This window comes from Streptomyces sp. MMCC 100 (assembly GCF_041538145.2).
Lineage (GTDB): Bacteria > Actinomycetota > Actinomycetes > Streptomycetales > Streptomycetaceae > Streptomyces.
In genome coordinates this window covers 1,305,687-1,416,593 of sequence record NZ_JBGORK020000001.1, presented here as the reverse complement: position 1 = coordinate 1,416,593, position 110,907 = coordinate 1,305,687, and the positions used below count along the sequence as shown (strand labels likewise).

107 protein-coding genes, 1 other RNA gene and 3 pseudogenes (2 of these 111 running past the window's edge) are annotated in these 110,907 nt (G+C 73.0%); 62 read left to right on the top strand and 49 right to left on the bottom strand.

Annotated features, from left to right (window positions below):
- Window positions 1–2,837 carry the 5' portion of a bifunctional [glutamine synthetase] adenylyltransferase/[glutamine synthetase]-adenylyl-L-tyrosine phosphorylase gene (locus ABS735_RS06525; RefSeq protein ID WP_373901883.1) on the bottom strand. Its footprint begins 184 nt before the window's first position, so 2,837 of the gene's 3,021 nt are visible here — the first part of the coding sequence; the start codon lies at window positions 2,835–2,837; its stop codon lies beyond the left edge, outside the window.
- 173 nt (window positions 2,838–3,010) lie between these two features.
- Here ABS735_RS06525 and ABS735_RS06520 point away from each other — a divergent pair, with 173 nt between their 5' ends.
- From ABS735_RS06520 to ABS735_RS06510, 3 genes are read left to right on the top strand one after another with little or no spacing between them, the layout of a single operon-like run.
- Window positions 3,011–3,274 carry a type II toxin-antitoxin system Phd/YefM family antitoxin gene (locus tag ABS735_RS06520; protein WP_373901882.1) on the top strand — a complete coding sequence of 88 codons (264 nt, stop codon included), beginning with the start codon at window positions 3,011–3,013 and terminating at the stop codon, window positions 3,272–3,274.
- Window positions 3,271–3,525 carry a Txe/YoeB family addiction module toxin gene (locus ABS735_RS06515; RefSeq protein WP_373901881.1) on the top strand — a complete coding sequence of 85 codons (255 nt, stop codon included), beginning with the start codon at window positions 3,271–3,273 and terminating at the stop codon, window positions 3,523–3,525. The genes ABS735_RS06520 and ABS735_RS06515 overlap by 4 nt, the downstream gene beginning before the upstream one ends.
- A 35-nt stretch (window positions 3,526–3,560) precedes the next feature.
- Window positions 3,561–4,007 carry a VOC family protein gene (locus ABS735_RS06510; protein WP_373901880.1) on the top strand — a complete coding sequence of 149 codons (447 nt, stop codon included), beginning with the start codon at window positions 3,561–3,563 and terminating at the stop codon, window positions 4,005–4,007.
- A 22-nt stretch (window positions 4,008–4,029) separates the two neighbouring features.
- Here the strand turns inward: ABS735_RS06510 and ABS735_RS06505 are convergent, their stop codons facing one another.
- The 3 genes from ABS735_RS06505 to ABS735_RS06495 all read right to left on the bottom strand — a co-directional run bounded on the left by ABS735_RS06505 (window position 4,030) and on the right by ABS735_RS06495 (window position 7,196).
- Complete coding sequence (locus ABS735_RS06505) at window positions 4,030–5,799, bottom strand: NAD+ synthase (RefSeq protein WP_373901879.1); 1,770 nt, start codon at window positions 5,797–5,799, stop codon at window positions 4,030–4,032.
- Between the two features lie 99 nt (window positions 5,800–5,898).
- Window positions 5,899–6,525 carry a DUF305 domain-containing protein gene (locus ABS735_RS06500; RefSeq protein ID WP_373901878.1) on the bottom strand — a complete coding sequence of 209 codons (627 nt, stop codon included), beginning with the start codon at window positions 6,523–6,525 and terminating at the stop codon, window positions 5,899–5,901.
- Complete coding sequence (locus ABS735_RS06495; protein ID WP_373901877.1) at window positions 6,522–7,196, bottom strand: DUF3105 domain-containing protein; 675 nt, start codon at window positions 7,194–7,196, stop codon at window positions 6,522–6,524. The genes ABS735_RS06500 and ABS735_RS06495 overlap by 4 nt, the downstream gene beginning before the upstream one ends.
- Before the next feature lie 290 nt (window positions 7,197–7,486).
- On the opposite strand from ABS735_RS06495, the gene glnA reads away from it, so the two are divergent.
- Entirely contained in the window at window positions 7,487–8,848 is a 1,362-nt protein-coding gene (glnA, locus tag ABS735_RS06490; protein WP_373901876.1) for a type I glutamate--ammonia ligase, read from the top strand.
- 195 nt (window positions 8,849–9,043) lie between these two features.
- Here glnA and ABS735_RS06485 read toward each other — a convergent pair whose 3' ends face one another.
- A complete protein-coding gene (locus ABS735_RS06485) occupies window positions 9,044–9,880 on the bottom strand; it encodes an SCO6745 family protein (RefSeq protein WP_373902319.1) in 837 nt (278 codons plus the stop codon).
- A gap of 127 nt (window positions 9,881–10,007) precedes the next feature.
- On the opposite strand from ABS735_RS06485, the gene ABS735_RS06480 reads away from it, so the two are divergent.
- From ABS735_RS06480 to ABS735_RS06460, 5 genes and pseudogenes are all read left to right on the top strand, one after another.
- Window positions 10,008–10,559, top strand: coding sequence for a TetR/AcrR family transcriptional regulator (locus ABS735_RS06480; protein WP_373901875.1), 552 nt, complete (start codon window positions 10,008–10,010; stop codon window positions 10,557–10,559).
- A 29-nt stretch (window positions 10,560–10,588) separates the two neighbouring features.
- On the top strand, window positions 10,589–10,978 hold the full coding sequence (locus tag ABS735_RS06475; RefSeq protein WP_373901874.1) for a Rossmann-fold NAD(P)-binding domain-containing protein: 390 nt from the start codon (window positions 10,589–10,591) through the stop codon (window positions 10,976–10,978).
- A 14-nt stretch (window positions 10,979–10,992) separates the two neighbouring features.
- Window positions 10,993–11,878: pseudogene (locus ABS735_RS06470) on the top strand (aldo/keto reductase).
- Window positions 11,879–12,342: 464 nt separating this feature from the next.
- Window positions 12,343–12,567, top strand: coding sequence for a hypothetical protein (locus ABS735_RS06465; RefSeq protein ID WP_373901873.1), 225 nt, complete (start codon window positions 12,343–12,345; stop codon window positions 12,565–12,567).
- Window positions 12,568–12,795: 228 nt separating this feature from the next.
- Window positions 12,796–13,383, top strand: a complete 588-nt coding sequence (locus tag ABS735_RS06460) for a hypothetical protein (protein ID WP_373901872.1) — start codon at window positions 12,796–12,798, stop codon at window positions 13,381–13,383.
- Here the strand turns inward: ABS735_RS06460 and ABS735_RS06455 are convergent.
- The 3 genes from ABS735_RS06455 to ABS735_RS06445 form a co-directional block, all read right to left on the bottom strand.
- Window positions 13,367–13,588 carry a DUF397 domain-containing protein gene (locus ABS735_RS06455; RefSeq protein ID WP_373901871.1) on the bottom strand — a complete coding sequence of 74 codons (222 nt, stop codon included), beginning with the start codon at window positions 13,586–13,588 and terminating at the stop codon, window positions 13,367–13,369. The two genes, ABS735_RS06460 and ABS735_RS06455, sit on opposite strands and share 17 nt — an antisense overlap.
- A complete protein-coding gene (locus ABS735_RS06450) occupies window positions 13,585–14,436 on the bottom strand; it encodes a helix-turn-helix domain-containing protein (protein ID WP_373901870.1) in 852 nt (283 codons plus the stop codon). Before ABS735_RS06450 ends, ABS735_RS06455 begins: the two co-directional genes overlap by 4 nt.
- Window positions 14,437–14,524: 88 nt before the next feature.
- On the bottom strand, window positions 14,525–15,142 hold the full coding sequence (locus ABS735_RS06445) for a TetR/AcrR family transcriptional regulator (RefSeq protein WP_373901869.1): 618 nt from the start codon (window positions 15,140–15,142) through the stop codon (window positions 14,525–14,527).
- Between the two features lie 133 nt (window positions 15,143–15,275).
- Here ABS735_RS06445 and ABS735_RS06440 point away from each other — a divergent pair, with 133 nt between their 5' ends.
- Both ABS735_RS06440 and ABS735_RS06435 read left to right on the top strand, forming a co-directional pair.
- The gene (locus tag ABS735_RS06440; protein WP_373901868.1) at window positions 15,276–16,052 is read left to right on the top strand and encodes an ABC transporter ATP-binding protein; all 777 of its coding nucleotides are present in this window, start codon (window positions 15,276–15,278) and stop codon (window positions 16,050–16,052) included.
- On the top strand, window positions 16,046–18,529 hold the full coding sequence (locus ABS735_RS06435; protein WP_373901867.1) for an ABC transporter permease: 2,484 nt from the start codon (window positions 16,046–16,048) through the stop codon (window positions 18,527–18,529). The genes ABS735_RS06440 and ABS735_RS06435 overlap by 7 nt, the downstream gene beginning before the upstream one ends.
- 117 nt (window positions 18,530–18,646) lie before the next feature.
- Here the strand turns inward: ABS735_RS06435 and ABS735_RS06430 are convergent, their stop codons facing one another.
- Together ABS735_RS06430 and ABS735_RS06425 are read right to left on the bottom strand one after the other, a co-directional pair.
- The gene (locus tag ABS735_RS06430; protein ID WP_373901866.1) at window positions 18,647–19,873 is read right to left on the bottom strand and encodes an MFS transporter; all 1,227 of its coding nucleotides are present in this window, start codon (window positions 19,871–19,873) and stop codon (window positions 18,647–18,649) included.
- A 122-nt stretch (window positions 19,874–19,995) separates the two neighbouring features.
- Window positions 19,996–21,048, bottom strand: coding sequence for an endonuclease/exonuclease/phosphatase family protein (locus tag ABS735_RS06425; protein ID WP_373901865.1), 1,053 nt, complete (start codon window positions 21,046–21,048; stop codon window positions 19,996–19,998).
- A gap of 339 nt (window positions 21,049–21,387) precedes the next feature.
- On the opposite strand from ABS735_RS06425, the gene panB reads away from it, so the two are divergent.
- The 3 genes from panB (at window position 21,388) to ABS735_RS06410 (ending at window position 24,352) form a co-directional block, all read left to right on the top strand.
- Window positions 21,388–22,263, top strand: a complete 876-nt coding sequence (gene panB, locus ABS735_RS06420) for a 3-methyl-2-oxobutanoate hydroxymethyltransferase (RefSeq protein WP_373901864.1) — start codon at window positions 21,388–21,390, stop codon at window positions 22,261–22,263.
- 221 nt (window positions 22,264–22,484) lie between these two features.
- Window positions 22,485–23,516: an ATP-binding cassette domain-containing protein gene (locus ABS735_RS06415; RefSeq protein ID WP_373901863.1), complete on the top strand. Its 1,032-nt coding sequence runs from the start codon at window positions 22,485–22,487 to the stop codon at window positions 23,514–23,516.
- Window positions 23,513–24,352 carry an ABC transporter permease gene (locus ABS735_RS06410; RefSeq protein WP_373901862.1) on the top strand — a complete coding sequence of 280 codons (840 nt, stop codon included), beginning with the start codon at window positions 23,513–23,515 and terminating at the stop codon, window positions 24,350–24,352. The genes ABS735_RS06415 and ABS735_RS06410 overlap by 4 nt, the downstream gene beginning before the upstream one ends.
- Window positions 24,353–24,375: 23 nt before the next feature.
- On the opposite strand, the gene ABS735_RS06405 is transcribed toward ABS735_RS06410, so the two are convergent.
- A complete protein-coding gene (locus tag ABS735_RS06405; protein WP_373901861.1) occupies window positions 24,376–28,149 on the bottom strand; it encodes an AfsR/SARP family transcriptional regulator in 3,774 nt (1,257 codons plus the stop codon).
- A gap of 202 nt (window positions 28,150–28,351) precedes the next feature.
- Between ABS735_RS06405 and ABS735_RS06400 the strand changes: the two genes are divergently transcribed.
- Entirely contained in the window at window positions 28,352–29,149 is a 798-nt protein-coding gene (locus tag ABS735_RS06400) for a site-2 protease family protein (RefSeq protein WP_373901860.1), read from the top strand.
- A 6-nt stretch (window positions 29,150–29,155) separates the two neighbouring features.
- Here the strand turns inward: ABS735_RS06400 and ABS735_RS06395 are convergent, their stop codons facing one another.
- Window positions 29,156–29,356, bottom strand: a complete 201-nt coding sequence (locus ABS735_RS06395) for a hypothetical protein (protein WP_328560122.1) — start codon at window positions 29,354–29,356, stop codon at window positions 29,156–29,158.
- A gap of 53 nt (window positions 29,357–29,409) precedes the next feature.
- A complete protein-coding gene (gene npdG, locus ABS735_RS06390) occupies window positions 29,410–30,138 on the bottom strand; it encodes an NADPH-dependent F420 reductase (RefSeq protein ID WP_373901859.1) in 729 nt (242 codons plus the stop codon).
- Between the two features lie 131 nt (window positions 30,139–30,269).
- Here npdG and ABS735_RS06385 point away from each other — a divergent pair, with 131 nt between their 5' ends.
- Together ABS735_RS06385 and ABS735_RS06380 are read left to right on the top strand one after the other, a co-directional pair.
- Entirely contained in the window at window positions 30,270–30,884 is a 615-nt protein-coding gene (locus ABS735_RS06385) for a hypothetical protein (RefSeq protein ID WP_373901858.1), read from the top strand.
- Window positions 30,885–31,072: 188 nt separating this feature from the next.
- Window positions 31,073–32,414 (top strand): annotated as a pseudogene (locus ABS735_RS06380) (MFS transporter).
- Here the strand turns inward: ABS735_RS06380 and ABS735_RS06375 are convergent.
- Entirely contained in the window at window positions 32,415–32,657 is a 243-nt protein-coding gene (locus ABS735_RS06375; RefSeq protein ID WP_373901857.1) for a hypothetical protein, read from the bottom strand.
- Window positions 32,658–32,715: 58 nt separating this feature from the next.
- Between ABS735_RS06375 and map the strand changes: the two genes are divergently transcribed.
- Together map and ABS735_RS06365 are read left to right on the top strand one after the other, a co-directional pair.
- On the top strand, window positions 32,716–33,573 hold the full coding sequence (map, locus tag ABS735_RS06370; RefSeq protein ID WP_059302845.1) for a type I methionyl aminopeptidase: 858 nt from the start codon (window positions 32,716–32,718) through the stop codon (window positions 33,571–33,573).
- A gap of 130 nt (window positions 33,574–33,703) precedes the next feature.
- The gene (locus ABS735_RS06365) at window positions 33,704–34,351 is read left to right on the top strand and encodes a biliverdin-producing heme oxygenase (protein ID WP_373901856.1); all 648 of its coding nucleotides are present in this window, start codon (window positions 33,704–33,706) and stop codon (window positions 34,349–34,351) included.
- A gap of 97 nt (window positions 34,352–34,448) precedes the next feature.
- Here ABS735_RS06365 and ABS735_RS06360 read toward each other — a convergent pair whose 3' ends face one another.
- The 6 genes from ABS735_RS06360 to ABS735_RS06335 form a co-directional block, all read right to left on the bottom strand.
- Entirely contained in the window at window positions 34,449–34,661 is a 213-nt protein-coding gene (locus ABS735_RS06360; RefSeq protein ID WP_142198957.1) for a hypothetical protein, read from the bottom strand.
- Between the two features lie 102 nt (window positions 34,662–34,763).
- Window positions 34,764–35,408 carry a PhzF family phenazine biosynthesis protein gene (locus ABS735_RS06355; RefSeq protein ID WP_373901855.1) on the bottom strand — a complete coding sequence of 215 codons (645 nt, stop codon included), beginning with the start codon at window positions 35,406–35,408 and terminating at the stop codon, window positions 34,764–34,766.
- An 8-nt stretch (window positions 35,409–35,416) separates the two neighbouring features.
- Window positions 35,417–35,851, bottom strand: coding sequence for a hypothetical protein (locus ABS735_RS06350; protein ID WP_373901854.1), 435 nt, complete (start codon window positions 35,849–35,851; stop codon window positions 35,417–35,419).
- 123 nt (window positions 35,852–35,974) lie between these two features.
- Window positions 35,975–36,256 carry a hypothetical protein gene (locus ABS735_RS06345; RefSeq protein WP_373901853.1) on the bottom strand — a complete coding sequence of 94 codons (282 nt, stop codon included), beginning with the start codon at window positions 36,254–36,256 and terminating at the stop codon, window positions 35,975–35,977.
- A gap of 41 nt (window positions 36,257–36,297) precedes the next feature.
- Window positions 36,298–37,911 (bottom strand): HtaA domain-containing protein, encoded by a 1,614-nt coding sequence (locus ABS735_RS06340; protein WP_373901852.1) that lies wholly within the window; start codon window positions 37,909–37,911, stop codon window positions 36,298–36,300.
- 30 nt (window positions 37,912–37,941) lie between these two features.
- Window positions 37,942–39,396, bottom strand: coding sequence for an HtaA domain-containing protein (locus ABS735_RS06335; RefSeq protein WP_373901851.1), 1,455 nt, complete (start codon window positions 39,394–39,396; stop codon window positions 37,942–37,944).
- Between the two features lie 100 nt (window positions 39,397–39,496).
- Here ABS735_RS06335 and ABS735_RS06330 point away from each other — a divergent pair, with 100 nt between their 5' ends.
- The 5 genes and pseudogenes from ABS735_RS06330 to ABS735_RS06310 all read left to right on the top strand — a co-directional run bounded on the left by ABS735_RS06330 (window position 39,497) and on the right by ABS735_RS06310 (window position 44,304).
- Window positions 39,497–40,528: a heme/hemin ABC transporter substrate-binding protein gene (locus tag ABS735_RS06330; protein WP_373901850.1), complete on the top strand. Its 1,032-nt coding sequence runs from the start codon at window positions 39,497–39,499 to the stop codon at window positions 40,526–40,528.
- Entirely contained in the window at window positions 40,525–41,616 is a 1,092-nt protein-coding gene (locus tag ABS735_RS06325; protein ID WP_373901849.1) for a FecCD family ABC transporter permease, read from the top strand. Before ABS735_RS06330 ends, ABS735_RS06325 begins: the two co-directional genes overlap by 4 nt.
- Window positions 41,613–42,455 (top strand): heme ABC transporter ATP-binding protein, encoded by an 843-nt coding sequence (locus ABS735_RS06320; protein ID WP_373901848.1) that lies wholly within the window; start codon window positions 41,613–41,615, stop codon window positions 42,453–42,455. Before ABS735_RS06325 ends, ABS735_RS06320 begins: the two co-directional genes overlap by 4 nt.
- A 144-nt stretch (window positions 42,456–42,599) precedes the next feature.
- Window positions 42,600–43,343, top strand: a pseudogene (efeU, locus tag ABS735_RS06315) (iron uptake transporter permease EfeU); the annotation flags it as partial.
- On the top strand, window positions 43,303–44,304 hold the full coding sequence (locus tag ABS735_RS06310; protein ID WP_373901847.1) for an SCO2278 family lipoprotein: 1,002 nt from the start codon (window positions 43,303–43,305) through the stop codon (window positions 44,302–44,304). The pseudogene efeU and the gene ABS735_RS06310, both read left to right, overlap by 41 nt.
- Window positions 44,305–44,326: 22 nt before the next feature.
- Here the strand turns inward: ABS735_RS06310 and ABS735_RS06305 are convergent, their stop codons facing one another.
- Both ABS735_RS06305 and ABS735_RS06300 read right to left on the bottom strand, forming a co-directional pair.
- Window positions 44,327–45,058, bottom strand: coding sequence for a bifunctional DNA primase/polymerase (locus ABS735_RS06305; protein WP_373901846.1), 732 nt, complete (start codon window positions 45,056–45,058; stop codon window positions 44,327–44,329).
- Between the two features lie 120 nt (window positions 45,059–45,178).
- Window positions 45,179–45,832, bottom strand: coding sequence for a TetR/AcrR family transcriptional regulator (locus ABS735_RS06300; RefSeq protein ID WP_373901845.1), 654 nt, complete (start codon window positions 45,830–45,832; stop codon window positions 45,179–45,181).
- Between the two features lie 117 nt (window positions 45,833–45,949).
- On the opposite strand from ABS735_RS06300, the gene ABS735_RS06295 reads away from it, so the two are divergent.
- Window positions 45,950–46,129 carry a DUF6243 family protein gene (locus ABS735_RS06295; protein WP_373901844.1) on the top strand — a complete coding sequence of 60 codons (180 nt, stop codon included), beginning with the start codon at window positions 45,950–45,952 and terminating at the stop codon, window positions 46,127–46,129.
- Between the two features lie 19 nt (window positions 46,130–46,148).
- Here ABS735_RS06295 and ABS735_RS06290 read toward each other — a convergent pair whose 3' ends face one another.
- The 4 genes from ABS735_RS06290 to ABS735_RS06275 all read right to left on the bottom strand — a co-directional run bounded on the left by ABS735_RS06290 (window position 46,149) and on the right by ABS735_RS06275 (window position 51,177).
- Window positions 46,149–46,811 carry a response regulator transcription factor gene (locus ABS735_RS06290; RefSeq protein ID WP_373902318.1) on the bottom strand — a complete coding sequence of 221 codons (663 nt, stop codon included), beginning with the start codon at window positions 46,809–46,811 and terminating at the stop codon, window positions 46,149–46,151.
- 91 nt (window positions 46,812–46,902) lie between these two features.
- Window positions 46,903–47,892 carry a small ribosomal subunit Rsm22 family protein gene (locus ABS735_RS06285; protein ID WP_373901843.1) on the bottom strand — a complete coding sequence of 330 codons (990 nt, stop codon included), beginning with the start codon at window positions 47,890–47,892 and terminating at the stop codon, window positions 46,903–46,905.
- Between the two features lie 721 nt (window positions 47,893–48,613).
- Complete coding sequence (locus tag ABS735_RS06280) at window positions 48,614–49,660, bottom strand: serine hydrolase domain-containing protein (protein ID WP_373901842.1); 1,047 nt, start codon at window positions 49,658–49,660, stop codon at window positions 48,614–48,616.
- Window positions 49,661–49,737: 77 nt separating this feature from the next.
- The gene (locus tag ABS735_RS06275; protein ID WP_373901841.1) at window positions 49,738–51,177 is read right to left on the bottom strand and encodes a multidrug effflux MFS transporter; all 1,440 of its coding nucleotides are present in this window, start codon (window positions 51,175–51,177) and stop codon (window positions 49,738–49,740) included.
- Between the two features lie 113 nt (window positions 51,178–51,290).
- Here ABS735_RS06275 and ABS735_RS06270 point away from each other — a divergent pair, with 113 nt between their 5' ends.
- The gene (locus ABS735_RS06270; RefSeq protein ID WP_373901840.1) at window positions 51,291–52,313 is read left to right on the top strand and encodes a Gfo/Idh/MocA family protein; all 1,023 of its coding nucleotides are present in this window, start codon (window positions 51,291–51,293) and stop codon (window positions 52,311–52,313) included.
- Here the strand turns inward: ABS735_RS06270 and ABS735_RS06265 are convergent.
- A complete protein-coding gene (locus ABS735_RS06265; protein ID WP_373901839.1) occupies window positions 52,300–53,994 on the bottom strand; it encodes an alkaline phosphatase D family protein in 1,695 nt (564 codons plus the stop codon). The two genes, ABS735_RS06270 and ABS735_RS06265, sit on opposite strands and share 14 nt — an antisense overlap.
- 132 nt (window positions 53,995–54,126) lie before the next feature.
- On the opposite strand from ABS735_RS06265, the gene ABS735_RS06260 reads away from it, so the two are divergent.
- Window positions 54,127–54,918: an SDR family oxidoreductase gene (locus ABS735_RS06260; RefSeq protein WP_373901838.1), complete on the top strand. Its 792-nt coding sequence runs from the start codon at window positions 54,127–54,129 to the stop codon at window positions 54,916–54,918.
- A gap of 215 nt (window positions 54,919–55,133) precedes the next feature.
- On the opposite strand, the gene ABS735_RS06255 is transcribed toward ABS735_RS06260, so the two are convergent.
- On the bottom strand, window positions 55,134–55,460 hold the full coding sequence (locus ABS735_RS06255; protein WP_007389745.1) for a nuclear transport factor 2-like protein: 327 nt from the start codon (window positions 55,458–55,460) through the stop codon (window positions 55,134–55,136).
- A 282-nt stretch (window positions 55,461–55,742) separates the two neighbouring features.
- Here ABS735_RS06255 and ABS735_RS06250 point away from each other — a divergent pair, with 282 nt between their 5' ends.
- Both ABS735_RS06250 and ABS735_RS06245 read left to right on the top strand, forming a co-directional pair.
- Window positions 55,743–56,285 carry a DoxX family protein gene (locus tag ABS735_RS06250; protein WP_373901837.1) on the top strand — a complete coding sequence of 181 codons (543 nt, stop codon included), beginning with the start codon at window positions 55,743–55,745 and terminating at the stop codon, window positions 56,283–56,285.
- Between the two features lie 37 nt (window positions 56,286–56,322).
- A complete protein-coding gene (locus tag ABS735_RS06245) occupies window positions 56,323–56,661 on the top strand; it encodes a MazG-like family protein (protein WP_373901836.1) in 339 nt (112 codons plus the stop codon).
- 68 nt (window positions 56,662–56,729) lie between these two features.
- On the opposite strand, the gene ABS735_RS06240 is transcribed toward ABS735_RS06245, so the two are convergent.
- Window positions 56,730–57,743: a glycoside hydrolase family 11 protein gene (locus ABS735_RS06240; RefSeq protein ID WP_373901835.1), complete on the bottom strand. Its 1,014-nt coding sequence runs from the start codon at window positions 57,741–57,743 to the stop codon at window positions 56,730–56,732.
- 336 nt (window positions 57,744–58,079) lie between these two features.
- Here ABS735_RS06240 and ABS735_RS06235 point away from each other — a divergent pair, with 336 nt between their 5' ends.
- Entirely contained in the window at window positions 58,080–59,129 is a 1,050-nt protein-coding gene (locus ABS735_RS06235; protein WP_373901834.1) for an LLM class flavin-dependent oxidoreductase, read from the top strand.
- A gap of 61 nt (window positions 59,130–59,190) precedes the next feature.
- Here the strand turns inward: ABS735_RS06235 and ABS735_RS06230 are convergent, their stop codons facing one another.
- The 3 genes from ABS735_RS06230 to ABS735_RS06220 all read right to left on the bottom strand — a co-directional run bounded on the left by ABS735_RS06230 (window position 59,191) and on the right by ABS735_RS06220 (window position 61,570).
- Window positions 59,191–60,279 carry a hypothetical protein gene (locus ABS735_RS06230; protein ID WP_373901833.1) on the bottom strand — a complete coding sequence of 363 codons (1,089 nt, stop codon included), beginning with the start codon at window positions 60,277–60,279 and terminating at the stop codon, window positions 59,191–59,193.
- A gap of 234 nt (window positions 60,280–60,513) precedes the next feature.
- Window positions 60,514–60,917: RNase P RNA component class A (gene rnpB / locus ABS735_RS06225), an RNA gene on the bottom strand.
- Between the two features lie 50 nt (window positions 60,918–60,967).
- The gene (locus ABS735_RS06220; RefSeq protein ID WP_373901832.1) at window positions 60,968–61,570 is read right to left on the bottom strand and encodes a Uma2 family endonuclease; all 603 of its coding nucleotides are present in this window, start codon (window positions 61,568–61,570) and stop codon (window positions 60,968–60,970) included.
- Between the two features lie 99 nt (window positions 61,571–61,669).
- On the opposite strand from ABS735_RS06220, the gene ABS735_RS06215 reads away from it, so the two are divergent.
- From ABS735_RS06215 to eda, 4 genes are all read left to right on the top strand, one after another.
- Window positions 61,670–62,431 (top strand): MerR family transcriptional regulator, encoded by a 762-nt coding sequence (locus ABS735_RS06215; protein ID WP_373901831.1) that lies wholly within the window; start codon window positions 61,670–61,672, stop codon window positions 62,429–62,431.
- Complete coding sequence (locus ABS735_RS06210) at window positions 62,428–63,042, top strand: hypothetical protein (protein WP_373901830.1); 615 nt, start codon at window positions 62,428–62,430, stop codon at window positions 63,040–63,042. Before ABS735_RS06215 ends, ABS735_RS06210 begins: the two co-directional genes overlap by 4 nt.
- 34 nt (window positions 63,043–63,076) lie before the next feature.
- Window positions 63,077–63,859 carry a peroxide stress protein YaaA gene (gene yaaA, locus ABS735_RS06205; protein WP_373901829.1) on the top strand — a complete coding sequence of 261 codons (783 nt, stop codon included), beginning with the start codon at window positions 63,077–63,079 and terminating at the stop codon, window positions 63,857–63,859.
- 72 nt (window positions 63,860–63,931) lie between these two features.
- Window positions 63,932–64,591, top strand: a complete 660-nt coding sequence (eda, locus tag ABS735_RS06200; RefSeq protein ID WP_373901828.1) for a bifunctional 4-hydroxy-2-oxoglutarate aldolase/2-dehydro-3-deoxy-phosphogluconate aldolase — start codon at window positions 63,932–63,934, stop codon at window positions 64,589–64,591.
- On the opposite strand, the gene ABS735_RS06195 is transcribed toward eda, so the two are convergent.
- The 3 genes from ABS735_RS06195 to ABS735_RS06185 are packed head-to-tail and all read right to left on the bottom strand — an operon-like array spanning window position 64,566 to window position 67,417.
- Window positions 64,566–65,807 carry a bifunctional RNase H/acid phosphatase gene (locus ABS735_RS06195; RefSeq protein WP_373901827.1) on the bottom strand — a complete coding sequence of 414 codons (1,242 nt, stop codon included), beginning with the start codon at window positions 65,805–65,807 and terminating at the stop codon, window positions 64,566–64,568. The genes eda and ABS735_RS06195 overlap by 26 nt on opposite strands.
- A gap of 12 nt (window positions 65,808–65,819) precedes the next feature.
- Entirely contained in the window at window positions 65,820–66,563 is a 744-nt protein-coding gene (locus ABS735_RS06190) for a zinc ribbon domain-containing protein (RefSeq protein ID WP_373902317.1), read from the bottom strand.
- Window positions 66,560–67,417: a Nif3-like dinuclear metal center hexameric protein gene (locus ABS735_RS06185; protein WP_373901826.1), complete on the bottom strand. Its 858-nt coding sequence runs from the start codon at window positions 67,415–67,417 to the stop codon at window positions 66,560–66,562. Before ABS735_RS06185 ends, ABS735_RS06190 begins: the two co-directional genes overlap by 4 nt.
- Before the next feature lie 232 nt (window positions 67,418–67,649).
- Between ABS735_RS06185 and ABS735_RS06180 the strand changes: the two genes are divergently transcribed.
- Together ABS735_RS06180 and ABS735_RS06175 are read left to right on the top strand one after the other, a co-directional pair.
- On the top strand, window positions 67,650–68,879 hold the full coding sequence (locus ABS735_RS06180) for a hypothetical protein (RefSeq protein WP_373901825.1): 1,230 nt from the start codon (window positions 67,650–67,652) through the stop codon (window positions 68,877–68,879).
- Window positions 68,880–68,976: 97 nt separating this feature from the next.
- Entirely contained in the window at window positions 68,977–69,144 is a 168-nt protein-coding gene (locus ABS735_RS06175; protein ID WP_373901824.1) for a hypothetical protein, read from the top strand.
- Window positions 69,145–69,302: 158 nt separating this feature from the next.
- Here ABS735_RS06175 and ABS735_RS06170 read toward each other — a convergent pair whose 3' ends face one another.
- Window positions 69,303–70,223, bottom strand: a complete 921-nt coding sequence (locus tag ABS735_RS06170; RefSeq protein WP_373901823.1) for a MaoC/PaaZ C-terminal domain-containing protein — start codon at window positions 70,221–70,223, stop codon at window positions 69,303–69,305.
- 140 nt (window positions 70,224–70,363) lie between these two features.
- On the opposite strand from ABS735_RS06170, the gene ABS735_RS06165 reads away from it, so the two are divergent.
- The 4 genes from ABS735_RS06165 (at window position 70,364) to ABS735_RS06150 (ending at window position 74,058) form a co-directional block, all read left to right on the top strand.
- Complete coding sequence (locus ABS735_RS06165; RefSeq protein WP_373901822.1) at window positions 70,364–71,359, top strand: ABC transporter ATP-binding protein; 996 nt, start codon at window positions 70,364–70,366, stop codon at window positions 71,357–71,359.
- Entirely contained in the window at window positions 71,356–72,072 is a 717-nt protein-coding gene (locus ABS735_RS06160) for an ABC transporter permease (protein WP_373901821.1), read from the top strand. Before ABS735_RS06165 ends, ABS735_RS06160 begins: the two co-directional genes overlap by 4 nt.
- A gap of 36 nt (window positions 72,073–72,108) precedes the next feature.
- Window positions 72,109–73,335: a sensor histidine kinase gene (locus tag ABS735_RS06155; RefSeq protein WP_373901820.1), complete on the top strand. Its 1,227-nt coding sequence runs from the start codon at window positions 72,109–72,111 to the stop codon at window positions 73,333–73,335.
- A 90-nt stretch (window positions 73,336–73,425) separates the two neighbouring features.
- Window positions 73,426–74,058: a response regulator gene (locus ABS735_RS06150; protein WP_373901819.1), complete on the top strand. Its 633-nt coding sequence runs from the start codon at window positions 73,426–73,428 to the stop codon at window positions 74,056–74,058.
- Between the two features lie 250 nt (window positions 74,059–74,308).
- On the opposite strand, the gene ABS735_RS06145 is transcribed toward ABS735_RS06150, so the two are convergent.
- Window positions 74,309–75,742 (bottom strand): MFS transporter, encoded by a 1,434-nt coding sequence (locus ABS735_RS06145; RefSeq protein ID WP_373901818.1) that lies wholly within the window; start codon window positions 75,740–75,742, stop codon window positions 74,309–74,311.
- A 252-nt stretch (window positions 75,743–75,994) separates the two neighbouring features.
- On the opposite strand from ABS735_RS06145, the gene ABS735_RS06140 reads away from it, so the two are divergent.
- The 5 genes from ABS735_RS06140 to ABS735_RS06120 all read left to right on the top strand — a co-directional run bounded on the left by ABS735_RS06140 (window position 75,995) and on the right by ABS735_RS06120 (window position 80,999).
- Window positions 75,995–77,755, top strand: coding sequence for an MFS transporter (locus tag ABS735_RS06140; RefSeq protein WP_373901817.1), 1,761 nt, complete (start codon window positions 75,995–75,997; stop codon window positions 77,753–77,755).
- Window positions 77,756–77,895: 140 nt separating this feature from the next.
- Complete coding sequence (locus ABS735_RS06135) at window positions 77,896–78,576, top strand: class I SAM-dependent methyltransferase (protein ID WP_373901816.1); 681 nt, start codon at window positions 77,896–77,898, stop codon at window positions 78,574–78,576.
- A gap of 22 nt (window positions 78,577–78,598) precedes the next feature.
- Window positions 78,599–79,582 (top strand): N-acetylmuramoyl-L-alanine amidase, encoded by a 984-nt coding sequence (locus ABS735_RS06130; protein WP_373901815.1) that lies wholly within the window; start codon window positions 78,599–78,601, stop codon window positions 79,580–79,582.
- Between the two features lie 158 nt (window positions 79,583–79,740).
- Window positions 79,741–80,604 (top strand): hypothetical protein, encoded by an 864-nt coding sequence (locus tag ABS735_RS06125; protein WP_373901814.1) that lies wholly within the window; start codon window positions 79,741–79,743, stop codon window positions 80,602–80,604.
- Between the two features lie 107 nt (window positions 80,605–80,711).
- The gene (locus tag ABS735_RS06120; protein WP_373901813.1) at window positions 80,712–80,999 is read left to right on the top strand and encodes a hypothetical protein; all 288 of its coding nucleotides are present in this window, start codon (window positions 80,712–80,714) and stop codon (window positions 80,997–80,999) included.
- Between the two features lie 25 nt (window positions 81,000–81,024).
- On the opposite strand, the gene ABS735_RS06115 is transcribed toward ABS735_RS06120, so the two are convergent.
- Genes ABS735_RS06115 through ABS735_RS06105 form a run of 3 tightly spaced genes read right to left on the bottom strand, consistent with a single transcriptional unit; the run spans window position 81,025 to window position 84,253 of the window.
- On the bottom strand, window positions 81,025–82,122 hold the full coding sequence (locus ABS735_RS06115; RefSeq protein ID WP_373901812.1) for a prenyltransferase/squalene oxidase repeat-containing protein: 1,098 nt from the start codon (window positions 82,120–82,122) through the stop codon (window positions 81,025–81,027).
- Window positions 82,119–82,853, bottom strand: coding sequence for a class I SAM-dependent methyltransferase (locus ABS735_RS06110; protein WP_373901811.1), 735 nt, complete (start codon window positions 82,851–82,853; stop codon window positions 82,119–82,121). The genes ABS735_RS06115 and ABS735_RS06110 overlap by 4 nt, the downstream gene beginning before the upstream one ends.
- Window positions 82,847–84,253 carry a glycosyltransferase family 4 protein gene (locus tag ABS735_RS06105; RefSeq protein WP_373901810.1) on the bottom strand — a complete coding sequence of 469 codons (1,407 nt, stop codon included), beginning with the start codon at window positions 84,251–84,253 and terminating at the stop codon, window positions 82,847–82,849. Before ABS735_RS06105 ends, ABS735_RS06110 begins: the two co-directional genes overlap by 7 nt.
- A 160-nt stretch (window positions 84,254–84,413) precedes the next feature.
- On the opposite strand from ABS735_RS06105, the gene ABS735_RS06100 reads away from it, so the two are divergent.
- From ABS735_RS06100 to ABS735_RS06070, 7 genes are all read left to right on the top strand, one after another.
- The gene (locus ABS735_RS06100) at window positions 84,414–85,136 is read left to right on the top strand and encodes a TetR family transcriptional regulator (protein ID WP_373901809.1); all 723 of its coding nucleotides are present in this window, start codon (window positions 84,414–84,416) and stop codon (window positions 85,134–85,136) included.
- Between the two features lie 348 nt (window positions 85,137–85,484).
- Entirely contained in the window at window positions 85,485–86,747 is a 1,263-nt protein-coding gene (locus tag ABS735_RS06095; RefSeq protein WP_373901808.1) for a prenyltransferase/squalene oxidase repeat-containing protein, read from the top strand.
- Window positions 86,744–87,400 (top strand): SCO2322 family protein, encoded by a 657-nt coding sequence (locus ABS735_RS06090; protein ID WP_373901807.1) that lies wholly within the window; start codon window positions 86,744–86,746, stop codon window positions 87,398–87,400. The genes ABS735_RS06095 and ABS735_RS06090 overlap by 4 nt, the downstream gene beginning before the upstream one ends.
- Window positions 87,387–88,631, top strand: coding sequence for an energy-coupling factor transporter transmembrane component T (locus ABS735_RS06085; protein WP_373901806.1), 1,245 nt, complete (start codon window positions 87,387–87,389; stop codon window positions 88,629–88,631). Before ABS735_RS06090 ends, ABS735_RS06085 begins: the two co-directional genes overlap by 14 nt.
- Window positions 88,628–90,316, top strand: a complete 1,689-nt coding sequence (locus tag ABS735_RS06080) for an ABC transporter ATP-binding protein (protein ID WP_373901805.1) — start codon at window positions 88,628–88,630, stop codon at window positions 90,314–90,316. The genes ABS735_RS06085 and ABS735_RS06080 overlap by 4 nt, the downstream gene beginning before the upstream one ends.
- The gene (locus ABS735_RS06075) at window positions 90,313–91,164 is read left to right on the top strand and encodes an ECF transporter S component (RefSeq protein ID WP_373901804.1); all 852 of its coding nucleotides are present in this window, start codon (window positions 90,313–90,315) and stop codon (window positions 91,162–91,164) included. Before ABS735_RS06080 ends, ABS735_RS06075 begins: the two co-directional genes overlap by 4 nt.
- Before the next feature lie 245 nt (window positions 91,165–91,409).
- Window positions 91,410–91,823 (top strand): aggregation-promoting factor C-terminal-like domain-containing protein, encoded by a 414-nt coding sequence (locus ABS735_RS06070; RefSeq protein ID WP_373901803.1) that lies wholly within the window; start codon window positions 91,410–91,412, stop codon window positions 91,821–91,823.
- A gap of 102 nt (window positions 91,824–91,925) precedes the next feature.
- On the opposite strand, the gene ABS735_RS06065 is transcribed toward ABS735_RS06070, so the two are convergent.
- Together ABS735_RS06065 and ABS735_RS06060 are read right to left on the bottom strand one after the other, a co-directional pair.
- A complete protein-coding gene (locus ABS735_RS06065) occupies window positions 91,926–92,312 on the bottom strand; it encodes a PIN domain-containing protein (RefSeq protein ID WP_373901802.1) in 387 nt (128 codons plus the stop codon).
- Window positions 92,309–92,572, bottom strand: a complete 264-nt coding sequence (locus ABS735_RS06060) for an Arc family DNA-binding protein (protein ID WP_373901801.1) — start codon at window positions 92,570–92,572, stop codon at window positions 92,309–92,311. The genes ABS735_RS06065 and ABS735_RS06060 overlap by 4 nt, the downstream gene beginning before the upstream one ends.
- An 83-nt stretch (window positions 92,573–92,655) precedes the next feature.
- Here ABS735_RS06060 and ABS735_RS06055 point away from each other — a divergent pair, with 83 nt between their 5' ends.
- From ABS735_RS06055 to ABS735_RS06045, 3 genes are all read left to right on the top strand, one after another.
- Window positions 92,656–93,312: a M15 family metallopeptidase gene (locus ABS735_RS06055; protein WP_373901800.1), complete on the top strand. Its 657-nt coding sequence runs from the start codon at window positions 92,656–92,658 to the stop codon at window positions 93,310–93,312.
- A 201-nt stretch (window positions 93,313–93,513) separates the two neighbouring features.
- The gene (locus ABS735_RS06050) at window positions 93,514–94,293 is read left to right on the top strand and encodes a GntR family transcriptional regulator (protein ID WP_373901799.1); all 780 of its coding nucleotides are present in this window, start codon (window positions 93,514–93,516) and stop codon (window positions 94,291–94,293) included.
- 2 nt (window positions 94,294–94,295) lie between these two features.
- A complete protein-coding gene (locus ABS735_RS06045; protein WP_373901798.1) occupies window positions 94,296–95,594 on the top strand; it encodes an MFS transporter in 1,299 nt (432 codons plus the stop codon).
- Here the strand turns inward: ABS735_RS06045 and ABS735_RS06040 are convergent.
- A complete protein-coding gene (locus ABS735_RS06040; RefSeq protein WP_373901797.1) occupies window positions 95,512–96,513 on the bottom strand; it encodes a GlxA family transcriptional regulator in 1,002 nt (333 codons plus the stop codon). The two genes, ABS735_RS06045 and ABS735_RS06040, sit on opposite strands and share 83 nt — an antisense overlap.
- 134 nt (window positions 96,514–96,647) lie before the next feature.
- On the opposite strand from ABS735_RS06040, the gene ABS735_RS06035 reads away from it, so the two are divergent.
- Window positions 96,648–97,238: a cysteine hydrolase family protein gene (locus tag ABS735_RS06035; protein ID WP_373901796.1), complete on the top strand. Its 591-nt coding sequence runs from the start codon at window positions 96,648–96,650 to the stop codon at window positions 97,236–97,238.
- 95 nt (window positions 97,239–97,333) lie between these two features.
- Window positions 97,334–98,995, top strand: a complete 1,662-nt coding sequence (locus tag ABS735_RS06030; protein ID WP_373901795.1) for a hypothetical protein — start codon at window positions 97,334–97,336, stop codon at window positions 98,993–98,995.
- Here ABS735_RS06030 and ABS735_RS06025 read toward each other — a convergent pair.
- Complete coding sequence (locus ABS735_RS06025; RefSeq protein ID WP_373901794.1) at window positions 98,949–101,039, bottom strand: bifunctional glycosyltransferase 87/phosphatase PAP2 family protein; 2,091 nt, start codon at window positions 101,037–101,039, stop codon at window positions 98,949–98,951. The two genes, ABS735_RS06030 and ABS735_RS06025, sit on opposite strands and share 47 nt — an antisense overlap.
- Window positions 101,040–101,460: 421 nt before the next feature.
- Here ABS735_RS06025 and proP point away from each other — a divergent pair, with 421 nt between their 5' ends.
- Window positions 101,461–102,864, top strand: coding sequence for a glycine betaine/L-proline transporter ProP (gene proP / locus ABS735_RS06020; protein ID WP_373901793.1), 1,404 nt, complete (start codon window positions 101,461–101,463; stop codon window positions 102,862–102,864).
- A 98-nt stretch (window positions 102,865–102,962) separates the two neighbouring features.
- Complete coding sequence (locus ABS735_RS06015; protein WP_373901792.1) at window positions 102,963–103,634, top strand: O-methyltransferase; 672 nt, start codon at window positions 102,963–102,965, stop codon at window positions 103,632–103,634.
- Window positions 103,635–103,692: 58 nt separating this feature from the next.
- On the opposite strand, the gene ABS735_RS06010 is transcribed toward ABS735_RS06015, so the two are convergent.
- On the bottom strand, window positions 103,693–104,085 hold the full coding sequence (locus ABS735_RS06010; protein ID WP_373901791.1) for an FHA domain-containing protein: 393 nt from the start codon (window positions 104,083–104,085) through the stop codon (window positions 103,693–103,695).
- Window positions 104,086–104,202: 117 nt separating this feature from the next.
- Here ABS735_RS06010 and ABS735_RS06005 point away from each other — a divergent pair, with 117 nt between their 5' ends.
- Window positions 104,203–104,610, top strand: coding sequence for a DnaJ family domain-containing protein (locus ABS735_RS06005; protein ID WP_189750062.1), 408 nt, complete (start codon window positions 104,203–104,205; stop codon window positions 104,608–104,610).
- A 10-nt stretch (window positions 104,611–104,620) separates the two neighbouring features.
- On the opposite strand, the gene ABS735_RS06000 is transcribed toward ABS735_RS06005, so the two are convergent.
- Together ABS735_RS06000 and ABS735_RS05995 are read right to left on the bottom strand one after the other, a co-directional pair.
- Entirely contained in the window at window positions 104,621–105,223 is a 603-nt protein-coding gene (locus ABS735_RS06000; RefSeq protein WP_373901790.1) for a hypothetical protein, read from the bottom strand.
- Between the two features lie 4 nt (window positions 105,224–105,227).
- A complete protein-coding gene (locus ABS735_RS05995) occupies window positions 105,228–105,899 on the bottom strand; it encodes a hypothetical protein (RefSeq protein ID WP_373901789.1) in 672 nt (223 codons plus the stop codon).
- 164 nt (window positions 105,900–106,063) lie between these two features.
- Here ABS735_RS05995 and ABS735_RS05990 point away from each other — a divergent pair, with 164 nt between their 5' ends.
- Complete coding sequence (locus ABS735_RS05990) at window positions 106,064–106,564, top strand: GNAT family N-acetyltransferase (RefSeq protein ID WP_373901788.1); 501 nt, start codon at window positions 106,064–106,066, stop codon at window positions 106,562–106,564.
- A gap of 27 nt (window positions 106,565–106,591) precedes the next feature.
- On the opposite strand, the gene ABS735_RS05985 is transcribed toward ABS735_RS05990, so the two are convergent.
- Window positions 106,592–108,730, bottom strand: a complete 2,139-nt coding sequence (locus tag ABS735_RS05985) for an MDR family MFS transporter (RefSeq protein ID WP_373901787.1) — start codon at window positions 108,728–108,730, stop codon at window positions 106,592–106,594.
- Between the two features lie 191 nt (window positions 108,731–108,921).
- On the opposite strand from ABS735_RS05985, the gene ABS735_RS05980 reads away from it, so the two are divergent.
- The gene (locus tag ABS735_RS05980; RefSeq protein WP_373901786.1) at window positions 108,922–110,115 is read left to right on the top strand and encodes a peptidoglycan-binding domain-containing protein; all 1,194 of its coding nucleotides are present in this window, start codon (window positions 108,922–108,924) and stop codon (window positions 110,113–110,115) included.
- A 181-nt stretch (window positions 110,116–110,296) separates the two neighbouring features.
- Here the strand turns inward: ABS735_RS05980 and ABS735_RS05975 are convergent, their stop codons facing one another.
- Window positions 110,297–110,907, bottom strand: the 3' portion of a protein-coding gene (locus ABS735_RS05975; protein ID WP_373901785.1) for an HAD-IA family hydrolase. The gene runs 55 nt beyond the window's last position; the window shows 611 of its 666 coding nt (coding positions 56–666); its start codon lies off the right edge, out of view — the gene reads right to left on this strand; it ends in the stop codon at window positions 110,297–110,299.

The following is a 110,907-nucleotide window of genomic DNA, read 5'->3' as shown; positions in this document are numbered from 1 at the left end:
ACCCGTGTCGCCAGGACCCACGCCTCGTCGAGGGTCGCGGTGTTCTCCTCCGAGACGAACCCGGCGTCCCGTGCCGCGGCCAGCGCCGCCCGTGTCCCCGTGGTCCGCAGCCCGGCGACCTCGTGCCCGTGCCGCAGCTGGAGCAACTGCACGGTCCACTCCACGTCGGACAGCCCTCCCGGCCCCAGTTTGGCGTGCAGCTTGGGGTCGGTCCCGCGCGGCAGCCGCTCGGACTCCATGCGGGCCTTGAGCCGCCGGATCTCCCGTACGGCGTCCTCCGTGAGCCCGCTCGCGGGATAGCGAAGGGGGTCGATCAGCTCGATGAAGCGGCGCCCCAGGTCCTCGTCGCCGGCGACGAACTCGGCCCGCAGCAGCGCGTGCGACTCCCACCCCAGTGACCAGCGCCGGTAGTAGGCCTCGTACGACTTGAGGGTCCGCACCAGCGGTCCCGACCTGCCCTCGGGCCGCAGGTCGGCGTCGATCAGCAGCGGCGGGTCGGCGCTCGGCACCTGGAGCAGGCGGCGCATCTCGGAGACGACCTTGTTGGCGGCGTCCCCCGCCTCCCGCTCGTCCGCCCCGTCGCGGGGCTCGTGCACGAACAGCACGTCCGCGTCCGAGCCGTAGCCCAGTTCGTGTCCGCCGAAGCGGCCCATGCCGATGATCGCGAACCGGGTCGGCAGGACGTCGCCCCACTTGTCCCGCACGACCGCCCGCAGCGTCCCGGCGAGCGTCGCCGCCGTCAGGTCGGACACCGCGCCGCCGACCAGGTCCACCAGGGCGCCCTGGTCGGCCTCGACGGGCTGGGCCTCGGTGCCGTAGGAGCCGACGATGTCCGCGGCGGCCGTGCGGAACAGCTCCCGGCGCCGTACGCCGCGCACCGCGGTGACGGCCTGTACGGCGTCGTCGGCGCGGCGGACCGCGGCGAGGGTCTCCTGCTCCAGCTGGGCCCGGCCGCGCGGCCGCAGCCCTCCGGCGACGCCGTCGCCGAGCAGCGCGACGGCCTCCGGGGCCCGCATCAGCAGGTCGGGCGCGAGCCGCCCGGCGGACAGGACGCGGGCGAGGTTCTCGGCGGCGGCGCCCTCGTCCCGCAGCAGCCTGAGGTACCAGGGGGTGTTGCCGAGGGCGTCGGAGACCTTGCGGAAGTTGAGCAGCCCGGTGTCCGGGTCGGCGGAGTCGGCGAACCAGCCCAGCAGCACGGGCAGCAGGGTGCGCTGGATGGCCGCCTTGCGGGTGACGCCGGACGCCAGCGCCTCCAGGTGCCTGAGCGCGGCGGCCGGGTCGGCGTACCCGAGGGCGACCAGGCGCTCCCGGGCCGCCTCGGGGCTCAGCCGGGCCTCGCCGGGCGCGAGCTGGGCGACGGCGTCGAGCAGGGGCCGGTAGAACAGCTTCTCGTGCAGCCGGCGTACGACGGAGGCGTGCCGCTTCCACGCGCGCAGCAGCCCGGCCACCGGGTCGGTGCGCAGGCCCAGCGAGCGGCCGAGGCGGCGCAGGTCGGCCTCGTCCTCGGGCACGAGGTGGGTGCGGCGCAGCCGGTACAGCTGGATGCGGTGCTCCATGGAGCGCAGGAAGCGGTACGCCTCGTCGAGCTGGGCGGCGTCCGTGCGGCCGACGTAGCCGCCCGCGGCGAGGGCCTCCAGCGCGTCCAGCGTCGTGCCGCTGTGCAGGGATGTGTCGGCCCGCCCGTGCACCAGCTGGAGGAGCTGCACGGCGAACTCGACGTCCCTGAGGCCGCCGGGCCCGAGCTTGAGCTGCCGGTCGACCTCGGCGACGGGGATGTTCTCCACCACCCGGCGGCGCATCTTCTGCACGTCCGGGACGAAGTTCTCACGGTCGGCGGCCTGCCACACCAGGGGCTGGAGGGCGGCGACGTACTCGGCGCCGAGCCCGGGGTCGCCGGCCACCGGACGGGCCTTGAGCAGCGCCTGGAACTCCCAGGTCTTGGCCCAGCGCTGGTAGTAGGCGACGTGGCTGCTGAGGGTGCGCACCAGCGGGCCGTTGCGGCCCTCGGGGCGGAGGTTGGCGTCGACGGGCCAGATGGAGCCCTCGACGGTGGTCTCGGAGCAGATCCGCATCATGTGCGCGGCGAGCGAGGTCGCGGCCCGCATCGCCTTGGCCTCGTCGGCGTCCGCGCCACCGGCCGGGCCTGCTGTGCCCTCTGCGGCCTCGCCCACGAAGATGACGTCGACGTCGGAGACGTAGTTCAGCTCGTGTCCGCCGCACTTGCCCATCGCGATCACCGCGAGCCTGCACCGCGCGGCGTCCTCGGGCGCGGCGGCCTCGGCGAGGGCCAGGGCGGCGCGCAGGGTGGCGGTGGCGAGGTCGGCCAGTTCGGCGGCGGTCTCGGCGACGTCGATGGTGCCGCACACGTCGCGGGCGGCGATGGACAGCAGGCAGCGCCGGTAGGCGACGCGCAGGGACACCGGGTCGGTGGCCTCGGCGAGCCCCCGCTCGAACTCCTCGACGCCGCGGTGCAGATCGCGCGGCTCGTACGTCACGAGGGCCTGCCAGTCCCCGGCGTGCCGGGCGAGGTGGTCGGCGAGCGCCTCGGAGGCGCCGAGCACACCGAGGAGACGGTCGCGCAGCGGCTTGGCCGCTATCAGGGTGTCCAGCAGTTCCTGGCGGGCGGTGGCGTCGGGCTGCGCCTCCAGGAGCCGTACCAGTCCGTGCAGGGCGAGGTCCGGGTCGGCGGTGGCGCCCAGCGCCTCCAGCAGGACGGGGTCGGCGCGCAGCTCGGCCAGCTCGGCCCCGTCCAGCAGCCGTTCGGCGGCCGAGGGATCGGTGAAACCGTGCCGCAGCAGCCGCGTGAAGGTACTGCTCCTGCGCCCCGGCGCCGTCATCTCGGCCTCCTGTCGGACTGCGGGGCACGTGGGCCCGGTCGGATCAAGGTCGTACGGCCTGAGCGTAGCCGGGGAACGGCGTGCGGGCGCCGGGACGTACCGCTCCCGCTTTCCGGTGGCCCGCTCCCGACTCGTACGATATCTTGTACAAGCCGAGGAAGGGAGGCACTGGTATGTCCATCACCGCCAGCGAAGCCCGTCAGAATCTGTTCCCGCTGATAGAGCAGGTCAACGAGGACCATGCCCCGGTGCACATCACCTCCCGCAAGGGGAACGCCGTGCTCATGTCCGAGGAGGACTTCACGGCGTGGACGGAGACGGTGCATCTCCTGCGTTCGCCGAGGAACGCCCGCCGGCTGCTCGACTCCATCGCGGAGGCCGAGGCGGGCGACGCACGGCATCGTGAGCTGATCGACCCGGACGCGGAGCGGGCGTGAGGATCACTTTCACGTCCCACGGCTGGGAGGACTACGTCCACTGGGCCGAGAGCGACCGGAAGGTGACCAAGCGGATCAACAGACTGATCACCGACATCACCCGTGACCCGTTCAAGGGCATCGGCAAGCCGGAGCCGCTCAAGGGCGACCTGTCCGGCTACTGGTCACGGCGCATCGACGACACGCACCGTCTCGTGTACAAGCCCACCGACGATGTGCTGATCATCGTCCAGGCGCGCTACCACTACTGACACCCGCGACCGACGAACGCCCAAGGAGTCATGCCATGGACTTCACGCTCGAAGTCATCCCGCTGCCCGTGAGCGACATCGACCGCGCCCGGGACTTCTACCGGGACAAGGTCGGCTTCCACGTCGACATCGACCAGGAGGTCATGCCGGGCATGCGGATCGTCCAGCTGACGCCCCCGGGCTCCGGCTGTTCGATCGCCCTCGGCGACGCCATCTGGGACATGGCGCAGGCCGAGACCCGGCCGGAACCCGGCTCGTACCAGGCCCTCCAGCTCTGCGTCGCCGACATCAAGGCGGCCCACGCCGAGCTGACCGCGCGCGGCCTGGAGGTCTCGGAGCCGGTGCAGTACGCGCCGGACGACGGCGCCACCTTCATGTACTTCAAGGACCCGGACGGCAACGGCTGGGCCATCCAGGAGTACCGGCGCCGCGTGGCCGAGCCGCTGCACAAGGTGCTGGCGGACCTCAAGCGCGAGGGCTGACCGGTACGGCGGTTCCGCCGCCTCAGCCGGTCTCCCGCCAGCGGTTGGTGACCGGCAGGCGGCGGTCCTTGCCGAAGCCCTTGGGCGAGATTTTGGTGCCCGGCGGGTACTGCCGCCGCTTGTACTCCGCGATGTCGACCATGCGCAGCGTCCTCGTCACCAGCTCCCGGTCGTACCCGGCGGCCACGATCTCGTCCGCGCCCCGGTCCCGGTCGACGTACAGGGCGAGGATCGCGTCCAGCACCGGGTAGTCCGGCAGCGAGTCCGTGTCGACCTGGCCGGGGCGCAGCTCCGCGCTCGGCGGCTTGCTGATCGAGTTCTCGGGGATCGGCGGAGCCTGGCCGCGAGCCTTCGCCGCGCGGTTGCGCCACTCGGCGAGGCGGAAGACCGACGTCTTGTACACGTCCTTGATGGGCCCGTACGCGCCCACCGAGTCGCCGTACAGCGTCGAGTAGCCGACCGCCAGCTCCGACTTGTTGCCGGGGGCCAGCACGAGGTGGCCCTCCTGGTTGGAGAGCGCCATCAGCAGCGTGCCGCGCAGCCGGGACTGGAGGTTCTCCTCGGCCAGGCCGGTCAGCTCCAGCGCGCCCGTGTACGCGTCGAACATCGGCTCGATGGACACGGTGCGGTAGTGCAGGCCGGTGCGCCGGGCCAGCTCGGCCGCGTCGTCCCTGGAGTGCCCGGAGGAGTACTTGGACGGCATCGAGACGCCGTACACGTGCTCCGCGCCGAGCGCGTCGCAGGCGATGGACGCGACCAGCGCGGAGTCGATGCCGCCGGACAGCCCGATCAGCACCGAGCGGAAGCCGTTCTTCGTGACGTACGCGCGCAGGCCGGTGACGAGCGCGGAGTAGACCTCCTCGTCGTCGTCCAGCGGCTCGGCGTGGCCGCCGGACAGCCAGGGTTCACCGGCGGGCAGCGGCTGCTCCCGCCCGGCTTCCCCGGAGAGCACCACCCGGTCGATGCGCAGTCCGTCGTCCACGACGCCGGTGGGCGGCTCCGCGTCGGCGGCCGGCAGGTCGAGGTCCAGCACCATGCAGCCCTCGGTGAACTGCGGCGCCCGGGCCAGGACCGTGCCGTCCCGGTCGACGACGATCGAGTCGCCGTCGAAGACCAGCTCGTCCTGCCCGCCGGTCATGGCGAGGTAGGCGGTGGTGCACCCGGCCTCCTGGGCGCGTTTGCGCACCAGCTCCAGCCGGGTGTCGTCCTTGTCCCGCTCGTACGGGGAGGCGTTGACGGAGAGCAGCAGCCCGGCCCGTGCCGAGCGGGCGGCGGGCACCCGGCCGCCGTCCTGCCACAGGTCCTCGCAGATGGCCAGCGCCACGTCCACGCCGCGCACCCGCACCACCGGCAGGGTGTCGCCGGGCACGAAGTAGCGGAACTCGTCGAAGACGCCGTAGTTCGGCAGGTGGTGCTTGGCGAAGTTCAGCGCCACCTCGCCGCCGTACAGCACGGCCGCCGCGTTCTGCGGGGCCCCGGCCGGCTGGCCGTACCTCGGCTGGGCGGTCACGGAGCGGTCGAGGTAGCCGACGACCACGGGGACCCCGCCGAGGCCCTCTTCCGCCAGCCGGCCCGCGAGGGAGCGCAGGGCGGCGCGGGAGGCCGCGACGAAGGAGGGCCTGAGGGCCAGGTCCTCCACCGGGTACCCCGTCAGCGTCATCTCCGGGAACGCCACCAGGTGCGCTCCCTGCTCGGCCGAGTGCCGGGTCCAGCGCAGGACGGACTCCGCGTTGCCGTCGATGTCGCCGACGGTGGAGTCGATCTGGTTCAGGGCGAGTCGTAGTCGAGGCACGCGTCCACTGTAATCGTCAGAGCGACGCTATGGGGTGTCGGACGTGTTACCGCGACATGTCCGCCACGTCACAGGCCTCCCGGTTTCACGCCTGCGGCTTCACGTCCGCGGCTTCGCGCCCCGCTCGGCCAGCAGGTCGGCCATCAGCCGGATCTCCGACTCCTGCGACTCCACCATCCCCCGGGCCAGCCGCTTCTCCACGCCGACCGTGCACCTCTCGACGCACCCCTTCGCCATGTGGACGCCGCCCTTGTGGTGCTCGGTCATCAGCTGGAGGTAGTAGACCTCGGCCTGCTTCCCGTCCAGCGTCCGGAGCTTGTTCATCTCGGCGTCGGTGGCCATCCCCGGCATCAGCGAACCCTCACCGGCGGAGGGCGCGTCGCCCATGCCCATCCAGGTCATCGGCGGGTCGGACGACACCTTGGGCAGCGCCCACAGGTCGAGCCAGCCGATCATCATGCCGCGCTGGTTGGCCTGGGTCTGCGCGATGTCGTACGCGAGCCGCCGCACCTCCTCGTCGTCGGTGCGGTCACGCACGATGTACGACATCTCCACGGCCTGCTGGTGGTGGACCGACATGTCCCGCGCGAACCCGGCGTCCGCGGAGTCGGCGGCCGGGACCCGGCTGCCGCCGTCGTCCCCGGCGACCGCGTAGGTGATCCCGCCGGCCGTGACGAGCACCGCGGCCGCGGCGCCCGCGATCCAGCCGGCCCGTTTCGGGGTCACTGGGACAGCCCCTGGGTGCACGCGGCCCCCGGCTCGGGGGTCTGCTCGCCCTGGACGAACTTCTCGAAGAACTTGTCCACGTTCGGGTCGTCGGCACCGGTCACCGTGCGCTGGTGTCCCCAGGCGGACAGCACGATCGGGTCCTTCTGCTTGTCGTCGGGGCTCATCAGCGAGTACGGCGTCTTCTTGACCTTGGCGGCCAGCTTCTCGACGTCGGCCTCGGGCGCCTTGTCGGTGTACGTCACCCAGACGGCGCCGTGCTCCAGCGAGTGCACGGCGTTCTCGTTGTTCAGCGGCTTGGTGTAGACGTCGCCGTTGCAGTTCATCCAGACCTGGTCGTGGTCGCCGCCGACGGGGGGCTCGACGGGGTAGGTCACCTTCTTGGTGACGTGGTTGCGCGACAGATTCCCCTCCCAGGTCCGCAGCCCGTCGGCGCCGGTGACGAACTTGCCGGAGGTCTTCGACCCGTCGCCCTTCGACGCCATGCCGTCGGAGTCGTCGGACTGCGACCGGAAGAGGAAGACGCCGCCGACGACGAGACCGGCGACGACCACGGTGCTGAGCGTGATCGCGAGGATCCGGTTCCGGCGGTTGCGGGCCTCCTCGGCGCGCCGCATCTCGGCTATGCGGGCCTGTCGCGCCGTGTTGCTGCTCTTCTTGGCGGAACCCATGGGGTGTTGCCCTTCTGGGAAGAAATCTGGAGACGGAGGTGCGTGAGGTCCGCTGATCGTAATGGCGCGGGGCCCGTCCTTCGTAGGGAGGTCACAGGATCTGTCCCGGCCGGATCCCCGGAATGGCCCGATCGAACAGATGGCCTCTACGCTGCGGTCACGGGGTGGGCCGGCCGAGGGAGGTCCGCAACGCGTACGTAACGGCGCTGTGGTGTGATGCTCGAGTGCCCGACCGCCTCCCGCCGTACCGGAGACAGGCGGCCTGACCAGCAAGGATGGGGAAGCGGAAGATGGACAAGCAGCAGGAGTTCGTGATCCGGACGCTGGAGGAGCGCGACATCCGGTTCGTACGCCTGTGGTTCACGGACGTTCTGGGCTTCCTCAAGTCCGTCGCCGTGGCCCCGGCCGAGCTGGAGCAGGCCTTCGACGAGGGCATCGGTTTCGACGGCTCCGCGATCGAGGGCTTCGCGCGGGTCTACGAGTCCGACATGATCGCCAAGCCGGACCCGTCGACGTTCCAGGTCCTGCCGTGGCGGGCGGAGGCCCCCGGCACGGCCCGGATGTTCTGCGACATCCTCATGCCGGACGGCTCGCCGTCCTTCGCGGACCCGCGCTACGTCCTCAAGCGCGCCCTGGCCCGCACCTCCGACCTGGGCTTCACCTTCTACACCCACCCGGAGATCGAGTTCTTCCTGCTGAAGGACAAGCCGGTCGACGGCACGGTGCCCACCCCCGCCGACAACTCCGGCTACTTCGACCACACCCCGCAGAACATCGGCATGGACTTCCGCCGCCAGGCGATCACCATGCTGGAGTCGATGGGCATCTCGGTGGAGTTCTCCCACCACGAGGGCGCCCCCGGCCAGCAGGAGATCGACCTGCGCTACGCCGACGCGCTCTCCACGGCCGACAACATCATGACCTTCCGCCTGGTCATGAAGCAGGTGGCACTCGAACAGGGCCTCCAGGCCACCTTCATGCCGAAGCCGTTCTCGGAGTACCCCGGCTCGGGCATGCACTCGCACCTGTCCCTCTTCGAGGGCGACCGCAACGCGTTCTACGAGTCGGGCGCCGAGTACCAGCTCTCGAAGGTCGGCCGCTCCTTCATCGCGGGCCTGCTGCGGCACGCGGGGGAGATCTCGGCGGTCACCAACCAGTGGGTGAACTCCTACAAGCGCATCTGGGGCGGCACCGAGCGCACCGCCGGCGCGGGCGGCGAGGCCCCGTCGTACATCTGCTGGGGCCACAACAACCGCTCGGCCCTGGTCCGCGTCCCGATGTACAAGCCCGGCAAGACCGGCTCGGCCCGCGTCGAGGTCCGCTCCATCGACTCCGGCGCCAACCCGTACCTCACCTACGCCGTCCTGCTCGCCGCCGGCCTCAAGGGCATCGAGGAGGGCTACGAGCTCCCGCCGGGCGCCGAGGACGACGTCTGGGCCCTCTCGGACGCGGAACGCCGCGCCCTGGGCATCGAGCCCCTCCCCCAGAACCTGGGCGAGGCCCTCGCCCTGATGGAACGCAGCGACCTGGTCGCCGAGACCCTCGGCGAGCACGTCTTCGACTTCTTCCTCCGCAACAAGCGGCAGGAGTGGGAGGAGTACCGGTCCCAGGTGACGGCGTTCGAGCTGCGGAAGTCGCTGCCGGTGCTGTAGCGCTCCACCGGAGGCGGGGCCGACGTCGCGGATTCCGTACGGCCCCGCTGCCGTCACGCCGTCCTGGCCGCCGTACGGCCCCGCTGCCGTCACGCCGTCCTGGCCGCCGTACGGCCCCGCTGCCGTCACGTCCTCCTGGCCGCCGTCCTGCCCCGCGTCGGCATCGATGACGTGATCACCGTGCGGCGCGAGATGTCAGACCTTTCCGATGCCGAGCGTGGTGTCGCGAGGCAGCATGCCTGAGCCCAGGACCTCCAGCCAGAAGGGGCCGAGGAGTTCGGCGAGCCTCGTGGTGCCCTCGTCGCCGAGAGTCCGCCAGGGGGCAGCGGCCAGTTCGTCGGTGCGGCGCTCGACCTCGGCACGCAGGGCGCGGCCCGCGTCGGTCGCGGAGCCGTCGGCGTGCAGCAGTCCCCGTGCGGAGAGCCGCTCGCGGGCGGCCGCCCACTCGTGCTCGTTCCAGCCGCGGCTCGCGAAGACCTCGGCCGGCGCGGCGCCGATCGCGGCGAACGACACCAGCGCCTCCACCGAGTCGAGGTCCGCGGTCAGAAGAGCGGCGAGATGACCGTCGCCGCGGTGCTCGCGCAGGATCGTCGCGGCCTGCCACAGCACGAGGTGCGGTTCCTGTGGCCAGGGCAACTCCGCGTTGGCCGCGGCGAGCGGACGGCCCTCGGTATGTACGGCCTCCGCCGCCCGGCGGGCGAGTACTGCGGCCTCGGCGACTTCGGGGCTGTCCGTCCGCGCGCCGAAGAGAGCGCGGTATGCCCGGTCGATGCCGCGCGTCCGAGCGTCGATCACCTTGCCCGGTGCGGCGACGTCCCAGACGGCGGGGACGTGCTCGGCGACCGTGCGCGGGCTGAAGCTGTAGAACGCGGAAGCCACCTGACGGGGTCCGGGTGCCCCGAGCGGCGCCGCCCGCAGGGCGAAGTAGCTCGGCCAGCGTTCGCCGGTGCTGTAGCCGAGCGACTCGACCTCCTCGAAGACCTGTGGCGCGAAATAGAGGACGGCATGCAGGGGCTCCAAGAGGTGCCACATCTGCCTCACACGCCCGTTGTCGTTGCTCAAAACGGCTCCCCTTGCCAGCGGCCCGAATATTTCCCTTGCCCCAGACTCCCTTCGACGCGCCATCTTGTCAATGACTAGATGGCGCTAGGCTGCTCTCATGCCCACCGAACGCTCCTACCACCACGGAGACCTGCGCCGAGCCGTGCTCACCGCGGCCCTCGACGTCATCGCCGCCGAAGGGCCGGCGTCTCTGTCCCTGCGCGACCTGGCCCGTCGCGCGGGCGTCTCTCATGCCGCGCCCGCCCACCACTTCAAGGACCGCGCGGGCCTTCTCACCGCCATCGCCACCGAGGGTCACGGTCTCCTGTCCGCCGCGCTCGGCGAGGCGGAGGACCTGCGTGACCTGGGCGTGCGGTACGTGCGCTTCGCCGCCGCACACCCGGCTCATTTCCAGATCATGTTCCGACCGGATCTGCTGCGCCCGGACGACTCCGAACTCCTCGCGGCGCGCGAGCAGACGCGGAGCATGCTCCGTACGGCCGTGGAGGGCTACGACGACGATCCGGCCATCGGCTTCATGGCGGCCTGGTCGATGGCCCATGGCTTCGCGACGCTGCTGCTCTCCCACAACCTTGACGGTCTGCTGGACGGGCGGAATCCCGAAGACACCTTCGGGGCGCTGGCAGGCGTGATGTTCGGACCGACCTGATCAACGCCCGCGAGTTCACCGGCCGGCTCATGCACTACACCGAGCGCATCGCCCACGGCACACCGATCACCGTGCACTCCGAGGCGCTGCCCACGGTCTTCATCCACTACGAGGAGCTGGCGGAGCTGCTGCGGTGGGCGGCCACGCTCACCGATGCCACCGGCGCGGTCAACGCCTGCTCCGACGGGCCGCTCGACGTCTACGGCCTCGGCACTGTCATCGCCGCGCAGGTCGGCCGGGAGGCCGTGTACCGCAGCGTCGCCGCGGGCGAGCCGGCCTCGCCGTTCTCCTTCGACCGCCACTACGCCATGGGCAACGCCCGCGCGAAGGAACTGGGCTTCTCCTTCTCCCGCACCGCCGACTGGCTCCCCGGCGCCGTCACCGAAGTCCTCGCCACGACCGCCGCCCCCACCTGCTGAGGAACGGACACCCCATGCGGTACCGCACCATCGGAGACACTGCCGTGAGCGCCGTCGGCCTGGGCGCCATGCCCCTGTCCATCGAGCACCGGCCGGACGAACAGCGGGCCGTCGCCACCATCCACGCCGCCCTGGACGCCGGGGTCACGCTCATCGACACCGCCGACAGCTACCACTGGCACGCCGGCGAAGCCGGGCACAACGAGCTTCTCATCGCCCGCGCCCTGGCCCGCTACGGCGGGGACACCTCGCACCTGCTCGTCGCCACGAAGGGCGGCCGCGGCCGCCCCGGCGACGGCAGTTGGACCGTCGACGCCACCCCCGACCACCTCAGACGCGCCGCGGAGGCGTCCCTGAAGCGGCTGGGCGTGGAGGCCATCGGCCTGTACCAGCTGCACAAGCCGGACCCGGCCGTGCCCTGGGCGGAGTCCGTGGGCACGCTGCGGGAGCTGATCGACGCCGGCACCATCCGCGCCGCCGGGATTTCCAACGTCACCGCCGACCAGATCCGCGAGGCGCACAGGATCCTCGGCAAGGGCCTCGTCTCCGTACAGAACCGGTACTCGCCGGCCGTCCGCGACAGCGAGCCCGAGCTGCGGCTGAGCACCCGGCTGGGACTGGCCTTCCTGCCCTGGAGTCCACTGGGCGGCATCTCACCGAGCGCCCTCGACGGCACCCGCGGCCCGACCACCGCGGACACGGCGTTCCACCGCATCGCGGCCGTGCACGGCGTCAGCCCGCAGCAGGTCGCCCTGGCATGGCTGCTGGCCCGCTCCCCGGCGGTGATCCCGGTGCCGGGGCGCCAGCCGCCCGGCATCGATCCAGGACTCCGCCGAGGCGGCCGAACTCGAGCTGAGCGAGGCGGAGCAGCGCCGACTGGACGACAGTCCCACCGCGTGAGGCCAGGCCACGAACGTCGTCCATGCCGCCGCAGAACCCTCATGCCTCCCACAGGACGCCTGAGGGTCGCCTCCGCTCCGGCTGCCCGTTCCGCACCCGTTCCGGAGCCCGGCCCTGGATCGGTCCCGGAAAACCCGTGAATCTCCACAGCGTTCATCGCTCGGTCGCACGTCGGGGCGCGGTCGCGGCCCACCGGACGGACCGCACGCGTCGCAGCGCCGAGGAGCCCCTTGCCCCAGGGGGATGGCGTGAAGGTCCGGCCGCTTTCCCTGACCGCATTCACACACTGATGAACCCGGCGACGCCGGGCAACGGCGGTCAACGGCACGTCGATGGTGGGCCGTTCACCCCCGTGCTTTGATCGGTGCGCGGCACGCCGGTGACCCGTACCGGAGTACCCGACTCCGGACGTCGGGCGTGCGTACCGCACCGCTCCCCTTCCCCACGAAAGGAACAGACCTGCCATGAACACTGTCCCCCAGGTCGAAACGGCCGAGATCTCCGACGCGGACCTGGACCGGGTGTCCGGCGGCATCGGCCTCACCGCGAGCGCGGCCCTCGTCGCGGGCGACGGCGCCCTCGGTGCCGGCCTCCACGCGGAGTCCGGCCCGTTCGCCCTCACCGGCGGCGTCGGCGCCTCGGCACCCTTCGGCGGCGCGGCGGCCCACGCCCACACGACGAGCGTCTGACCGTAGCCCCGAACCACCCCCGGCCCCGGACCAGCGTGTCCGGGGCCCACCAGGGCCCGTTCGGCAGGCTGTTGGCGTCGACGGCGGCCGCGCCTACACTGCCGTCCACATCGCGCAACGGCCGGGGGAAGGAAGTTCGTGGTGCGGGAGTGCTGGTTCTGCCGGGAGGCCGCGCCACCGTCATGGCACGACCACGTCCTGGGGTTGCACAAGGACGAGGAAACCACCATGACCCCGTGGATCGTCGTCCTGCGCACCACCTGGCGTAGGGAAATCGTGTCCGTTCCACGCTGTGCCCGCTGCCACACCGGACACCAGATAGAGCGGACCGCAGCGGTGCTCTCCCTGGCCGCGTTGATCGCCTACGCCGCCGGCGGGCAGCTCGACCGGCTGCTCGGCATTCTGCCGGCTTCGGCCGGAGAGCGGACGGTCGCGGCGGTCTGGGCGGCCGTCGCCTGCCTGCCGGGGCTCGTATGGATCGCGATCCGGCAGGGCCGACTGCCGTGGCGGCGCCTGGCGCCCCGGCGTCTGGGCTACGCCCGGCACCACCCGGAGTACCTGCGGCTCCGGGAGGAGGACTGGAAGCCCAGGGCGGGCCCCCTCCACTACTGGCGAAGCCCGCCGCACCCCCATCGCCCTCCGCCTGCGAACCGCCCCCGGCGGCTGATCGGGGGCTTCTTCGAGCTGCTCGGAGCAGCCTGCGGCCTCGCCGTCCCCATCGCCTATTTCCAGGGCTACGAGGAACTGGCCGGAGTTCTCATCGCGGCGACGGCCGGGCTGCTCTTCGTCGCCTCGAAGATCAAGCCCGAGGACTGATCGGGTGGGGCCAGGCCACGAACGTCGTCCATGCCGGCGATTCGACGGCGAGGCGGGGGCCGTCGGGGTGCTTGGAGTCACGGATGTGGATGGTGGCGGGGGTTATCGCTACCTCGACGCAGTCGCTGGGCTCGCTGGTATCGCTGTAGCTGCTCTTGAACCAGGCCAGGTCGGCGAGGTGTCCGGTTGTGTCCTTACGGCTCATGTCTCCCCCAGCAGTTGTTCGATGAAGGCCACTGATTCCCGGACGGGCAGTGCCTCGGCCCGGATACTGCCATAGCGCAGTTCGAGGATGCGCAGCTGCCGGGGGTCCGTGACAGGCCGACCACCGAACAAGTCGTCGGCCCGGCCGACCGCCGTGCCGTCGTCGAACTTGAGCACCTGCATCCGTCCACCTCCCGGATGGTCACCGCGAGACGTCGGCATCACCTGGATCTCCACGTGCCGCAACTGCTCTACCTCCAACAGGTGTTCGAGCTGCCGCCGGAGAACCATCATGCCTCCCACAGGACGCCTGAGGGTCGCCTCTTCCTGGACAAAGCTGAGCTCCGGGGCCGGGACCCGTTCGAGCATCGCCTTGCGACCCATACGTGCGGCGACGGCGCTCTCCACCTCGTCATCGGTGAGGGCCGGTCGCCGCCTGCCGAGGAGGGCGCGTGCGTACTCCTCGGTCTGGAGCAGCCCATGCAGGCTGTAGCTGCCGTACGAGAGCGACTCGACGGCCCGCGACTCCAGCTTCGTCAGGTCCCGTACCTGCTTGGGGTACCGGACCTTCTTCACGTCCTCCCAGGCCGCGGCGATGAGACCGCCCGCGTCGAGGACCTGGTCCGCCTTTTCCAGGTACTCCCGGCGAGGGATCCGCTTCCCGCCCTCCACCTTGTAGACGAGATCCTCCCCGTACCCGACCGCCACCCCGAAGTCGCCCGCCCGCATCCCCACCGCCTCGCGGCGCAGCTTCAGCTGCCTCCCCACGGTGGTGAGGACGGCCACACCCCACTCGTCGTCCGGGTCGACCTCCCAACCCGGCTCCTCCGCCTCGCCGTTCACCGACATCCGCACCCCTCCGTCGTACGCGTCGTATCGCGACGGCCGTCACGGTAGACGGAAGGGCAGCGCCGAGTGACGGGATACGGTCACCCTGTCACTCGGACGTGCGGCACAACCCCCGCTCCACCGCGTCCATCGCCCTGCGCTCCGCCTCCTCCGCCCGCGCCGGGGTGATGCCGCGCAGGGGGCCGTCGGTGAGGAGTACGGCCATGCCGTGGACGGTGGACCAGACGAAGTACTCGGCGCCCGGGCGGTGTTCGGGGGGCAGCGCGCCCGCGGCGGTCAGGTCGTCCAGAGCCTCGGAGAGGAGACGGTAGGCGGTCCGGCCCTCGGCCCCGGCCGCTTCCTCCGTGTCGGTGTCGGCCATGCCCGTCGTCGCGAACGCGGCGCGGAACAGGCCGGGCTGGGCCCGGGCGAAGGCGAGGTAGCCGCGGGTCAGGGCGCGGAGGCGTGCGCGGGGCGGGGAAGGGGTCGCCGCCAGTTCGCGTTCCATCGTGCGGGCCAGCTCCGCCAGGCCCGCCTGCGAGACCGCGGCCAGCAGGGCGCGGCGGTCGGCGAAGTGGCGGTAGGCCGCGTTCGGGGCGACGCCCACCCGTCGGGTCGCCTCGCGCAGGACCACCGCGTCCGGGCCGCCGTCGCGGGCCAGTTCGACGCCGGCCTTGATGAGCGCGTTGCGCAGGTTGCCGTGCCGGTAGGTGTCCCGTGTCGCCATCGGCGCTCCTCTTTCCGCGGTTCCCCCATCCTCCTTGATGTGGACGACGTCCACATCAAGGGCTAGTCTACGACGCGTCGAAAATGTGGACGTCGTCCACATGCGTGCGGTCGAGGGGGAGCGAGCGATCGATATGAGTGACGACGACGTGGTACGGCTCGAGGCGCTGACCAAGCGGTACGGATCGGGCCGGACGGAGGTGACCGTCCTCGGCCCGGTCGACATCGGCTTCCCGCGGGGCTGTTTCACCGCCGTGATGGGACCCTCGGGGTCGGGCAAGTCGACCCTGTTGCAGTGCGCCGCCGGGCTCGACGGGCCCAGTTCCGGACGCGTCGTCCTGGACGGCACCGACCTGACCTCGCTGAGCGAGACGGAACGGACCCGGTTGCGCAGGACAGCCACCGGGTTCGTCTTCCAGGCGTACAACCTGCTGCCCTCGCTCACCGCCGAGCAGAACGTGGCGCTGCCCCTGCGGCTCGCCGGACGGCGCCCGGCGCGCGGGGAGGTGCGTCGGGCCCTGGAGCAGGTGGGGCTCGGCGACCGGGCCGGAAGCCGTCCGCATCACCTCTCGGGGGGCCAGCAGCAGCGGGTGGCCGTCGCCCGGGCGCTGGTGACCCGCCCGGCCGTCCTCTTCGCCGACGAGCCGACCGGCGCGCTCGACCTCACGACCGGGCGCGAACTGCTGCGCGTCCTGCGGGGCCTGGTGCACTCCCCCGGTGAACGGGAGGCGGGGACCGTCGTGATGGTCACCCATGATCCGCAGGTCGCGGCCTTCGCCGACCGCGTGGTCTTCCTCGCCGACGGGCTCCTCGCGGGAGAGCTGCGCTCGCCCACCCCGGAGGCGGTCGCCGAGCGGATGACGGCGCTGGGCCGGCCCGCGGCAGAAGAAGCGGCAGGGATCCCGTGCTGAGGACCGCGCTGGGCACGCTTCGCGTCCGCTGGGTGTCGTTCCTCGGAACGGTCGTCGCGCTCGTCCTCGCGGTGGCGCAACTGACCGCCCTGGGTGTGGTGCTGATGGCGGCGGCCGAGCCGCCCGCGCGGCCCCCGCACCGGTTCGCCCACGCGCCCGCCGTAGTCCTGCCCGCCGATCCCCGGTGGGACTCCGCGCAGCACGATCTCGGCGTACGGTCGCCCGCCGCGGCCCGGGGGCTGTCCCCGCGACTGGTACGGGACGTGTCCGCGACCGGGGCCGCGGTCGTGGACCGGGCCTTCTACGCGCAGCTCGCGAGCGGCGGCGGCGCGAAGAAGCAGGTCGGACACCCCTGGCCGGTGGCCGAGTTCGGCGGGTACGCGCTGCGGGACGGGCGGGCGCCGCGTGCGGCGGACGAGATCGTCGTCGCGGCGGGAAGGGCGCGCGCCGGGGAGACGGTGACCGTGCTGACGGCAGCCGCCGGGCCGGGACGCTACACCGTCGTCGGCACCGTGGCGCCGGTCGGCTGGGAGGACGCCGTCTTCTTCAGCGCGGCCGAGGCGGAGCGGCTGTCGCCCCGCGTCGACGCCCTGGTCGCGCTGGGGCCGGTGGAGCGGGTGCGCGCGGTGGTCCCGTCAGACGCCGAGGTACTCACGGGGGCCGACCGCCACCGCGCCGACGCGGACGCCGCCAACGACCGGGAGGCCCTGGACAACACCCTCACCCTGCTGCCGGTGATGGCCGCGGTCGCCGGTACCACCGCGGTGTTCGTGGTGGCCTCCACCTTCGCCTTCGCGGTGGTGCAGCGCCGCCGGGAGATCGCCCTGCTGCGCACGGTGGGCGCCACCGGACGGCAGGTGCGCCGCATGGTCCGCGCGGAGGCCCTGCTGGTGGGCTCTCTCGCGTCGGCACTGGGTGGGGTGTCGGGGCTCCTCGGCACGCGGCCGCTGACGGGTCTGCTCGTCGGGATGGACATCGCACCGCCCTGGTTCGTGGTGGAGATCTCCGCGCGGCGGGGCGTGCTCGCGCCGCTCGGGGCCGCCGTCCTGACCGGCCTGCTCGTGGCGCTCTGCGGTGCGGTGGCCGCCGCACGCCGGGCCTCGCGCGTACGGCCGGTGGAGGCGCTGCGGGAGGGTACGGCCGAGGACACGGCGGTGACGCCCGGCCGGGCCGTCCTCGGCGTCGTGGGACTGGTCGGCGGGGTGGGCACGGTGTGCTGGATCGGGCTCGCCGCGCCGCGCACGGTCCTCTCCCCCACGGCGTACGTGGTCTCGCTGCTGGTGCCCGTCGTCGCCGTCGCCGCGCTGGCACCGCTGCTCGTGGGTCCCGTCGTCCGGGTGCTGATGTGGCCGTTGCGGCGGCTGCGCGGTCCCGCCGCCCTCGTCGTGCGCCAGAGCGCGCTCACCTCGCGCCGGCGTACGGCGGCCACCGCGGCGCCCGTGCTGTTGACGGTCGGGCTGGCGCTGTCCCTGCTCACGGCCACGGACTCGCTGGGGGCCGCACGGGACGCGGGGTTCCGCGCGGGGGTCGGGGCGCCGTACGCCGTCGTACCCGAGGTCGGGACGCCCGGGTTCAGTCCGCGTGTGGCGGAGCGGGTGGCCCGGGTGGCGGGGGTGCGTGTCGCGGCGCCTGTGCCGACCACCGTCTACTTCCCGGACGGGGACGGGCGGTTGGAGGAGAACGACGGGCTCGCGGTCGACCCCGAAGCCCTGCGTCGGTCCACCCGCCTGAAGGTCGTCCACGGGTCGCTGGACGACCTGGACGAGCGGAGCATGGCCGTCGCCGACCGGTGGGGGATGAGGGTCGGCGACCGGGTGCGTACCAGGCTCGCGGACGGCCGCCGGGTCACCCTGCGCGTGGCCGCCACCTATGCGGCGCTGCCCGGTGAGGACGTGGCCTATCTGCCGGAGCGCTTCGCCGGAACGGGCCTGTCCGCCCGCGACGGCCTGGTCCGCCGTGCCTCCCTCTCCCTGGCTCCGGGCACCGACCGCCCGGCCGCCCTCGCGCGGGTGCGGGCGGCGCTCGCGGGCAGCGGGGCGCGGCTCACCACCCGGGACGGGCTGGTCGCCGCCGAGTCGGCGCAGGCACGCCGGCTCACCGAGACCCGGCAGCGGTCCACCGCCGTGATCGTCGTGCTGTTCTGCTTCGTGGCCATCCTGAACACGCTGCTGATGGCGACCGCGGACCGGCGCCGCGACCTGGCCGTCCTCGGCCTGACCGGGGCCACGCCGCGCCAGGTGCTGCACTTCTTCGTCGCCGAGGCGCTCCTGGTCACGGCGGTCGGGGTGGCCCTCGCGCTGCTCGCCGCCGGGGTCAATCTCCTCGGTCTCGGCGCCGCCCTGCACCAGCTCTTCGGCACGGCACCCGTCGTCGTGCCGTGGGCGGCGGTCGGCGCGGTCACGGCCGCTTCGGCGCTGCTGGCGGTACTCGGCACGGTGGTGCCGGTGGCGTCCGCGCTGCGGCGCCGCGCCGCCTGACCCTGCCCCCGTTCCTCACCCACGGGACCCGTGGGTGAGGAACGGTGCGCCGACCGCTCCGGCGTGTCCCGGAGGTCAGTCCGCGGTGCGGGTGCGGGGGCGTACACACCCCGCCCGTCACCGCCGTACCGCCTCCACCGCCTCCGGTACGTGCCCCGCGACCACGCGTTCCCGTCCGGACACCGCACCGGTGGAGGCGCGGCGGCGGTCCACCGTCCACGCCGTGCCCGCGACCCCGAGCCCGAGGACCGCCAGGGCCGCGCCCGCCGTCGCCGGGGACGTGGTGCCGAGGCCCGCCGCGAGGGCGAGGCCGCCGATCCAGGCGCCGCCGGCGTTGGCCAGGTTGAAGGCGGCCTGGTTGGCGGAGGAGGCCAGGGAGGGGGCCGCGGCGGCCTTCTCCATGACCATCAGCTGGAGCGGGGAGCCGGTGACGAAGGCGGCCATGCCGAGCAGGGCCACCGACACGGCCGCCGTGACCGGCGTGCGCATCAGGAGCGGGAAGAGGGCGAGGACCACGACCAGGGAGGCGAGGCCGCCGAAGAGGGTGCCGCGCAGGGAGTGGTCGGCCAGGCGTCCGCCCAGCAGGTTGCCCGCGGTGGCCCCGACGCCGAACAGGGCGAGCAGCAGCGTCACGCTGGTCTCGGCGAACCCGGCGGCGTCCGTCAGCATCGGCGTGATGTAGCTGTACGCGGCGAAGAGCGCGCCGAACCCGGCGACCGTCGTACCGAGGGCCAGCCAGACGGGCAGGGAGCGCAGGGCGGCCAGTTCGCCGCGCAGGCCGGTGGTGGGGGCGGGGGCGTGGTCGCGCGGGATCAGGACGGCCAGCGCCGCTATCGCCGCCACGCCGATCGCGCTCACGCCGAGGAAGGTGGCCCGCCAGCCGAGCTGCTGGCCCATGGCGGTGGCGGCGGGGACGCCGACGATGTTGGCGACGGTGAGCCCGAGGAACATCAGGGAGACGGAGCGGGCCTTGCGTTCCGGCGCGACCATGCCGGTGGCGACGACCGCGCCGACGCCGAAGAAGGCGCCGTGCGGCAGACCGCTGACGAAGCGGGCGGCCAAAAGGGAGATCTCGCCGGGGGCGACGGCCGACAGGGCGTTGCCGAGGACGAACAGCGCCATCAGGGCGATCAGGACGGCGCGGCGGGACATCCGCGTCGTCGCCGCCGCGAGCAGCGGGGCGCCGATGACGACGCCGAGCGCGTAGGCGGAGACGAGGTGGCCGGCGGTGGGGATGGAGATGCCCAGGTCGTCCGCGACGTCGGGCAGCAGGCCCATCATCACGAACTCGGTGGTACCGATGCCGAAGGCGCCCACGGCAAGGGCGAGCAGGGCCAGGGGCATGAAGGGTCTCGCCTTTCGAGAGCAGGGGTTCCGTACGGGAGGCACGGGAGGGCGCGGGAGGTGCGACTGTATGTTCCCGTACGGAACAAAGACTCTCAGGGCGGGTATTCCGCAGGCGAATTCTAGGAAGCCGTTGTGTCGACCTTCACACGCGCGGCGATCGGGAGGTGGTCGCTGCCGGTCGCCGGGAGGGTCCAGCTCGTCGTGGGTTCGACGCCGGTGACCAAAATCTGGTCGATGCGGGCCATCGGGAAGGACGCCGGCCAGCTGAAGCCGAAGCCGTCGCCCACGGCGCCCTGCGGGGAGCGCAGCTGGGAGGTGATCGCGGTGAGCGAGCGGTCGTTCATGGTGCCGTTGAGGTCGCCCAGCAGGATCTTGCGGGGCAGCTTCTCGTCGGCGATGGCCTCGCCGAGGGCGTCGGCGCTCTTGTCCCGCTGCCGGGCGGTGAAACCGGCCTCCAGCTTCACCCGTACGGAGGGCAGGTGGGCGACGTACACCGCGATCGGTCCGGACGGGGTGGCGACGGTGGCGCGCATCGCGCGCTTCCAGCCCAGCTCGATGTCGACGGCCTTCACGCCGCTGACCGGGTACTTGCTCCACAGCCCGACGGTGCCGACGACCGCGTGGTGGGGGTACTTCGCCTCCAGCGCCTTCTCGTACGTCGGTACGGCGGACGCCTTGAGTTCCTCCAGGGCCAGTACGTCCGCGCCGGCGGCGGCGACGGCGCGGGCGGTGCCCGCCGGGTCGGCGTTGTCGGCGTTGACGTTGTGCGTGGCCACCGTGAGGTCGCCGCCGGAGCCGGTCTTGTCGAAGAACAGGCCGCCGAAGAGGTTGAGCCACACGCTCACCGGCAGCACCAGCGCGATCAGCGCCGTCGCCGACTTGCGGACCAGGGCGATCACCAGCAGGACCGGGACCAGCAGGCCGAACCACGGCAGGAAGGTCTCGGTGAGGCTGCCGAGGTTGCCGATGGCGTTCGGGATGTGCGAGTGGGCCGCCATGACGCCGGACAGGAGGATCGCGACGGCGGCGGTGACCAGACCCCGACGCCAGATCCGCCGGTCGCCGCGCCAGCCGCTGACCGCCCGGTCGAACAGGCGCCGAATCCGGGTCTCCCGGCGGTCGGGCTCCGAGCCGCCGCTGTCCGTCTCCGTCATGTACGCCTGCTGCGCCATACCGTCGCCTCACTGCCTGCCGTGCACACCGTCGCCCCCTGTGACTCAGCACCATAGGGGATGATCGGTTCCGATCCCGCCGCCCCTGGACGGCCGTACGGGCACGAGGACGTGTGGGCCTCCCCGGGGAGTTCCGCCCGGCGCCGGGACGGGCGGCTCTGTGACAGAACGGGCACATTTCACCCCATGAGCCACCCCGTGGCACGTGATGACGCGCGATGGCACGCGATGACCCGTGACGAGGGCCCCACTAGCCGTCGGCACGCCACAAGTGCCACCATGGAAGGGATCCGGGGACGCCGTCAGGGCGCCTCGAGATGACATGAAGGAGCCGTTGCCATGACGCAGCTTTCGGCTGCCCAGACGCCGCAGCGCACCCCCGCCGACGGGAGCAGGGCGCTGTACGGCGGCAAGATCAACCGCCGTATCACCGTCCGGGACATCACCGCCGCCAAGGAGCGCGGCGAGAAGTGGCCCATGCTCACCGCGTACGACGCGATGACCGCGTCCGTCTTCGACGAGTCCGGCATCCCGGTGATGCTCGTCGGCGACTCCGCGGGCAACTGCCACCTCGGCTACGAGACCACCGTGCCCGTCACCCTGGACGAGATGACGATGCTCTCGGCCGCGGTCGTCCGGGGCACCGGCCGCGCCCTGATCGTGGGCGACCTGCCCTTCGGTTCCTACCAGGAGGGCCCGGTGCAGGCGCTGCGCTCGGCGACCCGGCTGGTCAAGGAGGCCGGGGTCGGGGCGGTCAAGCTGGAGGGCGGCGAGCGCTCGCACCGGCAGATCGAGCTGCTGGTGGAGTCCGGCATCCCGGTGATGGCGCACATCGGCCTCACCCCGCAGTCCGTCAACTCCATGGGCTACCGGGTCCAGGGACGCGGCGAGGAGGCGGCCCAGCAGCTGCTGCGCGACGCCAAGGCGGTGCAGGACGCGGGCGCCTTCGCGGTCGTCCTGGAGCTGGTGCCGGCCGAGCTGGCCGCCGAGGTGACCCGGACGCTGCACATCCCGACGGTCGGGATCGGCGCGGGTCCGGACACGGACGCCCAGGTGCTGGTGTGGACCGACATGCTCGGGCTGACCGGCGGCCGGATGCCGAAGTTCGTCAAGCAGTACGCCGACCTGCGCAAGGTCATGGGCGACGCGGCCAAGGCGTACGCCGAGGACGTCGTCGGCGGCACGTTCCCGCAGGACGAGCACTCCGTCCACTAGGAGACCATCGCGGTACGACCAGAGGGGCCCCGCCGATCTTCCCCCGTCGGCGGGGCCCCTCTGTGCGCCTGCACCGGCGCCGCTCTCGCGGAGCTGGTTGCTCGCCGTCGTGGTTCCTCCATTGATGGTTGCGGTGCCTGTCGGTGCGATGTCGGCGCCGCAGGTCGTGCTGTCGGTGGAATGTCGGCGGTTTGTCGGTGGCCCCTGCCATCGTCTGGGGCATGAAGCGAATCGACGACATCCCCCGGGCCGCGGACAGCGCGGTCACCGTGCGGGGGCTGGTCAAGCACTACGGCGAGACCAAGGCGCTGGACGGCGTCGACCTGGACGTGCGCGAGGGCACCGTGATGGGCGTGCTCGGGCCGAACGGCGCCGGCAAGACCACCCTCGTACGCATCCTGTCCACCCTCATCACCCCCGACTCCGGCCAGGCGCACGTCGCCGGCTACGACGTCGTACGGCAGCCTCGGCAGCTGCGCCGGGTCATAGGGCTGACCGGGCAGTACGCGTCCGTGGACGAGAAGCTCCCCGGCTGGGAGAACCTCTACATGATCGGCCGGCTGCTCGACCTGTCCCGCCGGGACGCGCGCACCCGGGCCGACGAACTCCTCGAGCGGTTCTCGCTCACCGAGGCCGGCAAGCGGCCCGCGTCCACCTACTCCGGCGGCATGCGGCGCCGGCTCGACCTGGCCGCCTCCATGATCGGGCATCCGTCCGTGCTGTTCCTGGACGAGCCCACCACCGGCCTTGACCCGCGCACCCGCAACGAGGTGTGGGACGAGGTCAAGCGCATGGTCGGCGACGGCGTGACCGTGCTGCTCACCACGCAGTACATGGAGGAGGCCGAGCAGCTCGCCTCCGAGCTGACCGTCGTGGACCGCGGCAAGGTCATCGCGAACGGCGGCATCGAGGAGCTGAAGTCCAAGGTCGGCGGCCGCACCCTGCGGGTCCGCCCGGCCGACCCGCTCCAACTGCGCCCGCTCGCCGCCTACCTGGACGAACTCGGCATCACCGGGCTCGCCAGCACCACGGTGGACACCGAGCGCGGTGCCGTCCTGGTGCCGATCCTCAGCGACGAGCAGCTGACGGCCGTGGTCGGCGCGGTCACCGCGCGCGGTATCACCGTCTCCTCCGTCACCACCGAACTGCCCAGCCTGGACGAGGTGTTCCTGTCGCTCACCGGCCACCGTGCCAGTGCCCCGCAGGACCCCGCGCCCGCCACCGACGACGCCCGCGAGGAGGTCGCCGTATGAGCGCCACCGCCCCCACCGCCCCCACCCCCACCGCCGCCGTGACTCCCGCTCCCGACGCCCGGATCTCGCTGCGCGCGCACGTGCGGCACACCGGGGCCCTGGTCCGCCGCAACCTGCTGTGGATCCGGCAGGACCCGGAGTCGATGTTCGACGCGCTGCTGATGCCGATCGTCTTCACCCTGCTGTTCGTGTACGTCTTCGGCGGGTCGATCGGCCAGGCCCTGGGCGGCGGGCAGGACGGCTATGTGCAGTACGTGATCCCCGGCATGATCGCGATGATGAGCATGACGCTGTCCCAGGGCGTCGGCACCGGCTTCAGCCAGGACTTCAACTCCGGTGTCATGGACCGCTTCCGGTCACTGCCGATCGGGCGCGGCTCGGTGCTCTTCGCGAAGATCGGGGTGGAGATGGCGCGGATGCTGTTCGCCACCACGGTGCTGATGATCGTCGCCGTGCTGGTCGGCTTCGACATCGATCACTGGGCCGGACTGTTCGCGGCCGTGGGTCTGTCCGCGGTGTTCGCCTCGTCGATCATGTGGGTGTTCCTCACCCTGGGCGTGGTCCTGAAGAACGCGCAGTCCGTGCAGGCGATGGGCTTCATGGTGCTGTTCCCGCTGCAGTTCGGCTCCTCGATCTTCGCGCCGACGCAGTCGATGCCGGGCTGGCTGCAGTCCTTCACCGACTACAACCCGCTGTCCACGCTCGCCGACGCGGCGCGCGGGCTGATGGTGGGCGGCCCGGTCGCGCACGACCTGTGGATCACGCTCGGCTGGTCGGTGGCGATCACCGCGGTGATGGCACCGGTCGCCATCCACAAGTTCCGTACGAAGACCTGACCGTGGCACGGACGCCGTACGCGTCAGACGAGGGCGACGGCCTCCTCGACGGAGAGCCGGCCGCCCTCGGCGTACGCGACGTCGTACGCCTCGGTGCCGAGCACCTCGCGGACCCGCTCCACGGCCCGCCCGCGCGCGTCCCGCTCCATGCCCGACGAGACGTGGCCCGGCGGGAGCATGGCGTCGGCGGCGCCGATGCACCGTGCGCCGTCCGCGGCCGGGCGGCCGCCGTCCAGGCCGGCCATCGCCATCGCGGCGATGGTCAGGTAGGCGGAGCGCATGTGCGGGGCGATGGCCGTGGAGAGCGGATCCTCGGCCCGTTCCAACGACTGGCGGACCTTGGTCAGGCACTCCTCGTGCCGGCCCTCCAGTGTGTCGATCCAGGCCTCCGCGGCGAGGATGAAGGCGTCGAAGACCACGAAGTGGGCGATGGAGAACTCCTCGCGCAGCAGCCGCAGCTGCTCGCGGGCCTCGGCGGTCCGCCCGGTCATGCCGAGCCGCCCGGCGAGGAACAGCCGGGCCGCGGGCATCGCGCCGTTGTGGCCGGTCCCGCGGGTGCGTTCGATGACGTCGCGCAGGATGCGCTCGCCCTTCTCGGACTCGCCCGCCTCCAGCAGCACGCTGCCGAGGCGGGCGTCGAGGATGTCCACCTGGGCGTGGGCGCCGAGCCTCTCGGCGTGCTGCGCCGCGGCCCGGTAGTCGTCGGCGGCGAGCCCGTACTCGCCGACGCGCTCCCGGGCCTCGGCACGTCCGGAGAGGGCCTCGGCCATGCCCCAGGCGTCGCCGAGACGGCGGTAGATCTCCAGGGACTCGTCGGCGTCGCGGAGTGCGTCGCCCGCCCAGTCGGTGCGGTTGGCGAGCATCTGGGCGCGCATCTGCAGGCCGCCGGCCAGCTCCCACTCGTAGCCCGGGGTGGCGCGGCAGGTGCGCAGGGTGGCGTCCATGATCTCGCGCAGCCGCGCCATGTCGCCGGTGAGCATCACGGCGAAGAACCAGAGCACTCCGGGGCTGAAGCAGGTCTGCGGCATCCCCGGCTCGTACGTGTCCGCGATGACGCGCAGCTTGCGCTGGGACGCCGGGTTCTGCCAGGCGTCCAGTTCGGTGTCCATGCAGGCCAGATGGGCCAGGTGGACCCCGCGGCGGGCCTCGGCGAGAACCTCGCCGGTCATCGGGGGCGGCGCGGAGGTGCACCGCTCCCAGACCGGCCGGGCGGGGGTGACCGGTTCGGTGAAGGGGTCCGGGCCGAGCGCCATGACCTCGACGAGCCAGTTCCGGGCCTCCACCCGCAGGTCGCGCATCTGCCAGTACCAGGCCAGCGACAGCGCCAGGCACAGCGCCTCCTGCTCGTCGCGCTCGGCGACGGCGTGGCGCAGGGCGGTGCGCAGGTTCTCGTACTCGCGCTCCAGCCGCTCGATGGCGGCGAGCTGCTGCGGGCCGCGGAGCAACGGGTCGGTGGTGCGGGCGAGTTCGCGGTAGTACGTCAGGTGGGCGCGGGCGGCCGCGGGGCGGGCGCCGGCCTCGTCGAGGCGCTCGCCGGCGTACTCGGCGACGGTCTCCAGGAGCCGGTAGCGCATGCCGTCGCCGGTGCCGCGGTCGGTCACGGGGGTGGCCACGACGAGGGACTTGTCGACGAGGGAGCCGAGGGCGTCCAGCGCGGCGGGCCCGCACACGGCCTCGGCGGCGGCGAGGTCGCAGCCGCCCGCGAAGACCGACAGCCGTCCCAGAACGTCGCGTTCGTCCTCGTCGAGCAGGTCCCAGGACCAGTCGACGACCGCGCGCAGGGTCTGCTGGCGGGGCAGGACGGTGCGGCTGCCGGAGGTGAGCAGGCGGAAGCGGTCGTCGAGGCGGTCGGCGATCTGGCGCGGGCTGAGCATGCGGAGCCGGGCGGCGGCCAGTTCGATGGCGAGCGGCAGTCCGTCGAGGCGGCGGCAGATCTCGGCGCAGGCGGCGGCGGTCTCCGCGTCGGCGTCGACGCGGAAGCCGGGGCGGGCGGCGGCTCCCCGGTCCGCGAGCAGCCGCAGCGCGGCGGGTTCGGGCAGCGGCTCCACGGGGCGCAGCGACTCCCCCGGTACGCCGAGGGGTTCGCGGCTGGTGGCGAGGACGGTGAGGTGGGGGCAGCGGGCGAGGAGTTCCTCGGTGAGGCGGGCGGCGGCGTCGACGACGTGCTCGCAGTTGTCGAGGACGATCAGCATGCGGCGCCGGCCGCAGTGCTCGACGAGCCGCTCGACGGCGGTGTCCTGCCCCTCGGAGGCGGTGACGGCCCGCATCTCCTCGGCGCCGGCGCGGTAGAGCACGGTCTCGCGGGCGCCGACGGCGGTCAGGACGGCCTCCGGTACGTCGGCGGGGTCGTCGACCGGCGCCAGTTCGGCCAGCCACACGCCGTCGGGCGCGGTGTCCCCGGCCCCCTCGGCGGCCTCCTGCGACAGCCGCGTCTTGCCGGCCCCGCCGGGCCCGAGGAGGGTGACGAGCCGGGTGCTCGCGAGGTCGGTGCGCAGCGCCTCCACGTCGCCGTCCCGGCCGACGAAGGAGGTGAGCCGGGCGCGCAGGTTGCCCCGGGGGCGGAACCCCTCCGGGGCGGGTGCGGTGACGGCCCCGGGTGATGTGGCGGGTGCGGACGCGGCGGCGGATCGCGGTGGCGTCGCCGGCACGGGTGCCGTACCGGACGCGGGTGCGGTGGTCGACCGCGGACCGGTGGCGGACTCCGGGCCGGTGGCGGACTCCGGGCCGGTGGCGGACGCGGGCTCCGTGCCGACGGCGGACGCCGTGCGGGAAGCAGGCGCTGCACGGGAGGCAGGTGCCGTGCCGTGGACCGGCGCGGTGGAAGACCCGGATGCCGTCTCGGAGGCGGGCCACCTACCTGAGCCAGGTCCCGTACGGGAGACGGGCGCGACGGCGGGCCCCGGAGCCGGACCGGGGGCCGACGCCGGACCGGGGTTCGAGGCCGGTGCCGACGCCGGACCGGGCACCGCGCCCGGACCCGACCCCGGCACCGTGCCCGGACCCGTCGCCGGGCCGGGTGCCGAGGCCGCGCCCGGTGGCGTGGTCGTGCCCGGTGGCGTGGTCGTGGGTGTCGGTGCCGGCGGGCTGAGCAGCTCTGCGTGGAGTGCCCGCAGCTCCGGGCCCGGATCGGTGCCGAGCCGGTCCGCGAACAGTCGGCGTACGGCCTCGTAGGCGGCCAGTGCCTCGGCGGTGCGGCCGGTGTCGCGCAGGGCGCGCAGCCGCAGCGCCTGGAGGGGCTCGTCCAGGGGGTGCCCGTCGCACAGTGCCTTCAGCTCGGGCAGCGCGTGCTCGGCCTGCCCGAGGTCCAGGGCGGCGGTATGGCGGGCACGCAGGGCGTCCAGGCGCCGGGTCTCCCAGCGGGCGACCTCGGCGGTGCGGTCGGGCAGGTCGGGCAGGACGGGGTCGCGCCACAGGGCGAGGGCGTCGTCGAGCACGACGGCGGCCTTGGCCGGGTCGCCGTCGGCGAAGGCGCGGGTGCCCTCACCGGCGAGCCGGTCGAAGCGGTGCAGGTCGACGTCGTCGGGGACGGCCGCGAGCCGGTAACCGCCGTCGGCCGAGGCGACCGAGTCCGCGCCCAGCGCCCGGCGCAGCCGCCCGACCAGGGCCTGGAGGGCGCCCGGCGCGTCGGCGGGCGGGTCTCCGTCCCAGACCTCCTCCACCAGCAGCCCCGCGGGGACGGCGCGGCCGGCCCGGAGGGCGAGCACGGTCAGCAGGGCGCGCAGCCGCGCCCCGCCGAGCGGGACGGCCGTGCCGTCGGGACGGAGTACCTGTGTGGTGCCGAGGATGCGATAGCGCACGGGCCCATTGTCCCCGCTGCCGTCGGAGCCGGTCACGGGGTTTTGGCCGCACGGCGTGGCCGGCCTCCGCCGCCCTCTCCCCCGTCCCCCGTCGCGGAACCGTCCGCCCCGCACGAGACGTTCTCCCCGTGCGCCCGGTACGGTCGGGCAGTCCCGCACCCCGCGGGTGCCCGTCACGTGTGCCCGACAGTCAGGGAGTCCCATGTCCACCGCCACCGCCCGCCCGAGCGACCGGCGTATCAGTCCCGTCTTCCTCGGGATCGTCGCCGTCGCCGCGGTCACGGGCTGGGCCGCCTGGACCGGGTTCGCCGAGCAGCCGGGTCTGGCCGTGTTCCTGTTCGTCACGGCCGCCTGGGTCGTGTCACTGTGCCTGCACGAGTACGCGCACGCCCGCACCGCGCTGCACAGCGGCGACATCTCGGTCGGCGCGAAGGGCTACCTCACGCTGAACCCGGTGAAGTACACGCACGCGCTGCTGAGCATCGTGCTCCCGGTGCTGTTCGTGATCATGGGCGGGATCGGTCTGCCCGGCGGTGCCGTCTTCATCGAGCGCGGGCGGATCCGGGGGCGCTGGCGGCACAGTCTGATCTCGGCGGCGGGCCCGCTGACGAACGTGCTGTTCGCCGTCGTGTGCACGGCGCCGTTCTGGCTGGACGCGCTGGACGGCGTGCCGCGCGACTTCCGGCTCGCGCTGGCGTTCCTCGCGCTGCTCCAGGTCACGGCCGCGATCCTGAACTTCCTGCCGGTGCCGGGCCTGGACGGCTACGGCGTGATCGAGCCCTGGCTGTCGTACAACGTGCGGCGGCAGGTGGAGCCGCTCGCGCCGTTCGGGCTGCTGATCGTGTTCGCGCTGCTGTGGATCCCGGCGCTCAACGGCGTGTTCTTCGACGCGATCGACGCGCTCCTGCGAGGCCTGGGCATCGGCGAGGTCGACACGTACTGCGGCTTCGAGCTGTACCGCTTCTGGCAGACCGACCCGCTGTGCACGCCGGGCGGATGACGCCGCTCAGCCGGTGACGGACGTGGAGGACGCGGCGCGGCGGGCGTCCCGGCCGCGCTTGACGTAGTACCAGCACATGTTGGACGACAGCCCCGACAGCAGCACCCACACGACGCCGATCAGCACGCTGCCCTGCACGAAGGAGACGACGGCGGCGGCCACGGCGAGTACGCAGACGACCAGGGCGTAGAGGGCGAGGCGGGGCATGGGAACGGCTCCTGTCGGGGGGACACTGGTACCGACCAGTGTCCCCCATCGCCTCATACGTCGGTGACGCGGAGCCCGGCGTGTGCCTTGTAGCGGCGGTTGACGGAGATCAGGTTGGCGACCAGCGACTCGACCTGGTGGGCGTTGCGGAGCCGCCCGGCGAAGACGCCGCGCATACCGGGGATGCGCCCGGCGAGGGCCTGCACGATCTCCACGTCGGCGCGCTCCTCGCCGAGCACCATCACGTCGGTGTCGATCTCGTCGATCTCCGGGTCCTGGAGGAGGACCGCCGAGAGGTGGTGGAAGGCGGCGGCGACCCGGCTGTCCGGCAGCAGGGCGGCGGCCTGCTCGGCGGCGCTGCCCTCCTCGGGCTTGAGCGCGTAGGCGCCCTTCTTGTCGAAGCCGAGCGGGTTGACGCAGTCGACGACGAGCTTGCCGGAGAGTTCCTCGCGCAGGGATTCGAGGGTCTTGGCGTGGCCGTCCCACGGCACGGCGACGATCACGACGTCGCTGCGGCGGGCGGTCTCGGCGTTGTCGGCGCCCTCGACGCCGTGCCCGATCTCCTCGGCGGCGGCCTCGGCGCGCTCGGCGGCGCGGGAGCCGACGATCACCTTCTGGCCGGCCTTGGCGAGGCGGTACGCGAGGCCCTTGCCCTGGGGCCCGGTGCCGCCGAGCACGCCGACGACCAGCCCGGAGACGTCGGGCAGGTCCCAGGGGTCCTTGGCCGGAGCCTTGGCGGGGGCCTTCTGTGCAGCACTGTCTGCACTGTCGGTAGAGGTCATGGGCCGACCCTACGTCCGCGACGGCCGCCGCAGGGGTACGGGTCCCGGCGGGTGGGAGGCGGTCCCCGGGCCGGGTGAATCCGGGGCGAACGCCGGACCGCGCGGACGGGGTTGCGGCAGGATGCGGCCGCATGGACGCCGTACGGGTCGCGCTGCTGCGGGAAGTGCTCGCCGGGACCGAGTGGCTGGGAGCCACCCGGAGGTTCGCGGGGGCGCTGCGGGGGTCGGTGGTCCCGCACGGGGGCGGTCTGCTGCTGGTGGGCACCCCGGAGTACGAGCCCTGGCACCTGGCGGCCCACCTGGTGGACGAGGCCGCCTGGTCGGGGACGCCGGAGCTGGCGCCGACGCTGGTCCGGCACGACGCGCGCCCGTCGGACCCGGCGCACCTCGCGGTCGGCCTCGGGCGGCTGGCGGCGGTCCGGCGCGGGGAGACGCTGCTCGTGGTCACGCCCGACGACCCCGGCGCCCGGCTCCTGGAGCGGGTGTGCGACGCCCGCCGGGCCGGGGCGACGGTGCTGGCGCTGGGCACCGACCGCGCACCGGGCGAGCGGGAGCTGACGGCGATGGCACACGAGACGCTGTCCGTCCCGGACGGCGCCGAGCTGGACCTGGACACGGTGCAGCACCTGGTCAGCGCGTCGGCCGGGGAGAACGCGGTGCCGCCGCCCCGGGGCCGCCGCCGTTTCCGGGACCGCCTGTCCCGCCTCGCCGACCACCTGACGGCGCCGCCGCCGTCGGGGTGGTGACGGCCGCGATCCGACCGGTGACCGCCGCCACCCGACCGGTGACAGCCCCCCACCCGGCCGGTGCCCGCCGCCACCCAGCCGATGACAACAGCCGCCCGCCCGACCGGGATCCGCCGCCGCCCAGCCTGTGACGGCCGCCGGGAAAACCGGTTGCCCGCGCTCGTCCGGCCGCCGGACGATGACCCCTCGTGACCGACACCTCCCCCGCCGACGCCCCCGCCGACAAGGCGGCCGACGCGGCCGACGCGCCCGCCGGCCTGCGCGCCCTGCTGCCCGACCTCTCCCCCTGGCGGGCCTCCCGGGACTTCCGGCGGCTGTGGGTCTCGGGTCTGATCACGAACTTCGGGAGCTTCCTGACGTTCGTCGCGCTGCCGGTGCAGATCAAGGAGCTGACGGGCTCGGCGGCGGCGGTGGGCGCGATCGGTGCCGTGGAGCTGGTGCCGCTGGTGGTGTTCGGGCTGTACGGGGGTGCGCTGGCCGACGCCTGGGGACAAGCGGCGGCTGATCCTGTGGACGGAGGCCGGTCAGGGCGTGCTGTGCGCCGCACTGCTGGTCAATGCGCTGATGCCGAGCCCGGCCGTGTGGCCGCTGTATGTGATCGCCGCGTTCACCTCGGCGCTCGGCGCGGTCCAGCGCCCGGCCCTGGACTCGCTGATCCCGCGGATCGTGGCCCACGAGCACCTGCCGGCCGCCGCCTCGCTGAACTCGCTGCGCTGGCAGGTCGGCGGGATCGCGGGGCCGGCGCTGGCGGGCGTGGTGGTGGCGTACGCCGGTCTCGGCTGGGCGTACGCGGTCGACCTGGTCACTTTCGCCGCCTCGGTGGCCCTGGTGGCGGGGCTCGCCTCCTCGCCCGCCTCGCACGAGGCGCGCAAGCCCTCGTTGGCGGCGATCGCCGAGGGCGCCCGGTACGCGTGGAGCCGCAAGGAGCTGCTGGGCACGTACGCGGTCGACATCGCGGCGATGCTCCTGGCGATGCCGCTCGCGGTGCTGCCGTTCCTGGCCGACGAGTTGGACGCCGAGTGGTCGCTCGGACTGATGTACGCGGCGATTCCGGCGGGCTCGCTGCTGGTGAGCGTGAGCAGCGGGTGGACGTCGCGGGTGCACCGGCACGGGCGGATGGTGGTGTTCGCGGCGGCCGGGTGGGGCCTGGCGATCGCCGCCGCGGGCTTCGCCGGGAACGTGTGGCTGGTGCTGCTGTGCTTCGTCCTCGCCGGGGCCTGCGACATGGTCAGCGGCGTCTTCCGCGGCGCGATGTGGAACCAGACCATCCCGGACGAGCTGCGCGGCCGGCTCGCCGGGATCGAGCTGCTGTCGTACTCGGTGGGCCCGCAGCTGGGCCAGGTCCGGGCGGGTGGCACGGCCGCGCTCGTCGGGGTCCGGGCGTCGGTGTGGTCGGGCGGGCTGCTGTGCGCGGGTGCGGTGGGGCTGCTGGCGCTGTGCCTGCCGACGATGATGACGTACGACGTGCGGACGAACGAGCACGCGGTGCGGCTGCGCGAGAAGCGCGCAGCCGACGCCGCGAGCGGCTGATCAGTCGTCCCGGTCGCCGTCGGCGCTTCCCGGGCCGGAGGCGTCGTGCCACCTGGGGTCGTTCTCCCACTCGAGGTTGCGTTCGCGGGCGGTCCGCATCGCGTGCTCGGCCTCGGTGCGGGAGGCGTACGGCCCGAAGCGGTCCTTGCCCGGGCAGTCCGGGCCCTCCTCGACCTTCTGGTGCTCCAGGCAGTAGTACCACTCGCCCGGTTTGCCGACCGTGCGCTTCTTGAACAGGGCCATGGGGCAGCTCCTCTCGCCACCGACATCTTCCCCCCTGCGTGCTGGTTAGACTCGCTGCATGTCTGGCCAGTCGCTGCTCGTCCCAGGGGAGCTGTCCCCCACCCGTTCCGTGCCCGGAAACATCCGCCGGCCCGAGTACGTCGGCAAACCCGCGCCGACGCCGTACACCGGACCGGAGGTGCAGACGCCCGAGACGGTCGAGGCGATGCGCGTGGCCGGGCGGATCGCTGCGCGGGCGATGGAGGAGGCCGCGAAGCACATCGCGCCCGGCGTGACGACGGACGAGCTGGACCGGGTGGCGCACGAGTACATGTGCGACCACGGCGCCTATCCCTCGACGCTCGGCTACCGGGGCTACCCCAAGTCCCTGTGCAGCTCGGTCAACGAGGTCATCTGCCACGGCATCCCCGACTCCACGGTGCTGCGCGACGGCGACATCGTGAACCTGGACGTGACGGCGTACATCGGCGGGGTGCACGGCGACAACAACGCGACCTACCTGGTCGGCGACGTGGACGAGGAGAGCCGGCTGCTGGTCGAGCGGACCCGGGAGTCACTGGCGCGCGCGATCAAGGCGGTCAAGCCGGGCCGGCAGATCAACATCATCGGCCGGGTCATCGAGTCGTACGCCAAGCGGTTCGGCTACGGGGTGGTGCGGGACTTCACCGGTCACGGCATCAACTCGTCGTTCCACTCGGGACTCATCGTCCCGCACTACGACAGCCCGCACGCGACGACCGTCATCCAGCCCGGGATGACCTTCACCATCGAGCCGATGCTGACGCTCGGGACCCATGAGTACGACATGTGGGACGACGGCTGGACGGTCGTGACGAAGGACCGCAGGCGCACGGCCCAGTTCGAGCACACGCTGGTGGTGACCGACTCGGGCGCGGAGATCCTCACGCTTCCGTAGCCGCGCCGCACCCCCTTCAAGGCCCGCTCTCCACGGAGGGTGGGCCTTTTCGTTTCCGGGTACGCTTTTACCGACAAGGCGTCGGAAAGACTCTTGACTTAGGTAAGCCTAACCATAGAAGATCGGCCTCATGGACTCCTTCTCGACCCTCATCCGCACGGCGTCCCACGAGCAGCACGTGGAGGCGGAGACCTCCACCTTCATGAGCGACCTGCTCGGGGGCCGGCTCGGCGTGGAGGCGTACGCGCGCTACACCGAGCAGCTGTGGTTCGTCTACGAAGCCCTGGAGGCCGCCGCCGGAAAGCTGGCGGCGGACCCGGTGGCCGGGCCTTTCGTCCGGCCGGAGCTGCTGCGGCTTGCCTCCCTGGAGAGGGACCTGGCGCACCTGCGCGGCGCCGACTGGCGCGCGGGGCTGACCGCCCTGCCCGCGACCGAGGCGTACGCGGCCCGGGTACGCGAGTGCGCCGAGGAGTGGCCGGCGGGGTACATCGCGCACCACTACACGCGCTACCTCGGCGACCTGTCGGGCGGCCAGATCATCCGCGACAAGGCCGAGCGGACGTGGGGCTTCGCCAGGAAGGGCGACGGGGTCCGCTTCTACGTCTTCGAGGAGATCTCCAACCCGGCCGCCTTCAAGCGGGAGTACCGCGAACTGCTGGACGGCATCCGCGCGGACGACCTGGAGAAGCAGCGGGTCGTCGCCGAGTGCAAGCGCGCCTTCGCCCTGAACACGGCGGTCTTCCGGGCGCTGGGCGAGGAGTTCCCGCTGTCCGCGTGAGTGGCGCCGGCTCCGGGCACGCGCCGGCCCGAAAGACGGGCCGGTCCCCCTCGGCCAGGTGGCCTGGGGGGGACCGGGAGCGAGCGGCCCTACCGACTCAGTTGTCGATGTCGTAGTCGTCGCTGCGGCAGTTGATGCCGCCGAAGTACAGGTCGCCGGTGCTGTCCGTGGTGATGGCGCCGAAGTACGGGCTGCAGGTGGCGTCCTCGTCACCGTGCAGGGGGCCGTCGAAGGCGGTGGCGGTCGCGGCGCCGCCGGCGGTCATGGCGGCGGTCAGCAGGACCGTGGCGAGTGCGGAGCGGATGCGCATGGGTTTCCTCTCGGGGGCTGAGCGGTCAGGCCCAGAGGTCCCCCCTCGCCGTGGCGCGCACACGCTGTTCCACCCGTACGGAGGCGCGGTACCGGACATCTGTCACCGCTCCAGGCGTACCCGCCCGCCGATCTCGACCCAGCCCCCGGGCTGCGGTGCGGTGAGGATCTGGGAGCCGGCCCCCTGCGTGATGTTGAGGGCGCGGCCCAGCCGTGCGGTCAGCAGCAGCGCCGCCGCGCCCGTCGCCTCGTCCTCGCCGATCCCGTCGTCCCGGCCCGGGAAGGCGCGGGCGCGGACCCGGCCGGCTGCCTCGTCCTCCCAGGCCCAGGCGTACAGCCACTCCCCCTTCGGCGGCACCGCGAGGTCGTCGATCTCGGCGGCGGTGGCGTACTGGCGCAGGGTGCGCGGCGGGGCCCACTCGGGGCGGGCCTCGATCCAGCTGAACTCCCCGTCCAGCCGGGCGCCCACCACCCCGGCCGGGGTGACGAGTTCGGGCACGTCGAGCAGCCAGGCGGTGCCGACGCAGGGGTGGCCGGCGAAGGGCAGGCGCAGGGTGGGCGTGTAGATGTCGACGACGCCGCGCTCCGGGTCGTCGACGAACACGGTCTCGCTGAAGCCGAGTTTCGCGGCGAGCTCCTGCCGCCGCTCGGGCTCGGGCAGCACGGATCCGTCCCGGACGACGCCCAGTTCGTTGCCGTATCCGCCGTTGGGCGCGCAGAAGACACGCAGTACGTCGTAGTCGGTCACCGGGGCATTCAAGCATCGTCCGGGGGTGGCCAGAGCGGGGTGGGGGCCTCGTCGTACGGGAGGGTCGCGAGCGCGTCCGCGTACCCGCGTTCCAGGGCGGCGTACTGGCGCGCGATCCCCGGGCCGGCGGGGCGGGCCGACAGCCGGGACGTCCGCTGCTCGTGCCCCTCGGTGACCGCGTCGGCGGTCCGCCGCCACGTGGCCTCCTCCGGCAGCAGGGCCGGCACCACGCAGGCCGGCTCGGCGCCCTCCGCCAGCGCCGCCACGGCGCGGTCGTGGCCGTCCAGGACGAGCCAGCCGTCGAGGAACGACACCCACCACAGCAGGACCGGGGCGAGTGTGCCGTCGCGGGCGTGCTTGCGGTACGCCTTGACGCGCGGCGCGTCGGGCGGGGAGAGCGGGCGCAGGGGCAGGACGCCGTGCCAGCCGCCCCCGCAGAGCATCTCCAGGACGATGCCGGGCCAGTCCCGTACGAAGTCCTCGGTCCAGATGCCCGGAGCGAACGACGCGCGCGCGGTGACCGACCAGCGTCCGTCGTGCAGAGGTCCGTGGGGGCCGTCCTCCAGCTATCGGGCGTAGCGGTGGCGCCAGTCGGCGGCCGGGGCACGCATCAACGCGGCGCGCAGCGGCGGCAGCGGGGAGCGGTACCCCGGCAGGCGGCGCAGGTGCAGCTCGCGACAGCAGCCGCCGCCGTGCCACCGGGCCCGGGTGAGGGGGCGGTCGCCCTGGTGGAGCGTGGGCGCGCCGCCGTCCTCGGCCCGGACGAAACGCAGCGGTGGCGGGCCGGGGCGGCCACGGACGTCCAGGACCAGTGGCCCGCCCGTCCGTTCCCTCGTCGCCCGTCGCACGGGCCCGGTATCGAGGGTGGGCCGCCCCGGCCCGCAAGGCATTACTCGGCGGGCTGTGCCCCGGTACGCCGCTTGCGGACCGCGAACACGGCGCCCGCGCCCGCCACGACCGCGACGCCCGCCGCCACGCCCAGCGCCGGGCCCGGTATGTCCGAACCGGTGGAGGCCAGGCTGCCGCCCCCGATCGAGCCGCCCGTGGTGGTGCCCGTGCCGCCGATGGTCGAAGCGGCGCCGCCGGCGGAGCCCGTGCCTCCTCCGGTGGAGCCGCCCGAGCCGCCCGCACCGCCGGTCGTGCCCGTGCCGTCGCCGTCCGGCAGTCGGGCGTCGTCGCTCAGCGCCACCGACAGGTCGACGGCGTCGAGGGCGGTGCCGGCCGGGTAGTTGCCGAAGACCTCCGCACCGGCCTCGGTGACGGTGGCGGCGATGCCGTCGACCGTGATGACGTTCTCGGCGGCCCGCAGATCGCCGGACTCGGCCTTGAGGTCGGCCAGGACCACGCCCTCGGTCCGCGCGCCGAGGCTGTTCACGTCGGCGCTCAGCGTGCCGGTGCCGCCGTCGAGGGTGGCCTTCAGGTTGCTCAGGGTCAGGTCGAGGCCGTACTCGCCGCCCGACTCGTGACCCTTGAAGTTGACGGCGCCCTCGAAGGTGGCGGTCAGCTTGTCGGCGTCCGTGTCGTAGGTGCCGGTGGCGTCCTTGAAGGTGAACGCGCCGTTGCCGGCGGCCTGGGTGGCACCGCCGGAGACGGTGACCTTGCCCTTGGCGATGTTGCCGACGACGTACGAACGGAAGGACTCCTTCACGCCCCAGCCGAGGGTGCCGTCGACGATCTCACCCTTGGTGGGGGCCGCGCTCGCGGGGACGGAGGGCGAGGCGCTCGTGCTCGCGGTGGGGCTCGGGTCCTGGGGGCCGGGTGTGGTCTCCGGGGCGGTCGGTTCCGGGTCGGTCGGTGCCGGGTCGGTGGGGTCAGGGTCGGTGGGGTCAGGGTCGGTCGGTTCCGGGTCGGTGGGCTCGGTGGACGGCTCGGTGCTGGGTTCCCCGGACGGCCCGGTGGTGGGCTCCGTGCTCGGCTGCGTCTTCTTGGCCACCGTCAGCGGGTCGCCGGCCGCGCCCGCGTAGTCCGCGCTGCCGAGGTACTCGCCCGCCTCGGTGGTGAGGGTGGTCGCCATGCCGGTCATCTCGCGGGTCACGTCGACCGTGGCGAGCGGTACGTCGTCGCCCTTCTTGACGGGCGTCGCCCCGGAGGTGTCGACCGCCGTCACGTCCGCGGTGATCTCACCGGCGCCGCTGTCGAAGCGCACGTCGGTGAGCGTGACCTCGAAGTGGTGCGCGGCGGACGCGCTCACCAGCCTGCCCTTGAAGCCGAGGTCGACGGTGTGCGCCGTGGTGTCGTACGTCCCGGTGCCGTCGGTGAACGTGAACGCGCCGTTCCCGGCTGCCTGAGTGGCGCCCTCGGAGGCGGTGAAGCTGCCGAACATGCCGACGTACGTCCGGTAGGACTGCTTGATGCCCCACGTCAACTCGTAGTCCGAGAGCGGGGATTCGGCCGCCGAGGCGGTGGTGGCGCCGCCCAGCGTGGCGAGGGCGGTCGCGCCGAGGGCGGCGGCCGTGGCCACGGCGGCGGCGAGTGCGGTGGAGCGGCGTCGTCTGACGGGCATGGCTCGGTTCTCCTTGGGTGTCGGGGGTGTTCAGCCCTGGTCCGGGGCCGGGCCCGCCGGGGACTCGGCGGAGGCGGCGGACGCGGCGGGCCGGGCGCGGCGCCTGCGGAGGGCGACGGCCACGAGGGCGGCGGCCGCCAGCAGCAGGGCGCCGGCCGCGAGGGAGACGGGAAGTGCGGGGAAGTCGCCGTCGTCGGTGGTGCTCGCGACGGGTGCGGCGGAGGTGTCGGCAGCGGTCTTCCCGGGCTGCGGACTCGCGCTCGGCGTGGGCTCGCTGCCGAGGTCGGGCAGGGCGGGCAGTTCCGCGCCGGCGGTGAGCGCGACGGCGAGGGACACCGGGTCCATCTCGGTGCCGGCCCGGTACATGCCGCCGAAGGCCTTCGCGCCGCGCGCGGTGAGCTCGGCGGGGGCCTCGGTGACCTTCACCAGACCGCCGGACGGCTTCAGTTCGGCGGCGGTGAAGGTGACCAGGGGCACCTTCTTCTCCTTGACGTCCGGGCTCGTCACGTCGGCGTAGAGCGTGCCCTTGCCGTCCTCGACGACGGTGCGTACGTTGCCGAGGCTCAGGTCGAGGCCGTGGGCGCCGGTGAAGCGCACCGCGCCCTCGAAGGCGGCGGTGAGATCGCCGTCCTCGTACGTCCCCTCGCCGCCGGGGAAGCGGAAGAGCGCGCCGCCGTCCTGGGCGCCCGCGGACAGGGCCCACTTGCCGTCGGCGATGTCGCCGGTGACGTACTCGCGGAAGGTGCGGCGCACGCCCCAGTCGACGGCGCCGTCCTGGATCGCGCCGCCCGACGTCTTCGTGGGCTTCGGCGACTTGGCGGACGGTGAGGGGGTGGCCGACGGCTGCTTCTCCTGCTGCGGCGCGGACGCCTCGACGTCGACGGACAGGCTCACCGGGTCGAGCGCGGTCCCGGCGGTGTAGTACCCGGCGAAGGAGCGGGCGCCCTCGGCGGTGAGGGTGGCGGGCAGGTTGTTCAGGGCCACGGTGCTGCCGCCGCCCCGCATGTCGATGCCGCCGAGGGAGAGGGAGGCGAAGGGCACCTGACGGGACGTCGTGACCGCCCCGGTGTCCTTCGCCCGGCTGACGACGTCCACGTGGAGCGTGCCGGTGGCGCCGGAGATGCTCACGGTGGGACGGCTGAGGGTGAGGTCGAGCTGGTGGGCGCCGCCGCTCGTGCGGTGGCCGAGGAAGTGGACGCCGCCGGAGAAGGCGGCACGGAAGGCGCCGGTGGCGGCGTCGTAGGTGCCGGTCGCCGAATGGAAGCGGAAGGCGCTGCCGCCGACGGTCGCCGCTCCCCCGGTCAGGGAGTAACTGCCCTTGGCGATGGGCCCGGTGACATAGCTCTGGAAGGAGGACTTGATGCCCCAGTCGAGGCGTCCGCCCTGCACGGTCCTGCTCTCGGCGTGGGCGGCGGTCACGGGGAGCAGGGCGCCGAGAACGGCCGCGCACACCAGGGTGACCAGGGCGCGAAGGCGGGCGGGCATGCGAAGTCCTCCGGATCGGGGGGCCGGTAGCGAACAAAGGTAAGGCTAACCTAAGCTCTAGTCGACCGGCATCGGCCGTCGACGAGAGGAACGGACCACCGTGCGACGCTTGCGCAACCCACTGGCGGGAGCACTGCTGTCCGTGCTCGCCCTGACCCTGACCGCGACCGGATGCGGAGGTTCCACCGAGGCCGCACCCGGCGACGGCGGCGGCAACTCACGGGCCGCCCCGGCCGGGGAGTCCGTCGCGAACCGGGTGGAACCGCTCGCGAAGAGACCCGAGCCCCGGCTCCCGGTGACCGTCCGGTCCGCCGACGGCGAGCGGGTGACGGTGCGGGAGGCCGAGCGGATTGTCCCCCTGTCCGGCAGCCTCAGCGAGATCGTCTTCACCCTCGGGCTCGGCGACCGGGTCGTCGCCCGGGACATCACCGCCACCTTCGAACAGGCGGCGAAGCTCCCGGTGGTCACCCGGGGCCACGACGTCTCCGCCGAGAGCGTGCTGTCGCTGAAGCCGGACCTGGTGATCGCGGAGACCACCACCGGCCCCGAGGAGGCGGTGGACCAGATCCGCGCCGCCGGCGTCCCGGTGCTCTTCGTCGAGGCGGCCAAGGGCCTGGACGACGTGGGCCCGCGCATCCAGGCGGTCGCCGGCGCGCTCGGCGTACCGGCGGCGGGGCGGGAACTGACCCGGCGTTCGGAGCAGCGGATCGAGGCCGTACGCGAGGAGGTCCCGCACGGGGAGGAGCCGCGGGTCGCCTTCCTGTACCTGCGCGGCTCGGCCTCCGTCTACCTCATCGGCGGGAAGGGCTCCGGCGCCGGTTCGCTGATCGAGGCGGCCGGGGCGGTGGACGCCGGGGCCGCCTCCGGCCTCGGCAAGGATTTCACCGCCATCACCAGCGAGGCCCTCGTCAAGGCCGCGCCGGACGCGATCCTCGTGATGAGCAAGGGACTCGAATCGGTCGGCGGCGTGGACGGGCTGGTGAAGATCCCCGGCGTCGCCCAGACCCCGGCCGGGATGGACCGCCGGATCGTCTCCGTCGAGGACGGTGTGCTCCTCAACTACGGCCCGCGCACCGACCAGGTGCTGAAGTCGGTCGTGGCGCAGCTGTACGGCGAGGACGGCGCCGAGTGACCGTACTGGACAAGCCGGCCCGCCCCCAGGTGCCCGCGGACCCCGCCGCGCCCCGCGCGCCGCGCACCGCCGCCTGGCTGCTGACCGCCGCCCTCGCCGCCGGCCTCCTGGTCCTCGTCCCGGTCGCGGCCGGCACCGGCGCCTACCCGATCCCGGTCGGCGACGTACTCGGCTCGCTGCTGCACCGCACCGGGCTCGGCGGCACGGAACTGGACCGGGTGGCCGAGTCGGTGCTGTGGAACGTGCGCTTCCCCAGGATCGTGCTCGCGCTTCTCGTCGGTGCCTCGCTGGGCTGCGCCGGCGCCCTGATGCAGGGCGTGTTCGGCAACCCGCTCGCCGAGCCGGGCGTCATCGGCGTCTCCTCGGGCGCGGCGGTCGGCGCGGTCGGCGCCATCGCGTTCGGCCTGAACTTCCTCGGCACCTGGACGGTGTCCGTCTTCGCGTTCGTCTCCGGGCTCGTCACGGTCCTGGTCGTGTACGCGATGTCCCGCTCGGGCGGCCGTACGGAGGTCGTCACGCTGATCCTGACGGGCATCGCGGTGAACGCCTTCGCGGGGGCGCTGATCGGGCTGTTCCTGTTCTTCGCGGACACGGCGGCGGTCAACCAGATCACCTTCTGGCAGCTGGGCTCGCTCGCCCAGGCGACGTGGCCGAAGGTGCTGGCGGTCCTGCCGTGCGCGGTGCTGGGCCTCGGGCTCGCCCCGCTGTACGCCCGCCGGCTCGACCTGCTCGCGCTCGGTGAACGTCCGGCCAGGCACCTGGGCGTGGACGTGGAGCGGCTGCGGATCGTGCTGGTGCTGGTGATCGCGCTGCTGACCGCGGCGGCGGTGAGCGTGGCCGGTGTCATCGGCTTCGTCGGACTCGTCGTCCCGCATCTGCTGCGGATGGCGGCGGGGCCGGGGCACCGGTTCCTGATCCCGGGCAGCGCCCTGCTCGGCGCGCTGGTCCTGCTCGCCGCCGACCTGGCGGCCCGCACGGTCGCGGAGCCGGCCGAACTGCCGCTCGGGGTACTGACGGCGCTGCTGGGCAGCCCGTTCTTCTTCTGGCTGCTGCGCCGCACCCGGCGCAGGCAGGGAGGCTGGGCATGAGAAACGTGAAGCTGCCGCGGCTCGTGCCGTCCCGTCCGGTGCCGCCGCCCCCGGCCGCGCCGGGCGACGTCCTCGCCGAGGCCGAGGGACTGCGCGTGCGCCTCGGCGGTCAGCCGGTCCTCGACGGCGTGGACGTACGCGTCCGCGCGGGCGAGGTGCTCGCCCTGGTCGGTCCCAACGGGGCGGGCAAGTCCACCCTGTTGGGCGCGCTGGCCGCCGATGTCCCGGCCGCCGAGGGAGTCGTACGCGTCCACGGTCGCCCGGTGACGGAGTGGTCGGCGCACGAACTGGCGTTGCGCCGAGCGGTGCTGCCGCAGTCGGCCTCGCTGTCCTTCCCGTTCGCGGTGGAGGAGGTGGTCCGGATGGGCCGGGCGCCCTGGGCGGGCGGCGACCGGGAGGGCGAGGACGACGCGGCCGTGGCCGAGGCGATGGCGCGCACGGAGGTGACCGGCTTCGCCGGGCGCCCGTTCTCCGCGCTCAGCGGCGGCGAGCGGGCCCGGGTCGCGCTGGCCCGCGTCCTCGCGCAGCGCGCTCCCCTGCTGCTGCTCGACGAGCCGACCGCGGCCCTGGACCTCAGGCACCAGGAACTCGTGCTGCGGTTGTGCCGGGAGCGGGCGCGGGCCGGGGACGCGGTGGTCGTCGTCCTGCACGACCTCGCGCTGGCGGCGGCGTACGCGGACCGGGTGGCGGTCCTGCGCTCGGGCCGGATCGCGGCCGGGGGCCCGCCGTCGGAGGTGTTCGCGGAGGAGTTGCTGTCCGAGGTCTACGACCAGCCGGTGGAGGTGTTCCCGCACCCGCGCACGGGGGCGCTCCTCGTAGTCCCCCGACGCGCGCCGTGACGCACGCCGTGACGCCTGCCCACCCGACGACCCGACGAGGCCGTCTTTGACGCACCTTTGACCTTCCTGTGAGCACTTTATTGAGCCACCGTGACCGGCCCGTGCTCATACACCGTCCATGAGATTCGGATCACCGCATGGACGGTCGCGATCGTCATCGCGCTCGGCTTCGGCTGTGCGCTGGAGTTCGGCTCGCAGGAGCTGACGTTCAAGGCGCAGGAGGCGCTGGGCGGTTCGCTGTCCATCCTCGCGGTGGTCCTGGTGACGTGGATGGTGTTCTGGATGCGGCGCACCGCCCGGCACCTCAAGGCGGAACTGCACGGCAGGCTGGACGCGGCCCTGGCGATGGGCACCGGCGCGCTGGTGGCCACCGCGTTCCTGGCGGTCGGCCGGGAGGGCCTGGAGACGGCCCTGTTCGTGTGGGCGTCGGTGCACGCGGCGAGCGACGGCACCCCGCGCCCGCTGGTCGGCGTGGCCCTGGGGCTGGCGACGGCGGTGCTGCTCGGCTGGCTGTTCTACCGGGGCGCGCTGCGCATCAACCTGGCCCGCTTCTTCACCTGGACCGGCGGCATGCTGGTCGTCGTGGCGGCGGGCGTCCTGGCGTACGGGGTGCACGACCTGCAGGAGGCCGACCTGGTGCCGGGCCTGACGAACCTGGCCTTCGACATCAGCAACACCGTCGATCCGTCGAGCTGGTACGGCACCCTGCTCAAGGGCGTGTTCAACTTCCAGCCCGATCCGACCGTCCTCCAGGTCACGGTGTGGCTGCTGTACCTGGTCCCGACGCTCGCGCTCTTCCTCGCCCCGGTAGGGTTCGCCTCCGGGAAGGGGAAGGTGAAGGAACCTGATGAGCCAGGATCGCGGCCCTCGAAGGCCCCGCAGGCTTGAGAAGTGCGCGCTCATATCCGCCTCGGCGACCGCTTTGTCGTTGGCGGCGAGCGGATGCGTGGTGGTGCACGGTGAGCGCGAGGTGCTCCCCTCGGCCACCCGGGCCGAGGCCGCGAAGGCGCTGGAGCAGTTCACCACCGCGTACAACAAGGCCGACAAGGCGTACGACGCCGATCTGGACGCCGAGCGCACGACGGGCGCCCTCGCCGCGATCGACTCGGCGCGGCTGGAGGCGGGGGCGGCCAACCACCCGGACGGCAATCCGACGCACACGCCGCTGGAGCTGACCGACGCCAAGTTCACGATCCCGAAGAAGGCGGGCTGGCCGCGCTGGTTCGTCGCGGACGCCAAGGCCAACAAGGGCGGGAACGCGCGCTGGTTGCTGGTGTTCACCCGGGACGGCCTGGAGGATACCTGGGAGGCGGCGTACCTGACGCTGGTCGCCCCGGGCAAGGTGCCCGAGTTCAAGACCGACGGGGACGGCTGGGCGGAGGCCGTGCCCGCGAACTCGACGGACGTGAGCGTCCCGCCGGCCGAGCTGAGCAAGGGCTACGCGACGTATCTCGAGGACGGCGGCGAGACCTTCGCGGACGGGACGCACACCAGTTCCTGGCGGGCGTTGCGCGAGAAGCGGTCGACCCGCCCCGGCCTGGCCACGCAGTACATCGACGAACCGCTGACGAACGGCGACTACGCGCCGCTGGCGCTGCGGACGAAGGACGGCGGGGCGCTGGTGTTCTTCACCACCCGGCACTTCGAGAAGCAGACCGCGGCGCGGGGCGCGTCCGTGCCGACGCCGAACAAGGACGTGCTGGCGCTGACGGACGGCGAGATCAAGCAGTCGCTGACGATGGAGTTCGTCTCCAACGAGGTGGCACTCGACCCGGCGGACGGCTCGGAGACCGGACAGGTGTCGGTACTGGGCCGGGTCCAGGGCCTGACGTCGGCGAAGGGCGAGTAGCCGCCCTGTCCGTTGCGGACTCTCAGCGGCGCAGGGGCCAGGCGATGCCCGCGTGGTCGTTCTCCTCGCCGGCGTGCCGGGCGCAGGCGTCGGTGAGGGTCTCGAGGAGGGTCAGCGGGTCCGGCAGCGGATGCTCGGGGCCGCGTACCCAGTGCACGGTCCGGTCCTCGCCGGGCAGCCGGGCCGGCGGTACCAGTACGTAGGAACCCCGGCAGTGCCAGCGCAGCCCGGGGTGCTCGTCCATGGTCTCGGGGTGGCAGTCCAGCTCGCACGGCCACCACTCGTCCTCGTCCTCGGGGGTGCCGCGGGTGAGGGTGAACAGCAGCATGCGTCCGTCGTCGCTCTCGGCGACCGGGCCGACCTCGATCCCGGCGTCGAGCAGCCGCTGAAGCGCCTCGCGACCGGCCTGGAGGGGCACGTCCAGGACGTCGTGCACCATGCCGGTCGCGGTGATGAAGTTGGCCTCGGGCTGGTGCCGGGCCCAGCGCTCGATCTGGGCGCGGTCGGTGGTGGACTGCGTCTGCCAGGCGAACGACACCGGGTGCCGGGCCGGGGTGGGACAGCCCACGCGATCGCAGGAGCAACGGTATCCGGCGGGGTGCGCGGCGGGCGCCAGGGGCAGTCCCGCACCGGCGGCGGCGAGCAGCAGGTCCTCCCGGCCACCGTCTCCGGCAGCCTCCTTGGGGCGGCGTCCGCGCAGCCACGAGGAGAGTTTGCCCTGCAGACCGCTCCGACCGCCGAACTCCGCGCTCATCTATCCCCTTGCCCTCGCCGTCGTGCGCACCAGCATGCCCTATCGTCGCACCATTCCGCGCTTCGGGGTCGCGAAGGGACAAACTTCCCTGGTCAGGCTTCTTTGGTCAGACTCCTTCGGTCACCGGGGAGCGAGTCCGTGGAGCGCGTAGTCGACGAGCGTGTCGGTGTAGGCGTAGGAGACCGGGCCCGTGTGCTGGAGCCAGCGCTGGGCGAGCGGCGAGACGAAGAGTTCGAGCGCGATGCGCGGGTCGATCTCCGGGCGCACCTGGCCGGCCTCCTGGGCGGCGCGCAGACGGTCGGCATGGAGCTGGAGCGACGGTTCGAGGAGCTTGGCGACGAACTCCCGGCCGAGCTGTTCGTTGACGAGCCCCTCCGCCGCCAGGGCCCGGGAGGGGGCCTCGAACTTCGGGTCGTAGAGCTGGTCGACGGTGGCGCGCAGCACGGCCTTGAGGTCGGCGGCGATGTCGCCGGTGTCCGGGATGGCGTAGGGCGCCTCCTGCCCCTGAGCCTGTACGGCCTGTTCACCGAGGTCGAGGAAGGCCTCCAGCAGGACCTGCGCCTTCGACGGCCACCAGCGGTAGATCGTCTGCTTGCCGACGCCGGCGCGGGCGGCGATGCCCTCGATGGTGGTCTTCGGGTAGCCGACCTCGCCGACCAGGGCGAGGGCGGCGTCGTAGATGGCCTGACGGGACCGCTGGCTGCGCCGGGTGGCGTCGGGGTGCGGCCGCTCGGCGGCGGGGGCGGGGGTGCGGGTGGACTTCTGTGTGGCCATGGTTCGAAGTTACCAGGTTGACAAGACGGTACGTCTCGCCGACAGTGGAGTTCCGAGCCTACGAGACGGACCGTCTCGTACCGCGAGGCGATGGCACCGATCCGAGGGAGGACCCCCATGACCCGAGGTGGAACCGGAAACATGCTGGGCGTCGGCGGCACGCGCCGGAATCTCGGCCGTGACGCCCTGCGCGGCGGCGACCGGGCCGGCCGCGTCGGCGGCGGCCTGTCCCCGCAGGCCCGGAAACGGGAACTGCTGCGCAAGCTGCGGGAACGGCGGCAGGAACCCAGAAGCTGACCGAGCCGTCCCCGGCCGCTCAGCGGCGTGGCGCCCGCGCGTTCTCCAGGTAGTGCAGAACGGCCGCCACCCGCCGGTCGACCCGGTCGGCCGGGGACAGGTCGAGCTTGGCGAAGATGCTGCGGATGTGCTTGTGGACCGCGCCGTCGGTGACCACGAGCCGCCCGGCGATGGCACTGTTGCCCAGGCCCTCGGCCATCAGGCCGAGCACCTCCCGCTCACGCGGGCTGAGGCGCTCGAGCCGGGTGTCCTGACGGGTGCGGGTGAACAGCTGGGCGACGACCTCCGGGTCGATGGCGGTCCCGCCGCCCGCGACCCGGCCGAGCGCGTCCATGAACTCCTCGACCCGGCCGACGCGCTCCTTGAGCAGATAGCCGAGGCCGCCCACCCCGCCGGTCAGCAGGTCGGTGGCGAAGGACTGCTCCACGTACGCGGACAGCACCAGAACGGCGAGTCCGGGGCGCCGCCGCCGGGCCTCGACGGCCGCACGGACCCCCTCGTCGGTGTGGGTGGGGGGCATGCGCACGTCCAGGATGGCCACGTCGGGCTCGTGCTCGTCGATGGCGTCGAGCACCGACTCGGCGGTGTCCGCGGTGGCCACCACGTCCATGCCCTCGGCCCGCAGCAGCAGGGCGAGCCCCTCGCGCAGCAGGGGGGCGTCCTCGGCGATCACGATCCGCAGGGCACGGTGCACGTCACGTTCCACGGGGAGGTCCACTTCCAGGTCGTCGGGCCGCAACGACCTTACTCGGTGGCGCGGTTGACGGCCTGCGTCACTCTTCCCCGGCCGGCCAGGGGTCGCCCCAGGCCGCGTCCCGGGCCGCCTTGTACAGGTCGCCGTGGCGCTTGGTGACCGTCCGCCGGCGGAGCCGCTCGTCGGGCTCGCACAGGTCGAGCAGGACCTGGCCCTTGCGGATCTGCGGACGCCGGACCACGCGGGAGGGGGCCGGGGAGACCGGGAGCCGGGTGGCGGCGACGTAGCTGAACTTCTCGTCCTCGTAGGCGAGGGAACCGCTCTTGACCTGCCGGTGCAGGCTGGACCGGCTGACGCGCGCCGCGAAGTGGCACCAGTCCGTGCCCGGCACGATGGGGCAGGCGGCGCTGTGCGGACAGGGCGCGGCGACCTGGAACCCGGCGGCGATGAGCCGGTCGCGGGCCTCGATGACACGGGCGTGACCGGCGGGGGTGCCGGCCTCGACGATCACGACGGCCTGCCCGGCCCCGGCCGCGGCATCGACGAGAGCGGCGCGGTCGGAGTCGGTCAGCTCGTTGAGTACGTAGGAAACGGTGACGAGATCGGCGCTCCCGACGGTGAGCGCCGCTCCGATCCGGGAGCGCTGCCAGCGGACGTCGCGCAGGGCGGGGAGCGAGGCGGCGATCTCCCGGCCGAGGGCGAGCGCGGGCTCGGCCCAGTCGAGCACGGTCACCGGACGCGTCCCGTCCCAGGTGTCGCTGACGGCCCAGGTCGCGGCGCCGGTCCCGCCGCCCACGTCCACGTGGCTGCCGGGCGCCCATCCCGGCACGGCCGCGGCGAACTCGGCCAGCGCGGAGCGCACCGCGGCGAAGGTGGCGGGCATGCGGTACGCGGCGTAGGCGACGACGTCGGCGCGGTCCCGGAGGATGGGGGCGTCGGTCGGGGTGTCCCCGCGGTAGTTGGCGATCAGCCGCTCCACGGCCTGCGCGGCCTGCCGGGGCGGGAGCCCGTCGACGAGATCGGCGAGGGTGGCTCGCAGGGTGTCGGCGGGGGTGGCGGGGTGGTTCACCCGGCGATTGTACGAGGCACTCCGTGGGGGTGGGGGCGTGTGGTCACCCGGGGTGGGGGTGGGGGCGCGGGGTGGGTCGCGCGGGCCGGTGCCTGCCGGGTGCCCGGCGTGGGTGGGGGCGCGGGGCGGGTCGCGCGGCCCGGTGCCTGCCGGGTGCCCGGCGTGGGTGGGGGCGCGGGGCGGGTCGCGCGGCCCGGTGCCTGCCGGGTGCCCGGCGTGGGCGTGGGCGCGGGGCGGGTCGCGCGGCCCGGTGCCTGCCGGGTGCCCGGCGTGGGTGTGGGCGCGGGGCGGGTCGCGCGGCCCGGTGCCTGCCGGGTGCCCGGCGTGGGTGCGGGCGCGGGGCGGGTCGCGCGGCCCGGCGTTGCGGGGTGCCTCCCCCACTCTCGGCTTCGCTCGAGCGGGAGGTGCCCCCACCGCCCACCCGTGCCGCCCCAGCGGCACGACTGCCCGCAGCTAGGTACGGCGAGAAGGGGACGTGTCGGGGGGGTGTCCGCCCGCAGCGGTTGGCGCGTCAACGGGGCCCGCTTCTGTGGCCGACCGATTCCGCGCCGTTCCGAGGACGGACACCCCCCGGCGCGGCCCCGACCCACCCACAACGCACCGCGCTACGCGCACCCCCACCGAACCCGCACAGGCGCCGCAGGCACCCCGCACCCCCACCACCGCCGGAGGCAGAGGCACCCCGCCCCACCGCCGGAGGCACCCGCACAGCCGCCCGGCCTCAGGCCCGCACCGCCCGTGCCACCTCGGTGCACAGTGCCGCGCGGGGGCCGTTGGACGGGGGGCGGCGGCGTGGGTGGACCGTGTTGGCGAGGAGGATCGCGAAGGTGTCCGTCGCCCGGTCGAGGACCAGCATCGTGCCGGTGAAGCCGGTGTGGCCTGCCGTCCCGCGTCCCGCCAGCTCGCCCATGAACCACGGCTGGTCGAGGACGAAGCCGAGCCCGGGCTCGGTCAGCAGCAGTTCCACGAAGTCGGGGCCGAGGATGCGCGCGGGCCCGTGGGAACCGCCCGCGAGCAGCGTCCGGCTGAAGACCGCGAGGTCCCGCCCCGTCGAGAACAGCCCCGCGTGACCGGCCACCCCGCCCAGCGCCCACGCGTTCTCGTCGTGGACGACCCCGCGCAGCATCCCCCGGTCCACCTTGGCCCACGGCCGCCGCTGGTCCTCGGTGGCCGCCGCGCCGGGGCACGGTCCGAAGTGCGTCGCCGTCATGCCCAGCGGCCGGGTGATCCCGTCGCGGACCAGGACGTCGAGGGTGCGGCCGGTGATGCGTTCCAGGACCTGCTGGAGGAGCAGCATGTTGAGGTCGGAGTAGCAGTACGTGCCGGGCACCCCCACGGGTGGCTCCGCGCGCAGCCGCCGCAGCCGTTCCTCGTCGTCGGCGCAGTCGTACAGCGGGAGTTCGGGCCGCAGCCCGGAGGTGTGGGTGAGCAACTGCCGTACGGTGACGCGGTGTTCGGCCGCGGCCCGGAAGTCCGGCAGGTAGGCACCCACCTCCGCGTCGATGCCGAGCGTGCCCCGCTCGATCTGCTGCACGGCGGCGACCGCGGTGAACAGCTTCGTCAGGGAGGCGAGGTCGAAGGGCGTGTCGACGGTCATCGGCACCCGGGAGCGCGCCGGCAGCTCCACGCCCGTGTCGCTGTGCGCGTCGTAGGCGGCGTAGCGCACGGCCCAGCCCGCCGCCTCCTCGACGGCGAGCACGGGTCCGCGTCCGACGGCCACGACGGCGCCCGCCGCCCAGGGGCGTTGGCCGGTGGTGAGGTCGTGCACCTGGGCGACGACACGGCGGAGCCCCTCGGGATCGAGCCCTGCCCGCTCGGGGGTGTCGCCACGCAGTCTCGGAGCGCTCAGCTGTCCGCTCCCTTGCCTGCTCCCTTGCCTGCTCCCTGCCCGGCGGTGCGCCCGGCCGAGGGCCGGCACATGGTCACGAGGAAGCCGAGCGCCACGACCGCCGCCACCAGCTGGACGACGGCCATCGGTACGGCGGTGTCCTCCCCGGCGATCCCGACCAGCGGGGAGGCGACGGCGCCGATGAGGAAGGAGGACGTGCCGAGCAGCGCGGAGGCGGAGCCGGCGGACTTCTTGACCCGCATCAGGGCGAGCGCCTGAGTGTTGGGCAGGCTGATGCCCATCGCGGACATCAGCACGAACAGCGCGGCGGCGACCGGCCCGAGCCCGACCTCGCCGAAGACGCCCAGGGACATCAGCAGCAGCGCGGTCGCGGCGGCGATCACGACGACGAGGCCGAGGCCGAGCACCCGGTCCAGCCTGACCCGTCCGACGAGGATCTTGCCGTTGATCTGCCCGACCACGACGAGTCCGACCGAGTTGACGCCGAACAGCAGGCTGAACGTCTGCGCGGAGGCGCCGTAGATCTCCTGGACGACGAACGGCGACGCCGCGACGTAGGCGAACAGCGAGGCGAAGGCGAAGCCGCCCGCGAGCATGTACCCGGTGAAGGCGCGGTCGGCGAGCAGTCCGCGCATCGCGCGGAGGGTGTCGCCGACACCGCCCGCGTGCCGCTCCTCGACGGGCAGCGTCTCCGGCAGCTTGGCCCACACCACCGCGCCGAGGATCACGCCGACCACGACCAGGACGACGAACACGCCCCGCCAGTCCGTGAAGCGCAGGATCTGCCCGCCGATGAGCGGCGCGACGACCGGCGCGACGCCGGAGATCAGCATGAGGGTGGAGAAGAAGCGGGCCATGGCCACGCCGTCGTACAGGTCGCGTACGACGGCGCGGGCGATGACGATCCCGGCGGCGCCCGCGAGTCCCTGCACCAGCCGGAAGGCGACGAGGACTTCGACGGTGGGCGCGAACGCGCACAGGGCGGTGGCGACGACGTAGACGGCGAGTCCGGCCAGCAGCGGGCGCCGACGCCCCCACTTGTCGCTCATCGGACCGACCACGATCTGCCCGAGGGCCATGCCGGCCAGGCAGGCGGTGAGCGTGAGCTGGACGGTGGCGGCGGGCGCGCTCAGGGACCGGGTGACCTCCGGGAGCGCGGGGAGGTACATGTCCATCGCCAGCGGCGGCGTGGCGGTGAGGCTGCCGAGGATGAGGGTGACGAGCAGACCGATGCGGCGGGTGGCGGGCAGCGAGCGGGCGGCCGGTCCCGTTCCCGGTCCGGCTGCCTGTACAGGCTTCGCGGTCTTCCCTTGTGGCGTCTGCGTCGTCTGCGTCGTCTGCGTCGTTCGCTTGCTCGGCGTCGTCGGCGTCGGCGTCGGCGTCGGCGTGGTCATGTCCGGTGACCGGTGCGGTATGGACGGCCCGCGCTCGGGCATGTGCCCCTCCCTCTTCTACGGATCCGCCACCTATGCTCTCAGCTCGTACGGACTTGAACGAACAGACTCGAACGACGAACGAACCTGAGCGAGGGTGGGGCAGGGTGTCAGCGGTGACCGGGCAGAAGGTGCGCTGGGGGATTCTCGCGACCGGCGGGATGGCGGCGAGGTTCACGGCGGATCTGGTCGATCTGCCGGACGCGGAGGTCGTGGCGGTCGCGTCGCGGACCCAGGCGTCGGCGAAGGCGTTCGCGGAGCGGTTCGGGATACCGCGGGCGTACGGCGGCTGGGAGACGCTGGCGCGGGACGAGGACATCGACGTGGTGTACGTCGCGACGCCGCACTCGGCGCACCGGATCGCGGCCGGCCTGTGCCTGGAGGCGGGCCGGAACGTGCTGTGCGAGAAGCCGTTCACGCTGAACGCGCGCGAGGCGGCGGAACTGGTCGCGCTCGCCCGCGGGAACGGCGTCTTCCTCATGGAAGCGATGTGGATGTACTGCAACCCGCTGGTGCGGCGGCTGAAGACGCTGGTCGACGACGGCGCGATCGGCGAGGTCCGCAGCCTTCAGGCGGACTTCGGTCTCGCGGGCCCCTTCCCGCCGGCGCACCGGCTGCGGGACCCGGCGCAGGGCGGCGGTGCGCTCCTCGACCTGGGCGTGTACCCGGTGTCGTTCGCGCAGCTGCTGCTCGGTGAGCCGTCGGACGTCGGGGCGCGCGCGGTGCTCTCGGAGGAGGGCGTCGATCTCCAGACGGGCGCGCTGCTCTCCTACGAGAGCGGCGCTCTCGCCTCGGTGCACTGCTCCATCACCGGCGGTACGCCCAACTCCGCGTCGGTCACCGGCTCCGAGGGCCGTATCGACGTCCCGAACGGCTTCTTCTTCCCGGATCACTTCGTACTGCACCGGGACGGCCAGGACCCGCAGGAGTTCCGGGCCGACCCGGCCGACGGGCCCCGCGAGAGCCTGCGGCACGAGGCCCAGGAGGTGATGCGGGCCCTGCGCGCCGGGGAGACCGAGTCGCCCCTGGTCCCGCTGGAGGGCACCCTCGCCGTGATGCGGACGCTCGACGCGATCCGGGACCGCGTCGGCGTCCGCTACCCGGGAGAAGCGCAGGAGCCGGTCGTCACGCCGGCTTGAGCCCCGGCTCCCCCACCTCCGTCACGAAGGACCCGGCGGTCGTGACAGGCGCGCCCTCGGTGGTCACGTGGGACACCGTCTTGAAGTCGGCGCGCGCCGACTCGCGGCCCAGTGACACCGTGGCGTAGCCGCGCCGCCCGTTGAAGAACTTCAGGTGCGGGTTGGCGGTCATGAGGGTGTCCCAGCTGGACGGCTTCTCCGAGCCGTTGCCGCCGCTGGTGATCGAGGTGGTGACGATCTCCGTGCCCAGGGTCCGGGAGTCCGGGTCGTCGAAGTCGCGCTTGATGTCGAAGCCGTAGGAGACGTGCACGTCGCCGGTGAGGACCATGAGGTTCTCGATCCCGGCGGCCTGCGCGCCGGCCAGGACCCGTTCGCGGGAGGCCGGGTAGCCGTCCCAGGAGTCCATGGAGACCTTGGACGGCGTGGTGGTCATGTTGTACCGCTGGGCGAAGGTGACCTGCTGGGGAACGACGTTCCACAGGGCGTTCGACCGGTGCCAGCCGTTGATCAGCCAGCGCTCCTGGGCGTCGCCGGTCAGCGTGCGGCCCGGGTCCTCGGACTCGGGGCCGGGGAACTGCCAGCCGTCGCCGTACGCCTGGTTGGAGCGGTACTGGCGGGTGTCGAGGACGTCGAACTGGGCCAGCCGGCCCCAGTGCAGGCGGCGGTAGAGCTTCAGGTCGGGGCCGTCGGGCAGCTGGGGGCGGCGCAGCGGCATGTTCTCCCAGTAGGCGCGGTAGGCGGCGGCCCGGCGGATGAGGAACTCCTCCGGCGGGACGCTGTTCTCCGGCGTCTCGTCGGCGTAGTTGTTCTCGGTCTCGTGGTCGTCCCAGGTGACGACGAAGGGGTGCGCGGCGTGTGCGGCCCGCAGGTCGGGGTCCGACTTGTAGAGGGCGTACCGCAGCCGGTAGTCCTCCAGCGTCACCGTCTCGTGGTTGAAGTGGGCGGGCAGGGTGCCGGCGGGGTAGGCGCGGGACCCTCCGGTGGCGTTGACGGCGTACTCGTAGAGGTAGTCGCCGAGGTGGAAGACGACGTCCACGTCCTCCTGGGCCAGGTGCTTGTACGCGGTGTAGTAGCCCTCGTCGTACTTCTGGCAGGAGACCAGGCCGAAGGTGAGGTCGGCGACCCGGCTGTGCTCGGCGGGCGCGGTGCGGGTGCGGCCGGCGGGGCTGACGTACCGGCCGGCGCGGAAGCGGTAGTGGTAGACGTGGCCGGGCGCGAGGTGGTCGACCTCGACGTGCACGGTGTGGTGGAACTCGGGGTGGGCGGTGGCCCGGCCCCTTCTGACGACGCGGCGGAACCGTTCGTCCAGGGCCACCTCCCAGCTCACCTCGACGCGTTTGGCGGGCAGCCCGCTGTCGGCCTGGTACGGGACCGGGGCCAGGCGCGTCCACAGCAGCACGGAGTCGGGCTGCGGGTCGCCCGAGGCGACGCCGAGCGTGAAGGGGTCGGCGGGCAGCTGCGCGGCGTCCAGCTCGGCGGCGCTCGCGGTGCCGGCGGCCGGCAGGTTCACGGAGAAGGCGAGCGCGGCGGCGGCGCCGGTCACGGTCAGGAAGCGGCGGCGGCCCAGGCTCCGGGCGGCGGCACGGAGTTCGGGCGCGTGCGAGGGCTGCGACTGGGCCGGGACCGGGGCCTGGGCCCCGTGTGCGGCCTGGATCGGGTCCTGGTGGTTCGCGGGTGTCATCCGTTCCTCCCCTTGCGGTGGTTGCAAGGGGCATTCGACGGGCCGGGAACGACCCGAGCTTGGCGCGGACATGGCGATCGCGTGTCGGACGGATGAGTTCCGCAAGTTCCGCGACCCGTACGCTGCGGCCTCATGAACACCGCGAAAACCATCGACGAGGAAAGCACCGGCGCGCGGAAGGTCGCCGTCGTCACGGGCGCCGGATCAGGCATCGGCCGGGCGGTCGCCGTCGAACTGCTCACCGCCGGCTGGTCGGTGGCCCTGGCCGGCCGCCGACCCGAACCCCTGGCGCAGACGGCCGCGGCGGCACCGGCCGGCGGCGGCACGGCGCTCACCGTCCGCGCCGACGTGTCGCGCCCCGAGGACGTGGCGGCCCTGTTCGGCGCCGTGCGGGACCGGTTCGGGCGACTCGACCTGCTGTTCAACAACGCGGGGACGTTCGGTCCCGGCGGCGTGCCGGTCGAGGAACTGCCCTACGACGCTTGGCGGCACGTGGTGGACACCAACCTCAACGGGGCGTTCCTGTGCGCGCAGGCGGCGTACCGGCAGATGAAGGAGCAGGACCCGCAGGGCGGCCGGATCATCAACAACGGCTCGATCTCGGCGCACACGCCGCGCCCGCACTCGGTGGCGTACACGGCGACCAAGCACGCGCTGACGGGTCTGACCAAGTCCCTGTCGCTGGACGGCCGTCTCTACGGCATCGCGGTCGGCCAGATCGACATCGGCAACGCGGCGACCGACATGACGGCCGGCATGCAGACCGGCGCGCTGCAGGCCAACGGGGAGACGGCACCCGAGCCCGTGATGGACGTCGCCGACGTCGCGCGCACGGTGCGGCACATGGCCGACCTGCCGCTGGAGGCCAACGTGCAGTTCGCGACGGTCATGGCGACGGCGATGCCGTACGTGGGGCGCGGCTGAGCGCACGCCGTGGGGTCACTCAGCGATTCACACAATCGGAATTTCAAGGTCCGCGGTATTGCGACCGGTGAAGGACGTATGCTCAAATCTCCTTCACCAGAACTTCACACTTGAAGCGTTGGCGTTCCACAACGCTCCATGGGCCATACCGAGGGGGGAGGCGGCAGCCGTTCCGACACGCCAGTGGGCGGAACGGCTGCCGCACCGTTTCCCGGTTACGCCTGCCCGGTCTCGAAGCGGGCGATCCGGCCGTCCTCGTCCACGGTGAAGTCCCACCGGGTGCGCATCTCGCCCCAGGTGTCGTTGCGGTAGCGGGCGATGAGGGCACGACCGCCGTTCGACTCGTTGTCGACCTCCATGTGGCCGTTGGAGGAGAAGATCTCCTGGTCGATCCACTGGTCGAGGTTCCGGTCGTCCCCGTCGTCGGCCATGGTGGCGTCCGGTGCGAGCAGCGCGAGGAAGGCCTCGCGGTCGTGGGCGTTGACGGCGGCGACGAAGGCGCGGACGGCCGGGTCGCTGAGTCGCGTGGTCTGAATGGTCATGGCGGCAGCGTCACACCGGCTCCGCACACCCGCCACCGGGGCCACCACCGGACCACCACCCGGCCCACACCCTCCACCGCCCGGTCCACCACCCGGCCCACACCCTCCACCGCCCGGTCCACCACCCGCCACCACCCGGCCCACCACCGGTGCTCCCACCCACCACCACCCGAACGGCGCCCGCGACGGGCCCCGGAGCCGCGGACGCGCGACGGTGGACAGATGAGCCGCCGCCGTCCGCGAGGCCCGTCCGCGAGGCCCGTCCGCGAAGGAGTCGAAGAAGTGAATTGCTATGACCGGCGTGATCTCGGACTGCTGCTGCTCCGCCTGGGCACCGGCGGCGTACTGGCGGCGCACGGCGCGCAGAAACTGCTCGGCTGGTTCGGCGGGGGCGGGATCGAGGGCACCGGCCAGGCCATGGAGGCCATGGGCTACACGCCGGGCCGGGCCAGCGCCACCGCGGCGGGCCTGGCGGAGGCGGGCGGCGGGACGCTGCTGGCGCTGGGCCTGGCCACACCGGCCGCGGGTGCGGCGGCGGTCGGCGCGATGGCGGGCGCCGCGGCGGTGCACGCCCCCAACGGCTTCTTCGCCCAGGCCGGCGGCTTCGAGTACGCGGCGTCCCTGGGCCTCACGGCCGCCGGTCTCGCGGTCACGGGGCCCGGCCGCCTCTCGCTGGACCACGCGCTCGGCCACGCGGTCAACCGGAACTGGATGGTCCCCGCCGCCCTCGCGGTGACGGCGGCGGCCACGACGGTGGTCGTGGGGGCGCGGAACAGGCGGCTGCGCAGGGCGGCGGAGGGGCAGCAGGAGCCGCTGTTCGACTGACGGCCGTGGGAACCGGGAACATGGCACGCTGCTCCACATGAGCGACCACCCGGACGGCGCGCGAGCCGACCTCTGGAACACCGTCGACGACCTGTGGAAGTGGCTGGAGGCGGACGAATCCGTCCGCGGCCGGGAGGGCCTGCTGCTGCGCATGCTGAAGCTGTCGGAGGAGGTCGGCGAGGTCGCCGAGGCGGTGATCGGCGCGACCGGCCAGAACCCGCGCAAGGGCGTCACGCACACCTGGGACGACGTTGAGGCGGAGCTGTGCGACGTCGTGATCACGGCGCTGGTGGCACTGCGGACCCTGACGCCCGAGGCCCGGGAGGTCTTCGGCCGGCATCTGGCACGAGTGGCGCGGCGCTCGCTGGGTGAGTGAGTGACCGAGGGGAACCACGGAGGTCCGCACCCGTGGGAGTCGGCCACGGGTGCGGACCGGGGACTTGCTCAGCTCGCGCTGCAGGACACGGTCGGCCAGGTCCAGTTGCCGTTGGCCTGGACCGTGGCGCCCCAGTTGTTGCCGCTGCCGTTCGACTTGGCGGTCAGCGTCTGCGCGTTGGGATAGCTCGCGTTGACGTTCCAGGTCGACATGACCTTCGCCGGGGACGGCACGTTCATCGTCACCGTCCAGTCACTGGCCCCGCTGACGGAGACGTTGAGGTTGTACCGGTCGCCCCACTTCTGCCCGGCGGACAGCGTCGCGGTGCACCCGCCGCCCCCGCCGCCTCCGCCACCCCCGTTGTCGCCGCCACCGCCGGAGCCCGTACCGCCGACGTTGATGTTGGAGCTGCCGCTGCTCTGGTAGCCCTCGGTGGCCATGATCATGTAGTAGCTGAAGTTGCCCAGCGGCATCCCGGCCCGCGCCCACGCGTCGAAGTGGTTGCCGGTGGTGATGGTGCCGCCGGTCCGCTTCGACTGCCGGACGCTCCAGTACTGGTCGAAGGTGCGGGTGCCCTCGACGGAGGGCTTGTTGACGCGGGTCGTCCTGTAGATGTCGTAGGTGCCGCCGTCACTGGTGACGGTGCCCTTGTACTCGCCCGTGGGCCGGTAGGTGCCCCAGTTGTCGACGATGTAGTACTCGACGAGCGGGTTGGACGTCCATCCGTAGAGCGCCAGGTACGCGTTGCCCGACGGGTTGAAGGTGCCCGAGTACTGCACGGTCCGGCGGCCGCCGTTGGCCCAGCCCTTGCCGGCGACGAAGTTGCCGGTGTTGCGCCACGAGGTGCTGTACTGCCCGCCGGAGCCCATGTTCATGGAGACGGTGCCCTGGCTGTCGGTCCAGAACGAGTAGTAGTAGCCGTTGTCGGTGCCCTCCTGATTGGTCGTGACGACCGTGTCGGCCTGGGCGGTGCCCGGCAGCATCAGCGCGGCGAGCGCGGCCAGCGCGACGGCCCACGCACTCCGGACGAGCAACGTGACGGGACCGCGTCTGCGGCGCCTCGGTTGGACGAGCAGGTTCATGGGGGGGTGCTTCCTCTCCTGGAAGGTCCTGCGAGGACTCGCGAGGTTCGGACAACGGCGCCAGTGTTGGCCTGCACCCGTCAAGCGTCAATAGTTTCGGTGCATATTTCGAAACCTTCGCCGTGCCGAAGACGCTCACTGGAAGGAGAAGCTGCAGTTCACCTCCCCCTCCCCCCAAGGCAGCGAACCGCAGGCGAAAGTTACTCACCAAAGCTTCCGGAAAGAGAGATGAACGCTTCCGAAAATTTCGAAGCCCCGCTCTCTGGACAGCCGTCGAGTGGACTCACATCCTCGGTAGAGGCAGAGCACCGTTCACCACAACGGAGGTTGGCGCTCGTGAAGTTCAGCTACGCGATGCTCCCCGACTACCCCCTGGCCGAGTCCCTGGAGTCGATCCGGCTCGCCGACGAACTCGGTTTCCACGCCTGCTACGCCGCCGACGAGACGTGGCACAAGGACCTCTGGCTCCTCTTCGCGGCGGCCGCCGGCCGCACCGACCGCATCCGCCTCGGCCCCAGCGTCTCCCCGGTGACGCTGCGCGAGCCGACCTTGATCGCCCAGGCCCTCGCCACGCTCGACGAACTCTCGGGCGGCCGCGCCGAAGGCGTCCTGTCCAGCGGCAACTTCGGCCTGCTGGCCCAGTACCGCATCGACTGGACCCGCACCAGGCCGCTCTCCCGCGTGAAGGAGGCCCTGCACGTGATGCGCACCTTCCTCGACGAGGGCAGCATCACCCACGAAGGCGAATTCTTCTCGTACGACGGCCTGTTCACGTTCGCCCGCCCGGTCCAGGACCGGCTGCCGCTGAAGCTCGGCGCGATGCGGGGCCCGAAGTCCTTCGAGGCGGCCGGGGAGTTGTCGGACGGCTGTCACCACGCCCTGAGTTACACGCGCGAGGCCTACGACTACGCGGTGCGGCACATCAGGGCGGGTGCGGAGCGGGCCGGCAAGGACTGGCGCTCGCTGGACATCGGGGCCTGGGTGGTCTTCGCCACCGGCCCCGACTCGGCGACCGCCAAGGAGGCGGCGCGCAGCATGGTCGGCATCTACGCCTCCTCCATGCCCGAGGAGCAGTTGCGCCGCAACGGCGTCGACCCGTCGGAGCTGAAGCCGGTCATCGACGCCATCGGCGCCGGCGACCTGGCCCGCGGCATCGAACTGACCACCCCGGAGATCGCCGACCGCCTCTCCGTCGCGGGCACGCCCGAGGAGTGCCGGGAGAAGATCGAGCGGGACATCGCACCCAGCGGCGTCAACCACATGATCTGCGCGATCACCGACCGCGCTCTCGTGAGGGCGTTCACGGGCCGGGACCTGCCGGAGGCGGCGGACGTGAACACGCAGCTGCGGCTCGTCGCGGAGCGGGTGATGCCGGGGTTCGCCTGAGGGGGCGGCGCGCAACGGTGCCGACACCGTCAGACGGCTGCCGGTGCCGAGGCCCGACCCCTCAGTGGCTGTCGGTTCGCGGCCTGGAAGCGCCCGGTCGCGAACTCGTTTCCGAATCCGAGCCCGAGTCGTCCCCCCGCTTCCTCTTGGCCTTCCGCTGCCTGATCTTCTCGATCACTTCTTCCGCGAAGGCCTGGAGAGGGTAGTTGTCGGGACTGAGATAGATCTTCGCCTGCTCGTCCTGGCTGACGTCGCTCGGAACTTGGACACCGGCGATACCGGCGACTGCACGCAGGACCGCCTCCACGCCCGGTTGAGGCCCTGCCGTCTTCTCAATCTCCGAGACCTTCGCCTCGAAGGTTCCGATGTTCTCGAAGTACGCGAGCTGTTTCCCCTGTTCGACATCGGGCTTGCCATGGACGGCGGGGCGTGGCGGCACTGGCGGGTTCTCGTCACTGCGCCGCACCTTTCCGGACCACACCTTGTAGAGGTTCTTCCCGTGCGCCTGCTCCTTGGCGAGTTTGTCAACCCCGTCGAGCGCGTAAGGCCTTCGTGCGTTTCCGTCCTCCGACCGGTCCCAGAGTTCCTGGTCGACCTCCTCGCGCAAGGTTCTGTCGCGCATCGAGTGCTCCGGCAGATCATCACGGTAGAAATTATCCATCTCCGGCCCAGTGAGTTCACTGCTTCCGCCCGCCAGCGCCGGATAGCCGAGCCCGTAGCCGCCACCGCCGTACGGGCTCTGGGTCGCCTTCACCCCAAGAATCGCCGTGTCATCGTCTTTCCAGGCTATCAAGTAGTGTTTTACGTTCTTTTTTCCCGAGCGTTCGACCCACTTGTCATGGTCACCTTGTTTGTTATAGGCGCCAGACTTATCCGTTCTGATGTACTGGGCCTTTTCATTACTGGATATTTTGTGTTCCGAGAAGTGACCCGGACTGAAGTCTCCCAAAGCCCGCTGCACAGGGGCCGTGCGCGAGATCGGGTGGGCGGGAGCGGTCCGGTGAACCATCCGAGCAACCGCGGCGTTACCGACCGTGGACTGGAGGCCGAGCAGGCCACTCGGCCGCGCGGGCGGGGCGGCGGACCGTCTGCTCGCCGAGGCGCGCGCCCCTTCAGCGGCGGCGTGCTTGGCGTTCTCGTGATCACGCATGGAAGGTCGCTCCACTGGTGCGGCGTCGTCAGTCTTCCCTGCATACAGGGTGGCGGCCGCTGATACCAGGTACAAAGGGGCAGCCATGAGCCCACCGGGTAGGCAGCGCACAGCACCATGTGCCGGGCCAGTCGGCCCTTGGTGGCGAACGCCCGCTCGTCGGAGACCCACGAGGTACCGCAGCGTTTCCTGTCCGGCACAGTCTTCTCGCGGCAGCCAAAAAAAAGGGGGCGGCAGACGAGTCGGGCTGTACGCCGGGTTCTGTTCCGGAAGGTCCTCGCGGGCCTTCCGGCGACGGCCATCCATCTAGGGCCGGCGTTGCCACCGGCCTCCAGCGGTCTACCCGCGGACTCGGGCGGGCAGCCCTCGATCGTCCGCGCAGAGCGCGTTTTACGGCGCTCCTCTTGACCTTGCTCCGGGTGGGGTTTACCTAGCTGCCCAGGTCGCCCTGGGCACTGGTGGTCTCTTACACCACCGTTTCACCCTTACCGGGGGCCGAAGCCTCCGGTGGTCTGCTTTCTGTGGCACTGTCCCGCGGGTCACCCCGGGTGGCCGTTAGCCATCACCCTGCCCTGTGGAGCCCGGACGTTCCTCGGGAAGTCCCGTGAGGGACTCCACGCGGCCGCCCGCCCGGCTCGTCTGCCGTGTGGACCATGGTACCGGGCGCGGCGGAGGGCGTCGGACGGGCTCAGAGGAAGCCGGTGGTGTCCAGGTCGAAGGCGAAGGGGGCGGGGAGGGTGAGCGGCTTTCCGAGGGCGACGGTGCAGTGCTGACGGTAGTCGTCGTGGCCCGGGTCGCTGAACAGCGTGATCGACGAGTCCTGGCGGTCGACGAGCAGGTAGAACGGGATGCCGCCGCGCGCGTATGCGTGGCGTTTGATCTCGCGTTCGGTCTTGGGCTTGTCGGAGGTCACCTCCAGCACCAGGCTGACGCCCTTGCACGGCATCCAGGGCGCTGCCCCGCGGAACAGCCGGAGCGCGCGGGGGACGAAGGTGCCGTCCGGGATCACGTGGTCCAGGGGTTGTCCTTCCGCGTTCTGCAGGGTCAGGCCCTTGTGCGCGGAGAACTGCAGGTCGGCTCGCGACCGCCTGTACACCTGGCTCAGAATCTGGCTGATGCAGTGTTCATGATCTCCGTCCGGCGGCGGTGTGAGGACGAACTCGCCCTCGATGAGTTCCGCCCGGAAGCCCGTGGGAGCTTCCAGTTCGACGAACCATTCCACGAGCAGCCGCAGTGAGATCGGGTCATGCGTCGTCGCCAAGGCGGGTCCCCCTTCGTTCCTCGCGGCCATGGTGGGGCGGCTGCCCCGCCGCTGTCCGTGGGCGGGGGAGCCGTTCCCCCGATCGTGGCCGCTTGACCCTGCCGCAACGTCAACGTTTCTACTGGGGCCATGCGGATCGGAGAACTCGCCGACGCCGTCGGCGTCACCACGCGGACCGTGCGGCACTACCACCATCAGGGCCTGCTGCCCGAGCCGGAGCGGCTGGCCAACGGGTATCGGACGTACACGTTGCGGCATGTCGTCGTGCTGGCCAGGATCAGGCGGCTGACCGAGTTGGGGCTCGGCCTGGCGGAGGTGCGGGACGTGCTCGCGGACGAGGCCGGGAAGGATCTCGCCGAGGTGCTGGAGGAGCTGGACGCGGATCTCGCGCGGCAGGAGGCGGCGATCCGGGAGCGCCGGACGCGGCTGCGGGCGCTGCTGGAGACGGAGGGCGGGGTGCCGGCCGAGGGGCCGGTGTCGGCGGAGCTGGCCGAGTTGTTCGCGGGCATGGGGGACGTGTCCGGCTCCCCGATGGCCCTCCGGGACCGGGAGATGCTGGCGTTCATGGAGAGCGCGGTGGGGCCGGAGGAGCGGGAGGGGATGCTGGCCACGCTGCGCGGCGCGTTCGACTCGCCGGAGGCGGTGGCGCGCGCCCACCAGGCGTACGCCCTGCTCGACGAGCTGGCGGACGCCGGTGCCGACGATCCCCGCGTGGCCGGGGCGGCGCGGGCGCTCGCCGACTGCATCCCCGCCGAGCTGCTGCCCGCGGAGGGCGTCGGCCTCGACTCGGGCCACGGCGTCCTTCGCGCCATGTATGCCGACTTCGCGCCGGGGCAGGCCGAGGCGATCCGGCGGGCCCTCGCCATCGTCTCGCGGGGCCAACGGTCATGAGCGCCGCGTCCTTCGTCACCGTCCCGTACCTCCTGGTCCGGAACGAGCTGCGGCTGTGGGTGAGCCTGTGGCTGTGGGCGGCCCGGCGGACCCACGGGGCGGCGGCCGGCGGATCCGTCTTCGGGTACGCGCGGGGGCAGGGCGCGATGATGGGCGGGTTCGCCTTCGTGTGTGTCGTCGAGTCCGTGATGATGTCCGTGCTGCTGCGGGACTGGCCGGCCGTGCACCACGTGATGCTGGTCCTGGACGTGTACACCGTCGTGATCGTCGTCGGGCTGCACGCCGCGTCCGTGGTCCGGCCGCACGTCCTGGACCCGGACGCCGGGACGCTGCGGGTCCGGCGGGCCCTCCACGTCGACGTGCGGATACCGCTGGAGCGGATCGCCTCCGTCCGGCGTGAGCTGCGTACGACGCACGAGCCGAGGGACGGGGAGCTCGATCTCGCCGTGGGGTCCCAGACCTCCGTCACCGTCGAACTCGCCGAGCCCGTCACCCATGTCTCCTTCTTCGGGCGGCGGCGGGAGGTGCGGGTGGTGCGGTGCCATGCCGACGACCCGGGAGCGCTCGTACGGGCCGTCGAGCAGGCACGGGAAGGGCACGCCGTACCCTGACCGGGGGCCCAGAGCTTGTTGTGAAGGAGTACGTGTGCTTGTCCTGCTGCCGCCGTCCGAGGGGAAGGCCGCGTCCGGCCGGGGCGCCCCGCTGAAGACCGGGTCGCTGTCCCTGCCGGGGCTCACCGCGGCCCGGGAGGCCGTCCTCGGCGAGCTGGTCGGGCTGTGCGCCGGCGACGAGGAGAAGGCGCGCGAGGTGCTCGGGCTGAGCGAGGGGCTGCGCGGCGAGGTCGCCAAGAACGTGGAGCTGCTGACGGCGGGTGCGCGTCCGGCCGGGGAGATCTACACCGGTGTGCTGTACGACGCCCTGGACCTGGCCTCCCTCGACGCGGCCGCCAAGAGGCGGGCCGCCGGGTCGCTGCTGGTGTTCTCCGGGCTGTGGGGTGCCGTGCGGGTGACCGACCGGATCCCCTCCTACCGGTGCTCGATGGGGGTGAAGCTCCCAGGGCTCGGGGCGCTGGGCGCGTACTGGCGGGCGCCGATGGCCGAGGTGCTGCCGGAGGCGGCCGGGAACGGGCTCGTCCTCGACCTGCGTTCGGCGGCGTACGCGGCGGCCTGGAAACCGAAGGGCGAGGTCGCCTCGCGGACTGCGACGGTGCGGGTGCTGCACGCGCCGACCCGGAAGGTGGTCAGCCACTTCAACAAGGCGACCAAGGGGCGGATCGTGCGGAGTCTGCTGGCGTCCGGGACCTCGCCCGAAGGGCCGGCGGAGCTGGTGGACGCACTGCGTGACCTGGGGTACGAGGTGGAGGCGGAGGCGCCCGCGAAGGCCGGGAAGCCGTGGTCGATGGACGTGCTTGTGGACGAGGTCCACTGACCCGCCGATCACGCTGTTGCACTGGATGCAACGGTGATTGCAGGGAGTGCGTTTCGGCGGCACGATGAGGGCATGAGTTCTCCGCTGTCCTCCTCCCCTGCCGCCTCGGTGCTGGATCTCGCGCCCGTCGTGCCCGTCGTGGTCGTCGACGACCTCGCCGACGCCGTGCCGCTCGCCAGGGCGCTCGTCGCCGGCGGGCTGCCCGCGATCGAGGTGACGCTGCGGACGCCGGTCGCCCTCGACGCGATCCGGGCGATCGCCGGTGAGGTGCCGGACGCGGTGGTCGGCGCGGGCACGGTCGTCACGGCGGAGCAGGTCGGTGAGGTCGTGGCCGCCGGGGCGCGGTTCCTGGTCAGCCCGGGGTGGACGGACGTGCTGCTGGAGGCGATGCGGGGGTCCGGGGTGCCGTTCCTGCCGGGGGTGTCGACCACCTCGGAGGTGGTGGCGCTGCTGGAGCGCGGGGTGCGGGAGATGAAGTTCTTCCCGGCCGAGGCGGCGGGCGGCACCGCGTATCTCAAGGCGCTCGCCGCGCCCTTGCCGCAGGCGCGCTTCTGCCCGACCGGTGGCATTACGCCCGCCTCCGCTCCCGAGTACCTGGGTCTTCCCAACGTCGGCTGTGTGGGAGGCAGTTGGATGCTGCCCAAGGACGCGGTGGCCGGCCGGGACTGGGGGCGCGTGGAGCGGCTCGCCCGCGAGGCGGCCGGGCTCAGCGCAGGTGGGACGTCTCGTTGAACAGGCGGACGCTGGCGCCGCCGTCCGCGTAGTACGCCACCGCCGACAGGGACGCCGCCGACAGTTCCATGCGGAACAGCGACTCGGGCGGGGCGCCCAGCGCGAGTCGCAGGAACGTCTTGATCGGCGTCACATGGGAGACCAGCAGTACCGTGCGGCCCGCGTACGCCGCGACGAGCTTGTCGCGGGTGGCGGCGATCCGGACGCCGGTGACCGCGAAGCTCTCGCCGCCGCCGGTGGGTTCCGCGTCCGGGGAGGCCAGCCAGGCGTCCAGGTCGTCGGGGTAGCGGTCGCGCACCTCGCCGAAGGTGAGCCCCTCCCACGCGCCGAAGTCGGTCTCCCGCAGCCCCTCCTCGACCGCCACCTCCAGGCCGAGGCGGGCGGCGACGATGCCGGCGGTCTCGCGGGTGCGGGCCAGGGGTGAGGCGACGACCGCCTCGATCGTGCCGCGCCGGGCGAGGCTCGCGGCGACCTTCTCGGCCTGCTCCCGGCCGACGGCCGACAGGGACGGATCACTGCCGCCGCTCCCGGAGAACCGCTTCTGCGGGGTGAGCGGCGTCTCCCCGTGCCGCAGGAGGACGAACGTGGCGGGGGCGCCCATGTCGGGGGGTCCCCAGCCGGGCGAGGCCACGGCCTTGGCGGCGCGCACGTCGGTGTCCGCGGCCGCCCGTGAACCCACGCCGGCGGTGGCCGCGTCGGCCGCGGCGTCGAGCTCCGCCGTCGACTCGGACGGCGACCACTGTTCGCCGCGTGCGCCCGCGTCCATCGCCTCGTTGGCCAGGCGGTCGGCGTGTGTGTTGTCCGCGCGGGGGATCCACTCGTACGTCACGCGGCCGGGCGGGAAGACCCGGGCCGCCTCGGCCGCCAGGGGCTTCATGCCGGGGTGCTTGATCTTCCAGCGGCCCGACATCTGCTCGACGACGAGCTTGGAGTCCATGCGGACGTGCACGGTGGCGTCCGGGTCCAGCTCCTTCGCCGCGTACAGGCCGGCCAGCAGGCCCCGGTACTCGGCGACGTTGTTGGTGACGACCCCGAGGTACTCGGCGGCCTCCACCAGGGTCTCCCCCGTCGCCGCGTCCAGCACCACCGCGCCGTAGCCGGCGGGCCCGGGGTTGCCCCGTGACCCGCCGTCGGCCTCGACGACGAACCCCCGCGCGGGACGCTCCGCCGGACGTGCGGCAGGACGAGCCGCCGGACGCGCCGCCTGGTCGTTCACCGGACCGGCTCCCTACAGCCCGGAGTCGGCCGTACGCACCAGGATGCGGCGGCAGTTCTCGCAGCGGACGACCGTGTCCGGCGCCGCCGAACGGATCTCGCTCAGCTCCGTGATGGCCAGCTCCTGGCGGCACCCCTGGCAGCTGCGCTGGTACAGCTTGGCCGCGCCGACGCCGCCCTGCTGCTCGCGCAGCTTGTCGTAGAGCTTGAGCAGGTCGTCGGGGACGGAACCCGCGACGACCTCGCGCTCCTTGGTCACCGAGGCCGCCTCGCCGTCCAGCTCCTCGACGGCCGCGTCGCGGCGCGCGGTGGCGTCGTCGATCTTGCCCTGGACCGCGCCGACCCGCTCGGTCAGCTCGACGACCCGCTCCTGCGCGGACTCGCGGCGCTCCATCACCTCCAGGACGACGTCCTCGAGGTCGCCCTGGCGCTTGGCCAGGGAGGCGATCTCGCGCTGGAGGTTCTCCAGGTCCTTCGGGGAGGTGACGGCGCCGGAGTCCAGGCGCTGCTGGTCGCGGCCGGCGCGCTGGCGCACCTGGTCCACGTCCTGCTCGGCCTTGGTCTGCTCGCGGGCGCAGTCGCTCTCCTCGGTCTGCGCGGCCACGAGCAGGTCGCGCAGCTGGGTGTGGTCCTTGGTCAGCGACTCGATCTCGGCGTGCTCGGGCAGGGACCGGCGCTTGTGCGCGAGCTGCTGGAGGCGCGTGTCGAGGCCCTGGACGTCGAGGAGTCGGATCTGGTCGGCGGGCGCGGCTTTCAGTTGGGGGCTCCCATTGCGCTAGAGGTCGGGGCGGACGCCGCGTGGGCGGTCCAGGGGTCGGTGACCGTCTTCGAGACGTGGACCCTCAGGTCCCAGCCGTTGCGGTCGGAGATCTCGTCGAGCTGGGCGGCGCCCAGCTCGCACCAGGGCCACTCGGTGGCCCAGTGCGCCGCGTCGAGCAGCGCGAGGGGACTGTGGGCGCGGGCCTCCGAAACGGGGTGGTGGCGGAGGTCCGCGGTGAGGAAGGCGTCGACGCCCGCCGCCCGTACGTGGTCGAAGAGGCTGTCGCCGGAGCCGCCGCTGACGGCGACCGTGCGGACGGTCGCGTCCGGGTCGCCGGCGACGCGGATGCCCTGCACCGTGGCGGGCAGCCGCTCGGCGGCACGGGCGGCCAGCTCGCGCACCGTCAGCGGGTGCTGCACCTCGCACACCCTGCCCAGGCCGCGGCGCCCCTCGGGGTCGCTCGGGTCCGGCACCAGGGGCCGTACGACGTTCAGGTCGAGGGCGCCGGCCAGCGCGTCGGAGACGCCCGGGTCGGCGGTGTCGGCGTTGGTGTGGGCGACGTGCAGGGCGATGTCGTTCTTGATCAGGGTGTGCACCACACGGCCCTTGAAGGTGGACGCCGCGACCGTCGTCGTCCCGCGCAGATACAGCGGGTGGTGGGTGACGAGCAGGTCGGCGCCGAGCTTCACCGCCTCGTCGACGATCTCCTGGACGGGGTCCACCGCGAACAGGACCCGCGTGACCACCTGGTCGGGGTCGCCCACGACGGTGCCGACCGCGTCCCAGGACTCGGCCCGCTCGGCGGGCCACAGGTTGTCCAGCGCGGCGATGACTTCTGACAGACGGGGCACGCATGCAAGGCTACCTGGAGGTTCTGCGCCGTTGTACCCGCAGCCGCCCGCCGCAGCCCGCCGCAGCCGCACACGCCGCCCGCCGCCGCGGCCGCCCGGTCCGGCACAGCACACACCGTGCCCTTCCCTCAGGCGAATCGTTCCTGTGACACACGTATGTGTGATGGGGACCGCCGCCGGTCCCCCGCCCGTGCGTGCGATAACTAGCTTCGTCGCCGGAGGTGACCGAACGATGACGGCCTGTGCGATCGAGCCTTCGGCGAACCCCGGCGACAGCGGGGCCCCGAAGGTGGGCTGCAGCATCACCGCGGAGGGTGCCTACGCCGCGCGTCTCGCCCGGAGCGGGGGGAGCGGCGAGGCCTGGTACCCGGAGCGCTGGACCCTGGACGGCCCCGAGCCGTACGCGGTGCCACTGCCGGGCAACCAGCCCGAGGAGCCCGGCACCGAGGTGCGGCCGATGGGCGACGGACGGGTCCTGGTCCACCGCGTCGCGGCCGGCCGGCACGTCTTCGCGCTGCTGTACCCGACCGGACCCGGCACCGGCGAGCTGCCGCTCGGCGCGGTCGAGTGCCCGGCCGACACCGCGGGGATGCGGCTGCTGCCACCGGTTCCGGGCGGTGAACGGGCGTACGCCCTCGCGGCCGGTCCGCGTTCGACGGTGCTGTGGCAGGTCGCGGGCGGCGCCTTCGGACCCGAGCGCGTGGCCGAGATCCCCGGCCGCTGCTCGGGCGGTGTCTGGCTGGACCGCACGGGCCGGATACTGGCCGTGGACCGGGAGACCGGCGGGCGCACCAAGGCGGTCGTGGTGGACCTGGAGCGGGACGGCGAGGTGTCGCCGCTGCTGCAGATCGCCCCGGACAGCGACGACCGGATACTGCTGGCCGACCCCGACAGCGGGCTGGTGCTGATCCGCTCGGACGCCCCTTCGCCGGGGCGGGAGCGGCTCGGCTGGGGCGTCCTCGGCAGCACGCTGCCGGTGCGGTTCCCGGAGTGCCTGCGGCTGCCGGACTGCGTCGTGACGCCGTTCGCGATCCAGCCGGGGCAGGTGCTGACTCCGGAACGCTGCGCGGTGGCGCTGCGCGTGGACGGCGCGTTCGGCAGCTGGGTCGGAGTGTGGCGGCCCGCCGAGCGGCAGGTGCGTCATCTTCCGGCGCCCGAGGGATGGTTGACGGGCGCCGGGCTGTGGACGCCGGACGGGGAGCTGCGGCTGCCGTGCTCGACGCCGCGGTCGCCGTGCGGTGTGGCCCGGCTGGTCGCGCCCGACGCGGGCGGCGAGCAGCCTCGGGGCGCGGAGAACGCGGAGAACGCGGAGAACGCGGTGCACGCAGGGAATGCGGCACATGCCGAGGAATCAGCTCCGGACGAGTCGGGTGAACCGGGCACGGCGGGCACTCCCGCCCCCGCGCAGCCGCGCCCCGTACCACTGCAACAGGCCCCGCTGGCACGGCTTGTAACGAAGTAGTGCCGGTTGGCGTGGCCGCCTGGATCCGTCCCGAGGTGTGCCGGTTAGACTCGCCCGGCTGTAGGAAAGATCATGTTGACGGGGTGAATTCCTTCCGATGAACGACACCAGCACGACCCAGCCGAAGCAGGCCGCCGGTGCCGACGTTTCCGAGATCGACGCCGGCCACGGCAAGCACCGTGGGCCGGTCTCCAGCCAGGAGGGCGAGGCGACTCCACAGGGCCGCCACCGCAAGCCGGCCGAGGAGTCCGGGACGGCCGCCTGACGGCACGGACAAGGCACGGGCACACACGAAAGCAAGCGGCTCCGGCCCCGTTCGTCGCATCCGGCGGACGGGGCCGTTGTCGTCGCCCGGACCCCTGCCCGTACCGGACGATCCCCCTGCCCGTACCGGACGATCCCCTACCCGTACCGGTCGATCCCCTACCCGTACCGGACGACCGTGTCGGCTAGGACGGGCGCGTCACCGCGCTCGACGGCGCTCACGGCCACCCGCACCTCCCGCAGCGCCCCCCGCGCCTCCCCGGCGTCGCCGCGCTCCGTCTCCTCCCGCCCCCTCCCGGCGGCCCGCCACATCCGCACCCGCAGCGTCTCCCCCGGGTACACCACCCCGGCGAACCGCGTGCGGTACGCGCGCACCCGGGTCACGTCACCGTCCAGCAGCGTGTCGACGACCGCCTTGAGCGCGGCGCCGTACGTGCACAGCCCGTGCAGGACGGGCCGCTCGAAGCCGGCGCGCGCGGCGAACTCCGGGTCGGCGTGCAGGGGGTTCCGGTCGCCGGAGAGCCGGTAGAGCAGGGCCTGGTCCTCGCGTACGGCCCGTTCGACGACGTGGTCCGCCGGCTCGGCGGGCGGCGGCGAGGGGCGGCCGGACGGGCCCCGCTCACCGCCCCAGCCGCCTTCCCCGCGCACGAAGACCTCGGCCTCGTCGGTCCACAGCGGTCCGTCGGCGTCGGTGACCTCGGTGCGCAGGACGAGGACGGCCGCGCTGCCCTTGTCGTGCACGGCGACGACGCGCGAGGACGCTCGCGCCCTGCCCCGCACCGGGACGGCGGGCCGGTGCAGGCGCAGCCGCTGCCCGCCGTGCAGGACGTGGGCGAGGTCGACGTCGACGCCGGGCATGGACAGCGTGCCGATCACTCCCGGGGCGCCGCCGCCGGCCACCGTCGCGAAGCTCGGCAGCACGTGCAGCCGGGACTCCAGGGTGTAGCGCAGCTCGCCGGGGTCGGTGGCGGGCCGGCCTGCGCCGATGCCGAGGTGGTAGAGCTGGACGTCCTTGTGGTCCCAGGCGATCTCGCGGACCCGGGGTGCGGCGGCGAGCGCCCCGGCTGCGTCGATGGGCATGGCTCTCCCGGCTCGTCTCCCCCGCGTCCCTGCTGTCCCGGTCACCGTACGGGACGCCCGCCACCCATGACATTTGTCCTGCCGAACACCGGACAACCGCATCTGCCGTACGCCCCCGCCGGCTCCGTAGCGTCATCGGTATGACACCGACAGAGGGCACCACCCCCGCCGTCTCCTTCGCGGGAGCGGCCAAGGCGTACGGCGACGTCCGCGCCGTCGACGGCATGGACCTGCGCATCGAGCGCGGCGAGACCGTCGCGCTGCTCGGCCGCAACGGCGCGGGCAAGTCGACGGCGATCGCGCTGCTGCTCGGCCTGCGCCCGCCCGACGCGGGCACGGTGGAGCTGTTCGGCGGTCCTCCGGAGGGTGCCGTGCGCGCCGGCCGGGTGGGGGCCATGCTCCAGGAGGCGCGGGCGGTCCCCCGGGTCACCGTGGGCGAGCTGGTCGCCTTCGTGGCCGGCCGCTATCCGGCGCCGATGCCCGTCGGGCAGGCCCTGGAGCTGGCGGGGATCGCCGCGTTGGCCGGGCGGCGCGTGGACCGGCTGTCCGGCGGACAGGTCCAGCGGGTGCGGTTCGCCCTCGCGCTGGCCGGCCGCCCCGACCTGCTGGTCCTGGACGAGCCGACGGCGGCCCTCGACGTGGAGGCCCGGCACGCCTTCTGGGAGTCGATGCGGGCCTACACCCGGGGTGGCAGCACGGTCCTCTTCTCCACGCACTACCTGGAGGAGGCCGACGCGCACGCCGACCGGATCCTGGTCGTCGACCGGGGGCGCGTCGTCGCGGACGGCACCGGCGACGAGCTGCGCCGGGCGGCGGGCGGCAGCCGCGTCTCCTTCGACCTGGCCGGCCGGCCCACCGACGACCTGACGCTGCTGCCCGGGGTCCGCTCGCTGGAGGTGCGCGGGGACCGTGCGCTGCTGCGCACCGACGACTCCGACGCGACCGTGATCGCCCTCGCGGAACTCGGCGCGATTCGCGGCCTGGAGGTCGCCCCCGCGTCCCTGGACGACGCGTTCCTGGCCCTGACGACCCCGGTGCCGGCGCCCGCAACACCCGCGACACCCGCCGCACCCGCACCGGCACCGGCACCGGCACCGGCACCGGCACCGGCACCGGAGAAGGAGAGCATGCGATGAGGGACTACCTGGTCCTGGAGACGCGCCGTACGCTGCGCGATCCCGGCTTCGTGATCGGCGGCATCGCCATGCCGGTCCTGATGTACCTGCTGTTCACCAACCTCGGGGACGACGCGGGCAAGTGGAAGACGGGTGCGATGGTCGGCATGGCCGCGTACGGCGCGGTCGGCTCGGCCCTGAACACCGGCGGCGGGGTCGCCGAGGACCGGGCGATCGGCTGGCTGCGGCAGCTGAGGGTGACGCCGATGCTGCCGCACCAGGTGGTCGTGGGCCGCGCCCTGACCTCCTCCGTCACCGTGCTGCCCGCGATCGCGGCGGTGCTCGGCGCGGGCGGCCTGATCAACGGCGTGCGGCTGGACGCCTGGCAGTGGGCGGCGCTGGCGCTGCTGCTCTGGCTCGGATCGGTGCCGTTCACGCTGCTGGGGCTCGGCAACGGCTACCGGCTGACCGGGCAGACCACGGGCGTGGCGAACATGGTGGCCAACCTGGGCCTCGCGGTGATCGGGGGCCTGTGGTTCCCGCTGGCGCTGTTCCCGGAGTGGCTGCGCACGGTGTCGGGCTTCACTCCGAGCAACCGCTTCGCTCAGCTGGGCACTTCGGTGGCCACCGGCCAGGCACCTCCCGTAGGTGGAATCCTCGTCCTGGCGGGATGGCTGCTGGCCTTCGGCGTGTACGCCGTCCTGTCCTACCGCCGCGGCGCGGCGAACGACTGAGCGCCGCGGGCGCGGAGCGGAAGGGAGCCGACAGCCATGACCGGGATCCGAGGGCGGCTGCGCAGGGTGTCGTGCCGACTCGACGCGTGGCAGCTGGCACGGCAGTCCGAGGCGGTGGACCGGTCGGGCGAGCGGCCGGAGCGGGTCGGTCCGCCGCCCACCGGTTTCACGCTGCTGCCCTGGCTGCTGATGGGCCTGGGCAGCCTGGCGGACATCTTCCACGGGCGGACGTCCAACCCCTGGATCGGCGGCGCGGGACTGTTCGTCTTCAACTCCCTCTACATCTATGTGGCGTTCCGCTCCTTCGACAAGGAGACGCGCGAGTCGCCGTCCACGCGGCTGGCGCTGGCCGCCATGGCGCTGGTGACCTGCGGTATGGCGCTGGCGTACGGGGGCAGCTGGCTGCTGTTCTTCCCGCTGCTGGGCCTCGCCGCCGGGGCGGCGCTGCGCGGGCGGTGGCTGGGCCGGTGGGGCTGGTCGCTGACGGCGGTGGCGGGTGTCGTGGCCGGCGTCCGGGACGGCTGGGACGGCTGGGACGGCCTGAACATCGCCTACGCGACCTTCCTTTCGACGATGGTGACGGCCGCGATCCTGAGCCTGTCCGACGCCGTACGGCAACTGCGCGCCGCCCGGGAGGAACTGGCCACCCGCGCGGTGGCGGAGGAGCGGCTGCGGTTCTCGCGCGACCTGCACGACCTGCTGGGGCACACGCTGTCGGTGATCGTGGTCAAGTCGGAGGCCGCCCGCCGGCTGGCGCCCCGGGACCTGGACGCGGCGCTGACCCAGATCACGGACATCGAGTCGGTCGGCCGCCAGGCGCTGACCGAGGTCCGCGAGGCGGTCACCGGCTACCGGGAGGGCAGCCTCGGCACCGAACTGGACCGGGCCCGTTCGGCGCTGGACGCGGCGGACGTGGAGGCGGTGGTCCGCCGCTCCGGTCCGCCGCTGCCGCCGCAGACGGAGGCGCTGCTGGGGTGGGTGGTGCGGGAGGCGGTCACCAACGTCGTACGGCACAGCGGCGCGAGCCGCTGCGAGATCGCGGTCTCGGGCGGTGCGGACCGGGTCCGGCTGACGGTCACGGACGACGGCACGGGCGTGGCGGGGCCCACGCAGGGTCCGGGCACGGGCCTGACCGGCCTCACGGAGCGCCTCGCCACCGCGGGTGGTTCGCTCACGGCGGGGGTGGAGCCGCGGGGCGGCTTCTCGGTGACGGCGGAGCTTCCGGTGCGGGAGGAGGAACGGCCGGTGGGCGCACCGGCGTAGCTCCCGGGCGGGCGGACGCCCCGGGCCCCAGTACGGCCGCCGCCCGGGCCTTCGTACGTCCGTACGGCCGGTGCGCCCTACCCTTGCCCCGTGACCGACGAGACCCCCCGCGCCCACCCCGTCCGTGTCCTCCTCGCCGAGGACCAGGGCATGATGCGCGGCGCGCTCGCGCTGCTGCTCGGGATGGAGGCGGACATCGACGTGGTCGCGCAGGTGGCGGCCGGGGACGAGATCGTCGCCGCCGCGCTCGCGCACCGCCCCGACATCGCCCTGCTCGACATCGAACTGCCGGGTCTGAGCGGCCTGGACGCCGCCGCCGAGCTGCGGGAGCGGGTGCCCGGCTGCCGGGTGCTGATCCTGACCACGTTCGGCCGCCCCGGTTACCTCAGGCGGGCCATGGAGGCGGGTGCCGCCGGTTTCCTGGTGAAGGACGGCCCGGTGGAGGAGCTGGCCGGTGCGATCCGCCGGGTGCTGGCCGGTGAGACGGTCGTCGACCCGGCGCTGGCCGCGGCCGCGCTCAGTGCGGGGCCCAGTCCGCTCACCGGCCGGGAGTGCGACGTGCTGCGCGCCTCGGCGGACGGTGCGACGGTCGCGGACATCGCCGCGGGGCTGCATCTGTCCGAGTCCACGGTCCGCAACTATCTGTCCGCCGCGATCGGCAAGACCGGTACCCGCAACCGGGCGGAGGCGCTGCGCGCGGCTCGGCAGCGGGGGTGGGTTTGAGCGGGGCGGAGGCGCTGCGCGCGGCTCGGCAGCGGGGGTGGGTTTGAGCGGGGCGGAGGCGCTGCGCGCGGCTCGGCAGCGGGGGTGGGTTTGAGCGGGGCGGAGGCGCTGCGCGCGGCTCGGCAGCGGGGGTGGGTTTGAGCGGGGCGGAGGCGCTGCGCGCGGCTCGGCAGGGGGATGGGTTCGGCGGTGCGTCGGCTGCGGGCCGGTGGGGGTCGCCCGCGCAGTTCCCCGCGCCCCTTCGGGGCGCTCAGTCCTTGGCGCGCGTCTTCGGCAGCCACGCCCACATCAGTACCGCCGCCGCGACCAGAACCGCCGCCGCCGTGCGGAACACCAGCGCGTAGCCGTCCGTCAGGGCCGCCGGACCGGCGCTCTCGCCCCCGGAGCGGGCCGCCGCGATCGTCGACATCACCGCGAGTCCCAGCGAACCGCCCATCGTCCGCGAGGTGTTGATCAGCCCGGAGACCAGTCCGGCGTCCCCCGGAGCCGCGCCGGAGATGGCCAGCGAGGCCAGCGGGGTGGCCGTCAGGCCCGCGCCCAGCATCATCAGCACGCCGGGAATCATGATCGCGGTCAGATAGCCGCCGTCCACGGTCATCGTCGACTGCCAGCCGAAGCCGACGGACGCGACGAGCGCGCCGAGCACGGCCACGTTCCGGGCCCCGAGCGCCGGCAGGAACCGCGGGGCCGCCTTCGAGCCGAGGATCACCGCGAGGGAGCTGGGCACCAGGGCGAGGCCGGCCTCCAGCGGGGAGTAGCCCAGGACGTTCTGCGCGTACAGGGTCATGAAGAACCACATCGAGAACATCGACGAGCCGGACACCAGCATCGCCACGTTCGCCGACGCCACCGACCGCAGCCGCAGCAGTGCGAGCGGGATCAGCGGGGCCGCCGTCCGCGCCTCGACCAGGAGGAAGAGCCCGAGCAGTACGAGGCCGGCGAGCAGCGGCAGCAGCGCGGCGCCCGCCGTCCACCCCTCGGACTCGGTCTGCGAGATACCGTAGGCCAGCGTGGCGAGTCCGGTGGTCACCAGCAGGGCGCCCGGCAGGTCGAGGCGGCGGCGCTCGCCGCCCCGGCTCTCGGTCAGCCACCGCACGGCGCCGGCCAGCACGACCGCGCCCACCGGCACGTTGATCAGCAGCACCCAGCGCCAGGACAGCCCGTCCACCAGGACGCCGCCCACCAGACCGCCCGCGGCACCGCCGCCCGCGCCCACGGCGGTCCAGGTCGCGATGGCGCGGGCCCGGGCCGCGCCCTCCGGCACCGCGGCGGTCAGCAGCGTCAGCGTCGAGGGGGCGAGTACGGCCGCGCCGAGGCCCTGCACGGCCCGTGCGGCCAGCAGCTGCCAGCCCTCCTGGGCGAGCCCGCCGCCCAGCGAGGCCAGCGTGAAGAGCCCGAGCCCTACCAGGAACATCCGCTTGCGCCCGTACAGGTCACCGGCCCGCCCGCCGAGCAGCATGAACCCGGCGAAGGCGATGGCGTAGGCGTTGACCACCCACTGGAGTCCCTGGGCGCTCAGCCCGAGGTCGGTCCGCATCGACGGCAGGGCGACGTTGACGACGGACACGTCGAGGACGACCAGGAACTGTCCGGCGCAGGCGAGCGCCACGACCAGCCAGGTCGGTGGCGTGCGGCGCGGGGATATTCGTCGGGCGGTGGATGTGGTGCCGGTGGCTTCGAGCATAGGTGTCATGGTCTCAACCCGGGTCTGCCCCTTGCATCGGTTTTTGGTCCCCCGCCGTCCTGGGTCCTGAGACCTAGGCGACCGGCCGGTGAACCGCGTGCAGGCGCGTTCCCAAGAGAAGGTCAAGAATTAGTTAGGGACTCGAAGCAACGGAATAGTTGCCCCGGCGCACGAGGTTCAGCCTGCACACAACACAAGACCGCAAGACCGCGAACGTGTTTTCGCCGACTCCCGGCCTGGAGGCCCCACCCCATGTCCCACACGACGACCGACGAGCCCGTGCGGCGAGCGAGCGGGGCCACCGTCCCGGTGCTCGCGTTCGCGGGCATCGTCGTCGCGGTGATGCAGACCCTGCTGGTCCCGGTCATCAAGGACCTGCCCCGACTTCTGGACACCTCACCCAGCAACGCCACGTGGGTACTGACCTCCACGCTCCTGTCCGGAGCCGTGGCCACGCCGATCATGGGCCGGCTCGGCGACCTGTTCGGCAAGCGCCGCATGCTGATCGCCAGCCTGTCGGTGATGGTCGTCGGCGCGCTGCTCAGCGCGCTCACCGAAGCCCTGGTCCCGATGATCGTCGGCCGTACGCTCCAGGGCTTCGCGATGGGCGCGATACCCCTCGGCATCGGCCTGATGCGCGACATGCTGCCCCGTGAGCGGCTCGCCTCGGCGATGGCGCTGATGAGCTCCTCGATCGGCGTCGGCGGCGGCCTGGCCCTGCCCGCCGCGGCCCTGGTCGCGCAGCACACCGACTGGCACGCCCTGTACTTCGGCGCCGCCGGTCTCGGTGCCCTCTCCATCGCCCTGACCCTCCTGGTCGTGCCGGAGTCCCCGCTGCGCGCCAAGGGCTCCTTCGACCTGCCGGGCGCGCTGGGTCTGTCCGCCGGGCTGATCCTCTTCCTCCTGCCGATCAGCAAGGGCAGCGACTGGGGCTGGGCGTCGCCGACCACGCTCGGCCTGTTCGCCGCCGCCGTCGTGGTGCTGCTCCTGTGGGGCCTGATGGAGCTGCGCGTCGCGGCCCCGCTGGTCGACCTGCGCACCACGGCCCGCCGCGAGGTCCTGCTCACCAACCTCGCCTCGATCATGGTCGGCGTCTCCTTCTTCGTCATCTCCCTCGTCCTGCCGCAGCTCCTCCAGCTGCCCTCCGAGACCGGCTACGGCCTCGGCCAGTCGATGGTCGTCGCGGGACTGTGCGTGGCCCCGCTGGGCCTGACGATGATGTTCACCGCGCCGGTCTACGCCCGCCTGTCCGCCCGCTACGGCCCCCGCACCACGCTGATCATCGGCCTGGTGATCATCGGGATCGGTTACGCCGGCGGCCTCGGCCTGATGAGCGCCGCCTGGCAGACCGTCGTCACCTCGGTGCTGATCGGCGCCGGCATCGGCCTCGCCTACTCCTCCCTGCCCGCGCTGATCATCGGCGCGGTCCCGGCCTCGGAGACGGGCGCGGCCAACGGCCTCAACACCCTGATGCGGTCCATCGGTACGTCGGTGTCGAGCGCCGTCATCGGCATGGTGCTCGCCAACACGGCGAACGACGTGGGCGGCGTCGCCGTCCCGACCATGCAAGGCTTCCACGTCTCCTTCCTGATCGCGGCCGCCGCCGTCGCCGTCGGCCTGGTGCTGGCCTTCTTCCTCCCGCGTCGCAGTCCCGCGGGGGTCTCCCAGCTGCGCGCGAGCAGCGAGGAGGACGCCAACCTGGCCCGCGCCGAGCAGGCCCTCGCCGGCGCCGCGGAGGAGCCTCCGCACGGCTTCCGCGGCCGGGTCCTGGCCGCCGACGGCGTTCCCGTCGCCCGTGCCAAGGTGACGCTGATCGACCGGCACGGACGGCAGGCGGGCGCGACCCTCTCCGCGGGCGACGGCAGCTACGCCCTCGCCGTGCCCGCGCGGGGCCCGTACGTCCTGGCCGCCCGCGCCGCGGGCCACGCCCCGCTCGCCCACGCGGCGACCCACGGCGGCGACCGCCCGGTCGACCTGGACCTGTCCCTGCCGGGCGAGACGGTCCCGGCCTGACCCTCACCCGCCCCTCCCGGCCCCGTACCCCCTGTCGCACCACGCGGCGGGGGGTACGGCAGCATGGGGCGCCGGCACACCCCGCACCACGCACCACGCAGAACGCACGACGTTCGACGCACGACCACCGAAAGGCCCCCATGACCGCGGCCCCCGCCTCCGCCTCCTCCCCCTCCCCGTCCCCGTCCCCCGAAGTCCTGGCCGCCTTCGAGGCCGCGAAGGGGTTCATGCCGGCGCACGAGGGGCGCGCTCTGTACGCCGCCGCCGTGGAGGCGGGCGGGCTCGGGCTGCCGCTGCTGGAGGTCGGCACGTACTGCGGGCGCTCCACCGTGCTGCTCGCCGACGCGGCCCGCCGGGCCGGGGTCACCGCGCTCACCGTCGACCACCACCGGGGCAGCGAGGAGCAGCAGCCGGGCTGGGACTACCACGACCCGGCGACGGTCGACCCGGAGCTGGGCGTGATGGACACACTGCCCACCTTCCGCCGCACCCTGCACCGAGCCGGCCTGGAGGAGCACGTGGTCGCCCTCGTCGGCCGCTCGCCGCAGGTCGCGGCGGTCTGGAACTCCCCGCTGGGCCTCGTCTTCATCGACGGCGGCCACACCGACGAGCACGCGAACGCCGACTACGAGGGCTGGGCCCCGCACGTGGCCGACGGCGGCCTGCTGGTCATCCACGACGTCTTCCCCGACCCGGCCGACGAGTTCACCGGCCAGGCCCCGTACCGCGTCTACCTCAGGGCCCTCGCATCCGGCGCGTTCACCGAGGTCTCCGTGACCGACTCGCTGCGCGTCCTGCGGCGAACCGGCACGGGGATCTGACGGCGCGGTTAGAGTCGCTGACGTGTCGTACACAGGCCCGGACTTCGAACCTCCCCAGCGCCGCCGCTCCCCGCTGCGCCGTGCCCTGACCGTGGCGATCGCCGCGCTCGTGCCCGGGGCACTGCTCGGGTGGGGGGTGTACGCGGCGGTCGGCGGCCCGGACGACGGTGACGGGGGCGGCGCCGACCGCGCGGGCGCCGTACGGACGTCGGCGGCGCCGTCCTCGAGCGCCTCTGCCTCGCCGGACGGCGGCGGCGACGGCAAGAAGCCCGCGGGCTCCTCCCCCGCTCCCACCTCGAAGGAGCCGTCCGCCTCCCGCCCCGCCGCTTCGGGCCCCCTCGAGGGCAAGGTCGTCGTCATCGACCCCGGCCACAACCCCGCCAACTTCCAGCACGCGTCCGAGATCAACCGCAAGGTGAACGTCGGCACGCACTGGAAGGAGTGCGACACGACGGGCACGGCCACCAACGCGGGCTGGCCGGAGGCGAAGTTCACCCTCGACGTGGCCCACCGGCTGCGCACCCTGCTGGAGGCGCAGGGGGCAACCGTGAAGCTGACGCAGGACGGCGACCGTTCGTTCGGCCCCTGCGTGGACGAGCGGGCCCGGATCGGCAACGAGGCGCACGCGGACGCGGCGATCTCGATCCACGCCGACGGGTCGGGGGCGGGCAACCGGGGCTTCCACGTGATCATGCCGGGTTCGGTGCACGACGGCGCCGCCGACAACCGCGCCATCGTGGCGCCCTCCGCCGAACTGGGCAAGAACGTCGCGGGCGCCTTCGTGCGCGTCACGGGCTCCGCACCGTCCAACTACCTCGGCGACGGCACCGGCCTGGTCACGCGCACGGACCTGGGCGGTCTCAATCTGTCAACGGTTCCGAAGGTGTTCATCGAGTGCGGCAACATGCGCGACAGCAAGGACGCGGCGCTGCTGACCAGCGGTAGTTGGCGGCAGAAGGCGGCGCAAGGGATGTCTGAGGGGATCGTGAGTTTTCTGCGCGGGTAGTGACCGGCGTCCCGATCCCTGCGGACAGCCCCGAGGTCCGGACGATAGTGTCGTCCGTACGATGAGGGGCCACCCCCGCGCTTCACACCGGAACCTTTCGGCGCCATCGTGACAGCGACGCCTCTACCGACGACGAGACGACCTACGAAGGACCTGAAGTGAATATCCGCTCCCTCACTCGAGGCGACGGCGTGGTGATCGGAGCAGCGGTGTTGCTGTTGATCGCGTCGTTCCTCGACATCTACTCGATCGACGGGGCGCCGGACAGCGCCGACATCCCCAGCCTGTGGGGCAGTGGCTCGGTCGTGCTCGGTGTCGTCCTGGCGGGCGTCATCGGCGCCGCGCTCGTCGTCGTGAACCGCGCCATGCCGCAGCCCAAGAAGGTGGCCGGTCTCGACCTCGGCCAGTTCGGCGTCGCGTTCACGGTGTTCGCCGCGTGGTGCGCGCTCGGCAACATCTTCGACCCGGCGGGCGCCTTCGACAACGACGGGGGCCTGGACAACATCGGGGCCGGTATCGGCCTGATCCTCGCCCTCGTCGCCACGCTGGTCATGGCCGCCGCGGCCGTGGCCACGCCGCTGGTTCCCGCTCTCAAGGGCTCCCTGATCCCGGCCGCTCGTCCGGCCGCGCCGCAGCCCTACGGCGGCCAGCCCCAGGGTGGTTACGGCTACCCGGGTGCCCAGCAGCAGCCGTACGGCGGCCAGCCGGGACAGCCCGGTCAGCCGGGTCAGCCGGTTCCGTCCTTCGGCGGCCAGCCGCAGCCGGGGCAGCCGCAGCCCGGTCAGCCGCAGGCGCCGCAGCAGGCGCAGGCGCAGCCGGCCGGGGACTTCTCCCCGTTCTGGTTCGCCGTGCCGGTGCCGCGTCCGCTGTTCGCGGAGGACGGCTCGCCGACGCCGATCGCCGAACTGGCGCCGGGCACCTGGTACCTGGCCGTCGAGCAGCGCGGCGCCAACCTGGTCGCCCAGACCCAGGACGGCCGCCGCGGCGTCCTGCAGGACACCTCGGGCATCCAGCGCGGCTGACCGCGCCCATCCCGTCGAAGCCTCAACGGCCCCCCATCCGGCACCGGTTCCGGGTGGGGGGCCGTCGGCACAGGTTTCCTCCGCGCCTGCGCGGCCATACGGAAGGCATGTCCAGAACCCATGGTTCGAACTCCGCGGGCAGGGCCGTCGCGACCGTCGCGGACATCATGGCCCTCATCCTCGGCCTGTGGATCCTGATGTACCTGTTGGACGCCAACCGGGCCAACGACCTGGTGCGGTTCGTCCATGACGCGGCCGACTGGCTGGCCGGCTGGTCGCGAGACCTGTTCACGTTCGACGAGGCATGGGCCCGCGTCGTCGCCGGCTACGGCCTGGCCGCCGTGGTCTACCTCTTCGTCGGGCACGCCGTCGCCAACCGCCTGCACCGGAACTGATCCGGCACCGGGGCCGGCCCGGCGGTCAGACGCAGCAGTCCGGGTCCAGGCCCCGCGGCAGGCGGTCGCCCGCGAAGACCTGGCAGGTGGCCTCGTGGCCGCCGAGCGCGGCGACGGCGAGCAGCAGGGAGCCGGCCGTCCAGGTGGTCAGCTCGCGGGGCCAGATGGCGTCGTCCTCGAAGACGTAGCCCGTCCAGTACAGACCGCTGTCCGGATCCCGCAGGTGCTGGATGGACTGGAGAATCTCCAGGGCGTGGTCGGACTCGCCCACCGCCCACAGGGCGAGCGCGAGTTCGGCCGACTCGCCGCCGGTCACCCACGGGTTGGGGACGACGCAGCGCACCCCGAGGCCCGGGACCACGAAACGGTCCCAGCTCTCCGTGAGGCGGGACCTGGCCTCCGTACCGGTCAGCGCGCCGCCGAGGACCGGGTAGTACCAGTCCATCGAATAGCGGCCCTTGTCCAGGAACCGCTCCGGGTGGCGGCGGATGGCGTGCCGCAGCGCGCCCGCCGCCAACTCCCAGTCGGGCTGCGGCTCTTCGCGCTGTTCGGCGATGGCGAGCGCGCAGCGCAGCGCGTGGTGGACGGAGGAACTGCCGGTCAGCAGCGCGTCCTCGGTGTCCGTGCCGTCGTCGTCGCGGCGCCAGCCGATCTGCCCGCCGGGCTGCTGGAGGCGCAGCACGAACTCGACGGCCGCGTGGACGACGGGCCACATCCTCTCCAGGAAGGTGTCGTCGCCGGTGGCGAGGTAGTGGTGCCAGACGCCGACCGCGACGTAGGCGACGAAGTTGGTCTCCCGGCCGCGGTCGGTGACGTCGGCGAAGTCCCCGTCGGCGTAGGCGGCGTACCAGGAGCCGTCCGGGTTCTGGTGCCGGGCCAGCCACGCGTACGCCCGCTCGGCGGCCTCGTGCTCGTCGGCCGTGTCCAGGGCCATCGCCGCCTCGACGTGGTCCCACGGGTCGAGATGGTGCCCGCGGAACCACGGGATCGCGCCGTCCTCGCGCTGGACGACGAGGATGCCGCGGACGGTCGCGGCGGCCTCGTCCTCGGTGAGGACGCCGGGCAGGACGAGGTGTTCGGTACGCGGAGTGCGGGGCGTGCCGGGGGTGCGGGGCGAGGTCACGCGGCGTCCACCGTCGGCAGGTGCGGCTTGGTGGCGTAGGCCACGAAGCTCTTGCCGATCAGCGGGTTCAGCGCCTGCTCGGCGACCCGGGTGGCCAGCGGCTTCTTCATGATGTCCCACACCAGCAGCTTGTGGTACGCCCGCACCGGCAGCGCCTTGTCGTTGTCGACGCCGAACGCGCACTTCAGCCACCAGTACGGCGAGTGCAGCGCGTGCGCGTGGTGGGTGCCGTACGGCTTGAGGCCGGCCTCGCGGATGCGGGTGAGGAGCTGGTCGGCGCGGTAGATGCGGATGTGACCGCCCTCGACCTCGTGGTAGGCGTCGGAGAGGGTCCAGCAGACCTTCTCGGGGCCGTAGCGCGGCACGGTGATCGCGATGCGGCCGCCGGGCTTGAGGACGCGGACCATCTCGGCCAGGACGCCCTTGTCGTCGGGGATGTGCTCCATCACCTCGGAGATGATGACGACGTCGAAGGACTCGTCGGGGAAGGGCAGGGCCAGCGCGTCGCCCTCCATGGCGGTGGCGGTGGCGCCGGCCGGGGCCTCACCGGCCTCCTTCATCGCCGCGAACCACTTGGCGACCTCGCGGATTTCCTCGGCGTTCCGGTCCAGCGCGACGACCTGGGCCCCGCGCCGGTAGCACTCGAACGCGTGCCGGCCGGCGCCGCAGCCGAGGTCCAGGACGCGGTCGCCCGGGGCGAGCGGGAACCGGGAGAAGTCGACGGTCAGCACGTGGCCCTGCTTTCGGGGTAGACGCCGGTGTCACTGGGGGTCGGGGTCGCAGGCACGGCCTCCTGGGTGGCCGTGGCGGCGGGACGGTGGCCGATGGCCGCGCGGTAGCGGGCGACGGTGCCCTCGGCGGCGCGGGCCCAGGTGAAGTGCTTCAGCACCCGTTCGCGTCCGGCAGCGCCGAGCCGGGCCCGCAGTTCGCGCTCGCTGAGGAGCCGGTTCAGTCCGGCGGCCAGCGCGTCCGCGTCGCCGGGCGGCACCGCGAGGCAGGTCTCCCCGTCGGGTCCGGCGACCTCCGGGACGGCTCCGCCGGTGGTGGCGAGCAGTGCGGTGCCGGTGGCCATGGCCTCGGCGGCGGGCAGCGAGAACCCCTCGTACAGCGAGGGCACGCACGCGACCTCCGCCGACCGTACGAGGTCGACCAGTTCGGCGTCGGAGATGCCCTTGACGAACTCGACGGCGCCTTCGAGGCCGTACCGCTCGGTCGCCTGCGCGACGGGCCCCTCGGCGGGCCGCTTGCCGACGACGACGAGGTGGGCCCGGGGATGCTCGGTCCGGGCCTTCGCGAGCGCCTCGACGAGGAAGACCAGGCCCTTGAGCGGCACGTCCGCGCTGGACGTGGTCACGATCCGGCCCGGCACCTTGGGCACCGACGGGTCGGGCGAGAACAGGTCGGTGTCGGCGCCGATGTGGACGACGTGGATGCGGTCGTCCCGTACGCCGAGGTGGTCGACGATCTCCTGGCGTGAGGTGCCGGAGACGGTGAGCACGGAGGGCAGGCGGCGCGCGACGCGCTTCTGCATCCGGGTGAAGGCGTACCAACGGCGCACCGAGTAGCGGCGCTTGCGGCTGTCGGCCGCGTCCAGCTCCAGCTGCCGGTCGACGGTGATGGGGTGGTGGATGGTGGTGACGAGCGGCGCGCCCACGTCGCCCAGCAGGCCGTAGCCGAGGGTCTGGTTGTCGTGCACGACGTCGAAGTCGCCGCGGCGGGCGCGCAGATGGCGCCGGGCGCGCAGCGAGAAGGTGAGCGGCTCCGGGAAGCCGCCGGTCCACATGGTGCCGACCTCGAGCGCGTCGATCCAGTCGCGGTACTCGTCGCGCTTCGGGGTGCGGAACGGGTCGGGCTGGCGGTAGAGGTCGAGGCTGGGCAGCTCGGTGAGGGACAGCCGGTCGTCCGACGCCGCCCGGCCGTCCAGGACGTCGAGCACGGGGTAGGGCTGGGCGCCGATGACCTCGACGCGGTGGCCGAGGCGGGCCAGTTCGCGGGAGAGGTGGCGGACGTAGACGCCCTGGCCGCCGCAGAACGGGTTCCCTTTGTAGGTGAGGAGTGCGATGCGCAGCGGTGGCAAGCCGTCGGCTGCGGGCTCCGGACGGGGACCCGTCTGACTGGCCTCGGCGGTCACTCTGGGCCCCCTTCTCACTGCGCTGTCCCGCGACACTACGTCGGGAGGTTAATCTAGAACAAGTTTCAGACTTGATCGTCAGCGGCTTCGAATCTACCGGCAGGTAGCCGGGCTGTGACGAGTGGATCAGGTGATTCACGCCACGGCGAGAGGGGAGAAGGTGACCGAGGCGGACGAGCCGGTGACGGAGGTGCCGGGCCCGGCGCACCGTGCCGCCGCCCCTCCCCTCACCGAGCGGCAGCGGGAGCGCCGCGGCCGCATCCTGCACGCCACCGCCCAGCTGGCCTGCCGGGGCGGCTTCGAGGCGGTGCAGATGCGGGAGGTCGCGGAGTCCTCGCAGGTCGCCCTCGGCACGCTGTACCGCTACTTCCCTTCCAAGGTCCACCTGCTGGTCGCGACCATGCACGACCAGCTGGAGCGGCTGCACGGCACCCTGCGCAAGAGTCCGCCCACCGGCGAGACGGCGGCGGACCGGGTGGCGCAGACCCTGATGCGGGCCTTCGGCGCGCTGCAGCGCGAACCCCGGCTGGCCGAGGCGATGGCACGCGCCCTGACCTTCGCCGACCGGAGCGTCTCCCCGGAGGTCGACCAGGTCTCCCGGCAGACCACGGCGATCATCCTGGACGCGATGGGCGGCCTGCGGAACCCGACCCCCGAGCAGCTGTCCGCGGTCCGGGTCGTCGAGCACACCTGGCTCTCGACCCTCATCACCTGGCTCGCCGGCCGCACCTCCCTCGCCCAGGTACAGGTGGACATCGAGACGGTGTGCCGACTGATCGACCTGACGGAGGCGGGGACGGCAGGGTCCCGGGCGGGAGAAGCCGGAAGCGGAGAAGCCGGAAGCGGAGAAGCCGGCACGGGAGGGGAAGCGGCGCGCCTGTGAGGTCCGCCGTTCAGCCCGGCCGCCCTCCCGTCCGGCCGTCCTCCCCGTCCGGCCACCCTCCCCGTCCGGCCGCCCCTCGGCCCGGGCCCGGCGGCCGGGTAAAGTGGCGGCGTCGTCATCACCCGTACGGGGGGAAGCCGGTGCAATTCCGGCGCTGACCCGCAACCGTGAGCCGCCCGCCGAGCCCGCCTGGGGCTTCCGGACGGTGAGCCGGACTGCCCCGCACGGATGTGACCGGCTCACGTGCCCGGCGCCCGCCGGTGCACGGCACCGTCGAGGCATACGGGGCGAGCCGCCGGGGGTGCCCCGCGCTGCCAGGCCCCGCACAGGGAAAGGCACCCGCCGATCATGAACGTCCGCCGTCGCAGCAGCGCCGCGGCTCTGGCCGCCATAGCCGTGATCGGCGCCGCCACCGCGCCCGCGGTCGCCGCCGATCCGTCACCGTCCGCCTCCCCGTCCACGACCACGCCGTCCGGGCTGTACGGGACCGCCGACCCGCAGTACGACGGCGTCTGGCGCCAGTCCCTCGCGCTGCTCGCGCAGGACACGGCGGGCGTCGTCCCCTCCTCGAAGGCCGTGAAGTGGCTCACGGACCAGCAGTGCGCGAACGGCTCCTTCGCCCCCTTCCGCGCCGACCCCGCCAAGGCCTGCGACGCCAAGACCATGGTCGACACCAACAGCACGGCAGCCGCCGTCCAGGCCCTGTGGGCCGTCGGCGGGCACGGTGACGTCGTCGAGGACGCCCTCGGCTGGCTGAAGTCCGTGCAGAACAAGGACGGCGGCTGGGGCTACAGCCCGGGCACGCCCAGCGACGCCAACTCCACCTCCGTCGTCGTCGGCGCCCTGACCGCCACGGAGACGAACCCCGAGGACGTCGAGAAGGGCGGCAAGTCCCCCTACGACGCCCTGCTGACGTTCGCCCTGCCCTGCGCGAAGGACAAGGGCGCGGGCGCCTTCGCCTTCCAGCCCGACAAGGACGGCAAGCTGCTCCCCAACGCGGACGCGACCGCCGCGGGTGTTCTCGGCGCGCTCGGCAGGGGCCTGGTCACCGAGGCCGGATCCGGTGCGAAGTCCAAGGCCGCCACCTGCTCCGACGCGGACGGGCCGACCCGCGAGCAGGCCGCCGCCAACGGCACCGCCTACCTCGCCGACGCGCTCGCCAAGGACGGCCACCTCGTCTCCACCCTCGGCGGCTCCGCCGATCAGCCCGACTACGGCAACACCGCCGACGCCGTCGTCGCCCTCGCCGCACAGGGCGGCGCCGACAAGGCGGCCGAGTCACTGGCCTGGCTGAAGAAGAACGCCGCCGAGTGGGCCGCGGAGAGCGGCCCGGCCGCCTACGCCCAGCTGATCCTCGCCGCCCACGCCACCGGCACCGACCCGCGCGACTTCGGCGGCACGGACCTGGTGGAGAAGCTGAACGCGACGGGCCCGGCTCCGCAGGGGACGGCGGCGAAGGACACCGCGGCCACGAGCGACAAGGCCGCGGACGAGGAGGACAAGAAGGACGACTCCCCGTTCGGCGTCTGGTGGTTCGTCGGCGTCTGCCTGGTCTTCGGCATCGGCATCGGCTTCCTGCTCAGCAACCGCAGCAAGAAGCAGCAGCCGTGACCCGCCGCGTCGTCCTCCTCTTCCTGGCCGCGTTCCTGCTGATCGGGAGCGCGGGCCAGGCGCAGGCCGCCGGATACCGCTACTGGTCCTTCTGGGACCGCGACGGCGGGAAGTGGGTCTATGCCACCCAGGGCCCGTCCATGGTCCGCCCCTCCGACGGCGACGTGCAGGGCTTCCGCTTCGCGGTGAGCGAGGACTCGGGCGACGCGGCCCAGCCGCGCGGCACGGCGGACTTCGCATCGATCTGCGCGAAGACGCCGGCCAAGGAGGACAGCAAGCGGGTGGCGCTGGTCCTCGACTTCGGTACGGCCCCCGACGCCCCGTCCGGCGAGACCCCGCCGGCTCCGCGCACGGCCTGCGCCCAGCTCTCCCCCGACGCGACGACGTCCGACGCCCTGGCCGCAGTCGCCGGCCCCCTCCGCTACAACACCAACGCCTTGCTGTGCGCGATCGCGGGCTACCCGGAGTCGGGCTGCGGGGAGCAGGTGTCGCGGAAGGAGGAGAAGCAGGACACCACGGCCGCCCCGGAACAGAAGCACACCTCGGACGACGGCGGCCCCTCGGTCGGCCTTGTCGCGGGCATCGCGGTGATCACCGCCCTGGCCGCCGCAGGCACCTGGCAAGCAAGGCGGCGCAGAAATGCAACCCGCTGAAGCGGCGGACAGTCACGCCGCTGGACCCGCTGTTCCTGCGGGCAGTCGTGCCGCTGGGGCGGCGCCCGTCCCACAGAGAGGCGGCACCCTGTCAGCACCGGCAAGCGCCCTCGCCCCCCACCAGCGCCGCGGGGCTGCCCTGCACCCCGGCGCCTGGTGGCTCTGGGCGCTGGCCCTCGGCACCGCCGCCACCCGCACCACCAACCCCCTCCTCCTCGCCCTCCTCGTCACGGTCTCCGCCTACGTCGTCACCACCCGCCGCCCCCACGCCCCCTGGTCCCGCTCCTACGGCGCCTTCGTCAAACTCGCCCTCGCCGTCCTCCTCATCCGCCTCCTCTTCACCACCGTCCTCGGCTCCCCCATCCCCGGCACCCACACCCTCGTCACCCTCCCCGAAGTCCCCCTCCCCGACTGGGCGCAGGGCATCCGCCTCGGTGGCCGGGTCACCGCGGAGGGCCTCACCTTCGCGCTGTACGACGCGATGAAGCTGGCCACCCTCCTCATCTGCGTCGGCGCCGCCAACGCCCTCGCCAACCCCTCCCGCCTCCTCAAGTCCCTCCCCGGGGCGCTGTACGAGATGGGCGTCGCCGTCGTCGTGGCCCTCACCTTCGCGCCGAACCTCATCGCCGACGTACAGCGCCTGCGTGCCGCCCGCCGCCTGCGCGGCCGCCACGACAAGGGCGTACGCGGCCTGCTCCAGGTGGGGCTGCCCGTCCTGGAGGGCGCCCTGGAACGCTCCGTCGCCCTCGCCGCCGCGATGGACGCCCGCGGCTACGGCCGTACCGCCCAGGTCCCGGCCCCCGTCCGTCGTACCACCGCCGCCCTCACCCTGGGCGGCCTGCTCGGCGTCTGCGCGGGCACGTACGGGCTGCTCACCGCCGCGGGCGGCACGTACGGCATCCCCGTGCTCCTGGCCGGTGTCGCCGCCGCCGTCGCGGGCCTGTGGCTGGGCGGCCGGCGCACCGTCCGCACCCGCTACCGCCCCGACCGCTGGGACACCCGCGCCTGGCTGGTCACCGCCTCCGGCGTCGCGGTCGCCGCGCTCCTGTTCCTCGCCGCCGCCCGCGACCCGGCGGCGCTGCACCCGGGCGTGGTCCCGCTGGTCGCGCCGTCGCTCCCGCTGTGGCCGGCGGCGGCCGTACTCGTCGGCCTGCTCCCGGCGTTCGTCACCCCCGCACCCGAGACCACCACGCAGACGCCCGTGAAGACCGCCGTGAAGGAGCCGTCGTGATCCGCTTCGAGGACGTGTCGGTCACGTACGACGGTGCGGCCGAACCCACCGTCCGGGGCGTGGACTTCGAGGTCCCGGAAGGCGAACTCGTCCTGCTCGCCGGTCCCTCCGGGGTCGGCAAGTCCACCGTCCTCGGCGCGGTCGGCGGCCTCGTCCCGCACTTCACCGGCGGCACGCTGAGCGGCCGGGTCACCGTGGCCGGCCGGGACACCCGCACCCACAAGCCGCGTGAACTGGCCGACGTGGTCGGCACGGTCGGCCAGGACCCGCTCTCCCACTTCGTGACGGACACCGTCGAGGACGAGCTGGCCTACGGCATGGAGTCCCTGGGCCTCGCCCCGGACGTGATGCGCCGCCGCGTCGAGGAGACCCTCGACCTGCTGGGCCTGTCCGACCTCCGCTCCCGCCCGATCGCCACGCTCTCCGGGGGCCAGCAGCAGCGGGTCGCCATCGGCTCGGTCCTCACCCCGCACCCCGACGTCCTGGTCCTGGACGAGCCCACCTCCGCCCTGGACCCCGCGGCGGCGGAGGAGGTCCTGGCGGTCCTCCAGCGCCTGGTCCACGACCTCGGTACGACCGTCCTGATGGCCGAGCACCGACTGGAGCGGGTCATCCAGTACGCCGATCAGGTCGTGCTGCTCCCGGCCCCCGGCGAGGCACCGCTCCTCGGCGCTCCGGCGGAGGTGATGGCGGTGTCCCCGGTGTACCCGCCGGTGGTGGGTCTGGGCAGGCTGGCGGGCTGGTCCCCGCTGCCGCTGACGATCCGGGACGCCCGCCGCAGCGCCGGTCCGCTGCGCGAGCGCCTCGCCGACCGGGAGATCCCGGACCACACCCCGCCACCGTCCGCCCCGCTCCCGGCGCCGCCCGCCCTGCGCCCCGTCACCTCCCGTTGGCGCCGCAGGAAGCCCCCGGAGGCGATCGCCGCCCCCACCCCGTACGCCGCCGAGGTCCGATCCCTTGCCGTACGCCGCGACCGCGTGCAGGCCCTGCGCCACGTCGACCTGACCGTCTCCCCCGGCGAGACGGTCGCCCTGATGGGCCGCAACGGCGCCGGGAAGTCGACCCTGCTCTCGGCACTCGTGGGCCTCGTCGAACCGTCCGCCGGTTCGGTCCGCGCCGGGGACGCGGTGCCGCACCGTACGGCCCCCCGCGACCTCGTACGCCGGGTCGGCCTGGTCCCGCAGGAGCCGCGCGACCTGCTGTACGCCGACACGGTCGCCGCCGAGTGCGCGGCCGCCGACCGGGACGCGGACGCGGCGCCCGGCACCTGCCGCGCCCTCCTCACCGAACTGCTCCCCGGCGTCGCGGACGACACCCACCCCCGGGACCTCTCGGAGGGCCAGCGCCTCACCCTCGCCCTGTCCGTCGTCCTGACCGCCCGCCCTCCGCTCCTCCTCCTGGACGAGCCGACGCGCGGCCTGGACTACGCGGCGAAGGCCCGCCTGGCCGGCATCCTGCGCGGCCTGGCCGCCGAGGGCCACGCGATCGTGCTGGCCACGCACGACGTGGAACTGGCCGCCGAGCTGGCCCACCGGGTCGTGCTGCTCGCCGAGGGCGAGGTGATCGCCGACGGCCCGGCGGCGGACGTGGTGGTGGCCTCCCCGTCCTACGCACCGCAGGTCGCCAAGGTGCTGGCGCCGCGCAAGTGGCTCACGGTGGCACAGGTACGGGAGGCGCTGGCATGACCGGCGGCTCCCCTCCTCAGCGCCAGGCCCGCGCCGTGCGCCTCGGCCCCCGCTCGGTCGCCGCCCTGGTGCTGGTCAGCGCGGTGGGCGTGGCGGGTTTCGGGTGGCCGTTCCTGGCCCCGCCGGACGCGTCGCTGAACGCGCACGCGCAGGACGCGCCGTGGCTGTTCGCGGGCGTGCTGGTGCTGCTGGTGGCGGTGGTGGCGGCGACGATCTCGGAGTCGGGTCTCGGCCCGAAGGCCGTGGCCATGCTCGGCGTCCTGGCGGCGGCGGGCGCGGCGCTGCGCCCCCTCGGCGCGGGCACGGCGGGTCTGGAGCCGATGTTCTTCCTCATGGTGCTCAGCGGCCGGGTCCTCGGCCCCGGCTTCGGCTTCGTACTCGGCTCGATCACGATGTTCGCGTCCGCGCTGCTCACGGGCGGAGTGGGGCCGTGGATGCCGTTCCAGATGCTCGCGATGGGCTGGTTCACGATGGGCGCGGGCCTGCTGCCGGGCCCCGACCGGCTGCGCGGCCGCGCGGAGCTGCTGATGCTGGCGGCGTACGGCTTCCTGGCCGCCTTCGCCTACGGCACGGTGATGAACCTCGCGGGCTGGACCTTCATGAACACGCTCGCCTCGAACATCGCCTTCGACCCGGACGCGTCGGTCCCGGACAACCTGGCCCGCTTCCTCTCCTACTGTCTGGCCACGTCGCTGGGCTGGGACGGGGGCCGCGCCGCCATGACGGTCGTCCTGACCCTCGCTCTCGGCACCCCGCTCCTGAAGGCCCTGCGCCGCGCGACCCGCAGGGCCGCCTTCGAGACGCCGGTCACGTTCGAGAAGGCCGACGAGGTGAGCCGCCCCACGTGAGCTGCTTCACCTACGAAGCGGCGTCGTAGGCCAGGCACGGCCGACGGGCGGGCTCACGCGGCCCCGGGGCGGGGCACCCTCGCCCCCGCCTACGACCGCACCTAGCAAAAGGGACGATTGCGGACGACCGGCCCGCCTGTTTCTCTGAACCGGTCGCCAGGCGCCGACGCCCTCCCGGGCAGCGGCGCCGACGCATGCCGGGCCGGTGTGCGCCGACGCCCCTGTCCCCGAAGAAAGGCCCTCCGTTGACCGCCGCTTCCCTCCTCCGTTCCGTCGCCACCCCGAAGAAGGCCCTCGCGGGTGCCGCCCTGGCCGCGGCCGCCTGCGGCTCGCTGATCGCCGCCGCGCCCGCGCAGGCCGCGACGCCGGCCTCCTCGGCGCAGGCGACCGCGAAGAAGATGATCGGCGACTCGGCCGAGTTCCGGTGCTTCTCGGAGATCGTCGACCACGAGAGCGGCTGGAACATCAACGCCACGAACGCCTCCAGCGGCGCTTACGGCCTGGTGCAGGCCCTGCCGGGCTCGAAGATGGCCTCGGCGGGATCCGACTGGAAGACCAACGCGGCCACCCAGATCGAGTGGGGTCTGGACTACATGAAGGACCGCTACGGCAGCGCGTGCGACGCGTGGGGCTTCTGGCAGTCCAACGGCTGGTACTGACCCGGCCCGCATCCCGCTCCCCCATACCGAAGGCGGCGATCCCCTGATCCCCGGGGTCGCCGCCTTCGTGCGCCGATCGCGGGCCCGGTCGTGTGCCCGGCGTCAGCGGTTCAGGTCCAGCACGGGCACACCGCGCCCCTCGTACGCCTTCGGAGCCACCGTGCCGATCAGCGCGTCCGCGCCCCACTCGGGCAGGTGCCGAGCCGCGTGGATCGCCGCGCCGATCCCTGGCGGCACGCCGTCGCGGCCCAGCTGTGCAACCGCGAGCACTGCCGGGTAGTCAAGGTCGACGGTGTGCATCACGTCCAACTGCCCTACGTGTTCGGCGATGCCGAGAAGCTCACTCTCCGCCTCCAGAACGGAAAGAGCCGGCACCCACAAACGGGTCTCCGGCTCGAAGTTCGCGCGGTGGATGAGAGCGGACACCTGCCGATTGCCCGACAGCGCCACGAGCGTGGGCGTGTCGAGGACCAGGTGGTGCAGGATCACGCGGCATCACTCTGCTGCCGGGCGAACGCCTCCCGGAGCCTGCGTCCCATCATCGCGCTCTCTTCGTCGTCCACCTCGACCCCGAAGTTCTCGGCCAGGTAGGCGCGCGTCCGCTCAGCGCGCTCCCGACGCTCCTCCTGCGTCAGCGTCGACTCCGCGAACTCCTGCACGAGGGACCGAATCGATGTCCCCTGCGCCTCCGCAATCACTGCCAGCCGGTCCCGCACCTCGGCCGGGACCCGGATCATCGCATCACTCATGCCTGGAGTATACGTCCGCGTATACAACGAGGTTCTGAAGAACCCTCCGCGGCATCCGATCCGAGCCGCGAGATGATCGCGCAATGACCGAGATCGTTCTGATGTCCGACCCGAAGGTCGCCGCCGTGCCCGTCCAAGAGTGCGGCGAACGACTCGTCGACGTGCGGGAGGACAGCCCGCTGTTGGTCGACCGGCGCAAGTGGCAGGACTCCGCGGGCGCCTTCGCCCACCTGCGGGAAGGCGTGCTCGCCCGGCTCCTCGAAGCCCAGGCGCAGCTGCCGCCGGGACTGCGGCTGCTCTTCGTCGAGGGATACCGCACGCCCGTCCTCCAACGCCGCTACTTCGACAAGTACGCGACCCGGCTGCGCACCGAAAACCCCGAGTGGCCCCCCGACCGGATCCGCTCGGCGGCCAGCCGCTACGTCTCCCCGCCGGAAATAGCTCCCCACAGCGCGGGCGCCGCCGTCGACCTGACGCTCGCGGACCTCGATGGCCGCGAACTCGACCTGGGCACCCGCGTGAACGCGACCCCGGAGGAGAGCGCGGGCGCCTGCTACACACACGCCGACAACATCACCGAAGAGGCCCGCTCCCACCGCGCCGTGCTGAGCAACGCACTCACCGCCGCGGGCCTGGTCAACTACCCGACGGAGTGGTGGCACTGGTCGTACGGAGACCGCTACTGGGCCTTGGCGACAGGAGCGGCAGCCGCGCACTACGGCCCCACCGGAAAAGCGTGAACACTACGGAGGATTCGTCCTTCACGCGCTCGGATGAGCGGGGCGAGGACAATGGGGTGCGAAGTGTTCACGGTTGAACGCGAGTGGGGCACCGGCGGGCGCGGAGGGCACGCGGCCGAAAGGCGAACGCCTTTCTACTCCATCAGCTTTCAGCCGGTGCAGTAGCTTGCCGGCACCGCTGAAAACGACCGGAGGACCCCCATGCCCCGAGAGGCGCCGTACCTCGCCGTGGCCGACGTGCTGCGGGCGCGGATTCTCGCCGGAGAGTGGGAGGTCGGGGCGCGGCTGCCGTCGCGGGCGCGGCTCGCCGAGGAGTACGGGGTCGGGCGCAACGTCGTACAACGGGCCGTGGACCGTCTCGTCGTCGACGGGCTCCTCGAAGGACGCGCGGGCTCGGGCACGTACGTCCGCAGCCCGCGCGAGCGCCTGCGTCTGGTCCGCTCGCGGCACCGGGAGCGGACGAGCGGGCGCCCCCATAGCGCCGACACGCGGGAGCAGGGCAGGGCCGATTCCTGGGACACGGACAGCCGGGTGGGCGTCCCCGCGCCGGAGGGAATCGCCGAGCGGCTGGACCTCGCACCCGGCGACCTCTGTGTGACCACGCGGTACGAGTTCCTCGCCGGTGGACAGCCAGTCCAGCTCTCCGAGTCCTGGGAGCCCTTGGCCCTCACGGACGGGACAGCGGTCGTGCTGCCCGAGGCGGGACGCCTCGCGGGCAAGGGGGTGGTAGAGCGCATGGGCTCCCTCGGGATCGTCGTCGAGACGGTTGTCGAGGTCCCCCGCCCGGCCCGTGCCACCCGGACTCAGGCCAACCTGCTCGGCATCAGCCCGGGGGACCTCGTGCTTCAGATCGAACGGACCATGTACGACGCCGACCGGCGTCCGGTGGAAACGGCCGACATGGTCATTCCGGACCGGTACCGGGAAGTGGTCTACGAGTTCGGGGTGGACCGTCCCTTCTCCGTCCCTCCCCGGGGATAGGGATGCCCAAGCGTCCCCTGCTCGGGCTTCTGAACGACCGGGACTTCGGGCGCCTCTTCGCCGCCACCGCACTCGGTCAACTGGGCGACCGGATCATCTTCCTGACGTTGCCCCTGGTGGCGATCGCGACTCTGCACGCCGATGAGTTCCAGGTCGGGTTGCTGGCCGCGACGACCACGGCCGGTTCCCTCCTGGTCGGGCTACCCGCGGGCGCCTGGGTCGACCGGATGCGGAAGAGGTCGGTGATGATCGGCACCGACCTCCTCCGCGCGTCGGCCCTCCTGACGATCCCGCTCGCATCGTGGGCCGACCTGCTCACCATCCGGCTGCTGTACGCCGTCGCCCTGCTGCACGGGGTACTGACCGTGTTCTTCGACGTCGCCTACGTCAGTTACCTGCCGCATCTCGTGGGACGCGGCAACCTCGTGGAGGGGAACGCGAAGCTCTCGGCGATCCGCTCAGTGACCAGCATCGGCGGTCCGGCGGTGGCGGGCCCTCTGGTCGGTCTGGTGGGGGCTCCGGCCACGCTCCTGGCGAGCTCGGCCGGAATGACCGCGTCGGGCCTCTTCGCGGCCACGATCCGCGGGCGGGAAGTGGAACCGGAGCCGGGCCGCGGGCCCCGCCTGAGCAGAGAGATCAAGGAGGGCCTGCGCTTCGTCCTCCACCATCCCACCCTGCGCGCGATCATGTTCTCGGAGGCGATATTCAACCTTTCCCTGGTCGTGTACCAAACGATGCTGCTGGTCTTCCTGGAGCGCACGGCGGGCCTCCAGCCCTTCGGCACCGGACTCGTCCTGTCGGGCATGGGATGTGGCGCCCTACTGGGCGCGTTGACGGCCACCACGCTGTCGAAGTGGATCGGACAGGGATCGGTCATCTGGATCGCCACGCTGGCCACTTGTCCGCCGGCCGTACTCATGCCGTTGGCACGCCCCGGCTGGACGCTGTACGCGGGCGCCCTCGGGCTCGCCGCGCTCTCCATGGGCGGCGTCGTCCGTGTGGTGGCCCAGTCGAGCCTTCAGCAGACGCTGACACCGGACCGGCTCCTGGGCAGGGTGGCCGCGACGGCCCGGTTCGTCTCCTCGGGCGGCATTCCGCTCGGCGGGCTCCTTGGCGGAGCTTCCGGCTCCTCCTTCGGGGCGACAGGGACCCTGTGGATCGGCGCGGCCGGTATGACGTTGAGCGCCCTGCCCACCTTCCTGTGGTGGCGCGGCCGGTCTAGCTGCGGGTGCTCGCGCCGGTCCGGAAGCGGCGGCGGTACTCGGTCGGCGTGGTGTCGAGTCTGCGGCGGAAGGCCCTGACCAGGGTGTCGACGGTGCCGAAGCCGCAGGCGGAGGCGATCCGTTCCAGGGTCGCGTCGGTGGATTCGAGCTGGTGGCGCGCCACTTCCACGCGCGCCGACTCGACGTACGCGTACGGGGTCGTGCCGAGTTCGGTCTTGAAGATGCGGGTGAGCTGCCGGTCACTGACGTGGGCGTGGGCCGCGAGGTCGGCGACGGTGAGCGGTGCGGCGATGTTGCGCATGATGTGGTGGCGGAGGTCCTCGACGCGCCGGGTCGTGGAGACCTGCTCCAGCGGAACGCTGAACTGGCTCTGCCCGCTCGGCCGTTTCAGGTACATCACGAGCTGCCGGGCCACCCGCAGTGCCACCGCCTCCCCCAGGTCGTCGGCGACGAGGGCCAGGGAGAGGTCGAGACACGAGCTGATGCCGGCGCCGGTCCACACATCGCCCTCACGGATGAAGATCGGGTCGGCGTCGACCTCGACCTCCGGATGCTCGTCGGCGAGCTGCCGCGCCGTCGACCAGTGCGTGGTGGCGCGCTTGCCGTCGAGCAGCCCGGCGGCGGCGAGCACATGCGCGCCGACGCACACGGACGTGACCCGCCGGGTCCGTTCCGCGAGCCGCCCCACCCACTCGACCACGGCGGGGTCGGTGAGCGCCCGGACCCGGCGCCGGCCGTCGATCTCGACCGCGCCGGGCACGATCAGGGTGTCGACGCGCCGCGCGGACAGTTCGTCGAAGGTGACGTCGGGGAGGACACGGACACCCGCGGCGGTGGTCACCGGGTCCATGGCCCCGGCGGCGAGGACCACCTCGTAACCCGCCGCGTCCTCCGTCTCGCGCCGCGCGAGGGAGAACACCTCCGGCGGTCCGGTGACGTCGAGCAGGTCGACGCCGTCGAAGAGCACGACGACGATCAGTCGTCCGACGGAGTTCACGGTGCCTCCCACGGTCACGCGGCCATGTCGGTAACTGCAGGTTAGACGACATTGCCGACATCGACGGGCACCCCTAGCGTCGTAGAAGCAAGGCCAACGACCGTCCCCCGCCCCCGCATTGGAGCGAGTTCCCCATGCCCAGAACCACACTGCGCCGCCTCAGCGGACTCGACGACACCCCCGCCAAGCTCGCCGACTCCACCCTCGTCCTCGTCGACTACCAGAACACCTACACGACCGGCGTGATGGAACTCGACGGCTGGCAGGCAGCGCTCGACGCGGGCGCCCGGCTTCTGGCCCGCGCCCGCCGGGAAGGCGCCGAGGTCATCCATGTCGTCCACGACGGCGGCGAGGGCACCCCGTACGACATCCGGGCCGAGATCGGGCAGATCCACCCGAGCGTCGCGCCGGCCGACGGCGAACCCGTCGTCACCAAGAAGGCGCCGGACTCCTTCTTCGGCACCGACCTGGGCAAGCACGTCGACGCGGCCGGCAACGGCGACCTCGTCGTCGTCGGCTTCATGACGCACATGTGCGTGGCCTTCACCGCCCAGGGCGCCTTCCTGCGCGGCAACCGTCCCACGGTCGTCGCCGACGCCTGCGCCACCCGCGCCCTCCCGGTCGCGGACACCGAACTCGACGCCCACCAGGTGCACTACGGCGCCCTCGCCACCATCGCCGACATGTACGGCGTCGTGGTCCCGTCGCAGGAGTCCCTGTCCTGAGGCCCGGTCCGGGTGAACGTTTCCGTTCGATTTACCGTCTTCGCACATGTGTCCACGCCGGGCACTCCCGATGACGCCGAACGGAAATCCCGACCGTGGTCCCTGCCGAACTCACCGTCCCCCGGCCCGAACCGCGTCAGGACAGACGTACGGGCGACGCCCTGCGCGCCTTCGGGCGCCGGCACCGCGTGCCGCTGCTCGCCACGTTGCCCACCCTGCCGCTGTACGCGGTGTGGTGGGCGTTTCTCGCCACGGGCGGCGGTGACCTCGCCGCGCAGGAGGCGTGGGCGGACTTCGCTTCGCGGCACGGGGGTTCGGCGTACGGGCTGTTCTGGTACGGCGGGATGCACACGGCCAACTACAGCGTCATCTCGCCGTACTTGATGGCGCTGGTCGGCGTGCGCGCCGTGACGGTCGTATCCGGTCTCGCCGCCTCCTGGCTCGCGGCCGTGCTGATCGTGCGGTGCGGGGTGCGCCGGCCGGTGTGGCCCGCGCTGCTCGCCTCCCTCGCGCTGTGGTGCGACGTCGCCTCGGGCCGGACCACCTTCGCCCTCGGCCTCGCCCTCGCGCTGGCGGCCTGCGTGCCGCTGGTGCGGGAGCGGGAGCGGCGGCTGTACCTCGCCGCCGGGTACGCGGCGCTGGCGACGATGGCGTCGCCGGTGGCCGGGCTGTTCCTGGCCGTCGTGGGGGCCGCGTTCCTGCTCGTACGGGACTGGGGGCGCGCCCTCGTGCTGCTCATACCCCCGGCGGCCGTGGTCGGGCTGACGACGCTGTTCTTCCCCTTCACCGGGGAGCAGCCGATGCCGGCCGGCCGCATATGGCCGCCGGTCGTGCTCGCCCTTGCCGTCACCGTGCTGGCCCCGCGTACCTGGCGGGTGGCCCGGTGGAGCGGGGCCGTTTACGCGCTCGGGACCGTGCTGACGTATCTGATCGCCTCGCCGGTCGGCACGAACGTCGAGCGGTTCGCGGAGCTGTTCGCGCCCGCCGTGCTGCTGGCCGCCCTGCTCTCCGCGCCTCCCGTGCTCACCGCGGCCCGGTCGCGGCGGCTGGTGTCGGCCCTGCTGGCCGTCGCGGTCGTCTACTCGACCGGGTGGGTGGGGAAGAAGACCGTCGACGATCTGAAGGTGTCCACCGTCGTGCCGGCCTGGGCCGCCGAGACGGACGGTGTCGTGGCCGCGCTGGAAGGGCTCGGCGCCGATCGCGGGCGGGTAGAGGTGGTCCCCGCCCGCAATCACCGCGAGGCCACCCTGCTCGCCCCGCACGTCCACATGGCCCGCGGCTGGAACCGGCAGCTCGACGTGGAACGCGGACGCCTCTTCTACGACGGCACCTTCTCCGCGGCCGCCTACCGCGAGTGGCTGGACCGCTGGGCGGTGGGCTTCGTCGTCCTCCCGCTCGGCAGGCCGGACGGTCCCGCCGAGGCCGAGGCGGCGCTCGTGCGGGACCCGGAGCTGCGGCCCGAGTGGCTGGAGCCCGTCTGGCGGGACGCGCACTGGCAGATCTACCGGGTGCGGGACGCCGTACCGCTCGTCTCCGCGCCCGGCACCGTCGTGTCCGGCACCGGTGCCGACCTGGTGCTGCGCGTGGACCGGCCCGGCGCGGTGACCGTGCGGGTCGCCTGGTCGCCGTGGCTGCGCAGCGACGGCGGGTGCCTGACGCGGGACGGCGAGTTCGCCCGGCTGACCGTCGAGGCGCCGGGCGAGTACCGGATCAGCTCGCGGTACGGTCCTTCGCCGGGGACGGGGGGCCGCTGCTGACGTCCGGCGCGGGCTCCTCGGCCTCCTTCGCCGCCGCCATCGCCGTCACGGTCCCGGCCCGCGGGCCCTGGAACCAGTACGTCAGCCCGAAGCCCGCCGCCACCACCGCCGCGCCGCCCACCGCGTCCAGCACCCAGTGGTTGCCGGTCGCCACGATCGCCGAGACGGTGAACAGCGGGTGGAGCAGGCCCAGGGCCTTCATCCACATCCTCGGCGCGATGATCGCGATCGCCACCCCGCACCACAGCGACCAGCCGAAGTGCAGCGACGGCATCGCCGCGTACTGGTTGGTGAGGTGCGTCAGCGTGCCGTAGTCCGGCTTCGTGAAGTCCTGCACGCCGTGCACGGTGTCGATGATCCCGAGGCCCGGCATCAGCCGCGGCGGGGCCAGCGGGTAGAGCCAGAAGCCGACCAGGGCCAGCAGCGTGGCGAAGCCCAGGGAGGCGCGGGCCCAGCGGTAGTCGACCGGGCGGCGCCAGTACAGGACGCCGAGGACGGCCAGCGGGACGACGAAGTGGAACGAGGTGTAGTAGAAGTCGAAGAAGTCCCGCAGCCAACCGACCCCGACCACCGCGTGGTTGATCGCGTGCTCGATGTCCAGGTGCAGGAAGCGCTCGAGGTCGAGGATCTGCGTGCCGTGCTCCTCGGCACGCGCCCGGCCCGCCGAGTTGCTGCCGCCGGTCGCCGCGAGACGGACCTGGGAGTAGGCGGCGTAGGTGACCCGGATGAGGAGCAGTTCCAGGAGGAGGTTGGGGCGGGTGAGGACCCGGCGCAGGAACGGCAGCAGCGGGACGTGCTTGAAGCGGGTCGGGACCGGCGGCGCGTAGGCCGTCGGCACCGGGGTCTCGAAGTACGGCGACGTCCGCGCCAGGAAGGGGACGGCGACGGCGGCGGCCAGCGCGGCGAGCAGGACGACGTTGTCCCGCAGCGGGTACAGCGCCGACATGTCCGGCAGCATCATCTTCGCGGGCAGCGTCATCACCAGGACGACGGCGACCGGCCACACGTACCGGTCCGAGGCCCGCCTGCCGACCCGGCCGACGACCGCGGGCAGCACCCACAGCAGCTGGTGCTGCCAGGTGGCCGGGGACACGACGACGGCCGCGCAGCCGGTGACGGCGACCGCGAGCAGCAGCTGGCCGTCGCGCGCGTAGCGAACGGCGCGGCGCAGGGCGAGGACGGCGACGGCGGCGCCGAGCAGGAGGAAGAGGGCGATCTCCAGGGGACCGTTCAGGCCGAGGCGGAGCAGGACGCCGTGCAGCGACTGGTTGGCGAGGTCGTCGGCCTCGCCGCCCAGGCCGACGCCGGCCATGTGGTGCACCCAGTACGTGTACGAGTCCTGTGCCATGGCCGCCCAGGCGACGGCGGTGCAGACGACGAAGGTGATGCCGGTCGACGCGGCGGCGCGTCTGCGGTCGGTGAACCACAGCAGCGGGACGAAGAGGAGGACGGTCGGCTGGAAGGCGGCGGCGACGCCGATCAGCACGCCGCCCACCCGGTCGCCCCGCACTCCGCGTACGGCGAAGCAGCCCAGCAGGACCAGGAGGACCGGGATGATGCTGGTCTGGCCGAGCCAGAACGCGTTGCGCACCGGGAGCGACAGCATCAGCAGGCTGATGGCGACCGGCGCCGCCAGCAGCGCCGTACGGCGTCCGACGGGCTGGGGCAGGGCGCGGGCGGCGACCAGGCCGAGGGCCACGACCAGCAGCAGCGAGCCGAAGGTCCAGCCCCAGCCGAGGGCCTGTTCGGCGGCGCGGGTGAAGGGTTTGAGGACGAGGCCGACGAACGGGGTGCCGGTGAACTGCGTGGAGTCGTAGAGGGACCCCTCCACGTGCAGGACGCCGTGCTCGCCGACCCAGGTCTCCAGGTCCGTGAGGCGTTCTCCGCGCGGTGTGCCGAGGACCGCGGCCACCTGTCGTACGGCCAGGACGGCGGTGATCAGCCACAGGCCGAGGCGTGCGACGCGCAGCCGTGCTCTGGTCGCGCCGGCGGCCGGGGCTCCGAAGGACTCCGCCGGTCGCCCACTGTGCTCCGCATTCGCCACGCCTCGTCGGCCTCCCGCCCCGTTCGTACCGTCCGTACGTACCGTACGTACCGCGTTCGTGTACGCGGTGTGTCGTCCCTGCGAACCCTATGAGGCTCGCACCACCCCCGGAGGAAGACGCGGGCGGCCCCCACTCAACCTGACAGCCGCCCGCTTTTCGATTCGGGGAGCGAGAAGGATCACAGCCCGCGGGTGAGGGAACGGCACGCGGCGCGCGCATGTCCCCTGCGTGTACGCCATTTTGGTGCACAGTGCAACGAAAAGCATACCGGGCGTAAGCGGCGCATCAGCGCCTATGGTCGCTTTTCTGCCCGTGGCCGAGCGCCGCGGGCTCTTTCCGGCCCGGCGACAGCGCCGCCGTGCGGGTCGTGGCGTCCCCCGCCTCCGTTCCTGTCCCCGTCGAAAGCAGGCGAGCGTAGTTTTGTCGGCCGCCCCCGTTGTCGCTCTCTCGTCCCGTACGACCCCCGCACCATCCGTCCCGCGTGCCGCCGGCGCGCCCACCGCCACCGATCCCGCGCTCGTCCGGCGTGCCGTCAAGGCGGCGGCGCTGGGCAACGCGATGGAGTGGTTCGACTTCGGCGTCTACAGCTACATCGCCGTGACGCTGGGCAAGGTCTTCTTCCCGTCGGGCAACCCGACCGCGCAGCTGCTCTCCACGTTCGGCGCCTTCGCGGCGGCGTTCCTGGTGCGGCCGCTGGGCGGCATGGTCTTCGGGCCGCTCGGGGACCGGGTCGGGCGCCAGAAGGTGCTCGCCGTGACGATGATCATGATGGCGGCGGGCACGTTCGCCATCGGGCTGATCCCGTCGTACGCGACGATCGGCGTCTGGGCGCCGGTGCTGCTGCTGGCCGCGCGGCTGGTGCAGGGGTTCTCGACCGGCGGCGAGTACGCGGGCGCGTCCACCTTCATCGCCGAGTACGCGCCGGACAAGCGGAGGGGTTTCCTCGGCAGCTGGCTGGAGTTCGGCACGCTCGCCGGGTACATCGGCGGCGCGGGCCTGGTCACGCTGATGACGGCACTGCTGTCGGACGGCGACCTGACGTCCTGGGGCTGGCGCATCCCGTTCCTGATCGCGGGCCCGATGGGCATCGTCGGCCTGTACCTGCGGATGCGTCTCGAGGAGACGCCGGCGTTCGCGGCCGAGGTCGAGAAGGCCGAGGCGACGCGGCGGAAGGTGCCGCTGCGGGAGATGGTCACCGGTCAGTGGCGGGCGCTGCTGCTCTGCGTCGGCCTGGTGCTGGTCTTCAACGTCACCGACTACATGCTGCTGTCGTACATGCCGAGCTATCTGACCAGCGAGCTGAAGTACGACGAGACGCACGGGCTGCTCGTCGTGCTGGGCGTGATGGCGCTGATGATGGTCGTCCAGCCGTTCGCGGGCGCGCTGACCGACCGGGTCGGGCGGCGGCCGGTGATCGCCGCGGGCTGCGCGGGCTTCCTGCTGCTGTCCGTCCCGGCGCTGCTGCTGATCCGCGAGGGCAGCCTGCTCGCGGTGGCCCTGGGCATGGGCGCGCTGGGTCTGCTGCTGGTCTGCTTCACGGCGTCGATGCCGTCCGCGCTGCCGGCGCTGTTCCCGACGCGGGTGCGCTACGGCTCGCTGTCGATCGGCTTCAACGTCTCGGTGTCCCTGTTCGGCGGGACGACGCCGCTGGTGGTGACGGCGCTGATCGGAGCGACGGGCAACATGATGATGCCCGCGTACTACATGATGGCCGCGGCCGTGGTCGGCGGCGTGGCGGTGTGGTTCATGACGGAGTCGGCCGGCCGGCCGCTGCCGGGCTCGGCGCCCGCGGTGGAGGCATCCGCCCCCGGAACACACCGGTGAAAAACCCTGCGGCGCCCGCACCCCGCGTCTAATATTCGTTAGCGCAACTACTTAGAACAGCTAAGTAGAATCAACGGGAGACACGGGGTGCACACGGCATGAGCGAGTCGCAGCTCTGGGACGACGTCGACACCTACTTCATCACCCACCTCGCACAGGACGACGACGCCCTGGCGTCCGCCCGCAGGGAGAGTGACGCCGCCGGGCTGCCCCCGGTGAACGTCGCCGCCAACCAGGGCAAACTCCTCCAGCTGCTCGCCCAGATCCAGGGCGCCCGCACCGTGCTGGAGATCGGCACCCTCGGCGGCTACAGCACCATCTGGCTGGCCCGCGCCCTGCCCGCCGACGGCCGCCTGGTCACCCTGGAGTACAGCGCCCGGCACGCGGAGGTCGCCGTCCGCAACATCACCCGCGCCGGCCTGGACGGCCTCGTCGACGTGCGCGTGGGCCCCGCCCTGGAGTCCCTGCCGAAGCTCGCCGACGAGAACCCGCCGCCCTTCGACCTGGTCTTCATCGACGCGGACAAGGGCAACAACCCGGGCTACCTCGAGTGGGCGCTGAAACTCACCAGCACCGGCAGCCTGATCGTCATCGACAACGTGGTCCGCGGCGGCCGCGTGGCCGACGCCGGTGAGACCGCCGACGACGTGCGCGGCACCCGCGCCGCCATCGAGCTGATCGGCAGCCATCCGCGGCTCAGCGGCACCGCGGTGCAGACGGTCGGGGCCAAGGGGTACGACGGGTTCGCGCTGGCGCGCGTGCTGGCCTGACCGCCGGCCCGACGGCCGGGGCGAGCGGGCGGGGCGAGCGACGTGGCGTGGTGTGGGGCTACACCTCGTGGTAGAAGCCCACGTTGACGCTGCGCGGCTCCGCGCGGTCCTGGATCACGACCTCGCCGCTGCCGCCCCTGGGCAGCGGCACGGTGCCGCCGTACGGCAGGGACTGCAGGTGTTCGCCGATGGTCAGCCGGACCTCGCTGGAGGGGTCCGGCTGTGAGCCGCGCAGCCAGCTCAGCCGCCATGTGCCGTCGGCTCCGCAGCGGAACTCCAGGTGGACCCGGGAGACGAACAGCCAGTCGTCAGGCGTCGCCAGCCGGCACACGGACCTGTCCCTGCCCACCCGCAGCACCGCGTCCGGCTCGCTGGGCGCGTCGGCCATCTGCATACCGGCCGTGGCACCCGCGTCCGCCGCAGTGACGGCGGCCATGGTGAGTTCGAGCACGTGCGCTCCTTCGAGTCCCCGAGACGTCCGTCGTCGGCCTGTCGCCTTGTCCGTCGTTGGCTTGTCGCCGCCGCATGATAGATCGACCGGTGGTGTGGTGTCCGGCACAATGGGGTCATGACCGAGCGAAAGCCACCCGGCGTCGACTTCGAGTCCTGGGTCGACAAACAGATTCGAGACGCGGACGCACGCGGTGAGTTCGCCGAGCTGCCCGGCGCGGGCAAGCCGCTGCCCGGCGAGATGGACAGCACCTACGACGAACTGTGGTGGGTCAAGCGGAAGATGGCCCGCGAGGGCTTCTCCGTGCTGCCGCCCACGCTGGCCCTGCGCAAGGAGGCGGAGGACGCCCTGGAGGCGGCGGCGAAGGCCCCGTCGGAGCGGGTGGTCCGCCGCATCGTCGAGGAGATCAACGTCAAGATCCGCGACGTCATGTTCAAGCCGCCGCCCGGCCCCCCGCTGGGTCTGAAGCCCTACGACGTCGAAGAGGTCGTACGGCAGTGGCGGGAGGGCCGGGCGGAGCGGTGACGCCTGTCGTTCACAGACGCATCAGGCGGTCCGCCAGTTCGCGGTAGTCCCGCAGGGCCAGGCGGAGTTGCTCGGTGTCCGTACTGGGCGCGCCACCGTCCTCCCCGGCCTCCTGCCAGGAGGTGCGCAGGGTTCGACGGCGGTGCGTCACCGCGTCCGTGAAAGCGGCGGTGATCTCCTCCAGGACACGGTCGGCCTCCTCGACGGAGGCGCGCGGCGCGTCGACGAACCCGGCCACCGCGTGGTGCAGCCGCTGACCGAGCCGGTCGGATGCGCCGGGCGGGAGCAGCGACCGGGCCGACGCGGGAGTGTTCGCCGGGGCTGTCGTCGGCGGAGCGGGCGCCGGGGCGGTCTCGGCGGTGGTACGGGATGCGGCGGCGGTGTCGGCCTCGGCTGCGGTGCCGGGACCGGCGCCGGGGGCCGGCGTGGAGGTGGGGTTGGTGCCAGGGGCGATGCTGGTGCCGCGATCGGCGCTGGTGCCGCGATCGGCGCTGGTGCCGCGATCGGCGCTGGTGCCGGGTTCGGCGGGGACGCCGGGTTCGGCAGGGGCGCCGGGACCGGCGGCGGTGTCACGATCGGCGGCGGTGCCGGGTTTGCCTGTCAGGTCGGTCATTGCCTCAGCTCTCCTTCGGCCGGCGCTTGCCGAACGACCACGCGTGGGTCTCACGGGCCGCGGGTGCCGGTTCGCCGGCTTCCGTACGGGTCCGCCGCCCGTCGCCGCCGTCGTGGCGGGCCGGGCGCATCAGGGCCTCGAACAGCGCGCGGGCCTCGACCATGGCCTCGCGCATCTCCTCCGTGGCCGTACCGCCGTCCCGCGCGTCGTCCACGCGCGCGTGCGTCACGCGGTGCACGCGGCGGTAGCCCTCGACGTGGTGGGCGTGGTGCACGGACAGCGCCGTGAGCTGCTCCTCGTACTGCCCGCCGTCCGGGAAGCCCCGGGCGGCGGCGAGTTCGGCGAGCAGCCGGTCCGCCTCGCCGACCGCCTCGCGCGGGGAGTCGACGAAGCGCTCCTGGGCCGCGGTCCAGCGCGCCTCGAAGCGCTCGCGCTCGGCGGACTCCAGGGGCCGCGTGCGCAACGACCCGTGCCGCCGCACCCGTTCGGTCAGTTCGCGTTCGGCGGCCTTGGTGTCGCCGTCGTGCCGGGCCACGGCCAGGTCGTACTCGGGCCCGAAGCGCCGCTTCAGGCTTCCGCCGTGCTGGGGGCCCCGTGCGCGCAGGGCAAGGAAGGCCGCGACGACGAGCACGACCGCCACGACCACGATCAAAGCGATGATCACGCCTGTGGACATGAGTGCCTTCCGGGTTTTCGGCCTGCCGGCTCTCCGAGCGGGCCGGTTCGCGGTTCGGGTTGCCCCGGAGTCCGCGCTCAAACGGCGCACGGCGTGCGCCGACGGCGCACAGGTGGGAAAATACGCTTGCGCTGTGCGCCGGTCCCCCGCCGACAATGCCGGCCATGACCTGGACCATCGACCCGGAACCGTACGACTCCCCCGTGGCCGCCGCCCTCTGGCGCGCGTACTACACGGAGGTGAGCGACCGCTGGTACCGGCTGCACGAGGGGCACCCCACCGACCCCGACGAGCTGGAGCGGGAGATCGCCGCGTACTCCGGCGCCGACCTCGTACCGCCCCGGGGAGGGCTGCTGGTCGCGCGCTACGGCGGTGAACCGGCCGGCACCTCGGGCGTACGGCTGCTGGACGACACCACCGCCGAGCTGACCCGGGTGTTCCTGTGCGCCGGGATGCGTGGCCGGGGCGGCGCCGCGCTGCTCGTGCGGGCCGCCGAGGACGTGGCACGGGCGCTCGGGGCCGAGCGGATGGTCCTCGACACGCGCGGCGACCTCGTCGAGGCCCGTGCCCTGTACGCACGCCTCGGCTACACCGAGACCGAGGCGTACAACGAGAGTCCGTACGCCGAGCACTGGTTCGCCAAGCAGCTGCGCATCGACTCCTGACGGCGCCGCCTCGACTCCTGGCAGCGCTCAGCCGGTCCGTGCGGGCCTGCGCCCCCCGCGCCCCTCGTGTCCTTCGTGCCCCTCATGTCCCTTGCGCCTCTCCTGCCCATCGCGCCCCGTGTACCTGTCGTGCGGGCGCTCCCGCTCCGAGCCGCACAGCTCACCGGTCAGCTCCCGCACGAGCTGCACCAGGTCGGTCGGGCGGTCCGGGCCCCACCAGTCGCCGAGCAGTTCGGCGAGGGAGCCCTCGCGGGCCAGCGCCAGCCGTTCGGCGACCTCGCGGCCCCGGCCGGTGAGGACCAGGTCGGGGCCCTCACGGACGGCCAGGTGCCGTTCCTCCACCTGGCGGGCGGCCGCCATCACGGCGGCCAGCGGGACGGGGCTGCGCTCCGCGAGCTGGGCCGGCTCGACCCGGCCGTACCTCCTGACCCGCAGCAGCATCCAGCTCGACGCGGGCAGCAGGTCGTACCCCGCCCGTTCGGTGATCCGGCGGTAGATCTCCCGGCGGCCCTCCCGGGTGCCGAGCACCGACAGGGCGCGGCACACCTCGTCGTGCGAGGACCGTTCCACCGGGTTGCTGGCGAGGGTCTGGGTGGCGTCCGGTGCCGTGACCGAGCCGCGCAGCCGGTCCTCCTTGAGGAACCAGGCCAGGAGGAAGGCGAGGAGGGCGACGGGGGCGGCGAACAGGAAGACGTCGGTGATGGAGGAGGCGTAGGCGTGGATCGCCTCGGGGCGCAGCGCGGGCGGCAGGGCGCCGATGCCGCGCGGGTCGGCCTTGAGGGTGTCCACGGAGAGGCCGGGCGGCAGGGCGGCGCCCCGGAAGGCGTCGGTGAGCTGGTCGCCGAGGCAGCTCGCGAAGATCGTGCCGAAGATGGCCACGCCGAACGACGCGCCGATGGACCGGAAGAAGGTCGCGCCGGAGGTGGCGACGCCCAGGTCCTCGTAGGCGACGGCGTTCTGCACGATGAGGACGAGGACCTGCATCACCAGGCCGAGGCCCAGGCCGAAGACGAAGAAGTAGGCGCTCATCTCGGCGGTGGCGCTGTTCTCGTCGAGCTGGTGCAGCAGGAGCAGCCCGAGGGTGGTGACGGCGGTGCCCGCGACGGGGAACACCTTCCAGCGGCCGGTACGGCTGACGATCTGCCCGGAGACGGTCGACGACAGCAGCAGCCCGAACACCATCGGCAGCATGTGCACCCCGGACATGGTTGGCGTGACGCCCCGCACGACCTGGAGGAACGTCGGCAGGTACGTCATCGCGCCGAACATCGCGAAGCCGATGACGAAACTGATGATCGCGGAGAGCGTGAAGGTGCGGACGCGGAAGAGCTTGAGGGGCAGGACCGGCTCGGCCGCCCTGCGCTCCACGGCCACGAAGAGGACGGCCAGGACGACCGCGAGCACCGCGAGCCCGATGATCTGCGGGGAGCTCCAGGCCCAGGTGGTGCCGCCGAGCGAGGCCACGAGGACCAGGCAGGTGGCGACGGAGGCGATGAGGAGGGTGCCGAGGTAGTCGATGACGTGCCGGGTGGTGCGGCGCGGGATGTGCAGGACCGCCGCGATCACGGCGAGCGCGACGATGCCGACGGGCAGGTTGATGTAGAAGACCCAGCGCCAGCTGAGGTGCTCGGTGAAGACCCCGCCGAGCAGCGGCCCGAGCACGCTGGTCGCGCCGAAGACCGCGCCGAACAGCCCCTGGTAGCGGCCGCGTTCGCGGGGCGGGACCAGGTCGCCGACGATCGCCATCGACAGCACCATCAGCCCGCCGCCGCCCAGGCCCTGCAGGGCGCGGAAGGCGATCAGCTCGGACATGCCCTGCGCGATGCCGCACAGCGCGGAACCGACCAGGAAGATCCCGATCGCCAGCTGGAACAGCCTCTTGCGCCCGTACTGGTCGCCGAGCTTGCCCCACAGCGGGGTCGCGGCGGTCGCCGCCAGCAGATAGGCGGTGACCACCCAGGACAGGTGCTCGAGGCCGCCCAGATCGCTGACGATGGTCGGCAGCGCCGTCGAGACGATGGTCTGGTCGAGCGCGGCGAGCAGCATGCCGAGCAGCAGGGCTCCGATGGAGACGAGCACGCCGCTGGAGACCTGCTCCCGCTCCCCCGGCGCCCCGGGCCGCCGCCCCGGGTCCGCCTCCGCCGCCTCGCGCACATCTCCGGCCATGTGGACCTCCACGGATGTCATGACTCTCACGGGTGTCGACGCGCACTGCCCATCCCGGTCGGTGTGACCAGTTATGGCCGTTTCAGTCCTCCGGGAAGCCGCCATTCCGGGGGCGTGTGCGCGGAAGTGTGGAGAAGATCTGCATAATCTCTGAAGTTCGCGAGGGGAGTCGCGAGGGGAGGGACGAACGCGTGGAGCAGCAGAAGGAGCCGTCGCAGGAGCAGCCTGCGAGGGGCTCGTGCCCGGAGTGCGGCGCGCCCAGAGCGGCGGACAACACGCCGTCCTGCGCCTGCGGGACGAGGGCGTCCGACGCCCTGCGCGACGCACGCACGGCCCAGGCGGCAGCGGCGGAGGACTTCGACCCGCTGCGCATACGGCCGTACGTCGAGCTGGACGGGGCCGCGGAGCAGCCGTCCGGTACGCCCGACGCGTCCGGCGAGCGCCCCGCCGCGCCCACGTCCGACCCGGACGCCACCATGACGCTGCGCGCGGTCAATGCCGGTGCCGGTGCCGGTGCCGGTGCCAATGCCGGTGCCGGTGCCAATGCCGGTGCCGGTGCCGCTACTGATGCCGATGGTGCCCATTCGCCCGACGGGGACACGAAAGCGGCCCCCGCACTGCCGACGCCCCTCGCCCCCTCGGCCGGCTCGCCCAGCGCGCACGACCTGCGCCTGTTCGAGACTTCCGCCACCGCACCCCTCCCCCGGGTCCCGCAGTCGGACCCGGCGGCTGAGGGCGCGGGCGATGGCGGACGGCAGCCGCGGAGGCGGCGCAGGGGCGTACTGCTGAGCGCCGCCGGAGCGGTCGTGGTCGTGGTCGGCGCGGCGGGATTCGCGAGCGGACTGTTCTCGTACGACACCCCGTCGCGGGACGGGGCGCTGCCGGACGAGGTCCGGGCGAGCGTGCCGGACCCGTCGACCAGCGAGGGGGCGTCGCCGAGCACCGAACCGAGCGCGCCCTCAGCCCCTCCGTCCGCCTCCGCGTCCCCTTCCTCCTCCGCGTCCCCCTCCCCGTCGACCAGTGCGAGCGCCTCGGCCTCGCCGTCCCCGTCGCCGTCGAGCGCCTCGTCCGCACCGTCCCGGTCGGCCGAGCCGACGCAGAGCACGACCGCGCCGGCCGACGACGCCTCGCAGGAGTCCGAGGACGACGCCCTCGCCCCCGGCCCCGTACTGCAGCGCGGCGACCGGGGCCCGGAGGTCGTGGAACTCCAGCAGCGCCTGGCCGAGAAGAAGATGTACTGGGGCGACCTCAACGGCAACTACAACCGCCAGGTCGAGGACGCGGTCCGCCAATACCAGTGGTACCGCGGCATCTACACCGACGGGGTCGGCGTCTACGGCCCGGACACCCGCCGCAGGCTGGAGTCGGAGACGCGAGAGCCGTAGGCCGCGGGAGCCGTGCCGCCGCAGCCGTACAGCAGTAGCCGCACAGGCCACAGCCGTACAGCCGCACACAGGCCACAGCCGTACAGCCCACAGCCGGTACAAGCCGCAGCCGGTACAGGCCGCAGCCGTGGAAGCGGCAGCCGTGGAGAGGCCAGCCGTGGGGACGGGTCCGGAGCGGACGTCAGCCGATGTGCAGGCGCAGCGTGCCGTCCGCGTCGGCCTCGACGCGCACCCGCGTCAGGTCCTCCACGACCACGTCCGGCCCGTGGAGCCCGGCGCGCGGTCCGACCCCGACGACCCGCATCCCGGCGGCACGCCCGGCCGCGATGCCGGCGCCGGAGTCCTCGAAGACGATGCAGTCGGCGGGGGCGATGCCCAGTTCGGCGGCGCCCTTGAGGAAGCCCTCCGGGTCGGGCTTGCTGGCGCCGACCGACTCGGCGGTGACCCGGACGTCCGGCTGAACGAGCCCGGCGGCGGCCATCCGCGCGGTGGACAGGGCCACGTCGGCCGAGGTCACCAGGGCGTGCGGCAGGCCACGCAGCGAGGCGAGGAACTCCGGCGCCCCGGGGATCGCGACGACGCCCTCGGTGTCGGCGGTCTCCTCGGCGAGCATGCGCGCGTTGTCGGCGTGGTTCTGCTCCATGGGCCGGTCCGGCAGCAGCAGCGCCATCGAGGCGTAGCCCTGCCGTCCGTGGACGACCTTCATGACCTCGTCGCCGTCCAGCCCGTGCCGGTCGGCCCAGCGCCGCCAGACGCGCTCGACGGCGGCGTCCGAGTTGACGAGGGTGCCGT

Bases quoted from the DNA above. Each gene is read 5' to 3' on its own strand.
- ABS735_RS06045 (WP_373901798.1), top strand. From the start codon at position 94,296: ATGCCCAAGCGTCCCCTGCTCGGGCTTCTGAACGACCGGGACTTCGGG.
- ABS735_RS06300 (WP_373901845.1), bottom strand. From the start codon at position 45,832: ATGGCCACACAGAAGTCCACCCGCACCCCCGCCCCCGCCGCCGAGCGG.
- ABS735_RS06050 (WP_373901799.1), top strand. From the start codon at position 93,514: ATGCCCCGAGAGGCGCCGTACCTCGCCGTGGCCGACGTGCTGCGGGCG.
- ABS735_RS06335 (WP_373901851.1), bottom strand. From the start codon at position 39,396: ATGCCCGCCCGCCTTCGCGCCCTGGTCACCCTGGTGTGCGCGGCCGTT.
- ABS735_RS06000 (WP_373901790.1), bottom strand. From the start codon at position 105,223: ATGACCGACCTGACAGGCAAACCCGGCACCGCCGCCGATCGTGACACC.
- ABS735_RS06485 (WP_373902319.1), bottom strand. From the start codon at position 9,880: ATGTGGCACCTCTTGGAGCCCCTGCATGCCGTCCTCTATTTCGCGCCA.
- panB (WP_373901864.1), top strand. From the start codon at position 21,388: ATGACGCAGCTTTCGGCTGCCCAGACGCCGCAGCGCACCCCCGCCGAC.
- ABS735_RS06340 (WP_373901852.1), bottom strand. From the start codon at position 37,911: ATGCCCGTCAGACGACGCCGCTCCACCGCACTCGCCGCCGCCGTGGCC.
- ABS735_RS06135 (WP_373901816.1), top strand. From the start codon at position 77,896: ATGACCGCGGCCCCCGCCTCCGCCTCCTCCCCCTCCCCGTCCCCGTCC.
- ABS735_RS06005 (WP_189750062.1), top strand. From the start codon at position 104,203: ATGACCGAGCGAAAGCCACCCGGCGTCGACTTCGAGTCCTGGGTCGAC.
- ABS735_RS06145 (WP_373901818.1), bottom strand. From the start codon at position 75,742: ATGCTCGAAGCCACCGGCACCACATCCACCGCCCGACGAATATCCCCG.
- ABS735_RS05990 (WP_373901788.1), top strand. From the start codon at position 106,064: ATGACCTGGACCATCGACCCGGAACCGTACGACTCCCCCGTGGCCGCC.
- ABS735_RS06075 (WP_373901804.1), top strand. From the start codon at position 90,313: ATGACCGGCGGCTCCCCTCCTCAGCGCCAGGCCCGCGCCGTGCGCCTC.
- ABS735_RS06445 (WP_373901869.1), bottom strand. From the start codon at position 15,142: ATGGCGACACGGGACACCTACCGGCACGGCAACCTGCGCAACGCGCTC.
- ABS735_RS06230 (WP_373901833.1), bottom strand. From the start codon at position 60,279: ATGCGTGATCACGAGAACGCCAAGCACGCCGCCGCTGAAGGGGCGCGC.
- ABS735_RS06170 (WP_373901823.1), bottom strand. From the start codon at position 70,223: ATGCCCATCGACGCAGCCGGGGCGCTCGCCGCCGCACCCCGGGTCCGC.
- ABS735_RS06455 (WP_373901871.1), bottom strand. From the start codon at position 13,588: ATGAGCCGTAAGGACACAACCGGACACCTCGCCGACCTGGCCTGGTTC.
- ABS735_RS06320 (WP_373901848.1), top strand. From the start codon at position 41,613: ATGAGAAACGTGAAGCTGCCGCGGCTCGTGCCGTCCCGTCCGGTGCCG.
- ABS735_RS06035 (WP_373901796.1), top strand. From the start codon at position 96,648: ATGCCCAGAACCACACTGCGCCGCCTCAGCGGACTCGACGACACCCCC.
- ABS735_RS06140 (WP_373901817.1), top strand. From the start codon at position 75,995: ATGTCCCACACGACGACCGACGAGCCCGTGCGGCGAGCGAGCGGGGCC.
- ABS735_RS06480 (WP_373901875.1), top strand. From the start codon at position 10,008: ATGCCCACCGAACGCTCCTACCACCACGGAGACCTGCGCCGAGCCGTG.
- ABS735_RS06215 (WP_373901831.1), top strand. From the start codon at position 61,670: ATGCGGATCGGAGAACTCGCCGACGCCGTCGGCGTCACCACGCGGACC.
- glnA (WP_373901876.1), top strand. From the start codon at position 7,487: ATGGACAAGCAGCAGGAGTTCGTGATCCGGACGCTGGAGGAGCGCGAC.
- ABS735_RS05985 (WP_373901787.1), bottom strand. From the start codon at position 108,730: ATGGCCGGAGATGTGCGCGAGGCGGCGGAGGCGGACCCGGGGCGGCGG.
- ABS735_RS06175 (WP_373901824.1), top strand. From the start codon at position 68,977: ATGAACGACACCAGCACGACCCAGCCGAAGCAGGCCGCCGGTGCCGAC.
- ABS735_RS06510 (WP_373901880.1), top strand. From the start codon at position 3,561: ATGGACTTCACGCTCGAAGTCATCCCGCTGCCCGTGAGCGACATCGAC.
- ABS735_RS06240 (WP_373901835.1), bottom strand. From the start codon at position 57,743: ATGAACCTGCTCGTCCAACCGAGGCGCCGCAGACGCGGTCCCGTCACG.
- ABS735_RS06305 (WP_373901846.1), bottom strand. From the start codon at position 45,058: ATGAGCGCGGAGTTCGGCGGTCGGAGCGGTCTGCAGGGCAAACTCTCC.
- ABS735_RS06350 (WP_373901854.1), bottom strand. From the start codon at position 35,851: ATGCTCTGCGGGGGCGGCTGGCACGGCGTCCTGCCCCTGCGCCCGCTC.
- ABS735_RS06155 (WP_373901820.1), top strand. From the start codon at position 72,109: ATGACCGGGATCCGAGGGCGGCTGCGCAGGGTGTCGTGCCGACTCGAC.
- ABS735_RS06520 (WP_373901882.1), top strand. From the start codon at position 3,011: ATGTCCATCACCGCCAGCGAAGCCCGTCAGAATCTGTTCCCGCTGATA.
- ABS735_RS06385 (WP_373901858.1), top strand. From the start codon at position 30,270: ATGGACGCCGTACGGGTCGCGCTGCTGCGGGAAGTGCTCGCCGGGACC.
- ABS735_RS06180 (WP_373901825.1), top strand. From the start codon at position 67,650: ATGACGGCCTGTGCGATCGAGCCTTCGGCGAACCCCGGCGACAGCGGG.
- ABS735_RS06245 (WP_373901836.1), top strand. From the start codon at position 56,323: ATGAGCGACCACCCGGACGGCGCGCGAGCCGACCTCTGGAACACCGTC.
- ABS735_RS06395 (WP_328560122.1), bottom strand. From the start codon at position 29,356: ATGCCCCGCCTCGCCCTCTACGCCCTGGTCGTCTGCGTACTCGCCGTG.
- ABS735_RS06095 (WP_373901808.1), top strand. From the start codon at position 85,485: ATGAACGTCCGCCGTCGCAGCAGCGCCGCGGCTCTGGCCGCCATAGCC.
- ABS735_RS06060 (WP_373901801.1), bottom strand. From the start codon at position 92,572: ATGAGTGATGCGATGATCCGGGTCCCGGCCGAGGTGCGGGACCGGCTG.
- ABS735_RS06085 (WP_373901806.1), top strand. From the start codon at position 87,387: ATGCAACCCGCTGAAGCGGCGGACAGTCACGCCGCTGGACCCGCTGTT.
- ABS735_RS06440 (WP_373901868.1), top strand. From the start codon at position 15,276: ATGAGTGACGACGACGTGGTACGGCTCGAGGCGCTGACCAAGCGGTAC.
- ABS735_RS06410 (WP_373901862.1), top strand. From the start codon at position 23,513: ATGAGCGCCACCGCCCCCACCGCCCCCACCCCCACCGCCGCCGTGACT.
- ABS735_RS06015 (WP_373901792.1), top strand. From the start codon at position 102,963: ATGAGCGAGTCGCAGCTCTGGGACGACGTCGACACCTACTTCATCACC.
- ABS735_RS06360 (WP_142198957.1), bottom strand. From the start codon at position 34,661: ATGCGCATCCGCTCCGCACTCGCCACGGTCCTGCTGACCGCCGCCATG.
- ABS735_RS06120 (WP_373901813.1), top strand. From the start codon at position 80,712: ATGTCCAGAACCCATGGTTCGAACTCCGCGGGCAGGGCCGTCGCGACC.
- ABS735_RS06460 (WP_373901872.1), top strand. From the start codon at position 12,796: ATGACCCCGTGGATCGTCGTCCTGCGCACCACCTGGCGTAGGGAAATC.
- ABS735_RS06165 (WP_373901822.1), top strand. From the start codon at position 70,364: ATGACACCGACAGAGGGCACCACCCCCGCCGTCTCCTTCGCGGGAGCG.
- ABS735_RS06425 (WP_373901865.1), bottom strand. From the start codon at position 21,048: ATGGCGCAGCAGGCGTACATGACGGAGACGGACAGCGGCGGCTCGGAG.
- ABS735_RS06495 (WP_373901877.1), bottom strand. From the start codon at position 7,196: ATGGGTTCCGCCAAGAAGAGCAGCAACACGGCGCGACAGGCCCGCATA.
- ABS735_RS06210 (WP_373901830.1), top strand. From the start codon at position 62,428: ATGAGCGCCGCGTCCTTCGTCACCGTCCCGTACCTCCTGGTCCGGAAC.
- ABS735_RS06415 (WP_373901863.1), top strand. From the start codon at position 22,485: ATGAAGCGAATCGACGACATCCCCCGGGCCGCGGACAGCGCGGTCACC.
- ABS735_RS06365 (WP_373901856.1), top strand. From the start codon at position 33,704: ATGGACTCCTTCTCGACCCTCATCCGCACGGCGTCCCACGAGCAGCAC.
- ABS735_RS06220 (WP_373901832.1), bottom strand. From the start codon at position 61,570: ATGGCCGCGAGGAACGAAGGGGGACCCGCCTTGGCGACGACGCATGAC.
- ABS735_RS06375 (WP_373901857.1), bottom strand. From the start codon at position 32,657: ATGGCCCTGTTCAAGAAGCGCACGGTCGGCAAACCGGGCGAGTGGTAC.
- map (WP_059302845.1), top strand. From the start codon at position 32,716: ATGTCTGGCCAGTCGCTGCTCGTCCCAGGGGAGCTGTCCCCCACCCGT.
- ABS735_RS06400 (WP_373901860.1), top strand. From the start codon at position 28,352: ATGTCCACCGCCACCGCCCGCCCGAGCGACCGGCGTATCAGTCCCGTC.
- ABS735_RS06475 (WP_373901874.1), top strand. From the start codon at position 10,589: ATGCACTACACCGAGCGCATCGCCCACGGCACACCGATCACCGTGCAC.
- ABS735_RS05995 (WP_373901789.1), bottom strand. From the start codon at position 105,899: ATGTCCACAGGCGTGATCATCGCTTTGATCGTGGTCGTGGCGGTCGTG.
- eda (WP_373901828.1), top strand. From the start codon at position 63,932: ATGAGTTCTCCGCTGTCCTCCTCCCCTGCCGCCTCGGTGCTGGATCTC.
- ABS735_RS06430 (WP_373901866.1), bottom strand. From the start codon at position 19,873: ATGCCCCTGGCCCTGCTCGCCCTTGCCGTGGGCGCCTTCGGCATCGGT.
- ABS735_RS06310 (WP_373901847.1), top strand. From the start codon at position 43,303: ATGAGCCAGGATCGCGGCCCTCGAAGGCCCCGCAGGCTTGAGAAGTGC.
- ABS735_RS06465 (WP_373901873.1), top strand. From the start codon at position 12,343: ATGAACACTGTCCCCCAGGTCGAAACGGCCGAGATCTCCGACGCGGAC.
- ABS735_RS06160 (WP_373901821.1), top strand. From the start codon at position 71,356: ATGAGGGACTACCTGGTCCTGGAGACGCGCCGTACGCTGCGCGATCCC.
- ABS735_RS06255 (WP_007389745.1), bottom strand. From the start codon at position 55,460: ATGACCATTCAGACCACGCGACTCAGCGACCCGGCCGTCCGCGCCTTC.
- npdG (WP_373901859.1), bottom strand. From the start codon at position 30,138: ATGACCTCTACCGACAGTGCAGACAGTGCTGCACAGAAGGCCCCCGCC.
- ABS735_RS06295 (WP_373901844.1), top strand. From the start codon at position 45,950: ATGACCCGAGGTGGAACCGGAAACATGCTGGGCGTCGGCGGCACGCGC.
- ABS735_RS06265 (WP_373901839.1), bottom strand. From the start codon at position 53,994: ATGACACCCGCGAACCACCAGGACCCGATCCAGGCCGCACACGGGGCC.
- ABS735_RS06275 (WP_373901841.1), bottom strand. From the start codon at position 51,177: ATGCCCGAGCGCGGGCCGTCCATACCGCACCGGTCACCGGACATGACC.
- ABS735_RS06260 (WP_373901838.1), top strand. From the start codon at position 54,127: ATGAACACCGCGAAAACCATCGACGAGGAAAGCACCGGCGCGCGGAAG.
- ABS735_RS06450 (WP_373901870.1), bottom strand. From the start codon at position 14,436: ATGTCGGTGAACGGCGAGGCGGAGGAGCCGGGTTGGGAGGTCGACCCG.
- ABS735_RS06055 (WP_373901800.1), top strand. From the start codon at position 92,656: ATGACCGAGATCGTTCTGATGTCCGACCCGAAGGTCGCCGCCGTGCCC.